At 48.3% G+C, this 110,677-nt stretch carries 123 protein-coding genes (2 of these 123 only partly in view); 58 read left to right on the top strand and 65 right to left on the bottom strand.

Going from position 1 to position 110,677, the window contains the following annotated elements; all coding sequences use genetic code 11:
- A protein-coding gene (locus WBJ53_RS26520) for a LytTR family DNA-binding domain-containing protein (protein ID WP_338871867.1) crosses the window boundary here: on the top strand, positions 1 to 425 show its 3' portion. Its footprint begins 280 nt before the window's first position; 425 of the gene's 705 nt are visible here — the last part of the coding sequence; its start codon lies off the left edge, out of view; its stop codon occupies positions 423 to 425.
- Between the two features lie 261 nt (positions 426 to 686).
- On the opposite strand, the gene WBJ53_RS26515 is transcribed toward WBJ53_RS26520, so the two are convergent.
- Positions 687 to 1,013, bottom strand: a complete 327-nt coding sequence (locus tag WBJ53_RS26515) for a helix-turn-helix domain-containing protein (RefSeq protein WP_338871865.1) — start codon at positions 1,011 to 1,013, stop codon at positions 687 to 689.
- A 113-nt stretch (positions 1,014 to 1,126) separates the two neighbouring features.
- Between WBJ53_RS26515 and WBJ53_RS26510 the strand changes: the two genes are divergently transcribed.
- Positions 1,127 to 1,900, top strand: a complete 774-nt coding sequence (locus WBJ53_RS26510; RefSeq protein ID WP_338871863.1) for an SDR family oxidoreductase — start codon at positions 1,127 to 1,129, stop codon at positions 1,898 to 1,900.
- Between the two features lie 284 nt (positions 1,901 to 2,184).
- On the opposite strand, the gene rlmB is transcribed toward WBJ53_RS26510, so the two are convergent.
- Both rlmB and WBJ53_RS26500 read right to left on the bottom strand, forming a co-directional pair.
- Positions 2,185 to 2,991, bottom strand: a complete 807-nt coding sequence (gene rlmB / locus WBJ53_RS26505; protein WP_338871861.1) for a 23S rRNA (guanosine(2251)-2'-O)-methyltransferase RlmB — start codon at positions 2,989 to 2,991, stop codon at positions 2,185 to 2,187.
- 111 nt (positions 2,992 to 3,102) lie between these two features.
- On the bottom strand, positions 3,103 to 4,518 hold the full coding sequence (locus tag WBJ53_RS26500) for a GWxTD domain-containing protein (protein ID WP_338871859.1): 1,416 nt from the start codon (positions 4,516 to 4,518) through the stop codon (positions 3,103 to 3,105).
- Positions 4,519 to 4,796: 278 nt separating this feature from the next.
- Here WBJ53_RS26500 and WBJ53_RS26495 point away from each other — a divergent pair, with 278 nt between their 5' ends.
- A complete protein-coding gene (locus WBJ53_RS26495) occupies positions 4,797 to 5,579 on the top strand; it encodes a class I SAM-dependent methyltransferase (protein WP_338871857.1) in 783 nt (260 codons plus the stop codon).
- A gap of 18 nt (positions 5,580 to 5,597) precedes the next feature.
- On the opposite strand, the gene WBJ53_RS26490 is transcribed toward WBJ53_RS26495, so the two are convergent.
- From WBJ53_RS26490 to WBJ53_RS26465, 6 genes are all read right to left on the bottom strand, one after another.
- A complete protein-coding gene (locus WBJ53_RS26490; RefSeq protein WP_338871855.1) occupies positions 5,598 to 5,843 on the bottom strand; it encodes a hypothetical protein in 246 nt (81 codons plus the stop codon).
- Between the two features lie 284 nt (positions 5,844 to 6,127).
- Positions 6,128 to 6,328, bottom strand: coding sequence for a hypothetical protein (locus WBJ53_RS26485; protein WP_338871854.1), 201 nt, complete (start codon positions 6,326 to 6,328; stop codon positions 6,128 to 6,130).
- Positions 6,329 to 6,532: 204 nt separating this feature from the next.
- On the bottom strand, positions 6,533 to 7,303 hold the full coding sequence (locus WBJ53_RS26480; protein ID WP_338871852.1) for a LytTR family DNA-binding domain-containing protein: 771 nt from the start codon (positions 7,301 to 7,303) through the stop codon (positions 6,533 to 6,535).
- Positions 7,300 to 8,889, bottom strand: a complete 1,590-nt coding sequence (locus WBJ53_RS26475) for a PAS domain-containing sensor histidine kinase (protein WP_338871850.1) — start codon at positions 8,887 to 8,889, stop codon at positions 7,300 to 7,302. The genes WBJ53_RS26480 and WBJ53_RS26475 overlap by 4 nt, the downstream gene beginning before the upstream one ends.
- 33 nt (positions 8,890 to 8,922) lie before the next feature.
- A complete protein-coding gene (locus WBJ53_RS26470; RefSeq protein WP_338871848.1) occupies positions 8,923 to 9,537 on the bottom strand; it encodes a histidine kinase in 615 nt (204 codons plus the stop codon).
- A 246-nt stretch (positions 9,538 to 9,783) separates the two neighbouring features.
- Positions 9,784 to 12,141, bottom strand: a complete 2,358-nt coding sequence (locus WBJ53_RS26465; protein WP_338871846.1) for a TonB-dependent receptor — start codon at positions 12,139 to 12,141, stop codon at positions 9,784 to 9,786.
- Positions 12,142 to 12,315: 174 nt separating this feature from the next.
- On the opposite strand from WBJ53_RS26465, the gene WBJ53_RS26460 reads away from it, so the two are divergent.
- Positions 12,316 to 12,447 carry a hypothetical protein gene (locus WBJ53_RS26460; RefSeq protein WP_338871844.1) on the top strand — a complete coding sequence of 44 codons (132 nt, stop codon included), beginning with the start codon at positions 12,316 to 12,318 and terminating at the stop codon, positions 12,445 to 12,447.
- 101 nt (positions 12,448 to 12,548) lie between these two features.
- On the opposite strand, the gene WBJ53_RS26455 is transcribed toward WBJ53_RS26460, so the two are convergent.
- On the bottom strand, positions 12,549 to 13,601 hold the full coding sequence (locus tag WBJ53_RS26455; RefSeq protein ID WP_338871842.1) for a phosphatase domain-containing protein: 1,053 nt from the start codon (positions 13,599 to 13,601) through the stop codon (positions 12,549 to 12,551).
- A gap of 68 nt (positions 13,602 to 13,669) precedes the next feature.
- On the opposite strand from WBJ53_RS26455, the gene WBJ53_RS26450 reads away from it, so the two are divergent.
- Positions 13,670 to 14,539 (top strand): diacylglycerol kinase family protein, encoded by an 870-nt coding sequence (locus WBJ53_RS26450; protein WP_338871840.1) that lies wholly within the window; start codon positions 13,670 to 13,672, stop codon positions 14,537 to 14,539.
- Between the two features lie 55 nt (positions 14,540 to 14,594).
- Here WBJ53_RS26450 and WBJ53_RS26445 read toward each other — a convergent pair whose 3' ends face one another.
- Complete coding sequence (locus WBJ53_RS26445; protein ID WP_338871838.1) at positions 14,595 to 15,581, bottom strand: c-type cytochrome; 987 nt, start codon at positions 15,579 to 15,581, stop codon at positions 14,595 to 14,597.
- Positions 15,582 to 15,787: 206 nt separating this feature from the next.
- Positions 15,788 to 16,639 carry a formate dehydrogenase accessory sulfurtransferase FdhD gene (fdhD, locus tag WBJ53_RS26440; protein WP_338871836.1) on the bottom strand — a complete coding sequence of 284 codons (852 nt, stop codon included), beginning with the start codon at positions 16,637 to 16,639 and terminating at the stop codon, positions 15,788 to 15,790.
- Between the two features lie 144 nt (positions 16,640 to 16,783).
- Here fdhD and WBJ53_RS26435 point away from each other — a divergent pair, with 144 nt between their 5' ends.
- A complete protein-coding gene (locus WBJ53_RS26435; RefSeq protein ID WP_338871834.1) occupies positions 16,784 to 17,113 on the top strand; it encodes a nucleotide pyrophosphohydrolase in 330 nt (109 codons plus the stop codon).
- A gap of 36 nt (positions 17,114 to 17,149) precedes the next feature.
- Positions 17,150 to 17,959, top strand: a complete 810-nt coding sequence (locus tag WBJ53_RS26430) for a peptidoglycan-binding protein (RefSeq protein ID WP_338871832.1) — start codon at positions 17,150 to 17,152, stop codon at positions 17,957 to 17,959.
- Here the strand turns inward: WBJ53_RS26430 and WBJ53_RS26425 are convergent.
- Positions 17,924 to 18,445 (bottom strand): hypothetical protein, encoded by a 522-nt coding sequence (locus WBJ53_RS26425; RefSeq protein ID WP_338871830.1) that lies wholly within the window; start codon positions 18,443 to 18,445, stop codon positions 17,924 to 17,926. The two genes, WBJ53_RS26430 and WBJ53_RS26425, sit on opposite strands and share 36 nt — an antisense overlap.
- A gap of 127 nt (positions 18,446 to 18,572) precedes the next feature.
- Between WBJ53_RS26425 and WBJ53_RS26420 the strand changes: the two genes are divergently transcribed.
- The 8 genes from WBJ53_RS26420 (at position 18,573) to WBJ53_RS26385 (ending at position 29,530) form a co-directional block, all read left to right on the top strand.
- Positions 18,573 to 20,939, top strand: coding sequence for a penicillin acylase family protein (locus tag WBJ53_RS26420; RefSeq protein WP_338871828.1), 2,367 nt, complete (start codon positions 18,573 to 18,575; stop codon positions 20,937 to 20,939).
- A 111-nt stretch (positions 20,940 to 21,050) separates the two neighbouring features.
- A complete protein-coding gene (locus tag WBJ53_RS26415) occupies positions 21,051 to 22,724 on the top strand; it encodes a phospholipase D-like domain-containing protein (RefSeq protein ID WP_338871826.1) in 1,674 nt (557 codons plus the stop codon).
- Between the two features lie 12 nt (positions 22,725 to 22,736).
- Complete coding sequence (locus WBJ53_RS26410; RefSeq protein ID WP_338871824.1) at positions 22,737 to 23,738, top strand: DUF2278 family protein; 1,002 nt, start codon at positions 22,737 to 22,739, stop codon at positions 23,736 to 23,738.
- A 465-nt stretch (positions 23,739 to 24,203) separates the two neighbouring features.
- Positions 24,204 to 25,325 carry a hypothetical protein gene (locus tag WBJ53_RS26405; protein ID WP_338871822.1) on the top strand — a complete coding sequence of 374 codons (1,122 nt, stop codon included), beginning with the start codon at positions 24,204 to 24,206 and terminating at the stop codon, positions 25,323 to 25,325.
- 324 nt (positions 25,326 to 25,649) lie between these two features.
- Entirely contained in the window at positions 25,650 to 27,464 is a 1,815-nt protein-coding gene (argS, locus tag WBJ53_RS26400) for an arginine--tRNA ligase (RefSeq protein ID WP_338877241.1), read from the top strand.
- 62 nt (positions 27,465 to 27,526) lie between these two features.
- The gene (locus WBJ53_RS26395) at positions 27,527 to 27,829 is read left to right on the top strand and encodes a hypothetical protein (RefSeq protein ID WP_338871820.1); all 303 of its coding nucleotides are present in this window, start codon (positions 27,527 to 27,529) and stop codon (positions 27,827 to 27,829) included.
- A gap of 149 nt (positions 27,830 to 27,978) precedes the next feature.
- On the top strand, positions 27,979 to 28,533 hold the full coding sequence (locus WBJ53_RS26390; RefSeq protein ID WP_338877240.1) for a glutathione peroxidase: 555 nt from the start codon (positions 27,979 to 27,981) through the stop codon (positions 28,531 to 28,533).
- 91 nt (positions 28,534 to 28,624) lie between these two features.
- A complete protein-coding gene (locus WBJ53_RS26385; RefSeq protein WP_338871818.1) occupies positions 28,625 to 29,530 on the top strand; it encodes a 1,4-dihydroxy-2-naphthoate polyprenyltransferase in 906 nt (301 codons plus the stop codon).
- Between the two features lie 11 nt (positions 29,531 to 29,541).
- Here WBJ53_RS26385 and WBJ53_RS26380 read toward each other — a convergent pair whose 3' ends face one another.
- From WBJ53_RS26380 to WBJ53_RS26355, 6 genes are all read right to left on the bottom strand, one after another.
- The gene (locus WBJ53_RS26380; RefSeq protein WP_338871816.1) at positions 29,542 to 29,943 is read right to left on the bottom strand and encodes a hypothetical protein; all 402 of its coding nucleotides are present in this window, start codon (positions 29,941 to 29,943) and stop codon (positions 29,542 to 29,544) included.
- Between the two features lie 274 nt (positions 29,944 to 30,217).
- Entirely contained in the window at positions 30,218 to 33,715 is a 3,498-nt protein-coding gene (gene ileS / locus WBJ53_RS26375; protein WP_338871814.1) for an isoleucine--tRNA ligase, read from the bottom strand.
- Positions 33,716 to 34,277: 562 nt separating this feature from the next.
- Positions 34,278 to 35,609 (bottom strand): OmpA family protein, encoded by a 1,332-nt coding sequence (locus WBJ53_RS26370; RefSeq protein WP_338871812.1) that lies wholly within the window; start codon positions 35,607 to 35,609, stop codon positions 34,278 to 34,280.
- A gap of 129 nt (positions 35,610 to 35,738) precedes the next feature.
- Positions 35,739 to 36,290 (bottom strand): RNA polymerase sigma factor, encoded by a 552-nt coding sequence (locus WBJ53_RS26365; RefSeq protein ID WP_338871810.1) that lies wholly within the window; start codon positions 36,288 to 36,290, stop codon positions 35,739 to 35,741.
- Positions 36,291 to 36,425: 135 nt separating this feature from the next.
- The gene (locus tag WBJ53_RS26360; RefSeq protein ID WP_338871808.1) at positions 36,426 to 37,805 is read right to left on the bottom strand and encodes a glucoamylase family protein; all 1,380 of its coding nucleotides are present in this window, start codon (positions 37,803 to 37,805) and stop codon (positions 36,426 to 36,428) included.
- Between the two features lie 43 nt (positions 37,806 to 37,848).
- Entirely contained in the window at positions 37,849 to 39,528 is a 1,680-nt protein-coding gene (locus tag WBJ53_RS26355) for a glucoamylase family protein (RefSeq protein ID WP_338871806.1), read from the bottom strand.
- Positions 39,529 to 39,709: 181 nt separating this feature from the next.
- Between WBJ53_RS26355 and WBJ53_RS26350 the strand changes: the two genes are divergently transcribed.
- Entirely contained in the window at positions 39,710 to 42,568 is a 2,859-nt protein-coding gene (locus WBJ53_RS26350; RefSeq protein ID WP_338871804.1) for a hypothetical protein, read from the top strand.
- A 63-nt stretch (positions 42,569 to 42,631) separates the two neighbouring features.
- On the opposite strand, the gene WBJ53_RS26345 is transcribed toward WBJ53_RS26350, so the two are convergent.
- The 4 genes from WBJ53_RS26345 to WBJ53_RS26330 all read right to left on the bottom strand — a co-directional run bounded on the left by WBJ53_RS26345 (position 42,632) and on the right by WBJ53_RS26330 (position 46,518).
- On the bottom strand, positions 42,632 to 43,453 hold the full coding sequence (locus WBJ53_RS26345; RefSeq protein WP_338871802.1) for a TonB family protein: 822 nt from the start codon (positions 43,451 to 43,453) through the stop codon (positions 42,632 to 42,634).
- Between the two features lie 127 nt (positions 43,454 to 43,580).
- Entirely contained in the window at positions 43,581 to 44,381 is an 801-nt protein-coding gene (locus WBJ53_RS26340) for a hypothetical protein (RefSeq protein ID WP_338871800.1), read from the bottom strand.
- Positions 44,382 to 44,468: 87 nt separating this feature from the next.
- The gene (locus WBJ53_RS26335; protein ID WP_338871798.1) at positions 44,469 to 45,191 is read right to left on the bottom strand and encodes a hypothetical protein; all 723 of its coding nucleotides are present in this window, start codon (positions 45,189 to 45,191) and stop codon (positions 44,469 to 44,471) included.
- Between the two features lie 85 nt (positions 45,192 to 45,276).
- Positions 45,277 to 46,518, bottom strand: a complete 1,242-nt coding sequence (locus tag WBJ53_RS26330; RefSeq protein WP_338877239.1) for a saccharopine dehydrogenase family protein — start codon at positions 46,516 to 46,518, stop codon at positions 45,277 to 45,279.
- A gap of 172 nt (positions 46,519 to 46,690) precedes the next feature.
- Between WBJ53_RS26330 and WBJ53_RS26325 the strand changes: the two genes are divergently transcribed.
- From WBJ53_RS26325 to WBJ53_RS26315, 3 genes are all read left to right on the top strand, one after another.
- The gene (locus tag WBJ53_RS26325; protein WP_338871797.1) at positions 46,691 to 47,122 is read left to right on the top strand and encodes a hypothetical protein; all 432 of its coding nucleotides are present in this window, start codon (positions 46,691 to 46,693) and stop codon (positions 47,120 to 47,122) included.
- 142 nt (positions 47,123 to 47,264) lie between these two features.
- Positions 47,265 to 47,720: a hypothetical protein gene (locus tag WBJ53_RS26320; protein ID WP_338871795.1), complete on the top strand. Its 456-nt coding sequence runs from the start codon at positions 47,265 to 47,267 to the stop codon at positions 47,718 to 47,720.
- 163 nt (positions 47,721 to 47,883) lie between these two features.
- A complete protein-coding gene (locus WBJ53_RS26315) occupies positions 47,884 to 48,504 on the top strand; it encodes a helix-turn-helix domain-containing protein (protein WP_338877238.1) in 621 nt (206 codons plus the stop codon).
- Positions 48,505 to 48,582: 78 nt separating this feature from the next.
- On the opposite strand, the gene WBJ53_RS26310 is transcribed toward WBJ53_RS26315, so the two are convergent.
- The 3 genes from WBJ53_RS26310 to WBJ53_RS26300 all read right to left on the bottom strand — a co-directional run bounded on the left by WBJ53_RS26310 (position 48,583) and on the right by WBJ53_RS26300 (position 52,275).
- Positions 48,583 to 49,878, bottom strand: a complete 1,296-nt coding sequence (locus WBJ53_RS26310; protein ID WP_338871793.1) for an aminopeptidase P N-terminal domain-containing protein — start codon at positions 49,876 to 49,878, stop codon at positions 48,583 to 48,585.
- 166 nt (positions 49,879 to 50,044) lie between these two features.
- Entirely contained in the window at positions 50,045 to 51,313 is a 1,269-nt protein-coding gene (locus tag WBJ53_RS26305; protein ID WP_338871791.1) for a site-specific integrase, read from the bottom strand.
- Positions 51,314 to 51,315: 2 nt separating this feature from the next.
- Positions 51,316 to 52,275, bottom strand: coding sequence for a S24 family peptidase (locus WBJ53_RS26300; RefSeq protein ID WP_338871789.1), 960 nt, complete (start codon positions 52,273 to 52,275; stop codon positions 51,316 to 51,318).
- A 120-nt stretch (positions 52,276 to 52,395) separates the two neighbouring features.
- On the opposite strand from WBJ53_RS26300, the gene WBJ53_RS26295 reads away from it, so the two are divergent.
- From WBJ53_RS26295 to WBJ53_RS26215, 17 genes are all read left to right on the top strand, one after another.
- Complete coding sequence (locus tag WBJ53_RS26295) at positions 52,396 to 52,683, top strand: hypothetical protein (RefSeq protein WP_338871787.1); 288 nt, start codon at positions 52,396 to 52,398, stop codon at positions 52,681 to 52,683.
- Positions 52,667 to 53,035: a hypothetical protein gene (locus tag WBJ53_RS26290; RefSeq protein WP_338871785.1), complete on the top strand. Its 369-nt coding sequence runs from the start codon at positions 52,667 to 52,669 to the stop codon at positions 53,033 to 53,035. Before WBJ53_RS26295 ends, WBJ53_RS26290 begins: the two co-directional genes overlap by 17 nt.
- 91 nt (positions 53,036 to 53,126) lie before the next feature.
- Positions 53,127 to 53,489, top strand: a complete 363-nt coding sequence (locus tag WBJ53_RS26285; RefSeq protein ID WP_338871783.1) for a hypothetical protein — start codon at positions 53,127 to 53,129, stop codon at positions 53,487 to 53,489.
- Between the two features lie 49 nt (positions 53,490 to 53,538).
- Positions 53,539 to 53,997 (top strand): hypothetical protein, encoded by a 459-nt coding sequence (locus tag WBJ53_RS26280; protein WP_338871781.1) that lies wholly within the window; start codon positions 53,539 to 53,541, stop codon positions 53,995 to 53,997.
- A 112-nt stretch (positions 53,998 to 54,109) separates the two neighbouring features.
- Positions 54,110 to 54,235 (top strand): hypothetical protein, encoded by a 126-nt coding sequence (locus WBJ53_RS26275; RefSeq protein WP_338871779.1) that lies wholly within the window; start codon positions 54,110 to 54,112, stop codon positions 54,233 to 54,235.
- Positions 54,232 to 54,363: a hypothetical protein gene (locus WBJ53_RS26270; protein WP_338871777.1), complete on the top strand. Its 132-nt coding sequence runs from the start codon at positions 54,232 to 54,234 to the stop codon at positions 54,361 to 54,363. The genes WBJ53_RS26275 and WBJ53_RS26270 overlap by 4 nt, the downstream gene beginning before the upstream one ends.
- Before the next feature lie 13 nt (positions 54,364 to 54,376).
- On the top strand, positions 54,377 to 55,393 hold the full coding sequence (locus WBJ53_RS26265; RefSeq protein ID WP_338871775.1) for a helix-turn-helix domain-containing protein: 1,017 nt from the start codon (positions 54,377 to 54,379) through the stop codon (positions 55,391 to 55,393).
- Positions 55,383 to 56,072 carry a hypothetical protein gene (locus WBJ53_RS26260; protein ID WP_338871773.1) on the top strand — a complete coding sequence of 230 codons (690 nt, stop codon included), beginning with the start codon at positions 55,383 to 55,385 and terminating at the stop codon, positions 56,070 to 56,072. Before WBJ53_RS26265 ends, WBJ53_RS26260 begins: the two co-directional genes overlap by 11 nt.
- Positions 56,056 to 56,469 (top strand): hypothetical protein, encoded by a 414-nt coding sequence (locus WBJ53_RS26255; RefSeq protein WP_338871771.1) that lies wholly within the window; start codon positions 56,056 to 56,058, stop codon positions 56,467 to 56,469. Before WBJ53_RS26260 ends, WBJ53_RS26255 begins: the two co-directional genes overlap by 17 nt.
- Positions 56,447 to 56,686 (top strand): LytTR family transcriptional regulator DNA-binding domain-containing protein, encoded by a 240-nt coding sequence (locus WBJ53_RS26250; RefSeq protein ID WP_338871769.1) that lies wholly within the window; start codon positions 56,447 to 56,449, stop codon positions 56,684 to 56,686. Before WBJ53_RS26255 ends, WBJ53_RS26250 begins: the two co-directional genes overlap by 23 nt.
- A gap of 27 nt (positions 56,687 to 56,713) precedes the next feature.
- Entirely contained in the window at positions 56,714 to 57,220 is a 507-nt protein-coding gene (locus tag WBJ53_RS26245; protein ID WP_338871767.1) for a DUF4494 domain-containing protein, read from the top strand.
- A gap of 4 nt (positions 57,221 to 57,224) precedes the next feature.
- A complete protein-coding gene (locus tag WBJ53_RS26240; protein WP_338871765.1) occupies positions 57,225 to 57,497 on the top strand; it encodes a hypothetical protein in 273 nt (90 codons plus the stop codon).
- A gap of 267 nt (positions 57,498 to 57,764) precedes the next feature.
- Entirely contained in the window at positions 57,765 to 58,037 is a 273-nt protein-coding gene (locus tag WBJ53_RS26235; protein WP_338871763.1) for a hypothetical protein, read from the top strand.
- Positions 58,034 to 58,477: a hypothetical protein gene (locus WBJ53_RS26230; protein ID WP_338871761.1), complete on the top strand. Its 444-nt coding sequence runs from the start codon at positions 58,034 to 58,036 to the stop codon at positions 58,475 to 58,477. Before WBJ53_RS26235 ends, WBJ53_RS26230 begins: the two co-directional genes overlap by 4 nt.
- Positions 58,474 to 58,716 carry a hypothetical protein gene (locus tag WBJ53_RS26225; RefSeq protein ID WP_338871759.1) on the top strand — a complete coding sequence of 81 codons (243 nt, stop codon included), beginning with the start codon at positions 58,474 to 58,476 and terminating at the stop codon, positions 58,714 to 58,716. The genes WBJ53_RS26230 and WBJ53_RS26225 overlap by 4 nt, the downstream gene beginning before the upstream one ends.
- Positions 58,713 to 59,072, top strand: coding sequence for a hypothetical protein (locus WBJ53_RS26220; protein ID WP_338871757.1), 360 nt, complete (start codon positions 58,713 to 58,715; stop codon positions 59,070 to 59,072). The genes WBJ53_RS26225 and WBJ53_RS26220 overlap by 4 nt, the downstream gene beginning before the upstream one ends.
- A gap of 863 nt (positions 59,073 to 59,935) precedes the next feature.
- On the top strand, positions 59,936 to 60,385 hold the full coding sequence (locus WBJ53_RS26215; RefSeq protein ID WP_338871755.1) for a hypothetical protein: 450 nt from the start codon (positions 59,936 to 59,938) through the stop codon (positions 60,383 to 60,385).
- A gap of 66 nt (positions 60,386 to 60,451) precedes the next feature.
- Here WBJ53_RS26215 and WBJ53_RS26210 read toward each other — a convergent pair whose 3' ends face one another.
- The 17 genes from WBJ53_RS26210 to WBJ53_RS26130 are packed head-to-tail and all read right to left on the bottom strand — an operon-like array spanning position 60,452 to position 80,639.
- Entirely contained in the window at positions 60,452 to 61,033 is a 582-nt protein-coding gene (locus WBJ53_RS26210; protein ID WP_338871753.1) for a glycosyl hydrolase 108 family protein, read from the bottom strand.
- On the bottom strand, positions 61,033 to 61,446 hold the full coding sequence (locus tag WBJ53_RS26205; RefSeq protein ID WP_338871751.1) for a hypothetical protein: 414 nt from the start codon (positions 61,444 to 61,446) through the stop codon (positions 61,033 to 61,035). Before WBJ53_RS26205 ends, WBJ53_RS26210 begins: the two co-directional genes overlap by 1 nt.
- The gene (locus tag WBJ53_RS26200) at positions 61,443 to 61,694 is read right to left on the bottom strand and encodes a hypothetical protein (RefSeq protein WP_338871749.1); all 252 of its coding nucleotides are present in this window, start codon (positions 61,692 to 61,694) and stop codon (positions 61,443 to 61,445) included. The genes WBJ53_RS26205 and WBJ53_RS26200 overlap by 4 nt, the downstream gene beginning before the upstream one ends.
- Positions 61,682 to 62,134, bottom strand: coding sequence for a hypothetical protein (locus WBJ53_RS26195; protein ID WP_338871748.1), 453 nt, complete (start codon positions 62,132 to 62,134; stop codon positions 61,682 to 61,684). Before WBJ53_RS26195 ends, WBJ53_RS26200 begins: the two co-directional genes overlap by 13 nt.
- Complete coding sequence (locus WBJ53_RS26190) at positions 62,135 to 62,404, bottom strand: hypothetical protein (RefSeq protein WP_338871746.1); 270 nt, start codon at positions 62,402 to 62,404, stop codon at positions 62,135 to 62,137. It lies immediately after the preceding gene.
- A 13-nt stretch (positions 62,405 to 62,417) separates the two neighbouring features.
- Positions 62,418 to 63,635: an SGNH/GDSL hydrolase family protein gene (locus WBJ53_RS26185; RefSeq protein ID WP_338871744.1), complete on the bottom strand. Its 1,218-nt coding sequence runs from the start codon at positions 63,633 to 63,635 to the stop codon at positions 62,418 to 62,420.
- Positions 63,636 to 63,637: 2 nt separating this feature from the next.
- Positions 63,638 to 63,970 (bottom strand): hypothetical protein, encoded by a 333-nt coding sequence (locus tag WBJ53_RS26180; RefSeq protein WP_338871742.1) that lies wholly within the window; start codon positions 63,968 to 63,970, stop codon positions 63,638 to 63,640.
- Positions 63,967 to 64,359, bottom strand: a complete 393-nt coding sequence (locus WBJ53_RS26175) for a hypothetical protein (protein WP_338871740.1) — start codon at positions 64,357 to 64,359, stop codon at positions 63,967 to 63,969. The genes WBJ53_RS26180 and WBJ53_RS26175 overlap by 4 nt, the downstream gene beginning before the upstream one ends.
- Positions 64,359 to 64,790: a hypothetical protein gene (locus WBJ53_RS26170; RefSeq protein WP_338871738.1), complete on the bottom strand. Its 432-nt coding sequence runs from the start codon at positions 64,788 to 64,790 to the stop codon at positions 64,359 to 64,361. Before WBJ53_RS26170 ends, WBJ53_RS26175 begins: the two co-directional genes overlap by 1 nt.
- A complete protein-coding gene (locus tag WBJ53_RS26165) occupies positions 64,790 to 66,040 on the bottom strand; it encodes a hypothetical protein (RefSeq protein WP_338871736.1) in 1,251 nt (416 codons plus the stop codon). The genes WBJ53_RS26170 and WBJ53_RS26165 overlap by 1 nt, the downstream gene beginning before the upstream one ends.
- Complete coding sequence (locus WBJ53_RS26160; RefSeq protein ID WP_338871734.1) at positions 66,037 to 67,725, bottom strand: hypothetical protein; 1,689 nt, start codon at positions 67,723 to 67,725, stop codon at positions 66,037 to 66,039. The genes WBJ53_RS26165 and WBJ53_RS26160 overlap by 4 nt, the downstream gene beginning before the upstream one ends.
- A 2-nt stretch (positions 67,726 to 67,727) precedes the next feature.
- The gene (locus tag WBJ53_RS26155; RefSeq protein WP_338871732.1) at positions 67,728 to 69,983 is read right to left on the bottom strand and encodes a hypothetical protein; all 2,256 of its coding nucleotides are present in this window, start codon (positions 69,981 to 69,983) and stop codon (positions 67,728 to 67,730) included.
- Between the two features lie 12 nt (positions 69,984 to 69,995).
- Positions 69,996 to 71,861 carry a hypothetical protein gene (locus WBJ53_RS26150; RefSeq protein ID WP_338871730.1) on the bottom strand — a complete coding sequence of 622 codons (1,866 nt, stop codon included), beginning with the start codon at positions 71,859 to 71,861 and terminating at the stop codon, positions 69,996 to 69,998.
- Positions 71,858 to 72,268, bottom strand: coding sequence for a hypothetical protein (locus WBJ53_RS26145; RefSeq protein WP_338871728.1), 411 nt, complete (start codon positions 72,266 to 72,268; stop codon positions 71,858 to 71,860). The genes WBJ53_RS26150 and WBJ53_RS26145 overlap by 4 nt, the downstream gene beginning before the upstream one ends.
- A 5-nt stretch (positions 72,269 to 72,273) precedes the next feature.
- The gene (locus WBJ53_RS26140; RefSeq protein WP_338871726.1) at positions 72,274 to 74,190 is read right to left on the bottom strand and encodes a hypothetical protein; all 1,917 of its coding nucleotides are present in this window, start codon (positions 74,188 to 74,190) and stop codon (positions 72,274 to 72,276) included.
- Between the two features lie 3 nt (positions 74,191 to 74,193).
- Positions 74,194 to 76,896 carry a hypothetical protein gene (locus WBJ53_RS26135; protein WP_338871724.1) on the bottom strand — a complete coding sequence of 901 codons (2,703 nt, stop codon included), beginning with the start codon at positions 76,894 to 76,896 and terminating at the stop codon, positions 74,194 to 74,196.
- A gap of 8 nt (positions 76,897 to 76,904) precedes the next feature.
- A complete protein-coding gene (locus WBJ53_RS26130) occupies positions 76,905 to 80,639 on the bottom strand; it encodes a tape measure protein (RefSeq protein WP_338871722.1) in 3,735 nt (1,244 codons plus the stop codon).
- A 172-nt stretch (positions 80,640 to 80,811) separates the two neighbouring features.
- On the opposite strand from WBJ53_RS26130, the gene WBJ53_RS26125 reads away from it, so the two are divergent.
- Positions 80,812 to 81,405 carry a hypothetical protein gene (locus WBJ53_RS26125; protein WP_338871718.1) on the top strand — a complete coding sequence of 198 codons (594 nt, stop codon included), beginning with the start codon at positions 80,812 to 80,814 and terminating at the stop codon, positions 81,403 to 81,405.
- Here WBJ53_RS26125 and WBJ53_RS26120 read toward each other — a convergent pair.
- The 20 genes from WBJ53_RS26120 to WBJ53_RS26025 form a co-directional block, all read right to left on the bottom strand.
- Positions 81,402 to 82,178 (bottom strand): hypothetical protein, encoded by a 777-nt coding sequence (locus WBJ53_RS26120; RefSeq protein WP_338871716.1) that lies wholly within the window; start codon positions 82,176 to 82,178, stop codon positions 81,402 to 81,404. The two genes, WBJ53_RS26125 and WBJ53_RS26120, sit on opposite strands and share 4 nt — an antisense overlap.
- Positions 82,165 to 82,605 carry a hypothetical protein gene (locus tag WBJ53_RS26115; RefSeq protein WP_338871715.1) on the bottom strand — a complete coding sequence of 147 codons (441 nt, stop codon included), beginning with the start codon at positions 82,603 to 82,605 and terminating at the stop codon, positions 82,165 to 82,167. Before WBJ53_RS26115 ends, WBJ53_RS26120 begins: the two co-directional genes overlap by 14 nt.
- Positions 82,527 to 82,952, bottom strand: a complete 426-nt coding sequence (locus WBJ53_RS26110; protein ID WP_338871713.1) for a hypothetical protein — start codon at positions 82,950 to 82,952, stop codon at positions 82,527 to 82,529. The genes WBJ53_RS26115 and WBJ53_RS26110 overlap by 79 nt, the downstream gene beginning before the upstream one ends.
- Positions 82,933 to 83,250 (bottom strand): LytTR family DNA-binding domain-containing protein, encoded by a 318-nt coding sequence (locus tag WBJ53_RS26105; RefSeq protein ID WP_338871711.1) that lies wholly within the window; start codon positions 83,248 to 83,250, stop codon positions 82,933 to 82,935. Before WBJ53_RS26105 ends, WBJ53_RS26110 begins: the two co-directional genes overlap by 20 nt.
- Positions 83,247 to 83,816 (bottom strand): hypothetical protein, encoded by a 570-nt coding sequence (locus tag WBJ53_RS26100; RefSeq protein WP_338871709.1) that lies wholly within the window; start codon positions 83,814 to 83,816, stop codon positions 83,247 to 83,249. Before WBJ53_RS26100 ends, WBJ53_RS26105 begins: the two co-directional genes overlap by 4 nt.
- Positions 83,813 to 84,139: a hypothetical protein gene (locus tag WBJ53_RS26095; protein WP_338871707.1), complete on the bottom strand. Its 327-nt coding sequence runs from the start codon at positions 84,137 to 84,139 to the stop codon at positions 83,813 to 83,815. Before WBJ53_RS26095 ends, WBJ53_RS26100 begins: the two co-directional genes overlap by 4 nt.
- Positions 84,139 to 84,573 carry a hypothetical protein gene (locus WBJ53_RS26090; RefSeq protein WP_338871705.1) on the bottom strand — a complete coding sequence of 145 codons (435 nt, stop codon included), beginning with the start codon at positions 84,571 to 84,573 and terminating at the stop codon, positions 84,139 to 84,141. The genes WBJ53_RS26095 and WBJ53_RS26090 overlap by 1 nt, the downstream gene beginning before the upstream one ends.
- The gene (locus tag WBJ53_RS26085) at positions 84,573 to 85,640 is read right to left on the bottom strand and encodes a hypothetical protein (protein ID WP_338871703.1); all 1,068 of its coding nucleotides are present in this window, start codon (positions 85,638 to 85,640) and stop codon (positions 84,573 to 84,575) included. The genes WBJ53_RS26090 and WBJ53_RS26085 overlap by 1 nt, the downstream gene beginning before the upstream one ends.
- Positions 85,641 to 85,707: 67 nt before the next feature.
- Positions 85,708 to 86,055, bottom strand: coding sequence for a hypothetical protein (locus WBJ53_RS26080; protein WP_338871701.1), 348 nt, complete (start codon positions 86,053 to 86,055; stop codon positions 85,708 to 85,710).
- 95 nt (positions 86,056 to 86,150) lie between these two features.
- Positions 86,151 to 87,185 carry a hypothetical protein gene (locus WBJ53_RS26075; RefSeq protein WP_338871699.1) on the bottom strand — a complete coding sequence of 345 codons (1,035 nt, stop codon included), beginning with the start codon at positions 87,183 to 87,185 and terminating at the stop codon, positions 86,151 to 86,153.
- Positions 87,186 to 87,258: 73 nt separating this feature from the next.
- On the bottom strand, positions 87,259 to 88,140 hold the full coding sequence (locus WBJ53_RS26070) for a hypothetical protein (protein WP_338871697.1): 882 nt from the start codon (positions 88,138 to 88,140) through the stop codon (positions 87,259 to 87,261).
- A 60-nt stretch (positions 88,141 to 88,200) separates the two neighbouring features.
- Entirely contained in the window at positions 88,201 to 88,764 is a 564-nt protein-coding gene (locus tag WBJ53_RS26065; RefSeq protein ID WP_338871695.1) for a hypothetical protein, read from the bottom strand.
- Positions 88,673 to 90,466, bottom strand: coding sequence for a hypothetical protein (locus WBJ53_RS26060; RefSeq protein WP_338871693.1), 1,794 nt, complete (start codon positions 90,464 to 90,466; stop codon positions 88,673 to 88,675). The genes WBJ53_RS26065 and WBJ53_RS26060 overlap by 92 nt, the downstream gene beginning before the upstream one ends.
- Positions 90,390 to 90,611: a hypothetical protein gene (locus tag WBJ53_RS26055; protein ID WP_338871691.1), complete on the bottom strand. Its 222-nt coding sequence runs from the start codon at positions 90,609 to 90,611 to the stop codon at positions 90,390 to 90,392. The genes WBJ53_RS26060 and WBJ53_RS26055 overlap by 77 nt, the downstream gene beginning before the upstream one ends.
- 2 nt (positions 90,612 to 90,613) lie before the next feature.
- Positions 90,614 to 91,234 carry a hypothetical protein gene (locus tag WBJ53_RS26050; RefSeq protein ID WP_338871689.1) on the bottom strand — a complete coding sequence of 207 codons (621 nt, stop codon included), beginning with the start codon at positions 91,232 to 91,234 and terminating at the stop codon, positions 90,614 to 90,616.
- 181 nt (positions 91,235 to 91,415) lie between these two features.
- Positions 91,416 to 92,681, bottom strand: coding sequence for a PBSX family phage terminase large subunit (locus WBJ53_RS26045; protein WP_338871687.1), 1,266 nt, complete (start codon positions 92,679 to 92,681; stop codon positions 91,416 to 91,418).
- A 24-nt stretch (positions 92,682 to 92,705) separates the two neighbouring features.
- Positions 92,706 to 92,876: a hypothetical protein gene (locus tag WBJ53_RS26040; RefSeq protein WP_338871685.1), complete on the bottom strand. Its 171-nt coding sequence runs from the start codon at positions 92,874 to 92,876 to the stop codon at positions 92,706 to 92,708.
- 14 nt (positions 92,877 to 92,890) lie between these two features.
- The gene (locus WBJ53_RS26035; protein ID WP_338871683.1) at positions 92,891 to 93,457 is read right to left on the bottom strand and encodes a hypothetical protein; all 567 of its coding nucleotides are present in this window, start codon (positions 93,455 to 93,457) and stop codon (positions 92,891 to 92,893) included.
- A 47-nt stretch (positions 93,458 to 93,504) separates the two neighbouring features.
- Positions 93,505 to 94,920, bottom strand: a complete 1,416-nt coding sequence (locus WBJ53_RS26030; RefSeq protein ID WP_338871681.1) for a hypothetical protein — start codon at positions 94,918 to 94,920, stop codon at positions 93,505 to 93,507.
- Complete coding sequence (locus WBJ53_RS26025; RefSeq protein WP_338871679.1) at positions 94,917 to 95,387, bottom strand: hypothetical protein; 471 nt, start codon at positions 95,385 to 95,387, stop codon at positions 94,917 to 94,919. The genes WBJ53_RS26030 and WBJ53_RS26025 overlap by 4 nt, the downstream gene beginning before the upstream one ends.
- 221 nt (positions 95,388 to 95,608) lie before the next feature.
- Here WBJ53_RS26025 and WBJ53_RS26020 point away from each other — a divergent pair, with 221 nt between their 5' ends.
- The 17 genes from WBJ53_RS26020 (at position 95,609) to WBJ53_RS25940 (ending at position 105,602) form a co-directional block, all read left to right on the top strand.
- Positions 95,609 to 95,917 carry an SH3 beta-barrel fold-containing protein gene (locus WBJ53_RS26020; RefSeq protein ID WP_338871677.1) on the top strand — a complete coding sequence of 103 codons (309 nt, stop codon included), beginning with the start codon at positions 95,609 to 95,611 and terminating at the stop codon, positions 95,915 to 95,917.
- Between the two features lie 2 nt (positions 95,918 to 95,919).
- Positions 95,920 to 96,093, top strand: coding sequence for a hypothetical protein (locus tag WBJ53_RS26015; RefSeq protein ID WP_338871675.1), 174 nt, complete (start codon positions 95,920 to 95,922; stop codon positions 96,091 to 96,093).
- Positions 96,094 to 96,153: 60 nt separating this feature from the next.
- Positions 96,154 to 96,327: a hypothetical protein gene (locus tag WBJ53_RS26010; RefSeq protein WP_338871673.1), complete on the top strand. Its 174-nt coding sequence runs from the start codon at positions 96,154 to 96,156 to the stop codon at positions 96,325 to 96,327.
- Between the two features lie 6 nt (positions 96,328 to 96,333).
- A complete protein-coding gene (locus WBJ53_RS26005; protein WP_338871671.1) occupies positions 96,334 to 97,245 on the top strand; it encodes a hypothetical protein in 912 nt (303 codons plus the stop codon).
- Positions 97,246 to 97,295: 50 nt separating this feature from the next.
- Positions 97,296 to 97,736, top strand: a complete 441-nt coding sequence (locus WBJ53_RS26000) for a hypothetical protein (RefSeq protein WP_338871669.1) — start codon at positions 97,296 to 97,298, stop codon at positions 97,734 to 97,736.
- A gap of 17 nt (positions 97,737 to 97,753) precedes the next feature.
- Positions 97,754 to 98,254, top strand: a complete 501-nt coding sequence (locus WBJ53_RS25995; protein WP_338871667.1) for a Rad52/Rad22 family DNA repair protein — start codon at positions 97,754 to 97,756, stop codon at positions 98,252 to 98,254.
- Positions 98,251 to 98,505 (top strand): hypothetical protein, encoded by a 255-nt coding sequence (locus tag WBJ53_RS25990; protein ID WP_338871665.1) that lies wholly within the window; start codon positions 98,251 to 98,253, stop codon positions 98,503 to 98,505. The genes WBJ53_RS25995 and WBJ53_RS25990 overlap by 4 nt, the downstream gene beginning before the upstream one ends.
- Entirely contained in the window at positions 98,502 to 98,804 is a 303-nt protein-coding gene (locus tag WBJ53_RS25985) for a hypothetical protein (protein WP_338871663.1), read from the top strand. The genes WBJ53_RS25990 and WBJ53_RS25985 overlap by 4 nt, the downstream gene beginning before the upstream one ends.
- Entirely contained in the window at positions 98,791 to 99,252 is a 462-nt protein-coding gene (locus tag WBJ53_RS25980) for a hypothetical protein (RefSeq protein WP_338871661.1), read from the top strand. The genes WBJ53_RS25985 and WBJ53_RS25980 overlap by 14 nt, the downstream gene beginning before the upstream one ends.
- A 2-nt stretch (positions 99,253 to 99,254) precedes the next feature.
- Positions 99,255 to 100,034: a PRTRC system protein E gene (locus tag WBJ53_RS25975; RefSeq protein WP_338871659.1), complete on the top strand. Its 780-nt coding sequence runs from the start codon at positions 99,255 to 99,257 to the stop codon at positions 100,032 to 100,034.
- Position 100,035: 1 nt separating this feature from the next.
- Positions 100,036 to 100,257: a PRTRC system protein C gene (locus WBJ53_RS25970; protein ID WP_338871657.1), complete on the top strand. Its 222-nt coding sequence runs from the start codon at positions 100,036 to 100,038 to the stop codon at positions 100,255 to 100,257.
- Between the two features lie 6 nt (positions 100,258 to 100,263).
- On the top strand, positions 100,264 to 100,458 hold the full coding sequence (locus WBJ53_RS25965) for a hypothetical protein (protein WP_338871655.1): 195 nt from the start codon (positions 100,264 to 100,266) through the stop codon (positions 100,456 to 100,458).
- Positions 100,425 to 101,552 carry a hypothetical protein gene (locus tag WBJ53_RS25960; protein WP_338871654.1) on the top strand — a complete coding sequence of 376 codons (1,128 nt, stop codon included), beginning with the start codon at positions 100,425 to 100,427 and terminating at the stop codon, positions 101,550 to 101,552. The genes WBJ53_RS25965 and WBJ53_RS25960 overlap by 34 nt, the downstream gene beginning before the upstream one ends.
- A complete protein-coding gene (locus WBJ53_RS25955; protein WP_338871652.1) occupies positions 101,476 to 102,192 on the top strand; it encodes a PRTRC system protein B in 717 nt (238 codons plus the stop codon). The genes WBJ53_RS25960 and WBJ53_RS25955 overlap by 77 nt, the downstream gene beginning before the upstream one ends.
- Positions 102,189 to 102,980: a PRTRC system ThiF family protein gene (locus tag WBJ53_RS25950; protein ID WP_338871650.1), complete on the top strand. Its 792-nt coding sequence runs from the start codon at positions 102,189 to 102,191 to the stop codon at positions 102,978 to 102,980. The genes WBJ53_RS25955 and WBJ53_RS25950 overlap by 4 nt, the downstream gene beginning before the upstream one ends.
- 317 nt (positions 102,981 to 103,297) lie before the next feature.
- Positions 103,298 to 104,851: a S8 family serine peptidase gene (locus WBJ53_RS25945; RefSeq protein WP_338871648.1), complete on the top strand. Its 1,554-nt coding sequence runs from the start codon at positions 103,298 to 103,300 to the stop codon at positions 104,849 to 104,851.
- 175 nt (positions 104,852 to 105,026) lie between these two features.
- A complete protein-coding gene (locus tag WBJ53_RS25940) occupies positions 105,027 to 105,602 on the top strand; it encodes a DUF4468 domain-containing protein (protein ID WP_338871646.1) in 576 nt (191 codons plus the stop codon).
- A 1-nt stretch (position 105,603) separates the two neighbouring features.
- Here the strand turns inward: WBJ53_RS25940 and WBJ53_RS25935 are convergent, their stop codons facing one another.
- Positions 105,604 to 107,130: a gliding motility-associated C-terminal domain-containing protein gene (locus WBJ53_RS25935; RefSeq protein WP_338871644.1), complete on the bottom strand. Its 1,527-nt coding sequence runs from the start codon at positions 107,128 to 107,130 to the stop codon at positions 105,604 to 105,606.
- A gap of 396 nt (positions 107,131 to 107,526) precedes the next feature.
- On the opposite strand from WBJ53_RS25935, the gene WBJ53_RS25930 reads away from it, so the two are divergent.
- A complete protein-coding gene (locus WBJ53_RS25930) occupies positions 107,527 to 108,078 on the top strand; it encodes an RNA polymerase sigma factor (protein WP_338871642.1) in 552 nt (183 codons plus the stop codon).
- A 31-nt stretch (positions 108,079 to 108,109) separates the two neighbouring features.
- On the opposite strand, the gene WBJ53_RS25925 is transcribed toward WBJ53_RS25930, so the two are convergent.
- The gene (locus tag WBJ53_RS25925; protein ID WP_338871640.1) at positions 108,110 to 108,541 is read right to left on the bottom strand and encodes a response regulator; all 432 of its coding nucleotides are present in this window, start codon (positions 108,539 to 108,541) and stop codon (positions 108,110 to 108,112) included.
- A gap of 350 nt (positions 108,542 to 108,891) precedes the next feature.
- On the opposite strand from WBJ53_RS25925, the gene WBJ53_RS25920 reads away from it, so the two are divergent.
- The 3 genes in view from WBJ53_RS25920 to WBJ53_RS25910 are tightly spaced (at most 57 nt apart) and all read left to right on the top strand, a layout consistent with a single transcriptional unit that may run on beyond the window.
- Positions 108,892 to 109,686, top strand: coding sequence for a hypothetical protein (locus tag WBJ53_RS25920; RefSeq protein WP_338871638.1), 795 nt, complete (start codon positions 108,892 to 108,894; stop codon positions 109,684 to 109,686).
- Positions 109,687 to 109,743: 57 nt separating this feature from the next.
- Entirely contained in the window at positions 109,744 to 110,418 is a 675-nt protein-coding gene (locus WBJ53_RS25915; RefSeq protein ID WP_338871636.1) for a response regulator transcription factor, read from the top strand.
- Positions 110,415 to 110,677 carry the beginning of a HAMP domain-containing sensor histidine kinase gene (locus tag WBJ53_RS25910; RefSeq protein WP_338871634.1) on the top strand. It continues 1,051 nt past the right edge of the window, so 263 of the gene's 1,314 nt are visible here — the first part of the coding sequence; it begins with the start codon at positions 110,415 to 110,417; the stop codon falls past the right edge of the window. Before WBJ53_RS25915 ends, WBJ53_RS25910 begins: the two co-directional genes overlap by 4 nt.

Here is a 110,677-nt window from a genome sequence, read left to right as displayed (position 1 = left end):
GTGATTATCTACTCAAACCCTTTTCGCTGGAGCGTTTTATTGTAGCCGTAGATAAGGCGAAGGAGAGACTTCAGGAAGGCCCAAAACCCATTTCTGAAAACCAGACGCTAGCTCAACAAGCCTATTTTTTTATCAAGGCAGATGGCAAGATTTACCGGATAGCGCATGAGGACTGTCTGTATATTGAAGCGCAGGGTAACTATACGAAAGTAGTTACGGTAACATCCACCTTTTTACCCAAACTAGCTTTCTCGGCCTTGATGGCCTTATTACCCGCTGATCCATTTATCCGGGTTCATCGATCCTTCCTGGTTAATAAATCGATGATCCATCACATTGAGGGAAACCGGGTCTTTATCCAGCAACAGGAAATCCCCATTGCCGACACGTATCGGGAATCGTTTTTAAGCAAGCTGGGATTATAGCGTGGCCCGATGGATACCAACGTGTTTTTTCAAAAGAGCCGTTTATCGTAAGCCAGGAAAACCCTGGCCCGGCATTTTTGTCAGCAGTTGACATAAAATCGTTTTATTGTGTGGGTCACGACCTTGGCGGGCAAGGAATGTCAGCTTAGCCGTCTCGAAAAACGCTCCTGAATGAGACGAAGGTAATTTCATTCATCTGCTTCTGAAATGGGGTGTTTTATGAAACGGTTAATAAATAGGAATAGGACAGTTATAAAATTGTCAGCCAACGTATTCAAGTCCCCACTTATATAATTCATTAATGATTGGCTCTAATTTTTCACCTTTCGTAGTCAAAGTATATTCTACAGTAGGCGGAACGGTGGCAAAAACCTTTCTAGTGACAATCCCATTTGTTTCCATATTCTTCAATTCCTTGACCAACATTCGGGTATTAATGTTGGGCACAAGTCGCTCTAATTCGCTGAAGCGCTTCTTGCCAGTGAACAAAGCATAGATAATCGACATAGACCATTTTCCCCCGATTACACCCAAAATTTCCTGAAGTGCACATCGTTCATCATTTTTTTTATAGTTTTTATCAGCCATAACTAGTTGACTTTGTTTAAGACTTTACTTTCTGTTATTACTGTACAAAAGTGTTACTACTTTCAAAAGTAAAGTATTGAATTTTACTTTGCAACTCATTTTTGATCAACACAATGGATACAACATTAAAAGGTCAGGTTGCTTTAGTAACAGGAGGAACAAAAGGCATTGGCAAGGCCATTGCCGATAAATTAAGTAGTAGAGGTGCTCAAGTAGTGGTCACTGCACGAACTGCACCTGAAGAAAATCCAAACGGACATCACTTCATCGCAGCTGACCTCACTCAACCTAAAAACGCAGAAGCTATTGCTAAGGAAATTCTGGGAAAATATGGAAGAATAGATAGTATCGTTAATAACGCAGGCGCTAACTTGAGTCCGGGTGGTGGTTTCGAAACCCTTTCGGACGAACATTGGTATAATGACTGGCAATTAAATTTTTTGTCGGTAACCCGCATTAATAAATCACTAGTGCCTGCCATGATTAAACAAAAAAGAGGTGTAATCATCAATATTTCTACGGGTGCCTCAAAACAGCCGATTTGGGAGATGACCATGTCTTATTCTTCAGCAAAAGCAGCCTTAAATGCTTATAGCAAAGCATTAGCGAATGAATTAGGCCCAAAAGGCATACGTGTAAATGTAGTTTCACCGGGTGTAGTCAAAACACCGTTAATGCTGGATTTCATTGAAACTATAGCGAAGTCGTCAAATAGTACCGTTGATGAAGCTTTTCAAGCTGTCATGCACAAAGTAGGAGTTCCGGTAGGGAGGATGGCAGAGCCTGAAGAAATTGCTAACCTTGTAGCCTTTTTGGTATCATCGGAGGCAAAGTATATTACCGGTACTAATTATTCAGTAGACGGTGGTGCTTTACCCACAATTTAAAAAATAGCCTAGTTAAGAAATTACTATAAAGGCATCTTAAAACTTAACCGCTTATGGTGGGTAAGTCTTTATATTTCAGTTAATTAACTAAATTTAGCATTGCCGACATTACAGCAATAAGCATGTCTATAATGCATAGAGTCTTTTTTGAGACGGCTGTATGTACTACTTTAGGTAAACGATTGCACCGACGCGGTTCGTGAATTATCTCCGTTTCGGCAAAACGGACCTCAATGACGAATTTGATGGTCCGTCACTGAGGTCCGTTTTTAGATTTGCCCAAGTTAGTCCGGTTGATTGGCGTTCGCAACCAGACTTCGCTGCCGAACGGCTTCATACAATACTACACCAGTTGCTACCGATACGTTGAGCGAGCCGACAACACCTAATAGCGGAATTTTTACGTGATTATCGGCCATGCGGAGCAACTCGGGCGAAATACCGTCTTCTTCCGACCCCATGATTACCGCAATTGGCCCCGTCAGATCGGTGTTACGCTCGTAGAGATCCCGACTCGATTTTTCAGTACAGGCAACCACCGAAATACCCGATTCCTGCAAGTATTTTATGGTTTCAGTAAGATCAGGTTCGCGACAGACAGAAATGTGGTTCAGGGCTCCCGACGATGTTTTCATGGCGTCGGAGTTAATGGCAGCCGCACCACGGCCCGGAATAACAATGCACTGAACACCCGTACATTCGGCGGTGCGGGCAATAGCGCCAAAGTTTCGAACATCGGTGATGCGATCGAGAATCAGAAAGAATGGCGTTTCTCCTCGCTCATATACATCGGCAACTACATTGGAGAGCTTAACGTATTGGACCTGCGCTACCAGACAAACCACACCCTGGTGGTTTTTACGCGTCAGGCGGTCAAGTTTTTCGACCGGAACCCGCTGAATGGTTACGCGGTTTTGAAAAGCCAGATTCTGGATTTCGGGATGACTTAACCCCTTCTCCATGTATAATTTGTCAATCTGCTGGTCGGACCGAAGCGTTTCAATAACAGACTGAATGCCGAACACCATCTCGTCGGGCTGGGGGCGAAACTGCGGACGAGGACGGGACTGGCGGTGAAATTGTTGAGGCATTAATGTGATATAAAATAGTCATTTAGTGGTTATTGGTCATTTGAAAACATGCCAATGACGCCGAAGGCTAAATGACCAATGACGAATATGCTACAATGACGACAATGACAATTATTCGCGAATGGCGCCGGTTCTCCAGGCTTCGACGATGGGATACCAGATTGGTTGATACTCGATGTAACGCACCAGCTCATAATGATCATCGACGAATTGATTCTGTTTCTTGGTAAAGGTAAAATTCACTTCCGATACATTAGCCCGGCGATTATAAACCCATACTTCGCGTTCTCGGTTCCGTTGTACACGATCGGGTGGGCCCAGCACGATGTAAATCATACCTTTGTCGGTTTTCCAGCCTTCTTTATAGGTCGTAAACAGACGATTGGCTTCTTCAACACGATCGAAATACGCTTTCAGCGTTTTGCGGGCTACCTCTTCATTACCCGACATCAGGCTTAACCAATAGCGGTCAAATGCTTTTTTTGTGTCCTGTGCCTGATTCAGTTCAGCAATTTCGCTGCTGGTACTCATATAAAGCACTGGTTTAATCAACTTTTCGGGGCGAGTCATTTTCGGAAATCGCTTATCGGCCACAAACAGACCAATTCCCGATTCGGCCGTGGTGTCTTCCATGAAGTAATACAATCCTTCGTGCGGAATCACAAATGGCTGGTTAGTATTGATGGTTAAGGTGGAGTCGACAGACAGAGTCCGGGCTGTTGGTTTAGACGATGTATTCATTGGCGACGAAGCCGCATCGAAGTCATGGCGATACCGGAAGCCAAAAAGTGGTTTACTGGTGCCGTTTACGTCCCGAATCATTACCGTATCGCCAACATTCACATAATTGCGGAGTTGGGGCTGGTTTCCATCTTTATCAAAGAGGGTAAACCGATCGCTGAGTTTAGTGGGTCTGAATCGCAGCGGAAGGTCGTTACGGGCTTTGGTGCCGGTGTTAGTTTCGGTTATTTCGGTGAGCAGAATGGCGCTGGCTGCATCTTTCGGTCGTTTTATATCAAACCTTAGCGTCAGATAATTGCCATCGCGCCCGACTGTTTCGGTCGTGAGTGGAACGGTTCCGTAGCCCAGTCGTTCGCGATTGTTATAATCGGGATACATAACATAGGCAATTTGAAAATGCTCAATAAAGTCGCTCGGATTAAGAACCGCCTGGCCAGTTGGGGTTCTGGCCGTAAGGTCCATATAGATGCGGACGGCGCTCGTATCGATAGCCAGAAATTTACCTTTGATCGAGGTTACAATCCATTCTCCCACCTGTTTGGGGCCGCCCGTTGGGGTTGAACTGGGGCTATTGGCCGGGCCTTCATTTATTTTGACAGGAGCGGCTGTGGTTGGTATGGCTGTTGCAGGTGAAGACTGTCGTGTGTCCGTCGATGAGGAACTACGCTGAGACGATCTGGCCGCGCGGGCGTCGTAGTCGGCATTTATGCGAGCTTGTCGGGTTTTCTTACTCGATGAACAGGCCGACAGTAACAGAATGAATAATAAGGCAGATAGAATGCGCATAAATTATACTGAATTTCTGAGCCGTAGGGCGTTTTTGTGCCGTAAGGTTTTGCTACTCAAAAGTTGTCCTTCCGAATCGTTTACTTATAACGAAAAAATAGCCTTAGTTGCGTAATGGATCGCTCATTTTTCTTTTACTTATTACAAAAGACTAATTTTGTAGATTGAATTGCAAATAAGGACGTTGGGAATAAACGTTAGGTATTGGATTCCGGGCCCTAGAGCATTGGCCGGCAGTCCAAAATCTGTAATCCAATAGCCAGCGTCATAGGAACTATATGTACAAAACTACTGAAATAACATCCGCCGAAATCGCTTCAGATAATCCCGTTCATCAGCGTCTATTGTTCCCATATGTCGAAGCGGCTAATAGCGTAAGCGGTAACGTGCTCGAAATTGGTTGCGGCTGGGGGCGGGGTCTGGAATTGCTCACGCAGGCGGCCGATCACTATACAGGCATCGATAAAAATGCCGAACTGATTGCTGCACTCAGCGCCGAATATCCGAAATCAACGTTTATTGCTGCCAATATTCCGCCCCTTACCGGGCCAAACGGTAAACCTATTGCCGACAATACGTTCGATTTTATTGTAACGTTTCAGGTAATTGAACATATCGAAAACGACGATCTGTTTATTCGGGAGGCTCATCGGGTCTTGAAGCCTGGCGGTAAGCTGTTGTTGACAACGGTCAATAAAACGTTTTCGCTGACCCGAAACCCGTGGCATGTGCGTGAATACTATGCTGATGGGCTGAAAAACCTGATCGGTCGTTATTTCTCAACGATTGATGCGAAAGGAATTCACGGTAATGGCAAGGTGATGACCTATTATGAGCAAAACAAAGAGTCGGTGAAAAAGCTGACACGCTTCGATATTTTCAATCTTCAGTATAAACTGCCCCGCCGGTTGCTGCAAGTGCCTTATGATCTGATGAATCGGCTGAACCGGAATCGGCTGTTGAAGGCTGATGGAATTGCTTCCGAAATAAATTATACTGACTATCTGGTCAGTAATGATCCGGCAGGCAGCCTCGACTTCTTCTATATAGCAACGAAATAAATTGTCAAGTTAACCATATCAGATACCTACCAGGCGGTTGCTAACGGTAATGACTATGGGTTGCCCCTGGCGCATCTCCCAGTCGTTGCAGGAACTGTTCCAGTCAAATTCAAGCACATATTTCTGTAGCTGTCCATTTTCGCTCAGGAGCGCAATGGGCAGCGATATAAACTGTAGTCGATTCTCTGGATTGGCGGGCAATGTTTTTAAGACAATTTCCAATTCGTCGATACTAATATAATAAAGTGGTTTCTCGACTTCCATAGTGGATTCCGAAGAATACAAACTAGAATACATAGTGAATGGATACGCTAAAAAATCAGTATCGGCCCACCTAATTGATGCCTTCAGTTTAAAGGCTTTCTCTCTGTTACTTCTGTTTTTCAGACGCCGGGAGCATTGCTCAGAAACGGCTTGAAAACCATTGAATAACAGGGCTGGTCGGGAAACGATAAACTTAAGACTAACTAATAATCAAGAAGTAACGCAGGGAAATTTTATAAACCTATTAAAAGGTAGACTTGAAGGCCTGGAAAGGTAAGGTTATTTTAATATGAGCGATGGGTACGGGTCTTTGTTACTGTGCCAGATTTTTCTACAGGTAATTCATGTTCCATATCGTCATCCAGAATCTGACGGTTGGCCAGCCTGGAGTGATAATGCATTTGGATGTTGTTCATTAAGCCCCGCTGGGCTTTGCTTGTAGGGTTCAACTGTTGTGCATGAACCATGATTTCTTCGACAGCCATGCGGTCTAGTAAATTCTTTTCATGATTATTGGAGTTTAAGTCGGCATCAGCCGTGATGGCTGAATGGTGCGTTTTGGGACCGTCCGTCCGGTCAGTTGCAAACTCCCCATTAGCCAGGTGTTTGCCCGGATTTATTGCTCAAGCGGCCAGTTGACCGAGGAACTGACCGAATACGATGCTGAACCGTGAATACCGCTTCGGGAATCAGGTATCCAACCAGTCCTTAAACGAAGAAACTTTCTCTTTGCTGATGAACACCTCTGTTTTGGGATCGGGTGTTAGTTCCAGTTTAAGTTTACTGTTGGAGTAAGTATGGATGTTTTTGATGGCGGGCAGCGACAGCAGAAACTGTCGATTCGCCCGGAAAAAATCGACAGGGTTCAGCATGGGGGCCAGTTTGTCGAGACTGTAGTCGATAGGAAGCCGCTGGTTGTCTTTGGTGACCAGAAACGTAATTTTTTCTTCGCTGTAGAAGTACGCAATGTCGATCGTTTCGATGGTGCGTAGCCGGGTTCCTACGTTGATCAGAAACCGGGTTTTATAGTCCGCCCTGCGAATGCCCATCGCTTCTTTCAGCGTATCCAGATCGGTCTGCGAAAATTGCCGTTTCAACGACTGGTATTTTTGCATGGCAGCTACAAGACTCTCATAATTGACGGGTTTTAACAGGTAATCGATGCTGTTGACCCGAAAGGCTTTGATCATGTACTCATCGAAAGCCGTAGTAAAAATAACCGGAACGGGCAGGTGAACCTGCTCGAAGATGCGGAAACACAGATCATCTTCGAGGTGGATGTCCATAAAAATCAGATCGGGTTGCGGTCGGTTCGTCGATAAATTCTCACGGAGCCATTGCACCGTATCGCGTACTGACGGCAGTTTGGCAAGTATCGTAATACTGGCATCGTATTGGTGAACCAGTTCTTCGAGCCGGTCGGCCGTAAAATCTTCGTCTTCAATGATCAGTACGTTCATACAATTGAGTGATTAGGCGTTGGTAGTTCGATAACAAATGTGGCTCCTTTGCCCGGATGGTGTTCATACCAGATGTCGCCTTGTTGAAGTTTAATCAGCTTGCGGGCAATGGCTAGTCCGAGTCCATTGGAGCTTTCGCCTTCGGTTGGTTTGGTCGATAATTTCGTGAATTTCTGAAAAAGCCGTTCTACTTCGTCCAGCGGTACGCCTGCGCCCGAATCCTGCACGCGAAGCGTTATGGCGCCAGGCGTGGTTGTGATTTGTAAGTAAACCTGTCCTCCGCGTGGCGAGTATTTCAGGGCATTGGAAATCAGGTTGTCGAGCACATGCGTAAGTGCGGCTGCATCGGCCAGCACAACGGCCGGTGTTTGAGGAAGGTTCAACTGGAGCGAAAGCTGTTTGGCTTTCAACGGTTCCTGATAACTCGCCAATACCTGCTTAAGATGTGCTTGTAGGTCGACGGGTTCTATCTGTAGCATCATTCGTCCCGATTCGATTGTGTGAATACTCAGGAAGTTGTTAATGAGCGTCAACATTTTATCGGCACATGCCAGGGCACGCTGTGCGTGTAAGATAGCTTCGGCTGGTGATGTCAGAATGCCCTTTACCTCGTGCTGGAGGTTATAGAGCGGGTTTTTTAGATCGTGTGATACAATCTGTAGCAGTTCGTTCTTTTCGTCGTTCAGTTTCTTTAAATCGCGGTTCCTGAGCCGGATTTCCAGATTGCTGCGTTCAATTTCGAGCGCATCAGCTTCGGCTTTTTCTTTAGCCAGCCGAAGGGCTTCTTCAAATTCTTTGCGTTCGGTAATGTCCCGCACATTGGCCAGAATGCCGCCAATGGCTTCGTTAGCTAGCTGATTCGATGCAAAGGTTTCCACATAACGCGGAGCACCGAGTGGATTGCTAACCCGGTATTGGGTCAGTACTTCGGTTGCCTCGCCCGTAAGGAGCTGCGTAAATTCCAGAATGACCCGTTCACGGTCATCTTCATGAACAAACCACAGTAGCCCATCGCGTTCGTTGATTTGCTCAGGAGAATTACCCAGATAGTCGGGAATTTTGTTGGCGAACAAAAGCTTGCCATTGGCATCGAAAATCTGGATCTGATCCTGAATAGCATCCATAATAGCCCGGAATCGAATGCTATCACGTTCGATGCGGGCTTCGAGCGCTTTTCGTTCCGATATGTCCCGGAAGTTGAGAATGATGCCCTGAATCAGTGGATTATCCAGTTGATTGGACGCCGTTGCTTCAATCCAGCGCCAGCTTCCATCTTTATGCAGAAACCGCCATGTAAACGAAATCGGTGTCTTGCTCTGGCTTTTTACAAACCCGAAAAAAATGTCGCGCACCCGGTCGCGGTCGTCGGGGTGATGCAGCAAGTATTGACTTTGCGAGAGAAGTTCTTCGGGTTGGTAGCCTAATACGTTGGTAATCGACGGGCTGATATACCGCTCAATTCCGTTTTCGTCCGATATGATAATCACATCCGAACTATGCTCGATCAGCGCCCGAAAAATACCAAGCTGGCTCTCTAAGGCTGATTCTACCGGTTTATGGATAGTAGAGGAAGTATGTTCGTTCATGCAAAAAATCGGTTGAGCAAATGGGTTCTTCGATCAGCGGGTGGCTTTAAGTAACGGAATCCGTACCGTAAAAAAATTGTCGTCGGCGTCATCGACCAATACGGGCAACCCCGTGAGCATAGCATAGCGCTGACGAATGCTGGCCAGACTTCTACTGGTTTGTCCACTGGTTAGCGTGTCGGGCTGGGTTCGGAGCTGTCGGTTGTTCGAAACGCGCAGATACTGGTCGTTTTCTACGGCTATTGTAATAACCAGCGGTTCGCTGGCCGACATACGGTTATGTCGAATGGCGTTTTCGATTAATAACTGTAAGGTAAACGGCAACAGTGTATACGCAGCAATGGCCGACAGATCGGGAAATTGTACCCGAAACTTACGGACAAATCGGACCTCCTGCAAAAAGGCAAATGAGCGGGCAAAATCCAGTTCAGTCGCCAGGGTGATGTGTTCGTCGTCGCGGTGTTCGAGCAAATAACGATAGACACGGGCCAGGTGATCGATGAACCGCTCCGACAGATCGGGGTCTTTTCGAACCAGCGATGAAAGCACACTTAAGCTATTGAACAGAAAATGAGGGCTTATCTGTTCTTTTAAGGCCGTAAACTGGGCCCGGAAATGATCATTCGACAGTGGGTTCCCTTCAAACATTGACAGTACTATAAATGACCAGTTCGGCTAAATTAGTCGGTGGTTTTGTAAAAAAACGTTTGCGAAAAACGTGGTCGCAAGCTAATCGTTTATCGATCGCAAATAAATTAGCTGTGGATGAAATGGCCAATTAAGCCGAAGAAACCGAAAAATCTGCTTCTGAACCACTCCAATGGAGTGTGATGGTATGAGGGGCTGAATAACAAATAAGCCGCTCCCTGCATGAAGCGGCTACCTACTAGCTGCCTAAAACTCAATACGCCAGTTGAAATTGGGGTAGAAGCCTAACTGATACTGCGTCCGAACCCGTTGCGACCGGGCGTCATACACCTGCGTGTAAATGTTGCGGGCGTTCGTTACATTCTGGAAATCGACAAACCATTCCTGCGTGATCCGGTGGCCATTGTGCCGGTAGGTCAGCTTGATGTCAGTTCGGAAGTAATCGCTCATTCGCTGCGAAAACGCCTGGGTGTCGTCGTAAACCGCTTCGCCTTTCTGAATAGATGCTGCCAGATTGATTGGGGTGTAATAACGGCCACCGGCCAGACTGATGCGGGTATCGACCGAAAGGGCGTTTTTCTCGCTTAGCCGAAACTCCCGCCCTGCCAGCAGATTGGCTACATAATGTCCGTTGAAAGCGGTATTGCGCCATAGGTTGTCGCTGCCCCGATATTTTGAATCATAGACCGACACCGTGCTCAGGAAATAATAGCCGCCGGAGAATTGGCGTTCGAGGGTTAGCTCCAGACCGTAGTTGCGGCCTACTCCCGAATTGACCAGGCTGTCGAGTTCTGAAGAGCTAGACCCCGCCCCAAAATTAAGTGCCGACTGAGTGGATGGTTGTTGTTGGACCGGCACCTTATAAAGATATTGGTAATAGGTTTCGGCTTTGAATCGAATGGCTTCGCCAAGGATTGTTTCGTAGCCAGCCACCGTTTGCAGACTACGTGTGAACGATAGATTTCGGTTGGTTTCGATGAACTGCGTATCCGACAGGCGCGTCTTCTGAAAATATAGCTGAAGCGGTTGCAACTGACTGTGCATACCCACACTGAAGGCCACGGTCTGGCGAGGGGCTACATCGTAACGCACACCCAGACGAGGCTCAATGGCACACGCGTGGTTAAGCATAAAGAAACTTCCATGCAAGCCGGTATTTAGGGTTAACCGATTAGAAGGGCGAAACTGCCACTGAACATACGTCTGCATTAAACCCGTGCTCCCGGTTTCGGCATGAAGTGGTTTCCAGACGCGTAGCTGATAAAACACACTGTCGGCATAGGTATAGGCCAATCGGTGCAGGTAAACACCCGCTGCCAGCGTATGCCGTGCGCTTAGTTTCTGATTGAACTGCACCAGCCCCGTCAGCCGACCCTGGCTGGAGTGATCGCGGTAGTGGGCAAACGGCTGCGATTCGGTATTTAGTGTATCGTCTTTTACGGCATACGTACTTCCCGACGCGGCTAGCGAAAACTTCAGATAGGTTCGGTCGTTGAGGTAATGCGTGTAGCCGGTTCCGAGCACGCCCATACTGGTTTCGTTATAGTCGTTGGTAGTGCCGTTGTTATAAAAATTGGTGGTGTCTTTCGGATCGGCAAGCAGGTCGATACTGCTTTTGCCGCCAATGCCGAAAAAGGTAAACCGGTTGCCGGGGCGGCCGGTCGGCACATCGAGTTTAAAGGTCATGTCCTGATAATAAGGAATGGCCGAGCCCGTACCGAAGTTTAGACCGAGTTTTTTAACAGCCGCCAGTACCGAATACCGATAGTTGATCAGAAACGTAGCTTTTTTCCCTTTAGCCAGTGGTCCTTCGGCCCCCAGTTCGAAGCCATTAAAGCCAATCTGCCCCGTATATTCGCGTTTCGACGAATTACCCGACCGTAGCTGAAGGTCGAAAACGCCACTGGTTGCATTGCCATACATGGCCGGGAAAGCACCCGTCAGAAAGTCCGATTTGGCCAGTGTGTTGTTGTTCAGAATCGTTACGGGGCCTCCCGTGGCACTTAGTCCACCATAATGGCTGGGGTTTGGGATATCGAGACCTTCGAGTCGCCAGAGTAAGCCCAGTGGCGAATTTCCCCGAATCACAATGTCGTTACGGGCATCGTTGTTACTGACTACACCCGCAAAATTGGCGGCCATGCGGGCCGGATCGTTACGACCACCGGCAAATCGGCGCGTTTGCTCCACATTGAATGTTCGGGCACTGAGAGTAGCGAATTCGTTATTGAGCAGGCCGTTGTCGCGTTTGGCTTTTACGACGACTTCCTGCCCCTGAATCACCTCTTCCTGAAGGCTGACTGTCAGGACAACTTCTTTGCCTGAAGTGACCAGTACATTCGGAACAATCTGTTCACGATAGCCGATATACGTAATCTTTAATGTCTGACGGCCAACCGGAATCTGTGTAAGTGCGAACTCGCCATCTGAATTCGATACGGCTCCTTTTGTAGGTGTTCCATTCAGCAATAGAACGGTAGCTCCGGGCAAACCGCTACCCGACTGAGCATCCTGAATTTTTCCTTTGATGGTTTGGGTGAGTGGCTGACTATACGCTATGTTCAGTGGAAGAACCAGCATAACGACCCATAAAAATGGCTTCATCGAAGTAGTATAAAATAGAGTTGATTATTGATGGATCAAAACTATTTCAGCTTACTAGCTGCCAGAAATGAATCACGACGAAGCGGAAAAAACAGGAGAAGAAACCGACAACTGCGCTACCTAATGAGTCTAGAGCGACCGTATTGTCATTAAGTTAACCCCAGTTTTTTACGAATGCCTGAACAGGACGTTGAAATCAGTGGGCTTTGCTATTTTTCGGATAAAGATCCTGCTTATGAAACGTTCTTTTCGGTATGCTGGCCTGCTATGGGTTGTGGTGGTCATAATACGTCATCGAATGTGTAGTTGCCAGGTGGCGAAAAAACCAGAGCACTACAGCTAAAACTCGGTAAAATAGCGACGCCAGGCCATGAGCATGCGTTGCCGACCTGCTAGTTTTCGCCAGTTCAGGATGCCACGAGCCCAATTCGGAGTGAGTGCTGATGGGCTTCCGCACTATTGGCAAAATAACAGCACGACACGCCCATTGCTTCAATGGCTTCGACCAGGGACTGGGTTTGGTGCTGCTTTTTAGGACGAATGCGCCGGATATACACACAACGAACCTGCTGCCGAAAATGCCTCACAATCGACTCATAGATGGGTGGGTCCTGCTGCGAATCGTCGCCCAGTAGAATAAATTGCTGATCGGAGTAGGTTTCCATGATCCGTACAATCCGTTCAAATTTGGTTAGGTGTTTGGTTTTGCCGGTTTGTAGGACCTGCGACAATTGCTTGAGCTGGCTCAGAAGATAAATGCCATCGGGTAGACCATTTTTTCGGGAAAATTCCAGAATGTAATCATACAGATTCCACTCACTACTCGATACGTAGAAAAATGGATTGGTTGCTCCTGGCCCACTAACAGCTTCGGCCAGTAGCCGATAATGGGCAACTACGCCTTCAAACGGATCGCGGCTATGAGCATTTTGGGTCAACAGAACCCGCAATCGTTTGGTTATTGTGGCCGAATGAGAAACTAAGAAGGTATCATCGATGTCGGAAACGCAGATGAATGGCGTGGTATTCGGAATCAGTACGAGTCCTTCGCCTTCTGCCAGTATTTTTTCGGGCATGAGGGTTTGCGAAATCAGCTCCGCTTTAACAGGGTGCCAGCCGGGTGACAGTGGCTTTGGCAATGGCAGGTCGACCCGAAAATACCCATCGGCATCGGTCTGGGTCTCCATAACCAGTTCGTTAAAGAGAACCCTGATTGTGACCTTTGGGTAAGGAATGGCTAAAAACAACCGAATAACGGCCAAAAGGTTAACCAAAGGCTTGTTCCGGTAGTTCTTACGGGGGAGTGCACTCCGGCGGAAAGCATGGCCGTGGACTGTTATTCGCTGATCGTTGCCAAAGCCACGGTATACCTTCACAAGCGGCTGATTGGTAAGTCGAAGTTGTTTTAATACATAGTTCGTCAGCTTCCCTTTCAGGCTTAAGTGTTGTTCACTGTTCATGGATGGTTGCTCAATTATTATAACGTTCGGCCTTATTCGCTATCTATAACCTATAATTCGTTCAGAAGTTGATCTTTTTATTTGCGATAAATCCGGTTTCGGGCGGAAAGGCCAAAACCGACTGGGAAACCGGAATACAGAACCATTTCGCTAATTCACCACACAGGGCCGAGTTATTCTACCTCGACGGCAAAACCGATAAAATAACATTCCCCCGAAAGCTGAACGAACTAAAACCCGACCGGGTTGTGGCGGTTGGGGGCGATGGTACCATAAAATTTGTGGCAGAGCAGTTGTTAGGAACCGGTTTGCCGCTGGGCGTGCTGCCCGCTGGATCGGCCAATGGCATGGCCCGCGAGTTAGGCATTCCGCCCGACGTAGAAGGTAGTCTGAACGTGCTGACGAATGGGGTACTCAAGTCAACTGATCTTATTTCGGTAAACGATAAAATCTGCCTGCATCTGGCAGATATTGGCCTGAATGCCCAGTTAGTCCGGCATTATCAGCAAAATAATCTGCGTGGTAAACTCGGCTATCTGCGGGGCGTAATTAACGTATTGCAGAAACGGCGATTGCTGCGGGTTGACATAAACAGGGGAGAAGACTGCATACCAAGAGCTGCCTTTATGATTGTGCTGGCCAATGCACGGATGTATGGCACTGGCGCCGTGATCAACCCCGATGGCGACCCATTTGACGGACAGTTTGAAGTCGTAATCTTTCGGCGTCTGTCGTTCTGGGAAATTCTGAAATTGTTCTGGCTCTATAAACCATTTGACCCTAAAAAGATCGAAATTTTGCCCGCTACGTCAGTTACCATCGAAACCCATCGCCGAGCCTTTTTTCAGATCGACGGTGAATATGAAGGGCAGGTAATGAAACTAAAAGCCGATATTCAACCCGGTGCGTTGACACTGATTGTTCCGGGCGAAGCATAGCCACACGACATCCGAAAGCACAAAACCTGGGGCGTCGTGTGGCCTTACGGCAATATCACTTTTCGGCCAGTTCACTATCGGTCTGCTTCTGGGCGATGTTGTTGTTAAGCCGGGGTACCGTTTTTAGGTATTCGTAAATGGCCGCCACTTCAGCATCGGTCATCGATGGCCGGGGCATCATCGGGTAGTGTAGTACGCTGCCATCGGGCCGGACACCGGTTTTGATCGTGCGGATAAATTGCTCTTTCGTGTATTTTTTGCCAATCCCGGTGGTTTCATCGAACGTAATATTGGCCGATAAAATCGGTTTGCCCGACTCGTCGGCAAACTTACTGCCTCCGCCAAAATAGCCTTTTGTTCGTTCGGGATTCTTACCGTCCAGATCCAGATAATCGGCTGAGTGGCAGCCGTAACAGTCGGCAACTGCCGTTGAAAGATAACGACCCATCGCTACGGTATTGGTGCTATCGGGCAATGGGATGGGTTGTTCGGGATAAGTACCGGGTTTCATAATGGTCCAGGATAGCATTTTGGCTACGAAACTATACTCCGATGGAGGAGCTTCCGTTTGAGACGGCTGAACCGGAAAACGATCCGACCGCAGCCAGGCAATCACCGATTTTATGTCCTCATCGGCCATCAAGCCATATTGCGGCATAAAGACAGTTGTGCCATCGGGACGCAGACCCGTACGCAGAAAGTAGATGAGCTGCCCGTCGGTCCAGTTGCCAATGCCCTTTTCTTTATCCTGCGTGATGTTGCGCGAATAGACCTTGCCGAACATGGCAGGTATATCGTCCAGCCGCTTTCCGGTCAAACGGTTATGGTTGTCGGCATGGCAGGTTAGGCATTGCAGATGGGCAATGGCTTCGCCACGTTGGATGCGAGCTTCGGTGATGTCGACATGGATGTCGGGCGTAACGGGTGGATCGTAAGAGCGGGGTGGCGTAAGGGCAACGTATGCGCAGAAACCACCAATCAGCAGGAGGCCTGTGCCTAATCCCAGACCGATGCGTTTCAGGATCTTTTTAGCTTTCTTCACGAGATGTCAGTAGTATTTGTTCGTTATCGAGGCAGTTGTTTACTGACCCGAAATTCAGTACTGACATAGAAGAACGAAAGGGTTTTAGGCATGAAACGACACGAAAGGTCGACAAACCGAAAAAAGAATACCATCAGGCAGTACCTGTGTGTTTTGCCTGAAACACTATCTGACCGTTTCGTAAGATTAGTGTTTCAGGCAAGTCGCTAACGTTCTGCCACCATCGAAAGCTTGACCCGGTCGGGTTGCGTATAGAGGTTGAACCGGCCGTCCCGCACAAAGCCGGCCAGGGTAATGGTGGCTTCCTGCGCCATCTGAACAGCCAGACTCGATGGGGCACCCACGGCAGCCAGTAGTGGAACGCCCGCCATCCAGCTTTTCTGAACGAGCTCGACGCCAATGCGACCACTCAGAAAAATACCGTATTGCGCTAGTGGTAACCACCCTTTCCAGAACGCGGCTCCAATGAGTTTGTCGAGTGCATTATGACGACCGATATCTTCCCGGACGAGTAGTAGTGAACCATTGGTGTCGAATAGGCCAGCAGCATGAATCCCTCCTGTATGAGCAAACGCTTGCTGAACGGCCCGGACCTGTTCGGGAATGGAGTGGATAACGGATGGATCGATTGAAAAAGCCGAAGAAACCGAACCTGGCGTAAGCGCCATCACTGCATCGATCGTGGTTTTGCCACATAACCCACAACTCGACGAGGTAAATGTATTCCGGTTCAGCCGCAACCAGTCAACGTCGACCTCAGGGCTTAGTTCGACCCGAATTACGTTGCCTTCTTTTGTTGAATCCTGTATGCAATGACGGCAGGAAATAATATCGGCAGGCTTATGAATAATGCCTTCAGTGAAGAGAAAGCCCATTGCCAGTTCTTCATCGTGGCCGGGCGTGCGCATAGTTACGGCAATGCTACGCTGTTGGCGGTCATCAATCGGCCCAAATCCGAGCCGGATTTCAAGCGGTTCTTCAACGGCCAGCAAATCGGGTGATTCGGTCAGGCTATCACCAGTAATTTTCTGTATCGAAATGGGGGCAACGAGCGGCATAGACGGATGCTTTGCTGTATAACATCCGCTGACACACTAAAGTTGGCTCATTTGCCCATGAGGCCGCTATATTCGTGGACTATATTGTATCAAATAGCATCTTGCTGTTTGAAAGGGACTGAAACGAGAAACCAACTGATTAGTATGACAATAAAAGAAGCACAGACTACCGTCGACGGCTGGATCAAGACCGTGGGCGTTCGGTATTTCAATGAACTGACCAATATGGCTATACTGACCGAAGAGGTTGGCGAAGTGGCCCGAATTATTGCCCGTCGGTATGGCGAGCAGTCCGAAAAAGAGTCGGATAAAAACAAAGACCTGGGCGACGAAATGGCCGATGTCCTCTGGGTGCTCATCTGTCTGGCCAATCAGACGGGCGTCGATTTGACGGAGGCTTTTACGAAAAATCTGGAGAAGAAAACGATCCGGGATGCTACCCGACACCTGAATAATGAGAAACTGAAAGACTAAACCCTGGCCCGGACACTGTTCGGGCTTTAGTTGGCCATGATTAAAACCTCTTACCAAAAAGAACTACTTTTTTCAAACCCGCTCACGAAAGGAAACCTTGGGGCCGATGTGCGACGTATTCAGGAATGGCTTTGCCTAAATGCCTTACGGTTTCCGAAAGCGGCTCTGACAACGGCCATGGATGGGCAGTTTGGCCCAGCTACCGAACGAGCGGTGCAGAATTTTCAGGCTGTATTGAAACTCTCGAAAACCGGGGTCGTTACGGCTGATGTTTTTTCGCTATTGAGTGCTCCGCTGGCAACCGCTTTTCAGACGAAGCCGAGCGACAAAGATATCCGTAAAGCGGTCGTTAAAATTGCGAAGGCGCACCTGAGCCAACGATCGGCCGAAATTCAGACCGACGACGGGCAAAATCTTGGCCCCTGGGTGCGGGGCTATTGCGATGGCTACGACGGATCGCCATTTAAATGGTGCGTTGGCTTTGTTCAGACCATTCTGGATCAGGCTGCGTCGGCCTACGGTCGGAGTTTTACGGCAATCATGCCCCAAACCCTGAGCTGCGATACCATGGCAATGGCTGCTATTGAAACCGGTCGGTTGGCAAAAAGCGAGATGGTGCGCAGAAACCCGGCCCGCATTCGGCCCGGCGATGTGTTTATACTACGCAACCCAACGAACGACGATTGGTACCATACCGGAATCGTTACGGCCGTTTTGGGCGATGTAGTTGAAACCCTGGAAGGCAATACCGACCTGAAAGGCGGTAGCAACGGAACGGGTGTATTTGCCCGAGTGCGGAATATTCAAACCTCAACGATTGATATTCTCTCCATTGAAGGCCTGTAGGGATTGGGTCGGAAGCTTACCGTCGATAATGTGATCGGTGAGTAGTCGTTTTACCAGGCTGCGGGGAGGAATTTTTGCGCCATAACGCGGATCGACCGAGATAATGGCTTTCCAGAAAGGCTCTCCGGTTGAGGCTGAGGTCATTTCGGCATTATAAGCGTAATCGAATCGGTTATACCGGCTTATATGCCCTGTTTTACTGAGTTCAAGCGTTAAAATTACATCGCTTCGGCAGGCTGCTGCCTGCTTGCGGATAGTTTCATCGGGATTGTCGAATGATAATGGACTCAGGGCCACCGTGCATACCTCATAGTTTGCAGGGAATGACTGAGCCAACTCCTGAACATAGCTGTCAGATGCATTACGCATTTTGGTAACAACAAGAATGCGCCGAAAGGCAGGAACCGCATCTGCTTTTGTATTCGACTGAATTCGTACACAGCCTGTGAGAAGGCTTACAAACAGAAAAAACAAGATCGTTTTCATACTTGTAGACGTATGAGGTGCATTGGGTACTAAAAGTAATAAGATGCGAATAGCGGGGTTGTTAAATGTCGATTAAAGTTGTCAGAAGCAGTTTGTTGGCTATCTTACTTCAAAATTTCCCGGCACTATGCATCGACTGCTATTGTTAACCTTGTTTATCGTTACAGGTTCATTGGGTTACACACAATCCATCCCCGGCGTTCGTCAGCCTGTCGAAATTATTCGGGATCGTTGGGGTGTCAATCACATTTATGCCCAGAATGAACACGACCTGTTTTTTGCGCAGGGGTATTCGGCAGCCAAAGATCGGCTGTTTCAGTTGGAAATGTGGCGACGGCAGGCTACCGGAACCGTGGCCGAATTGCTTGGCCCGCAGGAACTGAAACGCGATGTGGGTGCACGGTTGTTCCGGTTTCGGGGCGACATCAATAAAGAACTGTTGCATTATCATCCACATGGGCCGCAAATTGTCTGGGCATTTGTTGAAGGAATCAATACCTATATTACCGAGATTCTTAAAACGCCCGAAAAGCTCCCGTTTGAGTTTCAGGTGCTGAATACAAAACCGGGCTATTGGACATCAGAAGTCGTTATTAGTCGCCATCAGGGCCTTGCCTATAACGTCCGTAGTGAACTTAATTACGGTCGCCTGGTGAAGTTGATCGGGGCTGATAAACTTCGCGAACTGGAGTGGTTTCATCCCGTTCAGAAAGCCAGCGAACCGGATTTGACCTTACGCGTCGAGGGCGATGAGTTGTTTCAGCCGATTCTGGAACTCTACGAAGCCTTTCGGTTGCCGTTGAAGTTTGCCGGGAAACCCGCTAAAGCCGACGAAGATGAAGCAAAACGCTCCGATGGTTCGGTAGACGATTGGTTCCGTGTTGAACAACACTATGTTGGTTCAAACAACTGGGTTATTGCCGGAAACAAATCGGCCAGCGATTACCCGATGCTGGCTAATGATCCGCACCGGGCGCAGTCGACGCCATCGTTGCGCTATTGGGTGCATCTGAACGCGCCGGGCTGGAACGTTATCGGCGCGGGCGAACCAACCCTGCCTGGCATATCAATTGGGCATAACGACTACGGGGCGTGGGGGCTCACTATTTTCGAGACCGACAACGAAGATTTGTATGTGTACGAAACTAACCCGGCCAACCCGAACCAATATCGTTACAAAGGCAACTGGGTGACCATGAAAACCATAAGCGAAACGATTCCGCTAAAAGGGAAGCCATCCGAAACGGTCAAGCTGAAATATACCCGACATGGACCGGTCGTGTTCGAAGATAAGGTGCATCATAAAGCCTATGCGGTGCGGGCTGGCTGGCTCGACATCGGTTGTGCGCCTTATCTGGCCAGCCTCCGGATGAATCAGTCGCGTAACTGGACCGAATTTCGTCAGGCCTGCGCATTCAGCCGCCTTCCGGGCGAAAACATGATCTGGGCCGATAAAACGGGCACCATTGGCTGGCAGGCAGTTGGGCTGGCTCCAATTCGAAAGAATTTTTCGGGGCTGGTGCCCGTACCGGGCGACGGGCGTTATGAGTGGGCGGGCTATTTGCCGATTCAGCAACTTCCGCACAAACTAAACCCCGCCGGTGGGTTTATTGCAACCGCTAACAACAACCTGACGCCAAGAAATTTCGAACACCGCGACGCAGTGGGCTGGACATGGTCGTCGCCGAGTCGGGCGCATCGCATCGAAGAGGTGCTGAACGATGGAAAACGCAAAACGCTGGTCGATTTTATGGCGCTCCAGGCCGACTATCTGTCTATACCGGCGCGAACACTGGTGCCCTTACTGCAAAACCTGTTTTCGCCCGAAACCCGAATCGAGCAGGCCGTAAGTTATCTGCGAAAATGGGACTATAAACTGGAACCCAACTCGGTAGCGGCTTCGATCTATGTGGCCTGGGAGGATCAACTCAAACAGGCTGTTTCGAAACAGAAAATTCCGGAGAAGGCACGGCCTTACCTAAAAGCGTTATCGTCGAAACGGGTGATTGATGCATTACTTGTTCCGACAACTGCCCGGGATAGTTTATTGCTGACATGCATGGACCGGGCTGTGGCAGAACTGACCAATCGATTGGGCAACGATATGGACGAATGGTCGTATGGGCAGCGCAAAAACAAGCACATTACCATCACTCATCCGCTGAGCGATATGGTCGATAAGGCCATGCAGAAGAAAATAAATTTTGGCCCTGTAGCCCGTGGAGGGTATGGCGAAACCGTGAATGCAACTGCCAACAGCCTCAATCAGACGCATGGCGCATCGTTTCGGATTCTGATCGATACCGAAGATTGGGACAAAACGCTGGGCATCAATAGTCCTGGTCAGTCGGGCAATCCCGATAGTCCGCATTATGGCGATCTATTTCCGATCTGGGCCGAAAACGGTTATTTTCCCGTCTTTTTCTCGAAAGAAAAAATTAAGACGGTGGCTGACGAGACAACGGAGCTACAGCCATCGCGGATGGAGAAATAAACCCTTTCCAGAATGGGTATTTTTCCGCCGGGAAATGGGTGGAAATGCGCTTTCAGAAACGTTGTCGATCGCATACTTTTGGTAGACCTAACACCCTGGCTACCTATACGTATGCGTACTTTCGAAGAAAATCAGTCATTGGCGGTGCTGGCCGTGGCCGGAACCCATGTGATCACACTGGGTATGAATTTGCCCCAACCGATGGCTGCTCAGCTACTCGGTTTTTCGATTCAGCGTACCGAACTCGCCATCAATAAAACAGTTTGGCTCGATGCGCTGAAAGTATTTCAGTCGGTTTTGCCACAAAAACCGGCCGGTCAACTAGTATCGACCGAAATGCACCCAATTCAGGATTTTTTCTGGTCCGATTTCACCGTGCGACCCGGTCGGGCTTATCGGTATCGGATTCTGGCGCGGAGTGGTCCACCTTCCGCTATGAACACGCTGGCGGAGGTGACAGTAGATGTGACGACTGAGCAAAGCAGCGATGGAGAGTCGCACGAAGTTTATTTCAACCGGGGAGTCGCTGGTTCGCAGGCGTTTGTAAATCGGTTTGGCAGCGGATCATTTGCGTCTATTGAAGCCCAACGGCACGACGAAGTCTACAACTGGCTCAGCCGGGGTCTGCGCGAAGCTATGGTGGGGTTTATTCAACAGGCTACCGGGCCTACGTTTGGCCTTCGACTGAGTGTTTATGAGTTTAGCTACGAGCCGGTAATCCAGGAACTGGTAGCGGCCCGTCAGCGGGGTGTCGACGTGCAGATTGTGGTACACGCCCATGCCGATACCGATGCCGAACGGCGGGAAGTTGAAAAAGTCCGCGAATTGGTCGAACGGCTGGGCCTTACGCCCGTGACTGTCTTCCGCGAACATACCGTGACCATTTCACACAACAAATTTTTCGTTCTGCTCGAAAATAACAGTCCCAAAGCCGTCTGGACCGGATCGACCAATCTGACCAATGGTGGCATTCATGGCCATTCGAATGTGGGCCATGTGGTTCGTTTGCCGGAGGTAGCTAAACTGTATCTGCGCTATTGGCAACTGCTCCATGCCGATACGCCTTCTGCCTCTTTACAGGCCAGTACGCTTCAGATGGCTATCGATCCGGTTGTTGGCTCTCAGGCTGCTCCCAACGAAACGGGTGTTTATTTTAGCCCTCGGGCGCAGTTGCGGGTGCTGGACTGGTATGCCGAGCAGATGGATGCGCAAACAAAACTGGCATTCATTACGGTGCCGTTCGGTTTGGATAAACGCTTTGAGACGATTTTGGCGAAGGAAGGCCGTACGAACCCAATTTATGTTGTTTCCGACAAGACCGATCCCGGTCTACGGGCCAATGCAATCGTCAAGAACCCGGCCAATCAGGTGGCGTATGGCAGTATGCTTAACCAGCTCAATAATCTGGAAGGCTGGATTAAAGAGCGGCTGACTCCGCTGAATGCGCGTGTCCGGTATATTCATACCAAATATTTACTACTCGACCCATTGGGCGACGATCCGGTAACCATAAGTGGCTCGGCCAATTTTAGCGAAAGCTCCGTGCAGAAAAACGACGAAAACATGCTGGTTATTCGGGGCGATAAACGCGTGGCCGACATTTACTTCGGTGAGTTTATGCGGTTATTCCGTCATTTCTATTTCCGGGATCTTGTAACCACCGTCGATAGTGGCGAACGTCCGGACCGCCTTTTTCTGGATGAGACCCCGGCCTGGACACTGCCGTTTTACGTACCCGGTAGCCCAAAAGAAATTACCCGGAATTACTTCAGCGGGACGCTTTAACAACACACAACCATGCCTTTAAACAACTATTGCGTTTTGAAAGGTCGCGTAACCGACCGCAAACGCGCTACCCAGCAACAGGCGCACTATCAGATTCTGATTGAAGACGATCAGGGTGTAAAGTACCGCGTGGCCGTCAATGCCAAATCGGCGGTAGCACCATCGGAAGTGATGTATTTTTTCAGCGATAATTTTTCGCACGAACTGCTTGATAAAATTACACAGGCAAACCTGCCAACGGGGCTGACTACGGTGCCCAACAAGCCCAATGGTCTGGCACTCGATTTTGTTCGGCGCAATTTGTTCGACACGTCGCAAATGCAGCCGCTGCCGCTCGATGTTCCGGGCGAGGATAACGACCTGAACGACAAGATCGACCTGTATGTCAAACGGGCGCTTAATAATGCAGATGCTACGCTCTACGCGTTTGGCGAAACCTGGGGCCCCGAAACGCAGGCTGATCAGTATTTTCATTTTCAGCCGGGACGTGGCATTCACGACATACACATGAATCAGGGTAACGTCGGTCAGTATGTCGCACAGGACGGCACCTGGCAGGACGGCGGTATTCTGATTCATTTTGCCAGTACCAACCGCTGGGTAGCGCTGTTTCTGGCGTTTCAGTCGCAGTCGTTCCATACCGACGACAATGGGCATACGATCTCCAGCCAGCCAGGTACACCCGGTACGACCATTTCGACCGATCTGTATCTGATTGCGGCTATGGTGAAACCTGCATCTGGCAAACCCGAACAGGTGTATATTATGAATGCATCGCCAACCGACATCAATCTGGAAGGCTACGAACTGGTCGATAAGGCAGATCGGCATGAGCCCTTGAGCGGTACCTTGGCCGCCGGACAGGTGCTAGTCTACAACCTGACCGGGCAACACGTATTGTTGAGCAACGATGGCGGTTCGATAAGTCTGTTCGATGCAACCAGTCTGAAAGTGGCCGGGGTTTCGTACACACGCCAGCAGGTCGGGAAAGCGGGTCAGTTGGTGGTGTTTTAGCAAAACAGTGGATAGTTTTGGTGAATCGTGCGGTATCGGCTGCCCTGCGTAAAATACGCTACTTAGGTTGTATTTTACGGGCCGTCGTTGCTGTTGAAATGGGGCTTTGGTTGATGATAAGATAGAATAATAAGCATGATTACCCCTTTGGCTTTTCTTATCACCCTCAGCCAAGCCCCATTGCTTGACGTTTGCGACGACACCACTGCACTTGTATAACAGTTATGCAGCTACTAAAAGAGCTACTAAAAGCCATAGGTACGGGGCTATTGATATGCGTGTTAATTGCTCTCTTCTTTTTTGTGCTAATTCTTATAGATTTGTGGTAGATTGGCTATAAATAATTAGGTTATAGACCCTATTTTCGGGTTTAGATTAATATAAACACACTTATAAAACAGATTTTTAACTCAGTACTAATATCCATTCTTGCCTATTTTCATCCTGTCTATCCATTTCTAGAATATGGAACAAGCCTCACCCGATAATCATACAACTTGGTTGTTCAAGGGTTGTGAATCGGCACTGGCGGCTACGGCTCTACTCAATCTTCTTCTGTTTCCCTTGGAGTTTTTGCCATTCTCATTTTTTGAGAAATACGGCCAATATTTTGAGTATGTATTAATTGGCTCGATAGGGCTAGCTCTATTAGGCAGTTTAATCTATAGCTGGCTATGGCATCGACGCGAACAAACCAATACTCTCTACAGTGATCTACAGCATGCCTGGTTGCAAGCGATTATTCGCTATTGGTTAGCCCTGTCAATCTCGAGTTATGGCTTTGCCAAAATCCTAAAAACGCAGTTTCAAACCCCCGACTTCTTTCTGGATATGCCCTTGAGTTCAGTCAATGGGATGGGCCTGACTTGGTACTATTTTGGTTACTCTTATCCGTTGGCGGTCATTATTGGTCTTTTTCAAATAGGAGGTTCTATCCTACTGCTCTATCGCCGGACAACCTTACTCGGAGTGATGATCCTGTTACCAGTAATGGTTAACATCGTCCTGATTAATCTATTCTATAAAATCAGTATTGGGGCTTTTTGTAACTCAGTCATTTATTCATTATCCCTGGTATTTCTGCTTCTATTGCATTGGGAAAGACTCAAAACTATCTTCTGGGATTTGGTCGATCATCTTCCCCATATTCCCTTAGGAAGTAGCTGGGTCAAGCACAGCCTACGCCTACTGCTTATTGCTATGGCCTTTGTCTCTCTCAAAGTGTTAATGCTTATTCATCCCAACGAACAAATACTTAAGGGCACTTGGAAAGTGGAAAAACTAATTCGTAACGGTCGAGTTCAACCTACTACAGCTTGGCTGACCGATAACAAAGCTTGGAGTCGTGTCTATTTCGCGGGCTACGAAGGCTGTGCCTTTAGTCCTAATCCGTACCGGTTTGACTCCGGTGAGAGTTTACTAGGTGGCTATGAGTTCGATAGCCTACAAAACAAACTGCAAGTAAATTTCTATTCGCATGATACCTTGCGGGCTACCCTTAATAATCGCACCACTGAAACGATGCGCTTACAAGGAGTACTCGGCCATGACACGTTAGACATGCATCTCGTTCGACTATACCGATAGATTAATTCCCATGTATCTAAAAAAGTACCATGAATTGTGTTTTTCTAATTTATAGAAGTATGGGATACTAATTAGAGATCTAGCTTTATTTGAATAACATAACCTGAGTCACAAAACCACTCTGGAAAACATACAAATTACAACTTGTCCATTACGTTATATTTTAGATCGGTTGCCTATCCCAAATGACTGATTTTTCGCAGGGCGGCCGGTGCCATACAAAACTACCCAACAGTTTGGTGGAAAACAGATCGCCCCGGCCCATAATTTGTAATTCGGTGGGTTGGGGCGTTACCTTTGCTGTTCGTAATGGAATCCAACCGAATGGACATACAGGAACAGTTAAAAACCGCTATTCAGCAATCGATACAGGCCCTCTTTAATACAACCATTGAAGAGGTCGCCTTACAACCCACCAAAAAGGAATTTGAAGGGCTATACACATTCGTTACATTCCCGCTCACCAAAGCGCTCCGGCAATCACCGGTCCAGATCGGGCAGGCCATTGGCGGCTGGTTGCAGGAAAATAGTACCATTGTCAGCGGCTTCAATGTTGTGCAGGGATTCCTGAATATCGGGATTACCGATGCTGCCTGGCTCGATGTCCTCAACGATATTGCCAGCAATCCATCGTTCGGAACACTGGTTGCTAAGAACCAGCATGGCGAACCACAGTCGGTAATGGTGGAGTTTTCGTCGCCCAATACCAACAAACCGCTTCACCTGGGGCACCTTCGCAACAATTTTCTGGGCGATTCGATTAGCCGAATTCTGGCGGCTAACGGCTACGATGTTGTAAAAACCTGTATCGTCAACGACCGGGGTGTGCATATCTGTAAGTCGATGCTGGCCTATAAACTGTTCGGAACCGATGCATCGGGCCGTGCCGAAACGCCCGAATCGACCGGTATGAAGGGCGACCACCTGATTGGTAAATATTATGTTCTGTTCGACAAAGCCTATAAAGCGCAAATCGAAGAACTGGTTGGTCAGGGAATGCCAAAGGAAGAAGCCGAGAAAAAAGCCCCGCTGATGCAGGAAGTGCAGCAAATGCTGCGGCTGTGGGAGCAGGGCGATACCGAAACCGTTGCACTCTGGAGTCAACTCAACGCCTGGGTATACGAAGGATTCGATGCAACCTACCGCAAAATTGGCGTTAGCTTCGATAAGACCTACTACGAATCCAATACCTACCTGCTTGGCAAGGAAATCGTTGAAGAAGGCATACAGAAAGGCATTTTCTTTCGGAAAGATGATGGCTCGGTCTGGATTGATCTGACCGACGAAGGACTCGATCAGAAACTTGTATTACGTTCGGATGGTACGTCGGTCTACATGACCCAGGATCTGGGCACTACCGATCTGAAATATCAGGATTTTCATAGCAATCGCCAGATATGGGTTGTCGGTAATGAGCAGGATTATCATTTCAAGGTGCTGTTTGCGATTATGCGCCAGTTGGGCCGGACATATGCCGATGGTCTATACCATCTTTCGTATGGCATGGTCGATCTACCAACCGGCAAAATGAAATCGCGCGAAGGAACGGTTGTCGATGCCGATGATCTGATTCAGGAAACGGTCGATGCCGCATCAGCCGCTGCTGATGAAGCGGCTAAAGGAAAGCTCGATGAGTTTGATGAAGCCGAAAAGGCAGCTCTTTTTCAGATGCTTGGTCTGGGTGCTCTGAAATACTATCTGCTGAAAGTTGATCCGCAAAAACGGATGCAGTTCAATCCGGCCGAATCGGTTGACCTGCACGGCAATACCGGACCGTATATTCAATATGCACATGCTCGTACGCAATCTGTTTTGCGGAAGGCCGAGGCTATGGGTATATCATGGGCCAGTGCTGTTGCACCAACTCAACTCGATGAGCTTGAACAGCAACTCATCTTTCTGCTGAGCCAGTATCCGCAACGGGTTGCCGAAGCGGGCGAAGACTATGCACCGTCGTATATTGCGCAGTATGCCTATGAACTGGCAAAGACCTTTAGCCAGTTTTATGACAAGTTGCCGATTCTGAAAGAAACTGATCATACAAAACTTCATGCGCGGTTAGTCCTGACTAAATCAGTTGGTGAAACGATTGGGAAGGCAATGGGGTTGTTGGGCATAAACGTTCCCGATAAAATGTAGACACTTTTTGGGGCGGTGTTTCTTGGGGTGTATATTTATTCTGTATCCTAAACTTTTACAGAATGAAACGAGAAATTATCCGTGTCGACATTGCTTCCGTTGCCCTGATGTATGGCGCGGTTTTAGCTGTTATCGGTTTATTTATTGCTCTGTTGCTTTTCCTCTTCGGATCGTTGTTTGGAGCCATGCTCGGGCGATCGGGTATGGGCGCAATGCTGGGAGGAGGCATTTTTGTGGTAATCCTGTTCCCTGTTTTCTACGGCGTGTTGGGCATGGTTATCGGTGCAATTTTTGGAGTCATTTATAATTTGCTTGCTCCGCGTGTTGGAGGGGTGAAGGTGTATACACGAGAGGCTTATGACTGAAAGTGCTATAAGCCAAACTATTTCATGTATCAACCTGTTCTAGGCAATGACTCGGTACTGTATCGGGTTGTTGCCTGACTTCTTATATGAAAAACAAAACACTCCTTATTCTGACCTTTTTCGGGCTGCTCATCATATCGTCCGGTTTTATGTTTAAAAGTATTGTTAAAGGCATTTTTGCCGACAAAAGAGAAATTGCTGTTGCTCCGGGCAATGCCCCTGCACCCTCAAAAAGTCTATACGACTTCACCGTCAATTCGCTGGATGGAAAACCAGTAGCGCTGAGTGGGTTTAAAGGGAAGAAAGTTGTTATTCTTAATGTGGCTTCGAAATGTGGTTTTACACCCCAGTATGCCGATTGGGAAAAATTCTACAAAGAACATGGCGATAAAATTGTTGTACTGGGTTTTCCGGCCAACAACTTTGGGGCTCAGGAGCCAGGCAGCAGCGAAGAAATTGCATCGTTCTGCCAGAAAAATTATGGTGTAACATTCCCCATGTTCGAGAAAGTAGACGTGGTTGGCGATAATCAGGCACCGCTCTACAAATGGTTAACCACCAAATCGATGAATGGCTGGAATGACAAAGCGCCAACCTGGAATTTCTGTAAATACGTTATTAACGAAAAAGGTGAGCTAACCCACTTCTTTGCTTCGAAAGTAAAACCCGAAGACGAAGAGTTTAAGAAAGCTGTTGGCATTTAATTAGTGAATTAGCGATTGAGTGAAAGAGCGAATAAAAGCATGTAGCAGCTATTCGCTCTTTCACTCTTTCACTCTTTCGCTCTTTCCGAGCATGAAAAGTTGGATTGCTGCGGCTCGGCCGCGTACGTTGCCGCTGGCATTGGCCAGCATTATTCTCGGGAGCTTTCTGGCTGCGGGTTCGTCGGTATCGGTTGGCCATTTTAGCTGGCAAATCGCGTTGCTGGCTGCGTTAACCACCATTTTTTTACAAATCCTTTCCAATTTTGCCAACGATTATGGCGATGCGGTTTCGGGCAAAGACACCGAACTGCGGGTTGGCCCCCGACGGGCAGTAGCCACGGGCGACATATCGAAAGAAGCAATGATGCGGGGCATTGTTCTGATGTCGGTTCTGTCGCTGGTGAGTGGTATTCTGTTGCTGGTGGTTGCTTTTTTCAACGCTGGTCCCAAGCTTTTCTGGTTTTTTCTGGTGCTGGGTTTACTGAGCATCGCGGCTGCTATAGGCTACACCAATGGTAAACGCCCTTACGGATACGCAGGCTTCGGCGATATTGCCGTACTGATTTTCTTCGGATGGGTAGGCGTTCTCGGAACCTATTTTCTGCATACCTTATCGTTCAGTCCAATTCTGCTACTACCGGCTACAAGTGTTGGTTTGTTTGCCACAGGTGTGCTTAATATTAACAATATCCGCGATATTGAAACGGATACCATGACGGGTAAACGGTCGATTCCTGCCCGCCTGGGCTTGCCGCTTGCCATTCGTTACCATTGGGGCCTGCTGATCACGGGTATGTTTTGCGCCGTGGCCTATTCGTTTCTGACCGATGCGCCGGTGCAGGGCTATCTATATGTACTTGCCTTTCCGTTGTTTATACTCAACGGCCGGGCCGTTGCTTCCCACAAACGCCCGGCAGAACTCAACGCCCGACTTGGGCAACTTGCCTTATCGACCCTTTTATTTGTGATTCTGTTCGGTATTGGACAGCTCTTCTAAAGACGCATTTACTACACTTTCTTCAGGCCTAGCGCCTGGTGCATCTTTAGCAGATGCCGTACGGGCCAGTCTGTATGGTTATAAGTCTCAAACTGCGATCGTCGGACCGCCAGCATCCGTTCAATACGCCGTCGTTCGGCATCGGGCATGTTAGCCCAACGGTTGGGCAGGTCGTGAAGAATCTGGTTTACCTGATGGCAGGCTGTGGTCGGAACGGTAAAATAGGTAGCGAGTCGTTCTATTTCAGATAGTTTCCAAAGATTGGGTTTGGCACGACGATTTCGGACGGCACTACTGCTGAGACCGATAATAGAGCTTAGTTGTTCATCGTTGAGTCGACATTCTTTTAGTCGCCACATAACAGCCTGGTAGTTGTTAACAAAAGACCGAAGGGTACTTTGTAAAGATTCCATCAAATAGAAGTGAATTAGTGGGATATTAAAGCTATATACTTCATTATGAGGGCTAATGAAGTAATGTATGTTTATTGTCTGTGCTGCAAGTATTGTGCCGATTGCCTGTTTTTGTGCTTTTTAAGTGAATTTGTCTCCAGGTGTTTATGAGTATAGTTACTGGAAGGCGATATGGAAAAATATGTAGTATATAAAAAGGTGCAGTAGTATTCCATTCAGAATGCTACTGCACCTTTTTATGACGGCTTTAGGCGAAAGTCCTAAGCCTGTAAAGTCAGGCTATGTCAACCTGAACACGAAGTTGAAACTCATCCATTTCGATTTCGGTAGTCGATCCATTCAGATCGCCCACCAGATCGAGCGAAATAGCCTGCACTTCCTGTCGTATATAGTCGCCGTTGGTTTCGATGGCCGTAGCCAGTAACTCATTGTTCCGTTCCAGCGCAATTCGAATTTTGTCGGTAACCAAGAAATCGCGGTCTTTCCGCAGATTCTGAATCCGGTTCACAAAATCGCGGGCAATGCCCTCCCAGCGTAACTCGTCCGTAAGGTGCACATCGAGCGCAACCGTAAGGCCGCCTTCGCTGGCAACCAGCCAGCCCGGAATATCTTCGGTCAGAATCTCAACATCCGAAAGCGAAATGATGAATGATGAATCATGAGTGATGAATGATTTCTCTCCTCTGGCTTCCAGTTCCTTCAGATCTTCCTCGGTCATGGCCGTTATGGCAGCTGCTACATCCTTCATCTGCTTGCCGAATTTTGGACCCAATGCCTTAAAATTCGGTTTCACTTTCTTTTTCAGGATACCACTGGCATCATCGACAAACTCTACGGCTTTTACGTTGACCTCCGACATGATGAGCGGGGCAACGTGTTCAATTTGCCGACGTGTATCGGGATTCAACACCGGAATCAGTATTCGACTCAATGGTTGACGAACCTTCAGTTTGTGACCCTTCCGTAACGAGTGAATGAGCGACGAAATGTCCTGAGCCAACTCCATCGACGTTTCCAGCTCGCTATCGATTAAAGCCTGCTCAGCTACCGGGAAATCGGTCAGGTGAACCGACGTGCTGCCATGCGTCAGGTTCCGATAGAGCCAGTCGGCATAGAAAGGAGCTATGGGCGACATTAGTTGGGCTACCGTAGTCAGGCATTCGTGCAACGTTTCGTAGGCTGCTTGTTTATCGGCTGTCATCGCACCGTCGGGCGAGACCCCAGACCAGAACCGACGGCGTGCTAACCGCACGTACCAGTTCGACAATTGGTCATTCACAAAATCCTGAACGGCCCGCCCGGCTTTGGTCGGATTATAGCCATCGAACTGTTGCTCGACTTCCTGAATCAGCGATTGTAGCTTCGACAGAATCCAGCGGTCGAGTTCGGGGCGTTCGGCTACCGGAATGGTGCGCCTTTCGAATGAGAAGGCATCCAGGTTAGCGTAGAGCGCAAAGAAATTATAGGTATTCGACAGGGTGCCGAACAATTTCCGCTGCACTTCGCCAATGCCTTCAGTATTGAACTTCAGGTTATCCCACGGCTCTGCATTGGTGATCATATACCAGCGCGTTGCGTCGGGGCCATACTGCGCCAGCGTCGCAAACGGATCGACGGCATTGCCGAGCCGTTTCGACATTTTGTTGCCGTTTTTATCAAGCACCAACCCCGTCGAAACCACGTTTTTGAACGCTACCGAATCGAACAGCATACCAGCAATGGCATGGAGCGTAAAGAACCAGCCACGCGTTTGATCGACACCTTCCGAAATAAAGTCAGCGGGAAAAAGCCCCCTGGCCCCCAAAGGGGGAGCAGGGTCATGATTATCGGTATTACTTTTCCCTCCTTTGGGAGCCAGGGAACTGAACGGATAGTGCCACTGCGCATAGGGCATCGCTCCTGAGTCGAACCACACGTCGATCAGGTCTGGTTCGCGCTGCATCAGTTTGCCCGATTCTGAGATGAAGTATATTTCATCAGAATAAGGTCGGTGAAGGTCGTAGGTTGAATTGTTGAATGATTGAATGAATGAATTGTTGGCATCAACGTATTTCTGGTACTCGGTTTTGCCGGACCGAACCCATTCATTCATTTGCTCATTCGCTTTTTTGCTCATCGATACCAGTTCTTCGACCGAGCCAATGCATACTTCTTCGCCCGTCTCGCTCCGCCAGATCGGTAGGGGTGTTCCCCAGAACCGGCTACGGCTCAGGTTCCAGTCGACGAGGTTTTCGAGCCAGTTGCCAAAGCGCCCGGTTCCAGTACTTTCGGGTTGCCAGTTGATGGTTTTGTTCAGTTCAACCAGCCGATCCTTCTTCGCCGTAGTACGGATAAACCAGCTATCGAGCGGGTAATACAGAATCGGTTTATCGGTACGCCAGCAGTGGGGATAAGGGTGTTCGTATTTCTCAACCCGAAACGCTTTATTTTCTTCTTTCAGCTTAATGGCAATCAGCACATCGGTTGGCTTGAAATCGGGATCGGCGCGTTCTTCGTCGGAATAATATTCTTCCTTAACATAACGACCGGCAAAGTCGGTGATTTCGTCCACAAACAGCCCGTGCTTATCCACAATAGGCACATCTTTGCCGTTTTCATCCTTCACCATGATAGGCGGAATGCCCGCTGCCTGCGCAACCCGGAAGTCGTCGGCACCGAATGTTGGCGATGTATGTACTATACCCGTACCATCTTCGGTCGTTACAAAATCGCCGAGAATGACGCGGAAAGCAGACTGTTCGGGTTGTACGTAGGGCATCAATTGTTCATACTCGATGCCTTCGAGAAACTGGCCTTTAAACTCCGATACGATAGTCCAGGGAATAACTTTATCGTTGGGTAGATAGGTCTCAAAAGCAGCACTATCTGGTGCCTCCTGACGACCTTTTTCGTTGAACCACCGACCTACCAGCGCCTTCGCCAGCACCACATGGACCAACTTGAAGGTGTAGGGGTTAAACGTCTTGACCAGCACATAGTCGATGTTTGCTCCAACCGTGAGTGCAGAGTTGGCAGGCAGTGTCCAGGGCGTGGTGGTCCAGGCCAGAATGTACACATCGGCATCCGACGAATCAAAAAACAGGAAACCCGATTTGCCGGTAGGCTTTACCTTAAACTGGGCAACAATGGTTGTATCGCGAACGTCTTTATAGGTGCCCGGCATATTTAGCTCATGTGAGCTTAAGCCCGTACCGGCCTTGGGCGAATAGGGCTGAATGGTATAGCCTTTATAGAGCAAATTCTGGTCGTAAAGCTGTTTCAGCAGCCACCATACCGATTCGATGTACTCGTTTTTGTAGGTAACGTAGGGGTTGTCGAGATCGACCCAATAGCCCATTTTCTGGGTTAAATCATTCCATTGATCGGTAAACCGCATTACTGTTTCGCGGCATTTGCGGTTGTAGTCTTCAACGCTGATACCGCCTTCCGACTCGGGTTTGCCGATATGGTCTTTGGTAATGCCCAGTTCTTTTTCGACCTGTAATTCAATTGGCAGGCCATGCGTATCCCAGCCGCCTTTCCGGTCGACCTGAAAGCCCTGTAATGTTTTATATCGGCAGAAAATATCCTTAATGGTCCGGGCCATAACGTGGTGAATACCCGGTGTTCCGTTGGCCGAGGGTGGGCCTTCATAGAACGTAAAGGTATCTCTGCCTTCCCGGTTAGAGATAGACTGTTCGAAAACCTGATTCTGGTTCCAATACGTTAAAACCTCGGCCGCGATCTTCGCGTAATCGAGGGACTCATATTGCTGATACTTCACGCCTGACATAATCTGATAGCACGAGGGCCTATGTGCCGTTAAAAAATGAGTGCAAAGATACGGAATTTTGACGCATCGGGCAGGCTTTATACAAGCCTACATTTTTTGCTATAGTTGTCTAAGCTGAACAACGTCTAGTGAACAGAACGTTCACAAACTGTGGATGTAAGAAAAAGCATATGGAAGGTAAACGGCTTCTTCTCAAAAAGCTACCGACGGAGCTGATCAGGTATGGATTGAGAAGGAGTGGAGTGACGAAAGCGTAGCAGAACTATTGAATACTCATATGCACCCTGTAGATTACAGGGCTTTTTCATGAAAACTTATAACTACGTAGTGGGGACATCTTAGTAGTACTGATTGGTATTTCCTGTATGTATAGCTACTACGATGACATGCCTACGTCATTTTATGAAAAAGCCCTGTGATAGATAATGAGACTGTTTAACCTTCCTGAAATTGAGCTATCGCAAGTGTATTTTTTGTCATTGCTCCTGCCGCACTGGTCGCAATGACAAAAAATGCCTATCGCACAAAACTTTAAACCGGTTCGACTTTACAGATCATTACCTCAAATTGCCAGGATAACGAACTCGACCCGACGGTTTACTTTACGGTCTTCGTCGGTACCTTTCGTAACGATAGGTCGGGTGTCGCCGTAGCCAATCGTTTGAATTCGGTCAATATCAATACCTTTCTGGACCAGATACCGCTGGCAGGCAATAACCCGGTCGCGGGAGAGTTGCAGGTTTTTGTCGTGGTCGCCAATGATGTCGGTGTGGCCTTCGAGTCGGATTGTCATGTTGGGATTATCCTGCATCATGGCTACTAGTTTGTCTAATTCTGCATAAGACGCAGACAGCAAATCGGACTTCGACATCTCAAAGTAAACGTTATGGAGCGTAACCTTGTCGCCTACGGTCAGGGGTGTCAAGGCAATGTCGCGGCTGATGGTTTGTCCGCCCGATATTTTACTCAGATCCAGCACACCACTGGCCGCCTGATAGCCACGTGCCGATGCGATATAGGTATAGACCTGACCTTTCACAAGGCTCATTTTATAAACGCCCGTCGAGGCAAAACTTTGTACAGAGTCGATAGGTTGTTTGCTGGACGAAAACTGGTAGCTGATGGTAGCGGTTACCGGACGTTTATTTTTCGCGTCGCTCACCACGCCCGATACGGCCACAAGTGTAGGAACGGGAGCAGGAGCCGGTTTGGGTTTGGGCGTTTCCATTTCGCCACCCGATTCGCCCGAGGGTTGAGGCAATGGTTTTGTGGGTTTTGGTGGAACAGGGGTTGGGGTAGCTGGTGGCGGACTATAGACAACTGGGTCGGCCGGGTTGTTGACATACAGGTTGTAGATATTCCAGCAGATATACTGATCGCTGACGCATTCGAACAGATCAAAGTTTTCTAATCCTTTGTCGAGCCGCTGAAAATATAAGGTAAAATTGACTTTATCACCGGGGTAGGTATTTAGACCGACAAGAACTTTTCTACCCGTGTTTGGATCGACCCGTTCCTGTTTTACTGGGATGCCGTCTACTTTTACGAAAGCGAATCGGCGGGCACCGTTAGCCGCTATCAGATACCCATTTGGGTCGAAACCAATAGTGCCCGTAGATAATCGCCTGCCATTTCGGTCGTAACTTGGCTGGTTGTTGTCTGTGTATGTTAAGTTTAGAATTGTATAATCGCGCGTTAGCTGAATGCTGTTTACGGTTACGCCCGGATCGGCGGGGCGCCCGTTGCCAGTCTGATTCCCTGAATTTGGGTATGTATCGTCGGGCGATTGCTGGCCGCCGGTAGGGTATTGCTGTCCACCTCCGGGATAGGTGCCAAACGCGCAGCCTGAAGCGATGGCTGCCATAAGCAGAAAGATGAAGTAACGTTGCTGCATGAGTACAAATACGGTATAGGATACAATTATACAGCAAAGAAACACTTTTTGTTGATATGTGTATTAGTGTATTTTGCGTATGGAATTTATAGGCTATACAGAGCAAAGCAACGTAAAGCAGAAGGAGACTCAGACCAGATATTGGTCACGATATAGGTTATAAATGCGATCGCGGCTACGTTTAAGCCGCATTTTAACGGCACTGGCTTTTATGTTATAGCGGGCTGCAATCTCTGAGATACTTAAACCATCTTCATACTTAAGCCGTAGCAGCATTGTTTCCTGATGCGAAAGGTAGTTTACTGCCCGGAGCATCAACTGCGTAGCTTCTTCGCGAAGGGAGCCTTCTTCGGTGTCGGGTATGTCATGTTCTGAATCGTTGTCGATAGCAACTAAATTCAGGCGTTTCGAAATTTTTAACTGATCGAGGCAGTAGTTGTAAGCAATCGAATAAAGCCAGGTCGAAAAACGGGCTCGTTCCTGAAATGCGTCGAGTTTATCGAATGCTTTGATAAAAATATCATGCGTAAAATCTTCGGCAATGGCAGAATCTTTTGTTAGCGATAAACAACGACGATAAACTTTGTTCACATAACGCTTGTAAAGCGTTTCAAAACATTGGGTTGGCTGCGAAGGCAAATAGGTTCGAATCATCTCCTCGTCCGTCAGCACATCATTCATGAGTATGTAGTGGGTTAGTTGGTTGATGCTTGGCCAATCCGCTACATACGCGCTGTGGAATAGCTTGGATGTCAGTTAATTGATAAATACAAGTAAAACTTCATATGAGACTAATTTTGTGAAATCGAGATGCATTTATTTCAGCCATCCCCCCGAAAATCCGGCTCGTTTTAGTCCTTTCTGAATATACGGATTTCGTTTCATCAGGTTCCAGACAAAGCCTGTTCGGGCATTTTCGGCCATCAGCAAAATAGGCCCCTGATCAATTCCTAAATAATCAATATCGAACCAGCCATCTTTGGTGGAGCCATTGGCAAAGGCCGATGGATAGCGATAAGTTGGATTAAATGCATCTACGAAGCCATATTTGCCATATAAGTGGGCTCCATATTTTGTTTTCATTGCCTGCAATGCGGGCAGGCAAATTTCTGGTGCAAAGGCAATGGAACCACCCGCAGCCGTAGGCGCAATAGTTCCATCATCGACGATTTGGGTCGAAGCGGCTCCGCGTGCCCGGTATGAAAAAAAGTGGCGCCCGGCCACGGTTGTATCTTTCGGTCCATCGCAGGCGGTTAGTCCCCAAATGGTGGCACTATAGTCCTGCCAGTTGGCTGGGTTTTTAATGCAATATGCTCGGTTCGCATAGGTTGCCCGCCGGGAGTTTTCGGCATAATCGATCCCTTTGGCTTTCATGTAACTATCCTGAATACCCCGGAAGTCGATCCAGAGGTGTGAATACTGATGGCCAAAGAGTGGATCGAAGTTTACGTGCGTTTGGCCTTCAAACGTTGCCCAATCGTAGGTTTTGGTCCAGGCGGCCCATACCTCACTTCCAACTGGGTGCGTTGGCGAACCGAGAGCCAATATATAGAGTAGCATGGCTTCGTTATAGCCCTTCCAGTTGGCGGGAATAAACCCTTTTTCGGGATGCCAGCCCATTGATATATAGGGTGCCGAACCGTTATGATTCTGAATCCAGGTCCAGTCGACACGGCCATAAATTTGATCGGCCAGTTTTCGGATTTCCGATTCAGTGGGCGTATTCTTGTCAAAATACGTTTGGGCACTCAGGATGCCACCCAGCAGCAGCGCCGTATCGATTGTCGATAGTTCGACTTTCTTAAATCGTTCGCCGGTTTTCATATCGAGAAAATGATAGAAAAAACCTTTGTAGCCAGCAATGCCCACTGTTTTGTCGGATTGTGGGGCCTTGGCAAAAAAGCGAAGGGTATTGAGTGTGCGATCGGCTGCCTGTTTCCGTGTAATATAACCCCGTTCAACACCTACCAGATAAGATGTTAGTCCGAAGCCTACGGCGGCAATACTACTGAACGATGGCGTTGGAGCCCGATCGGGAATCAGACCATTTTCAGGATTGGCCGTTTCCCAGAAAAACCGGAACGTATCGTATTCAAGGCTGTCGAGAAAGGCGTTGTCGGTTTTGGTAAATGTGTAGGGCCTGGGTTGGGCCAGGCCAATCGTTAAGGTCAGTAAGCAAAGAAGAAACGTTTTCATGGTCAGGGTAATTTGCCCGGTAGGTTAGAAATCCACTTAATTCTTAATTCAGATCAGGACTTTGAAACCCGAGCGTTTTCATGCCTTTTTTTACTTCCGGGCAACTCATAAATAGTTTCCAGAGTAGTTGGGAGCGGTGGTTTTCGATCATAATGATAATAGGCCCCTGGTCAATAGCCAGAAACGAATCGGCAAACCAGGGCGTGGTGAGGTTAAAAGCATCGATAAAACCATAATTTTTCCACACGTTATCGCCCAGTTTATAGTAGAAAAACCGTAGTGCCTGCATCGACTCGGTTGGCGTATAAGGCATTGCCGACAAGGCTGCTGTTGGCGAAATGGTGCCATTGTCATTACCCGGTTCATGCGCTGAGTAGCCGTTCTGTTCGTCGCTGGCTGTTAGTCCCCAGCAATCCTGACTGTAGCCGGTAAATTGCTTCGGATTGGTTTTACAATAGGTATAGTTGATGAGCGAATGCGCCGTATTTTGTTGCCAGTAGTCGGCATAAGCATCTTTCAGATCATGCGGATTGATGCCAAGAAACGAATATTGCGAGAAGAATAACGGGCCTCCATAGGCCGGACCGAGCGGTAGTTTAATGGTATAGTAACTATTCCCGTTCGCCATTTTGCCATTCTGCGCCCAACTGTTGTCGTAAACAGTTTTTGAGATGGGCCTTGTGTTCGATGAAGCTGCCAGAACATAGGTAATAAGTGCTTCGTTCCAGCCGCGGATGGGCAGATTCATGTCCCAGTTGTAGTTGGGCGACCAGTGCCAGTATAGGTTGGTTTCGGTGCCATTTTTGGTAAACCAGTTCCATTCGACACCATCCCATAAGTCATTGATAGATTTGCGGAGCGCTATTTCGTCAGTATTTGTACTGCTGTTGAAATACTGGCGGGCCGTTAGTAGCCCCTGCATCAGGTATGAGGTTTCGACCAGATCGGCACCGTCGTCTTTCTGACTGAAAGGGATTGTTGCGCCCGTAGTTCCACTGAGCCAGTGCGGAAACGCACCATGGTAGCGTTTGGCATTGTTGGTGAGAAAGCTGGAGATTTTTGACAGCCGGGCCAGGCCATCCTGCCGACTGATAAAGTTGCGATTGATGGCGACCAGAATCGCCATAATGCCAAAGCCTGTTCCGCCCGTAGTTACCACATCGCCCGACGAATTTCGTTCGCGGGCCATACCAGAAACCGGATGCCCAAACTCCCAGAAATAGCTGAAAGTTTGTTTCTGAACGAGATCTAACAGAAGCGAATCGCTGATGCGCGAAAATTTGTCGGTATTGTCGAAGGCTGTCGTGAAATCGATGGTGATTGCAGCTAACAGGGGCACGTTCTGAGCAGAGGTTAGGGCAGGTGACACGGTCAGCGTATAGGTAGCCAGACTCTGGAGTGGGGTTTGCGTTGTTATGACCAGAAGCGAATCATTGCTTGCGAACGAATAGGACAATGCCACCTGCTTTGTGGTGGCATTGTTTGTTAAGGTAAGTGCAGCAGCAACGGATTCACGCCTGACAGGAGTCGAGAAGGCTAAGGTTACGGTAGGTATCGTACTGATGTTTGTATAGTGTGTTGCTGAGCCTGATTGCCCATTAATGGAAACAGTTTTATAATAAAAAGACCCGCCTGGAGCAACTACCTGATCCTGCTGTTTTTTACAGGAAAAGCCTATAAAAAACAGCAGGAATAACAGGAGCCAGTTTTGCACTGATTTCATTCAATAAGTTGGATAAAGCGAAAATGAATTTAGTAGATAAAGGGGTGATTTTTTTGTACAAAAATAGGGGAGTCATAACTTGCCACCTAAAAATGGACTACATCATTACTACATCATTTCAGGATATAGAGCCAGTTGGCGCGGGTTTTTAGCTCATCGTAGCTTTCTTGAACAAGTTTTTATGGGAAAATTAACGTCTCGCTGTTTTATATACTTGTTCAGGAGCTTTCTCCTGGCTGAGCTTACTATAGGAATTTGTCTTGCGCAGGAGGGAACACAATCGGTATACGATTTGTGTCGGCCCGAACTCATTCAGTTTACGCGTCAGACCTACGGTGCCTATAACCAGAACTGGAGCATAGCACAGCATCGGCAAACCCGGTTTATGTATTTCGCCAATTCAAAAGGTTTATTGGAGTATGACGGCGTCAGTTGGCGGGTATATGAATTGCCGAGAAAGCAGAAAGTTCGATCGATAGCTGTTGATGAACAGGGGCGAATCTTTACGGGGGGGCTGGGTGAATTTGGCTATTGGTTGCCGGAAACGAATGGCCAACTGACCTATCATTCGCTGGCTTCGCTGGTTGGTCAGCAATCTTTCCGAACTGAAGAAATTTGGAATATTCTGCTAACACCGCAGGGCATTCTGTTTCAGTCTTTTGCCTTTATCTACCGGTATCAGCAAGGAAAAATTCAGTTACTTCAGCCACCTGGCAACATATTGTTTATACGACAGGTACGAAACCGGCTGTTGGTAGGCGTGATTGGCAAAGGATTGTATGAGATTCAGAACAACCGCTTTGTTTTATTGGCGGGTAGTGAATTTCTGGGTAGCGAAACCATAAATACACTGCTGCCTCTAGGAACCAGCGACCTGCTGGTTGGTACCGAACGGAGCATTTATCGGTATGATGGGCAGAACTTTAGACCATTTAATTCAACACTCAACGCTTTGCTTCAACAGATCAGGCTTAACCGTGGGCTGGCAATTGGGCCTGATCAGTATGCATTTGGAACATTGCTGGGAGGTGTCCTGATTACCGATGGCAACGGTAAAATTCGCTATCAGTTTAATCAGAAGAATGGATTACAGAATGGAACCGTACTGTCAATGGGGTTAGATGTGGATGGGAATTTGTGGGTTGGAATGGATAAAGGAATCGATCTGATCGGTCTTAACTCGCCTATTCGTTATTTCCCGGACGATGAAGGCAATCTGGGTACCGTATACGATATTGCCAGCTACGGTAAAAACCTGTATCTAGGTACCAATCAGGGCGTTTACGTTAAGTCTGTTGAGCAACCAGATGTACCTTTTCGACTGGTTCCGGGAACGCAGGGCCAAGTTTGGGATCTAACGGTTATCGATAATCAATTGCTGTGTGGGCATAACAAGGGCACCTTTCGGCTTGAAGGTGACCAGGCGCGTTTGTTGTGTCCGATTACCGGCGGCTGGGTGCTTCATCGGCTAAGTCGTTATCCCGATCTGCTTATTCAGGGAACGTATACGAAATTGTGTGTCTATCGGAAAGATGCCAGCGGTAACTGGGTTTTTTCGCACCCGATAGATGGCTTTTCGGCACCGGTTCGGCAACTCGAGGAAGATGTGGATGGGAATATCTGGGTTAATAAAGCGGCAAACCAGGGTTTACAACGGCTTCGATTGCCGCCCGATCTACGCCGTGTTGATACCAGTTACGAGTTTACAGATGCCACATTTCATGGGCCAACAGTTAATCTGTGTTCGGTGCAGAACAAGATCATGATAACGTCGCCAGGCGGAGTATTCCAATATGAGGCATCTACTGGCCGCTTTGCGCCTATACAGAAGCTTTATCCCTGGTTAGGGCCAGCGGTTCGTAAGCTTTTCCCCATCGATAAGTCGCATTTGTTTTTGCTCCGACAGGATGGTTCGCTGGGTTGGGGTAGCGTTGGCAAACAACCGATAGGCGATATTCCGGTCAAAGCTAATCAGTGGGTTGATGAGCACGAAAATATTGTGGCTCTAGACGCTGGTTATGTGGTTTTTTGCCAGGAGAGTGGATTTGCAATAGCTCCAATGACCAATTTGACACGAATTGCCAGAGGGTTTGCCCGCCAGCCATTGATTCGGACGATTACAGTTGCTGATGCGTCCGAAATGAGCTATGTGTTTCAGGGACCAGCATCGGATCTGTCGTTTTCGCATGAGCAGAACAATCTGTTGATTTCATTCTGTACGCCTTTCTATACGCGTCCAGTTAACTACAGCTACTGGCTCGAAAACAGTACATCGACCTGGTCGGCGTTTGCCAGTATTCATCAGAAAGAATTTACTAACCTTCCGCCCGGTCAATACACGTTTCATCTCAAATCGGACCTGAATCCATCCGAAAGCAACTTAACGTTCGAAATCAGACCACCGTGGTACTGGACAGGCTGGAGTAAGCTCGTATACATCTTGTTGCTGGGAGGGTTAGCCAAACTTGCTTATTCATTTCATCTGCACCGGGTGGCCATTCAGCAAAATCGCGTTCGGAAAACAATGGAAGAAAAGCTTCGGCAGCAGGAAGAGCAAAGCCAGCGCGAAATTATTCTGTTGCAGAAAGAACAACTGGAGCAAGGTCTAGTTCAGAAATCGGAAGAACTGGCTAATTCGACCATGTCGCTCATTCAGAAAAATGAGCTACTGATGAAGATAAAAGATGAGCTAGGCCGGGCAAAAAATCGCCTGGGAAACAAACTGTCGACCGATGATTTTCAGCGAATCAATGCGCTCATCGACGCTAATATTTCCAGTGAGCAGGATTGGAAGCTCTTTCAGGCAAATTTCAATAAGGTGCATGAACAGTTTCTGAAGCATCTGCTGGAGAACTACCCCGACCTGAGTCAGGGTGATCTGAAATTAGCCGCTTATCTGCGCATGAACCTATCGACGAAAGAAATTGCTCAACTTTTGACTATTACTCACCGAAGCGTTGAACTCAAACGGTATCGACTCCGTAAAAAGCTCAACATCGAGGGCGATATAAACCTGACCGAGTTTATGATGAAATATTAAGGAGTAGTCATGGGTCACTGAAAAAATCGCAATAAAGCTAATGGCCAGTGTCTACATGCTCTGTTACTCAAGCGTAAAGGCAATTGGTAAATTAAACTTCACCCGTACGGGGCGTCCCGACTGTTTTCCTGGTTTCCAGTGAGGCATTTTCTTGATGACCCGAAGCGCTTCTTCGTCGCAGCCAAAGCCAATGCCTTTCATAACCTGCACATCGGTCAGACTTCCATCCGTATTGACTACAAAACTAACATAAACACGTCCTGACACGCCGGCTGATGATGCGGCTCGTGGATAAGTCAGATTTCTGGACAGAAACGTACGCATGGCCTCTGCTCCGCCCGGATATTCGGGCTGTTGTTCGGGCGCAATAAAGGGTTCTTCGGGCCGAGAGGTCACTTCAACCGCTTTTTCTATGGCAGTAGGAGCGGCCGCTTCGGGGGGAGCAATGATGTCAACATCGCCGGTGCCTTCTGCCGTTTCAGTTCCTGAAACAGCATCTTCCAATTGGTCGGTGGTGGGGGGCAAGGCTTCTTCAATAACTTCGGCCTCCGGCATTACAACGGGCGGCAGATTTCGGACCGTATTGACGGCTGGGGCCTGTTCAACAGGAGGCAATTCGATTGGTTTTTCGACAGGTGGCTCTACAATAGTTGTTAAGGTAACTTCCTTCATATTGGCCTCGTCGGTCAATATATGTTGTGGTCCGAATCGGTTGTAAAGTGTTGGGGTGGCTAATCCTGCCAGAAAGAGACCAACACCTAAGCCAAGCGCCCGGCTGAGCGCAGGTCGATATTGCCGACGAAGGTCAAAAGCTCCATAGGCCTGATTGCGGGCCTGAAAAATAATTTCGTCGTAGGTGAGGGCAGTTGTATTGGGCTGAACCATAGTTGTATGCGGTTTTGGTGTATACCGCATAGATGTAGCTTCAGCCCAAATTCCATATTCGCTGGTCAGTTGTTGTTAGCAAGCAGACAATAAATTAACCAGTGATAGTTGGCCAGGAACCAATCTCTTAATTACCAGTAAGACTGTTATACTGTTTTATGAGCGCAATTGCTTCGTTTTCTGTTTTAAGAGCCAGGTGATGTTGCTCTACAAAGGTTTTGAGGCTACTCTGGTGATCGAGCGCATCGAGTAATGATTTTTTAGTGAGTTTAACCTTTACCAGCGATTGGTCGGGTTTGAGCAGGTAATATGACGCAGCTTCTTTAAACGAATCGTAGCGAACATCGTTTGAGTAAGGGTCTTTATAGTCGGCAGCTTTAAACGTTTTCGTTATCCGTTTGAACAGTGATGTTTCGCCCTGATACAATACCAGCAGATAACCCTCTTTGAGGCTTTCGTCGTCGGTTTTCAGATTAGGCAGATGTTTGAACAGGTAGGTTTGACCAGTTGGGCTGTTCAATTGAAACGACTTAACCTGATCGGAATTGACGACGATGGAATCCTGCCCGGCTCTGTTACGCAATAGAATCAGATACTGTCTGAAGGCATCGAATTTAATTGGCACGTCTGTATAGTGCTGACCATTGACCATATCGATTTCACCCTGGGTCCATTGGGGCAAAAAATAAGGTGTTCCCTTCAAGCCTTCGTACCGATGGTCGATTTTGTTTATAGTTCCGTACGGACCAGTCTTGTCTCCTACAATCTCATCTGTTGAACGATAGGTTTCATAGCCGTTCCGTCGGCTATTGGGATTGAACGTAACGTTTGCTTTCTTGGTTGAATCGGCTGTTTGAGCCAGGCTACTTGCCCCTATACAGGTTAGTATGATGAGTAGGAATACATACTTCATGGTGTAAATAATCATAATGGGTTGATTCGTTGTCTAAATAACGAAAAAATCCCACAGCACGGTGGGATTTGGAGAAAATATATTCTAAAAGAAAGATGAAGGCTAGAGGTTATCATACTGTTTCACCAGCGTAATGGCATCATCTTCGGTTTTAAATGTGAGTTTCTGTTGATCGGCAAAGGTCTTTAACGCATCTTCCTGATCGCTCATGGCTTCCAGCAACGCTTTTTTCGATAGCTTGACTTTGGTAAGCGTTTGGTCTGGTTTAAGCAAATAGTAAGAAATGGCATCGTTGTAGGAATCGTAGCGGACGTTCGACGAATACCCACCTTTATAATCGGCTGGTTTAAAGGTTTTGGCGACCCGTTTCAGCAACGATGATTTTCCTGCATACAGAATCAGAAAGTAGCCGTCTTTTATGGTTTCATCGCTCGCTTTAGCGGTTGGATAACGGCCAAATAAATACGACTGGCCATCTTTGCCCATTAGCAAAAAGCGAGTGACTGTCTGGCGGTCAATAATAATCGAATCGTTGCCTGATTTGGGGCGAAGCAACACTAATGCCTGCCGGTACGCGTCGAATTTGAGAGGAACGTCTTTATATTGTCGGCCGTCGCGCAGGCTAACCTGGCCGTTCGACCAGTCGGGGAGTAAATAAGGCGAGCCATGCTGGCCTTCATATCGCGTATCGACTCGTAGAATGAGGGAGCCAGTCGAGGGGTTGTTGAGATTATTTAACCGCAAATCGGCCGTAGGATCGACGTTGGTTTGTGCCTGGCTAACGGTACTGGTCAGAATCAGTAACCCAACAAGAATACGTTTCATAAAAAGCAGTAGGTTAAGAATTTAACGTTTACCCAGGCCCGATAAATATCCTGAGTAAACGTTAAATTTATAAAACCCCTGATGGCTAATAGTCGTGAGGTAAAGGAATATCGACTCGCTCATTAACGGGCAATCCCTGCTTATTCATCTGGTCGATGAACGGATCGGGGTCCAGTTCTTCGCAGTTCCACACGCCCGGTTTCATCCATACGCCCGTTACCATCAGCATAGCGCCAATCATAGCCGGTACGCCCGTAGTGTAGCTAACGGCCTGGCCGCGTACTTCGCGATAGGTTTCGGCATGGTCGCAATTATTCCAGATGTAGTACGTACGATCAGTGCCGTCTTTTACCCCTTTAATCTGGCAACCAATGCTGGTTTGGCCCGTATAGTTTTCGCCGAGGGTATCGGGAGCGGGTAAAACGGCTTTCAGAAATTCGAGTGGAACAATATCCATACCATTGAACTTCACCGGATCGATACGGGTCATGCCCACATTCTGCAACACTTCCAGATGAGTCAGGTAAGCCTGCCCGAATGTCATCCAGAACCGCGCCCGTTTTAAGGTTGGAAAGTTTTTTACCAGCGATTCCAGCTCTTCGTGATATAATACATACGACTCTCTGGGGCCGATTTCGGGGTAGTCGATGGGTTTGTGAATACTCATGGCGGGTATTTCAATCCATTCGCCATTTTCCCAATAACGGCCCGGCTGGGTAATTTCACGAATATTGATTTCCGGATTAAAGTTGGTGGCGAAGGCTTTACCATGGTTTCCGGCATTGCAGTCGACAATGTCGAGGTAATCCATCCGGTCGAAATGGTGTTTATTAGCATAGGCCGTAAATACCTGGGTAGCCCCCGGATCGAAACCACAGCCGAGCAGCGCCATCAAACCAGCCTGCTCGAAACGTTCTTTATAAGCCCATTGCCAGCTATACTCAAATTTGGCAACATCTTTAGGTTCATAGTTGGCTGTATCCATGTAGTGAACTCCTGCCTCCAGACAGGCATCCATAATGGGCAGATCCTGGTAGGGGAGAGCGACATTGATAACCAAAACCGGATTGAACGACCGAATCAGGGCCACAACTTCAGCCACAACATCGGCATCGACCTGTGCCGTTTGAATGCTGATGCCATGCATTTCCTGAATTTCAGCCGCAATTCGGTCGCACTTTGCTTTGGTGCGACTTGCGAGCAGTATTTCGGTGAAGACAGTGCTGTTCATCGCACATTTGTGCGCCACTACGCTCCCTACACCACCCGCTCCAATAATGAGCACTTTTGCCATATTCGTTTGATCACTTTTTTCGGCCGCAAAGATAGACAAAGTCAGTTAGAGAGTTGGCTATTAGCTGCGCTTCCACACGGATATCTGATAACTTAATGATTTCTAAACATCTACTTTAATCTGGTTGTTGGTTTGCTTGCAAAACAATTGAATAGTATATTTGTTGAGTAGACAAATCTTGTGTTTATCTCGGCAACATAACGTTATGAAATTTATCTCCTCTGCTGGCTCGTTTGAATTCTCAATTTTAGGCTACGGCGCTAAAACTGCTAACTGGCGCGACCGCAATAATCTGCGATGTCGTATATCGACCATCTGGCGGCAGCAGCACGATTCGCAGGCAACTCCATTGCAGACATGGGAAGTTGGCCGAATGCTTAGCAGCCTGCGTTCGCTTTGGAACAAAGCTGCTCATCATGTGGTATTGACTTTTTCGGAGCCAGGACTGAGCTTCGAAGCTACAGCGCTGCCCGGCGATACATACAGGCTTCAGATTCAACTGGATCATGCGCTAACGCCATCCTGGCACGCTTATCCTGATTTTCCACTGGAAATGGACCTGCTACTGAACCGGAAACAACTGCACGAAGCCATCCAGGATTTGTCGGGGCAGTTAGCCAGTTATCCAGAACGATAATTGCACATACTTTTTTGATAATGACCTTGTTGTACACACAGCGCAATAGCTGCATAGTTCGGGTGCAACCTATATTGCCAGGTTGTCGATTCCGCGTGTACAGAAGATAATTCGACTGTGCGGTTAACACGTTGCTTCAATCTTGTCCGATAGTATGCTTCTGGTTGGCCAACGTAGTTTTTTTCAACTTGATCTTCTGGATTATCAGTACCCAACGGCCAACTCGTCGACAGTTGACCTAAATCGACTATGGGTAGCTGTCCGCTCGGGCTGGTGGCATCATCGCTCAACGGCAAAGGCCGCTGTGCTCTATACGTATGAAATTGAACAACTTCTGACCTGGCTTCGCCACCTTTATCAGGGAGGTTACTCCTCAGAACGTTTGCTCTTTGCCGACCCCTCGTTAAGTATTGAATGCATTTCGGTCGATGCCGATGAGTTTCTGTTGCAGGTGAAGCTCGCCTTTGCGGTAGCTCCCGACTGGCATACTAACCCTTTTTTCCCATTTTGGCTCCCAGTAGTTGTCTCAAAAGCAAAAATAGGAGAGGCAATTACTGACCTTGAAGGCCAATTTGCAAGATTTCCTGTGCGACATTGACTTATCTCTTGATAACATCATTTGTTATGCACATATTTGTAGCCAGACGAAAGTTTCAGTAGATTTCTTTGTTTGTCTTTGCAACGAATGTAGAGACATTACGCCCTCTTTAACACAAAAAACTACTAGCAGTATGAAGATTGTCAAGCGTAGAAACCGCCAGATGACCATGGAGCGCATCTTGCGGGCAATGGGTGATGTGATGGCAGAGCGAGGAACTGAAAAAGCCGGTATTAATGCCGTAGCCGAAAAAGCCGGTGTTAATAAAGTCCTCATCTACCGATACTTTGGTGGCTGGAATGGCTTGTTGGAAGCGTACGTACAACGCGGATTCTTCCTCTCTATGTTTAATGAGAAGTTTCTGGATGCAGTACCCGACAATTTGCCTGCCGAAAACCGAAGCAAAGTGTGGTCTGAGTACACGATCCAGTTCATGCGTGAATTTCGCACTCGGAAACCATCGCAGGAATTGATCCGCTGGGAAATGAGCCATGGCGAAACCGAACTCGCCCGTCGGTTGGCCGAATTCCGTGACAACTCATACAAAAAACTGGTAGATCGGTTGGCTCCCTATTCTGACTACGACCCGATTGCGATTACGAGCCTGATGGTTGCCGCTGTTACCCACATTGTCTTAACCAGCACCCAACGCGACCATATTGGCGATATTGACCTCCGGACCGATGCGGGCTGGGAGCGGTTGGAAACCGCTATTCGTCGGATCTATTCAAGCCTGAACATCGCTCTCGAACGCGAAACGGCAAAAAAGGCCGAGATGAAATAAGCGTTTATGGTTTACGGTTGCTCTGCAGTAGGAGGATGTATGCTTATTAGCAGAATAACCGTAAACCATAAATCAATCTTATGCATTCATCAGTTCTTCAATTTCTTCGGCTTCAAGCGGGATATTAGCCATTAGGTCTACATTGCCCGTTTCGGTAATGATTACATTATTTTCCAATCGAATGCCGAGCTTTTCGGCGGGAATATAAATACCCGGCTCTACCGTAAATACCATTCCAGCCTCCATTTTTCGGTATTTGTTGCCAACATCATGCACATCGAGGCCCAGAAAATGCGACGTGCCATGCATGAAATATTTCTTGTACAAAGGTGCGTCGGGGTCCTGTTTCTCAACGTCCTGGCGGTCCAGTAAGCCCAATTCTATTAATTCTGACTCCATTATTTTGCCAACCTCCCGGTGATACTCGTCCCAGAGATTACCAGGGCGAAGTAGTTGTTTGGCTTCTTTCATCACGCGCAGTACCGCATCGTAAACAGCACGCTGGCGTTCTGTAAATCGCCCGTTAACGGGTACCGAGCGGGTCATGTCGGCATTGTAGTTTGCATATTCGGCTCCAATATCGAGCAGAATCACATCTCCATCCTGACATTGCTGACTGTTATCGATATAATGAAGCACACAGGCATTGGCTCCCGATGCAATAATGGGGGAGTAGGCTGATCCCCGCGACCGGTTACGCAGGTATTCGTGCATCATTTCGGCCTCAATTTCATATTCCCACACCCCAGGTTTAATGAAGCCCAGCAATCGGCGGAACATTTTTTCGGTAATATCGATAGCCGTCTGAATAAGTGGTACTTCCTGTGGCTGCTTGATAGCCCGCAGATAATGCATCAAAGGGGCCAGGCGTTCCAGATGATGAAGTGGGTACTTCTGTTTGAATTCGTTAATAAACCGGGCATCACGGCTCTGAACCTCAACACCAGCGCGGGTGTGTTCATTCGTATTCAGATATGTGTGCTCAGCCTCAAAAACCATCTGAATAAAAATCTGTTCGAACTGATGCGTCCAGTAGATTTGCTTTTGCGGAATTCCTGTTGTTTGTTCTGCTTCGGCTTTCGTTAGCTTATGTCCCTCCCAGATTTCAATCAGTTCGCTGGTTTCACGCAGAAACAATACCTCCCGAAATTTAGGATCGGGGTGGTCAGGAAATAAAACGAGTTGGGTTTCTTCCTGATCAACACCCGTCAGGTAAAATAAATCGTTGTTTTGCCGAAACGTCATAGTCCCGTCGGCGTTGGTGGGCATAATATCATTGGCGTTTACAACAACCAGTGATTTGGGTTTCAGTAAACGCGACAACCGTTGACGGTTGGTAACAAAAAGTTGCTTATCAATGGGCAGGTAACGCATAGGAGGACGTTGAAACTAGCTTTTCTGACTAAATTGCAAAGAAACTCACACTTTGTGGATTACAAGTATCCCTCTTTCAGATAATAACAGGGTTACAGGTGTAAATAGATATATTTTAGTTTGTAATAATCTGACTCTTTCGCCTGAGTGTTGTCCTACTGTTATCCTAATCGAATAAATCAGCGACCTCATCGACTGACAATTGGTCTAAGTCTTCCATGTATCCTTGCGTTGTCGTCAGTTGATCATGCCCCAGCGCATCTTTTATACGCGTAACCGGCAAGCCGGATCGACGGGCAAAGTCCGCAAAGCTATGCCTGAAAACGTGCGGTGATAGCGGTTTGTCTATTTTGGCTTTTTTGGCCAGGCGCTGGAGATCAACCCGCATTTGGACGGCTGCAATGATGACTTTCTGCGAAAACCGATATTCAGTATAACCGGCGTCGATAATGCGACGCAGAAACGGGAAAAGCGTATCCTGTGGTGAGGTGCAGGCCTCCCGGTATGGTTTCAATAGAGCCACGGCAACCGGTGGCAGCAAAACGTTTTTCGGCTTCTTGGTTTTGGTCATGGTGTAAATGAGCCGATGCTGCTCCTCACCATTGGGGCCCGTCACAATCACATAATTTGAAGCCCGTAGCCTGAGCGCATCACCCACCCGCATACCATGCGCATAATACATCAGTAGCGATGTATCGCGGGTTCGTCGTAAGCTGCTATTCCACATTAAATCGAGGTTGGCCAACCTTTCAATTTCGTCGGGATATAATCGTTGTTTGACGGTCCGCTTTTTGGGGATCTTTACGCGCCGGAATGCATCGGCAAAAGCCGTACTGGGCAGATCGGGCAGGTCTTCAACTGCTTCGAAGGCGATTGTTTTCATTCGCAAGTGGTAAAGCCACGGCGTATTCCCTGTATACTTTTGCTGTAACCAGGCTCGCCACTCCTTTAGCAGTAGCATTGTTATTTCATCAAACATCAGCGATGGCTTACCGCAGAACTTTTTAAAGGCACCAACTGCGTTTTTATAGGTATCCGTAGTGCCCGATTCGCCACGCCTTTTGATGAAGCTTTCAGCATAGACAATAAAATCGACGGGTTCGACTAAGGGTTTAGGGGCCTCATCCGAGATTAAGGCTAATATCCGCTCCTTGATCTGTTCGGCGGTCGCCGTGTGATCTACATCGCTGATCACAGCAACCGCCCGCTTCCACAGCACATCAAGCGCCAGGTTGTATTCTTCTTTAAATGGAGTTGACCGAATCCAGTTTCTGTTTTCTGGGCTTGGTCTTGGATTGAGTTGATTCGGTTTTATTTCAACCGTTGTGGCAATAAATCGACTAACTCGCTGGGAAGTAATGCGGAGCCGTACAACGTGATTGCCATGACGGTTGGGTTCTGCCTTCAGACAAAAACGGATAGTTGGACGGCTCATGACTAGTATACTTCGTCTTCAATAAATCTTTTCCTGACAATCCAGATTTGGTGAATATCCTCGGCGGCTACAAAGAATGGATCTGGTGGCGGGTTATCAGAATATAGGAGCAGGCCCTTGTCGCGTTCCAGATTATTCGCCCTTACGCGCTTAATGACAAATTCCTCTCCATATTGAATCGCCCACACACGAGCGGGAGCAAGCCGCCAGTCGCTTTCTTTGGACAACCGATAGGCCAGAACTCGGGAGCCCGAAGGTAATCTGTCACCCATGCTGTCACCATTGACCTCGATGATCCACCAATCACGTGGCGGACCGGGTGGAATATCTTTTTTTGGAATGCGATACGTTTGGGTAGGATTCTGCCAGTATCTGGCCACGTCAGAGCCGCCACGAACTTTAAGGGGCACCATGGGCAGTTCTACATACTCAATCTCATCGATAGGTTCGCCAGGTACTAAGTCACGACGTACACCACGGCCAAATACCTCATCATAGGAAACACCGAGCCCAGCGACAATTTCCGTTTTAATATCTTCGGATAGTATCCGTGTCGGTTCCTGATAACTACTGACCGTTGACGGGCTCCGATTCATCCGCCTGGCCAGTTCATTAATCCCTACAGGTGAGGTCGCCATGAATTTGGCAAATAACTCACTATCCGTCGGGCGAGGTTTTGACCGGGCATCATCATCGAGATACATTGGCGCCTTGCCCGATTCAAGCCAGTCGACCGATACGCCTGTAATATTCTTTATGAGTTCAAATTTTTGTAGGCGTGCACGAAGTTTATACTTATCCGAAAGAAGCCTGGAGACATCGGGAGTCGAAAGCCCGGTTTTCTCAGACATCGTAAGGGCTTTATTGTCAAAATGCATTTTCAGCACTGTTTTCAGCCGCTCTTTTCGATCGGAGTTTGGAATATGATGGGGCACTTCTAACAGGTTGCTCGGGTTTTGCACAATTTATTGTAATTTTATTTGCAAATTGTTCGTACTATTTGGTATAATTGCAATTCCATTGAAGAATGGTTCATACGATGGATATACGGTCAATTTGCAAATAAAATTACAAATACAACAATGAGACGAGGAAGAGTAACGGCCGAATTGTCCCCAACACAGCAGGACTTAGAAACGTTTACCCGGATTCAGGAAACGATTCGAAAGATATCGGTGCAAGCATTAGCCGATTATTGCCAGGCCTCCCATACGACGATTTATGACTACGCTCGGAGGAAGCCAGTGAGCGAAAAATCAGAGGAACAAATTTTGGCGGGTATTAAAGCATACCAAAAAGCGAAGCTGGAACGAGGAGAAAAACGGCTTGAATTAGCGAAACAATTAATACAGGATGCTACAAGTTGTTGATTATAAAGAATTTGAAGAGCTGAAAGAGTTGGTTCTGTCCCAGGTAGATGAGCTTAATTTTCTTCGTTCCTTATTAGTGCAGGTTGCCTGGCTGGATCGTACCCAGACGATGCAGGCGCTGGATGTATCCCATGAAACCCTGCGTCGTATTCATTTAGCAGGCGAGCTGACCTTTCGCTATCAGGGCGATCGACCTTTTTATTGTATCTATTCCATTAGAGCTTATCTAATGGCAAAAAAAATTGAGCCGAAAGCCGCTGAGCGCCGTATTCTGATTGCGTTAACAGACAAAAATTCAAAAAAAAATCCGACCAAAACGAAACGTATTGGCCGGACCAGCGCTACAGTGTAAGTACAAACTGAAATATTTTTTTGCAATTTGACTTGCAAATAAAACGAACAGTTTGCAATTTTACGATGTAGTTTAACAACGCAACAAAATTATGAAAACGAACACGATTCTCCTTGCTCTTTACGGTGATTCCGCCAATGTCGAAAAAGTTTGCGGCCGCTGGGATTATGATTTCGAGACTAAGCAGGTAGCCGTTTACACAATTGAAGACGGTCTGGCGACGATCCATTCGCTTACGCCAACGATGAAAACGACGGTTACCCTGCCTATGCCGTTTACTCTGCCGGTAAATGATTTAGGGTCGGGTATTCTGGAACGCATAGAGATCAACTGCAATACGCTACAGCCGCATATTTCAATATGCCGCACGAAGAAATCGGCTTCACTCAAAGCCCAACAGCCAGCCCTTACAATTCCCCAAACGCTCATAGCGGACTACTGCTCACTGCTCTAACCCATACCTAACCCGGCCCGGCTTACAACCGGGCCTAAACCTTGCTGTCATGAATATATCCAGAGTGGAGTACCTGTTTAATCGCCCTACCGAACCTGGCGATCGCGATAGGCTGAAAATTGTTCTTAAAGCCTGCTGTCAGGCCGCCAAAGATCATCAGAAGGGGCGAGGCCATTTTTTGCCTTTGACTCACGATCTGAATGGCTTCTCTATTGATGAGGTGATGGCTAATATTCCCCAGGGGCGATACCGGATTGTTGAGGTCATGAAAACAATTCGGGAGTTACGTTTCATTGGCTTTCTGGAGGACCTGAATAGTGATCTGGAAGTCATTACCCTCACCAACAAGCTATTCGCTGCCATTGCGGAAGAGTGGGCTTACGAGCGGGGATCTCGGCCACAGCGAATTTCGGATACTAAAATTTTTGCCCCTACCCTAGAACTGGCTGGCACCATCTACCGCCGTCGGCTTGCCCTGCAAAAAGCAAGAGAGGAGGTGGCCGCATGAAAAATAACTGGAAGACCTCCCTGCTGCACTGCGCGATTCTGTTCATAGGCGCAATCGCGCTCCTGATGCTTTTCAACTGGCTGGATTCTCACGGATTTAACAACATATCCCGATGAAGATCCGTCGACGTAACCACGCCAAACTCAAAGAAGAAAAGGCCGAAGCCGAACGTATACGTCGAGAAATACGCGAATGGTACCGACTTGAATTACGGCTTCTTTCTCAGGCATTCCTATGAAACAGTCCTCTACCTTTTCGGCCTTCGCCTGGGCCATGATTATTGGCTGGGCTGGTTTGCTCCTCTATGGCCTCTTTGTGTTTCTGGCTGACTACAATCGGCTGGTTCCCGGAGGCTTAGTCTATTAATTCTGAATTTCTTGTGGATAGCCTGTGGATTGATGAGGAAATAATGGCGCTCAAGCGTACACCAGCGGAACGGTTTCTACTAGCCCGGATCTGTTACCGGGCTGGTATGAATCCGGCTGGCATTTGCGTGGACAGCAACAAAGAATTGTCGCAGGCCATCGACATACACCCGCAAACGGTCTCAGACCTGGTTCGGACGTTGGAAAAAGCCGGACTGATCAGTACGAAAATCTTTCCCGAAAAGAAAAATCTACGTACGATCCAGCCTATAAGGAAAATCCTTATACCATACAAAAACAAGGCAGATCGGTATAAGGAAAAAGCTGATAGTGACTATAAGGAATTTCCTTATAGTCCTTCAGAAAGCGATATGCCACTATCAGGAAATTCCTTAGACCCTATAAGGAAAAACCTTAGACCCTATAAGGAAATTCCTGATAGCTTATATAAGGATAGAGAACTAATAGAGAACTCTGAAGAGAACCCTATAGCTTCCTCTTCCTCCTCTGGTGCGGGCGAAGCGGTTGGAATGAATCAATCAAACCTACCGGCTGAAGAAAAGCCCCCAACCCCCCCTGTTGCGGCCGCCCCCCTTTCCCCCAAAAAGAAGTACGGCGACGGGAAGTTGCAGGAACTCGTGAAGCGATTCATTCGCGATAATCCTGATAAGTACCCAGTCGAGATGTACGTCAATTTTCTGGAAAAGTGGACGGCGAAGGTCGACAACGCAACGAACTCAGCGCACATCGGACAGGAGCTCTGGTACACTCAGGACAAATTCATTTTGAAGTCCCGATTGGAAAACTGGTACCCAGGCTATCTCAAAGACCAACAAAAACAACAAAATGAACCAGCAACTCGCAATACGCAATCAAACCATAGTGCTGGCCAGAAAGGAACCAGCATTTCAGGTAAGCAAAGTAAAAAGCTTGCCCTTATCCCCCCAGGCAGCCTTAGCCGTGTCGGCCAAAATAGAGGGAACGCGGATCGGTCAGGCGACGGACGAACAGTTAGAATCGATGTGGAATGAGGTAACAATTCTACTTGGTATCAAACTCGATGAACGCGACCTCGATATTCACATTGCCGAAGTAGCGGCCTGTACGGCCTGGCTACAGGCGAATTATGGCGAGAAGCTAACCTGCGAGGAAGTTGTTGCCGCTTACAACCTGGCCTGCCAGCGTATCCTAAAAATCGACGAACTGTTTTCTCTGCTTTCCCCCAAACACGTTGGTATTGTTCTAGCTGCTTACAATAACTATCTGCGGGAAGATCTGGAGGTCAACCGGGTATTTGCCCAGCAACTACTCATCGAAAGCGAGAGGAAGCAGACGCCAGAAGAAATAACTGCTTTCATGGAAAATGCCCTGGAGCTGGCAAAAGCGGAGGTAAGGGAGGGCAAGTTCTACTTCGATGCTGGCAACGGGATCTTTGATTGGCTTTACCAAAACGGTAGACTGACAATCAATGACGATCAGGCCGACTATTTCTACCGTAAAGCCAAGTCCGCACTGCCCAAACTACTCGAGCGGGAAAAATCCAATACCTCCATTCAGGAGCCCGGCAAACGTACCCAACTGGAAAGGCTCATAGAACTTGCCCAGATTGGCGAATACGGCTATGACCATCACAAACGGATCGAAGCCTATGCCAAACGCCTGTTTTTGAATGACTACCTAAAACGACAGTTGAATGAAGAAGCAAAATAATAACGAAATGTCGGCTGCTGATTTCCGTAAGCATTATGTCGATCAGGTTGAACACAATCTGCAAACCCTGTGCATTGATTGGTTCAGGATGACCTACCGGCAGTTGATGATTGCGGCTATTCCAAACGCTGGCGATCGCTCACCCGCCGAAGCCCGAAAGATGATTGAGGAAGGGCTATTGCCAGGCTTTCCCGATACCATCATTCCGTTTCCCAATTCTGAATACTACGGTCTGTTCGCTGAGTTAAAAACGGTGAAGGGTGTCGTATCTCCGCAGCAGCACATTGTACACGCTCACCTGCGAGCGCTCGGTTATCAGGTGATCATTCCCCGCACGTTCGAAGAATTTCAACAACAGGTAAACGATTACTTACATGGCGCATCCTCAATTACGTGACAAAGAGCCGCCAGGATACATTATGCTGCCCGCACTTGGGCTGACGGCTATCAACGACATTTTTGGCTTCATCAGCGATACTCCCTATGTACGCGTTCAGCTTAGAGGTCATTTCGAGCCTGTACTAATCACAGAACCGCTCAGGTACTTCGAAAAGCGACTTCCCCATTTCAGACGCATATCGCGCAGCCGCCTGATCAATCCAGACTTACTCTAATTTTTCACCCTTTAAATTTTTATTGAAATGCCTAAATGGTTCCTCGGAAAAATCCGCTACCAACAACCCATCGACGACGCAAACGTCGGAACCCGTAATGATCAGTTCATTCGTCAGCAGTCTGTAACAGAACACTATCTAATTGATGCTGTCAGCTACACAGAAGCCGAAAAACGGCTTTACGAAGTAGTGCCGGCCAATACGCCAGATTTTGAAGTAACAGGCATTTCTCGAATGAAACTCGCTGACGTCTTCAACCATGAAGAGGGTGGCGAAACCTGGTATAAGGTTAAGGCCATGTTTATAACTGAAGACGAACGGACCGGAAAACAGAAGAAATCGCCCAGTGTGATGCTCGTGAATGGCGAGAATCCTAAACAGGCTTACGAACGAGTGGAGTTGAGCCTGAAAACCGCCCTCGATCCCTTCGAGATCACGGACGTGAATACAACGAAAATCCTGGAGATTTTCCCCTATGATGCAGAAGAAGGGCGCAACCTGCGGCCACTGAGCGAAGCCGTCGGATCGGATTAAGCCTATGGCCGCAACAAGGCAGAAAAGAATGGGCAGGAAGTCGGCTCCAGTGCTGGAGCCGAAGCCTGTCGATCCGGAGGTACTGCGAAAAATGCGATTCCTCACCAGCTTTTACAGTCCTGGGCAGCTGCAAATTCATTTACAGGATCTGCTGGCAGGCCTTCCGCATACGATGGCTTACAATGAGCGGCTGCTGCGGCTTCGAGCGCTGAAGCAGCTAGGGTATAAGGATTATAACAAACGCAAAACGGCTAACGATGATGATACTACAGACTGATCTTTTCGGGAATCGTATAGAGGTGCCAGTTACCCCAAAAAAAAGGAAGCGGAAAATTAAGGCTAAGCCTAAATCCAACCCGCTGATCACCTATTTCGGCTCTGGTCCTGCTGGTGTGCGCTGTAAAAGCTGTGCTCATCAGTACTTCAAGCGATTTGCGAATACATACTCCAAATGCAATATCCGTGGCGATTCGGGCGGAGCGTCCACGGATCACAACAGCAACTACTTCGCCTGTGGCAAGTACGAACCAAAAACAAAAAAATAATGCCGCAAACAACTAATCCATTCAACGTTGAGCACCAATACCAGTTATTTCTGGAGCGAATAAAGCTCAGCGAAGCGCAGATGCACCCTATGCAGCGCATCCAACTCAAACAGGCATTTTTCGGTGCCTGGGGCCAACTACTCGTTTGTATGCGAGACGATATAGCAGACTTACCTGACGAGACTGCTTTCTTTGCTATGGATGATATGTTTATCCAGGTCGAGCAGTACTGGAAAGCTGAGGTAGAACGATATAAGGCGACGAATCAATGAAAGCGATAACCCTACAAGACAACTGTCCGAAGAATCCAACGCCCTGGCTTTCGCTAGTCGAGTATAAAGTCAAGACGATTGAGACGCGTAAAAACTGGATTTACCGCTCATATCGTGGCGATACGCTGTTTACCGCTTCGGCCTGTAGCCGCACGCCTAATGCAGGCCTGGCTGTTTGTGTAGCCAATGTTGTTGACATTGTGCCGATGACGAAAGCGCACGAAGAAGAAGCCTGCATTCAGGTTTTCGATAATGGCTGGGCGCTGATTCTGGACGATCTGCGCTGGCTCTCCCGTAAGTTCCCTGTTTTGGGGAAACTGGGTGTTTTCGAGGTTGATCTGCCGCCTGACGTTACATTTTTTACGCCAAGTGCTGAGTCGTTTAAGCCTCAACAAATGCCCGTCTATCTCCGAAACTTCTTTCTCAATAGTGTACCATGAGCTTTCAGCATATTCCCGGAATTGGCCTCGTCCATCTCAACGAGGCCAAAGCTCCCAAGGTTGTACCGGGCAACGAACGTCATAAATGGGCCGGAAAGCCTCGCTGGGGAGAAAGTACGACCTGTATAAAATGCGGCTGCGTGAAGCGTAGGAAGAAGCCAGAGTATACAGAAACATATCAGATGCGTGATGGAGTAGAAACCACTGAACGACCGGCCTGCACTGGCAAATCAGAATGAAAAATATTATTGCTACCATTCCGAAAGGGCGATTTAAAAACTGGCTACTCGCTGAACGTGTGTGCAAAATGTGCGATGGTGAAACGATCCGAGATGGACAAAAGATGTACTGGACAATTCGTCTGCCTCGACCGCCTAAGCAAAGCCTTGTCGGGTCGCTATGTTATATGATTTATGCTGGTCAGGTACGAGGCTATTTCCATATTGTCGATCTGGATATGGCTTCAAATTGGGAATGGCATAACGAGCGCGATCAGACAGGCTATGTGCTGGTAATGGTGAATTGGGTGTCCATATCGGGCCTGCCAGAAATGAACGGCTTTCAGGGTTGGAGATATACAGCACTTCGACCATGAATTGCGAAAAGTGGGATAAAAATTCCAAAAAACGTGTCAAAATCGGCCGGAAACGTGCCAAAAATTGCGAAAATGAATAAACTGATAAACTTGACTGATACGCTGGGACCGATGGTCTACCATGAAACAAATAGCTACATCTGTTTTTTGGTCAATGGCCAGCCGCATACAGCTATTGTAGAGATGAACGAACATTCTAAGGCTGAAACAATCGTAATATCTGGGAGTAAACCAGGTGGGCCGATTTACAGGACTCCTCATGTTGCAGAGGCATTCCAGTATATAAGGCGGATTAGCTGATCGCCCAAATGGCCGATTATTGTTCTTAATACAGCATCTCAAATTAACCTTTACCAAAAAAGCCCGGCCACATAGCGACCGGGCTTTTCATTTCCCTATTCTTTAACAGAAGCGATTACCTTGTACAAAAAAGCCAGACTGTAAATCAAGCCTGGCTTTCCTTATCTTCTATCCACACCACTAAACCTGGCTCTACAGAAACCGAGATTTAGGCTATCCATGTGAGGGATCGCAGCGTAAAGAAAACAGGCATCTTGTAACCAATAAATAATATTGTGCAAAAGGTGTTGCTAGTAACAGCATCTATATAACACAACGTTAGATTTTCCTTTTGTTAGAGCTTGATACGTGTAGCGACCAAAAAAGCTATCCTTCGATGTTTCTACAAAGAGGCCCTAATGAGCAACCTAATAACCTGCTATCCAGTAATTACTACTACGATCAGGTTTCCAATTGTGTCAGCGATTAAATAATTATAATCCTATTTAGTGTAAAAATTATTTAATTATTGTTTAATTGGTAACTAATTACGCTACTCAATCGTAATTCAATAGAACAAGTCCATGAAAAATCTCTTCTTTATCTACATATCCATTATAATCCTTGGGATTGGGTTAGTTATTGTAGGTGCTGTTGCGCTTTTGCGAACGCTAAAAAAAGAAAAAGAGGCAGAAACCTTGCTTCAACTTGTTGTAACCCCTGCTCAGGATGAAGCATTGATTCTGGATAAGACACCGGAATGGGATCTGCAATGGGAATCGCGTCGTAAGTTTAATGAGCGATTGGCTGCCTGGAAAGAGCAAAAAAAAATGGTCGATGCGACCAAACAGGAAGTCGATAGGATTCTTCTTGAGAGGATGCACATCACCGATGATATTGCTTCCTGTAAAACTCCCGAGTCAGTTCAAGCTTTACGAGAGCGTCTTCGGCTGGCTCAGGACAGCTTTGATACAGCCATCGCTGGCTATGATGCAGAGCTAAAAAAATTAAAAGCAATTCTAGTCGATGAGTGATTGGCACAAAAAATCCCGGCTTCAATACGAGCCGGGATTTCCGTTTTCTTAACCTAATTATCCAATTTATGCTGCCATTACCACGCGGCTAAGCCAGCTCCTGAAGAACACTTCCTGCGACTCTTCGTTTTCGGCAATCCCTACGTATCGCGCAAACTGCAAGCCATTGAGCACTTTCAGTACCTCTTTCGGCCGTGGATGCTTATTGACCAGCTCCAGTGTTTTCGGTCCAATGGCTCCGTCGACCACAATATTCGGATATAGCGTTTGTACAATGTTCAACAGGTTCAATGTCCGCTGTAGCATCATAGCCGCCGTTTTCCAGCCGCAATTCACGCCCGTATCGAACACTTCCTCCGCGATAGCCTGATTATCGAATTGATCCAACTTGTTAACGTCCCAGTAATTCAGCTTATAGAACTTTCGCACGTTAAGCTGTAGTTCGGCATCATTGGCAAGAATCCGGTTAATTTTATCGGTATCGCCGGTTTGCCTGCGGGCGTTGTTGACCTGCACCCAGCCGGGCCAATTCGGCCAGTCGCGACTCGTTATGCCTTTGTAGGTGAGGCCTCCTTTATCGGACGGGTGGTTCGCCAAGCCGCCCTCGTTACTCATCGTCAGATCGAATGCTTTGTTAAAGTCCGCCATTATTGTAGTCGTTCCCTCAATTGTTTAGCCCATTTTCGCCTACCAATGCCCAAAAACCTAGTTCTGAGCATTTCATTTTCCAGTTCCGAACGCACCATCTTCAGTGCATCCAAATAGTTTTTGTCCCTACTATTTGCGGAGGTTAGCTTAGCGTTGGCTTCATCCTGAAGCGATTTTATACGCCGGTCCTTTTCGGCAACCAGATCGTCTCCAGCCTTGCGGGTTTCGGCCAGCACTCTCGACGATTCGCTGTACCTCTTGGTCATCTGTTCCAATTGTTGTTTGTAACTAATTGCCTGCGAACAACAATCCTCGATTGGCACCGGCTGGGCCTGCACCATGACAGCGACAAAAAACAACATGGCCAGTACGCCCGTCACTAGGGCGATTATCTTTTCAGTTGAAATTTTCATAGTTTTAGTTTTTTAAGTGAATCCCAACGCACCTGCGCGGATTGTTCTGGCCGGGTCGGCTTCGAATAAACCGAATCGGGTTTCGATACTTCGGGAAGTACGTAGATTGTCCCCTCACTTTTGCTGCTCAGCAATCCCCGAAACACCAGCACCAACGCTACCAGGCTAGCAGCGATCAAAACCAGCTTTACCCAATTCGCTTTGAAGAAGGGTAAAAAAGAAAGTAGACGTACGATTAAGCTGTCCATCTTTTTATCGTTTGATCCATTTGTGCTTTCAGTCCCGCCAGCGACTCCCGTATATCCTGAGCCATGCCCTTTGTTTCGGCTACGTCTTCGGTCAAATCCTTAATCTTTTCAGCTAGTTGTTCGTTAAGCAGCTTCTGCTGCAATTCCAGTCGGGTGGTACGCTCTGACTGGTGTTCTCGCCAGCTCGTCCATTCCCGCAGGTTAACCAGATAAGCTGCCTTATGCTCGGCTAGGCTGTCGGCAATGGCTTTCAGTTCGGCTTTTTCGTACTGCTCCACTTTTTCGGCAGGACGTACGATCAGAGACCTAATGGCGAATCCGGCAACGCCCGATACAATGGCGGCCAAAGCTGTTTGTACTAAAGCACTATTGCCCGAATCGGCAATGGCGACAGCAGCCGGTTTATCGGCCACATGTTGCAGAAGAATCAACAGGATCATTTAAGCGTCTTTAATAGGATTACGAATCTCTGATACAGATACCAGGTAGGTTAGCAGTTCTCGTACCGCCTGAGAAAACGCCCCGACAATGGCAAAAATGATCGGCAATAATAGATCGATCTTCGTGCCAGCCATAACACTGGCCAAGGCAGTTGCTCCGCCACCACTAAATGATATGGTCGAAAGCCGGTCAAGCACGCGGTTAGCAGCGCTCATGGCAGCAATGGTGCGCCGGTCGTAAATGAGAAGTTTTTCTTTTGGGTTTTCCATGAGTTACTGAGCGTTAACGAATCACTGGTTTGGGCAGGTTGGGCAAATTGATATCGAGGAAAGCCTTCAAAACAGCCCATTCTGCGCTGTTCCCTAAATCGCTCCAGTGCACACCGTCCCCTGCATAGTAGTTGGTATTGGTCGCCGAAAAAGCCGATCGAATGCCGGACACCACTTTGATTTTAGCATTGGCCAGCGCGTTTATGGCACTCGTAATCGAGGCACTCGTAACGACGGCAGCCGCTTCACTGGTCGTGTTCTGAAGTGGCCCAGTCGTAAATACTGCCCAAAACGAGCCGGGATTTTGCGCCTGTAGAAACGATGCGATACGGGCGTTTCGTTTTCCGGTACTGTCCGCCACTGTACTAGTCAGCACGTCGTTGGTGCTTAGGTCAATCAGCCCCAGACACGATTTGACCGGAAAATTAAACCCGCCTGAATTAAGCCGGTATTCCTGCTGGTAGGCCGTAACGCCCCCTACCGATAGATTACGAACCCGTACATTATACCCTTTCGACGCGTAATAATTCCGCATCAAAAAGGCCAGCATTGTGTTCATGCTGGTGGGGCCGGTTCCGGCCAGTTTCGAGTCGCCCACTACATCGATAACATACTCAGCCGAATAATTCAGATCGTCGGTTACCTCCAGCCAATTGATACCCGCTTTTACGCCATACTCAACCGTCGCTGTAGAACTAATAACCGGTGCCACCGTTGAGCTCCATGGCTCGGTGATTTCGGTGATCGAGGGGTTAAGAAGCTGAGAGCTGAATCGAACAACGCCACCGGCCGGTACATCGTAACGGCCCCCGGCCACGCAGGCCCAGGCTGAATTATCGTAGGCAAACTGGGGGTAGTTGGTATTGAGCAGGTTGTTATCCAGAAAATAACTGCCCGCAGCCTGCTTGGTGCAGGAAATATTACCGCCCAGAATCAGTACGGCCTTGCCTTTAGGAACGGAAGTAAATGCCAGCGAAACGGCAACCCGGTAGCGTACCCAGCCGGGAACACCGTTAGCGGAGCCAACCCCGGCCAGAATAGTACCGGAGGTCGTTGCGGTAGGTATCGATAGCGTCCAGCCATTGCGTTTGCCTTCAGCCTCGAACATTGAGCGCAGATCAGTATAACCCTTTGTCGACTGCGATTCAACGGTTCTAGGAGCCAGCGTCTGGGCAAAAACAGATTGCGCCAATAACAGAAAGATCAGTAATAAAAACAATCCTTTTTTCATGGTTAGAACAGGGGGTAGCCTAATGGCTGGTTATCGCCGTCGTAGATGTATTTGTTTTTACGATTGCCATCCGATTCATCGACCAGCACAATAATGATTTTGGGCTGGGTGCCACTGGCCTGCGCGTTCGCCTGGGCTTTGTTATCGACGATGACTTTTACGTACATCGTCTGCACCTTGAGCGAATCAGCCTGGCTATAGTTGCGCTCGGAAAGGCCCATCTGGCCAGCACTACGGAAATCCTTATGCACTCGTTTGGTGGGGTCGGTTTCGACCGATTGCGCCAGGCCCATACTGGAGCCCAGCAACAGAAAGAAAAACAGGAGGTGTTTCATGGTAAGGTGCCCGCAGCGAGCTCGACATGGTTTGGTTGAATCCAGTTCAGCAGATCGGCTAGTTTACGCCCCAGAAAGCGAAGCGTGCCCGTGGCTTTGTTTTTGCCCAGCACACTGGAGATCGTTTCGCGGTTGTCTCCGAACAGATGACCCTCGGGCTTAATGAAGATCAGGTTCATCAGATCCTTACAAATCACATTGCCCGTCAGATCCAGACTCAGCGCAATCGACAGCGCCGATTCTCCCACGTACACGACGGGGCGTTGCTGTTTTTGGTTAGCCGTAAGCACGGCTTTCGTAAGGGTTGTTAGAAACCCGATTGGATACAGGGCCGCGCTGATCAGGGCGGCTCCCAGGAAAATAGCCAAGTTACGGAGGGCAATTTTCATTATTCGACAGGGGGTTCAGGGTCGGTAGGCTGTTCAGGATCAACCGGATCAGGTTCGGGCACTGGGGGCACGTAGGGCGGCAGGATCTCCAGCAGTACGCCATCGTTTGCCGCCAGATAAGCGCCACCGACTTCGGGATTATTCTCCAGTACATATTTGGCCACCAATTGCGTGAAATCCTGATCCAGATTGATGGTTACGTAGGGCGTTTTCCAGGCGATAAACTCGCCGAATGCGCGGTAATACATGGCGATGTCCACCCGCCCGGTGTAGATCCGCCAATCGACATTCGCATTGATGGCAGCCTGAGCGGCAACGGTGACCGTTTCTGCATCGAGCAATTCCTGTAGTTTGGCGGGGTCGGCCAGAATAGCGGGCCAGTTGGCGCGTAGTTTTTCGGCGCTGTCGAGTTGAATTTCGAGCGTTGTCATTATTGGGTGAGAGATTGGAGGTAAGAGTTAGATAGCCGACGCGGGTAGTATGTTATCTTTCGGATATAGCCGTTCATCCACTGGTTATTCCCGCCCCGGCTTCCGAGATAAAGCACTGTTCCTGAATATAGGCCCGTATAAGAACCGGAAACAGTTGTTCCAGAAGCAACTAGCGTTCGTGCCAACAAATTATTGTCGTAAGAAAATACTGCCTTACCAAATGTGATATTGTAGTTAGTTGACAGACCACTAGCGATTAGATTTGATGTCCCATTCCATGTCTCCATTTCGGCGGGTAGTCTCATACCCAGAAACGCATTAGCATTAGATGTCGAAATAATACACCCTCTGTAATCCTGACCACTGGAACGCCCCCCCATCCATTCAGCTAAAAACGTTCCCTGATTAGGATTCCACCAATTAGACATTGGAGTAGAGCACACATCAGCACCCCTTGTAACAGCCGCCGACGTTGTGGGAATGTAGGAGGTAGGGAATGCGCCTTGTTCGAGTTGAGGGCAACAAATTTCTATTGATGCGTTCCATGTCTGCCCTGTTGTTAGGTTTGGGCCTATTATCCATGAAAGTCCTGTCGTGGTGCTATTGCTAAGCGTTCTAGTTACGGATAGCTTTTGTTCCGTTTGAATTAAGGGGATTGATATACCAGTTCCAGCATACGCTCCCCCTTGTTCCTCTAAGTACGTAGTAATAGGATAATTTGATGTGACACTTTTGACCGTCAAACTAGCCGTCCACGTTTGACCATTAGAAGCCGACACAAGCGGAAATCTGAAACGGGGGTATGATGTTCCACTCGCTGTACCAGAAAATGCAACAACTATACATTTTCTATTTCTAGGGTCAACATATATGTTCGTAATCTGTGCTGTAATTGTCGCATTTGAAACGCTGAAACTCCAACCAGTAGGGAAATTCCCCCCAATAACACCGCCCGTCATTTCTGCCCCTGAAATGCTATTCGTCCGACTTTCCTCAATTAATATTCCATTGGTAACGTGCGTCACCGGATCATAATCGAATCTCGGTTGATTAACCCCTGCCGTCTGCATGACCCCTGACGCATCGAAATAGGTCGCTACCGATGAACGTGTAAACGTTAAGCCTACCGGCAGGGTACCCTGCGTAAAATTCAGCACCAAACTGGGCGTGAACTGGCTCATGTTGCTGCGTACTGTAGGCTGAGCCAGCAGCGAAAGCGGGAGCAGTAGTAAGAGAAGTAGCTTTTTCATTGTTTCGAATAGAAGCCGGTTAAGTTGAAGCCGTTTTGTAGGGGTCTACCCACCAGGCTGAATGCGTTGTAAAGTCCCGCCGTGCTGTTCCAGTCGATTGCGGCACCACCAGGGAATCGTACCGTCGCGGGAAACGTAGCGGTGAATCCACCCGCCCCGCCCTGAATCAGCTCGATATACAGCGACCGGCCCGGCTGCACGCCCGTGATCGATAGTGTTGTATTGCCCACCAGCGTGCCATAGAAATAGGTGTTAGGAGCCAGCCCCATGTCGATGGTGGCCGTGGTGCTGATATTGCCCAGGTTAACCGTTACGTTCTGTACTGCACTGACGGTAGCCGTATACGCGTTCTGGGCCGATGTGGCGGAGGTTGCTGCTGCACTGGCCGAAGCGGCTGCATTGGTAGCTGAGGTGGAAGCAGAAACCGCACTGGCGCTGGCATACCCTGCCTGCGTGGTGGCAATACCGGCCGAAGCGGCTGCACTGCTGGCCGATCCAGCCGCGTTGGTTTCGGAGGTTCCCGCCGATACCTTCGAGGCATTAGCGGCCGTTGCTGAGCCTGCCGCATTACTCGCACTCGTGGCGGCATTCGTCTCGCTGTTAGCCGCCGAAACCTTCGAGTTGTTAGCGGCCGTCGCGGAGGCTGCTGCGTTAGTTTCAGAAGTGGCCGCTGCTACTTTCGAGTTATTAGCTGATGTAGCCGAACCCGCTGCCGCGCTGGCATAGCCTGCCGCATTGGTTTCCGAGGTGGCGGCTGACAGCTTACTGGCATTGGCCGCTGAAGCACTGCTGGCCGCATTGGTTTCAGAACTGCCTGCCGAAGCCGCCAGACTGGCCGCCAGCCCCGCGCTATTACTGGAGGCCGTCGCTGATCCGGCCGCGTCGGCGGCTGAGGTAGCTGCCTGACTGGCCTTATCGGTGGCAATCCCCGCCTGCGTGGTGGCGGTACTGGCCGAGGTGGCGGCACTAGTAGCCGATCCGGCAGCGGCACTGGCGGCACTGGCCGCAGCCGTTTCCGATGTAGCCGCACTCACTTTCGAGCTATTGGCTGATGCGGCTGAGCTGGCCGCATTGGTTTCGGAGGTGTGCGCGTTCTGGGCAGCCTGGGTAACAAGGGTGACGTTCGTTACAGCCAGCGTCGAGACCGAATCGACCTGCACCTGCACCGAATCAATGTGAGCTCCGATTAACCGAGTCCGATCTGCATAGAATGACGCAATTGCGGCCGATGGCGAATCGTCGAGAGATGCTTCGATAATCTGGTAATTATCATCGATCCGGATGTTAAGCCCAGTCGGATCGGAAATAGCCCGAAGTTCGCCGGTCGGAACGATTTGTAATTTGGCAATGCCAGCGTAGAAGTTGGGTTCACCATTACTTCGACGAACGTTTAAACCAAGCCAGTAAATACCCTGCTGTAAATCTGGAATCGTTCCACGGGACGTACCCGACAACGAATCTGCCAGAATCATTGGGAAAGAGGCAATTACCCACCCTTCGGCACTACCGCGAATTTCAGCCGTAATCGTTACCGAGTTCGACGGGGTAATATATACGCCCGCTTTCGACAAGCGTATGTTGAACTGATTGGCATTGCCCTTTCGATAGGTGACGGTAGCTGGCGTTTGCTTGGTTTGAGCAAACGCCGATAAGCAAACTAGCCAGAGAAATAAGATTTTCTTCATGATTAATTAGGGTTTGTACAGCCGATGCTTAAAATCTCAAAATGAGGCACGGTTTGCATGTTGCTGCCATTTGGCCAGACCTCGACAGTACTGATATAGCTCGATGTATTCCAGTTCATTGGGATCGCATAGGTCTGTATCGAGCCATTCGCCGTCATGGTGAAGTTGACGGGTGTATTGCTACTGGCCAACTGCGGGCTGTAGGGGAATCGCTTGGCGTTTTCGTTTGGATAGTCTGCGTTCAGTGTTTCGCGTTCCTGACCTACATAGGTGTACTTCACCTTCCAGGCCGTTTGGCTAGTATTGCTCAGTTTGGCCTTTACGTACAGTGTCGGACAATCCGAACCCTTGAAGGCCGTCCTTGGGCTGGAGATGTAGGTATTGTCGATATTGGCAGGACCGCCGTCAGCCTTCCCTACCATATCGAAAACCCATCCATTGGCATCGGTGGCCGCATTGGGCAACTGCCCATCATGCACCCCATTGTTGCCATGCCAGAAATTGCGCTGCGTACTGGCATTGAACACCCAGTTGGGAGCGCCAACGCGGGGTTGGGCATAGACATATTCGCGTACTTCCGCTTCGGTTCCGACGATCCAGGTATCCGAAAACAGCCACACTCCTTTTGCGTCGAGGTTGGCCATCACGTGCCCCGCCGTATACATGCCCTCCCGGCAACCATCACAGTCACTCCCCTCCTGGGGGTCCATGTGGTTATAGGAGGGGAAATACAAGTCTGGCGCATAGTGGGCAATCATACGCCCCGTATTATCGACGGTCACCCCAATCCAGGGCTCACTAACCGGAAATGCTCTCCCCGGCTTGATATAAGTACCGTCAGCCTCCCGCCTTTCGATACCATTCGATTTGGTAGTAGCGGCATACGAGTAGGGATTTTGGCCGTTGTAATAAACCGCCTGCTGAATCCCGTTGACCATCATCATCCGCCATTCCTGCATGTAGGGCCCATAGTCGGTTAGGTCATCCGTCCGATCATGGGTGAGCCGCGTTTTAATGAGAACCTTTTTCCCCTGAAGCGACACCCATTGCTCGGTATACATGCGGAGCATCCGGTTGTCGTCATGCGACCAGCTGTTCTGCTGGGTTTTGACATAGATGTACTCAATGCCCTCGATGGTAATCCGGCCGTGAAATAATACCGTCGAGGGATGACCAACCCAGTCGCCGTTCAATAGGGGATTATACCCCGTGAACCAGGGGCCTGGAGCCGGTGCGGGTCCGTTCGAGCTGAAGGGATGATTGCCGTTGCCATCGACGTAGCTGGTATTATCGGTATAATGCTGCTGGGTATAGCTGCTGGGGCCCATCCCCCGACCCAGATCCGGCGAGTTGATCAGCCAGCGACCGGTAACTTTATCTTTGACCTGTACCAGCGCCCCCAGCCCTGCCCGCAGCTCCAGGCGAAGAAATTCGTTCTCCATGAAGTCGACAGCGCCGATCGGGATATGCAGAAATCCGATTTGCTCGGTCGATGTATAGGACCATGGGCTAGAGGTAGTGGGTACCTGATAGGAAAATGAACCTGCTACGGTTTGAGAGCCTGGGTCGGATGTCTGAGACCCGGGATCAGTCGTCGTACCATCAGTAACGGTTACAGAACCATACTTGGAAACGGTAATCTTATCAGACGCGAAATAGCCATTTTGCTTGATGTTGATTGAATTGGTTCCGGCCGTAAAACCGCTCAATACGGCCGATGCCGACCGTGGTCCCCCGTCCGAAGCCTCTAAAGGGAGACTAACCGTCGAGCCCCCGTTCACGGAAATCAGCGCGGTTGGCGGATTGGTCGTAGACTGATACGCCAGTACCAATGTGTAGCTGCCTGGTACCGGCACGCTGGTCACACTATAGGTTAGTTCCCCGTCTTTAATCGATCCAAAATTGTTGCCCGGCCCCGATGCACTCTCGGATTCGACGGACTGACTATAGGCTACCTGTACAACTGTGTAGCTGGGCGTGGTTGTGCAGGTAGGCTTAATTTTAGGGGGTTTTGTGCCTGGGGGAATAATGCACCCATCGGTAGTTGTCAGGCTAAATGCACCGGCCACAACAGCCCGTTCGAAGGCCGCCTTTCCTACGTCATTGAGTGGGTAGGTTTGGTAGTTTCGAGGGGCAGAAACCGAATAAGAAAAGGCGTTTGTCGCTTTAACGCGAATCTCAACCGGAACATTTATGGTTTGTGCCAGCGCGTTAAAACCAGTGATTAGAAGAAGTAAAAGAACCAGTAATTTTCGCATGAGTTACGGAGATTAGTTTGAGGAGATACGCCCGGCATAACCAGCCTGAGTAGTGACGGTATAGCTGGTAGCGTCATAGGTCTGATTGGTATCGGACGAGCTGATAGCGAATTCAAAAACCTGAGCGGCCGGGCCGGTTAGTTTTATCCGCATCATGTTTCCATTGAGTGCGCCAGGGACTCGGATCAGATCCGTACGCGATTCGCTCCAACCCTGATTGGTACCCCCCAGCACAAAGACTTGCCAACCGGTTGTCGTCTGTTTATAGCGAAGGATATATACCGGTTTTTGCGTCACTCGGGAACCGTCCGCCTGAAAGCCAAAAGCCTCGCAGCCGCTATAGGAAAGCCAGTCTCCCGCTTGGTTAAGCTGCACTTCAGGGTCTTGGACAAGTGTCGATCCGGCATAAAAACGTTCCAGAGGCTGCATGTCATTGCGAGCCTGGAAGAGTGCCGTTATAGTGTGCAGGTGGTGGTTGTAGAGCGGATGGCTGGCCGGGAGCTTAGTTACACCAGGAGCGTTCCACAGGTGATATCCGGCGCCTTCAGTGGCTCCTTCCAGAAACCGGTGCACGGCATAGGCACTATACACATAGTAGGGGGGGAGGAACACTTTAGGTGTTACCAGATATCCGTCTACAGAGACGTTCTGTAGCTCAGAAAACGGAACGAATGACTCATGGGGTGTAAAATCGGTCGTATAAAACTTACCCTCAAAATTGGGCTCCTGCATCCGTATACTTCCCCGAAGAGTTTGGCCATAAAGGCTCATCCTGGCTCGATTGGCCTGCCAATGTCCTTTCTCGCTGGCGACAATATGGTAGGGTACCATCTTACTCCAGATATAGGGCATTGTTTGGGTACCTGCCAGCTTATTAGTCCAGATGTCGGCGTAATCAGATAGCGAGAAATCACTCCAACCGAAGTAATAGAAATAATCTAAAAGGCTACTTTCGTAGGCAAATACGTTTTTGTTAATGCCCTGATACACCCGGCCATTCAGGGTTATGTTCCCATTCCCATCGCCCCCACAGTGCGATACATCGGCAGTACCTTCTTTGAAAATATTGTTGGTCGACAGTGAATTGGTGCGTGGCTCGCCCTGAAACATACTGGCACCATAAGCTACCCGCGTATTTCTGGCTTTGGCAATTGTCATCATGATCGCCAGCCGATTATTCCGACGCACCTGAGCTTCCTGATCCCACTGGCCGGAATTCCAGAGCTGCTCCAGGGTGATGGTTTGGCCCGTTCGCTCCGAGACGATCGTTCGATTTTTAGCTATGTCCCAGGAGTCATAACCAAAATGATTCTCACCATAGCGCCACTGAGACCATTCGTTAGACGTCTCTATATTTGCTGTCCAGACAAAGCAGCCTGACGCGATGGCGTTGTACAATTGCTGCTCAATCGTTGCCAGCGAGGCCTCGTAATAGCCAGCCCCCTCATACTGCGCATGCAACTCATTCTCCGTTTGGTAGTAAAATTTTCTACTTTGAGGTAAGCTGTTGTATTCGGACTGCGACGGCAGAACAAAGCGCGAAAACAGGGTAATACCCTGATTTAGTCGCGTTTGGTAATTATCCTGATTGACGTTGAAGTCAGCCGAAAGGAAATAATTTGGAGCGAAATATTTCCCGGAGCCGAACTGGGCGGTGTTGAGTGTGGCTTTAGCTTCCCGTGTATACAGATTAAGCCGTTGAACGCCAACTTTAGCCCTCGTCGCATCAGATGGCAAGTGTTGGACTTGTACTGTGTTGCCACTGAAATCAATTCTGTAAACAAGAGTATCATTACCGACAATCGATTGCCGGTAGGTGTAGGATTGTCCAAAACAGAAGCTGCTCAGCAGCAGCAATAAACCAAGTAGCTTTTTCATTGTGTTACGGTGCCGCCATCGCTACCCGACTGGCTGGTAAAAATTTGAACGTCTGATTCTGATTGTGGATCACTTGCCCCCGGGTCCGTTGGATTCGTACCACCCGATCGGTCGATATTGTCGGCTACGGCAATGACTTCTTCCTCGACGGCTCCGCAGTCACGAATAACCCATTGGTAGCCTGCCTGAGCAGCAGGAGCAGCCGCTAGGGTGATACCAATGATCGCATTCATTTTCTGAGCATAATTCACCCCCGCCGTTGCGTTGATTGCGGCAACGGCGGCATGAAAAGCGGCTTCATCGTCATCACATGTGCCTCCATTAGCCCGTAGGTAATAGCGGAGGTTGTTGGTGGGCCAACCCGTAACAGATTCCCCCAAGTTGTTGATAGATATGTACGTTCTCATGGGCGTTACGGGGTGATGTGGGTTTTCGTGATGATATTGCCACAGGCATCAGTTTCCAGCACGTAGAAGTCGGTTGAGCTTGTCACGTTCCACAGCCAGAAGCCTGCTTCGACCGGCCAGAGATAATTGCTGTTATCGGCGGTATGTTCGGGTCGGTTATCGTTATAGAGGATTGATCCAACTGCCGGTGTCGCATCGCTACAGGAGTTGAGATCGTAGTTTGCCCGATTGGTACCGGCTGCATTGCCGATCGTGCCCACCATGTCGATCGCTTCCTGCTGGGACGCAAAGGCGCGGGCGATTCCCGAGGCTGATCGGTATTCGTAGATGGTGATGGTTGGTAGCGCATCGTGTTCGGCAACGGTCAACTTGGCGTGCGATGTGCAGGTTGGTGAGGTGTAGGTCGAATCCTTAACAGCCACAATCACACCATTATCGACTTGTATGGCCTTCAAAATTGTATTATTACCCGCAGCGTTGAGTACATAGTAAATATTGTTGCCTACTTTCTCGCAACTGCTGCCATCACCTAAAAAGAAAGGAGTGCCAATATTTAGATTAACGGCCTGTGCTAGGAATGGGTCCAGGTTGCCGGGTGCAGTACCGTCGAACGACTGACCAGCAGTTGCGCAGGCATCGTCCAGTGTACTATAGAGTCTGGCGTAGCCTCCTTCGGGAATGAAGTGCCAGGATAGCAGGTAGTTTGTTAAACCACTTGGCCTTTCACATCCGACTGTTATTACTTGAACCGTTTGAGGCTGTGTAAGGCTACATTCAAGTTTGAAACTTGAAACCGTCGTAGCATTTGAGGAAACGATCGAGACCGTTTTATTGGCATTATTGGGCGTTAGGATGATCCCTGCTGGCGTATTGGCAACGCTCCACACAGGAATAGTAGAGCCCGTATATGCCCTTTTTTCGCCCGTATTTAAAACCTCCAGTATCGATACGATTACGGATGATCCATTTTTCGTAATCGAGTTAAGAATGGATTGCTCATAACCGACAACATACGGATCATTGTTTGGAGGGGTACCACATTGGATCTCCTTGGGTTTATTGTAATCTGTAGCTTCTACATCCGAATCACCAACGTAAACCTGCCAGGTATGATTTTCGCCATCCATGAACGTAGATGGCTTTAGCCAATTGAAGCCAAATAGGGCTTTAGTCGTGTTGGCTCCCTCCTCATTCAACGCATCACGTACATCCGGCCGATCTAATGTTGCTGTTTGATAACCAACCGTTAATCCATCACAGGTGATTCGAGCAATAGGAGGATATGACCCACCCGATACCCACCCGGAAATATTGTTACAGGTATTGTCATCTAATGCGGCTTTTAGCGGAATATTTTCAACTACGACAGCCTGTTCTTCGTAGTGATTGACGATGACCAGATTGAGTGTGGGTTCCTGAGGATTCGAGCCGCTGCAACCGCTAAGTTTTTCGCAGAAGGCGGCTATTTCATCAGCATCCAGCGAGTTGATCCAGTCCAGTTTCGGGATAGACTTGATGGTCAATGTACCATCGATGACTGTAGCCTGAACCATTTCCCCATCAACTAAATCTCCGAACTTCGGAATGCCCAGCGTGGTTAGCAGCAGCAGCGTTTTGGCCACGGTCATGGCTTTTGTGTCATCAACCTGCTGGGTAACTTCCTTGTCGGAAACAATAGCGATTCGGCCCGTTTGCGTTTCGGAAGCAAAAGGAAGGTTGGTGATATCGTCACTTTCTCCTCGTTTCAGAAAAATGCTGGAGAGGTCGACCTCAAGCTCATCGCCTGCGGAGGTTTTAAGCTTGAAGCCATTGTCGGTAAGCTCGGTATCGGTGATCAGCGTAGCAATGATCGTATTGACGACCATCCTGACGGATCGCAGAATATCGAGAGTCGGGATTTCTGGGGGTGTTTGTAGGGCCATTCGCTAGAGCGGATCAACGTCCAACCATGTACACAGTTCGATGCGTCGTCGCGTCTGGTCGTCGGCCAATTCGGCCTGCTCCAGCGTCCAACCCATGAACTGTGAACAGTCAAGCCCTGATGTAGTGTCGTTTAAATCTAATGCGAGTTGTTTTAATTCGAAAGTTGCCTCCTCATTGGCGGGTCCCCAGGTGAGGTTCATGAGATAGCCGCCAACCCGCACGCCGGAATCATCGAGACAGGAGATATATCCGTAATTCGGATTGATCATTTTCCCGTCCTGAATCTCACTGGGTAATAAGCCTGAATGCCCTAGCCGAAGCCGCTGGATCTGCGCATGAGAAAGCCGTTTTTTGAACATAATCCGCCGTGGCCTGAAAATGACATGCTGCAAGACCTGGTCGACGGCGATCGGTTCAGATTCTCCAACCAGACCGGGCATACCGCAGGTATCGGTTTCCGGTAGCATGGTAACTACACGCTGCGCCCCCGGCATTTTGGTTTTATTGGACAGGCTATACCCTTCTTTATCGACCAGACAACCACCCCAAATTGGCGCGTTAGCCCATAAAATGCGCCCAGGCGTAAGTCGTAAATTATAGGTGTCTTTGGCGGACGTCAGTCCTGACGTGAATAATAAGTCTGCCCCCGTTTCGGGCTGTAACCCTAGCCCTCCGGCTGCTGAAATTGTAGCCTGCGAAGCGCCAAAGGCAAAATGCTCTTTTACCGAAAATGTCCATGGCCGCTTTGAAACATCCGAAATGCCCGTTACCGTATAGGTACCATTGTTGATGTTGGCTCCTGAAATCGTAATCGACTGCCCGACGGATAGCCAGCTAATCGCTGAATCAACCTGTATGTATCGGATCAGGAGGGCATTGACGAATAACACCAGGCCAGAAAATCCCTGAATGGGCTTACACTGTATAATGAAGCCTTTATCATCATAAGCTGTTCCATCGGTGGGCGTGTCTGCAAACTGTTCGCGTCGGGTCCGCTCGATGGCCAGCGCAGAAGCAATCAGCCTGCTGGTGAGCGTCTTTTTGCCGTTTTCGTGCTTGATAGGGGTTGTTACCTGTTGGGTTACAAACACCTCTTCCAGAGCACTGGCTCCCTCCGTAACCCATTCTTGATAGCCTACCTCGACCGTGCTGAAGATTTCTGTCTCGATGGACTCTTCCCGGTAATCGCCGACCTCATCGAGCCGTAACAGTTCAACCGGCTGATAGAAATGGCTCATGGGCTCAATCCGCAGGACATCGACCGGATTTTGATTATTATCCAGTTCGGTGGTAAATGCCATACCCGTTCCGTCGATCACTTTCAAACTGCTGATGATGTCCTGGGCCGATAGATTAAGCGGCCGTTCTGTCTGCTTGAAATTCCGGATAGCAAACCCGTTCAGAATCACCCGGCGGGCTCCACAGCCATCAGCAGCATACCGAGTCCCCTGTTTACCGTAGAAATCAGAGCGAAAACGGTCTTGCAAGCCAGTTGTTACGGCAATTGCCGTGTTAATGGCATCGTAGACCAGTAAGCCTTTGGCCGATGAGGATTGGTTTTGAGAACGTCCGGTTATCGAAATCTTCTGTGTTCTAAGCTGAACCGCGAACTGTGTCGACTGGAGCTCGTTTTTGTTGTGGGTAAACTCGACCAGTCCGTACAAAAACAGTTTATCCCCGGGTGCGGTGTCGATCTGCTGATTGAATTTGACCGATTCGGCTACCAGGTAGATATCGGAAACGCCATAACTGCGGGGAGGTTTGTTGAGTAAACCGTCCGAAAGTGGCGTCGTCAGCGTGTAATCCTGACGCGATCCATTGGCTTTGACAACCGTCATGATGGTTGTTAGTCTGAATCCTGTCACCTTAACGGCACCAATGCTGATGGTTTTTTTCTTGGGCGTCAACCAAATACCATACGAAAGGTCGATAGACACCTGACGGGTTCCGGACGACCGAAACTTGAAAAGCCACTCATCGTTCGTAAGTGGCCCTTCTGAATCAGAAACGCCCATTGGTCGACCTGAAGCGAATTCTTCGATTTCACTGATCTGCGGCTGTGAGGTGTCGAACTGTACCCAGATATGGCCGTTGGTATCTCCCTGAAACGTCTGCTCTACCCGTTTCCCAGCATCGACGTTACAGGTAAACCGCTCTTCCAGGCTCTGAGACGTGAGCGGAACAGAAACGAAAGCAGGGGGTGCGATAGAGTCGCCATCTAACGACGTGGCCGACGTGAAGTCAACAGCGGTTTCCCATTTCGAAAGGAGCCTGGCCGATAATGTTGAGCGTTCCAGTCCGCAACTGATGTTTCGGCGTACCTTTTTGTAGGTCGATAACGTAAGCCTACCTTCGTACTCGATTACCTCCTGTTGGCCCGAAATGCGCAGGCCCTGAATCAGCATAATGGTCGCATCCTCACCTTCGGCGCGGAAAATGCCGCCTACGAAATCGCGACCGCTGGCCGCATTGAATTCGCAGGCGGCCGAACTGGTACTGTATTCGTAGTTAATACCATGTTCTTCTTCGTCTCTGGAGAGACTTAACTTCAAATTTGCCCAGCCGATCGGCTCTCGGATGTCGATTGATTCGGGAGCCGATCCGTCTGCTGGGATATGGGTAAGCCGGAAGAATTTGGGGAAGTCTTCGTATAAGCCAGGCAGTACAAATGACCGGCCGTACTGATCATAAATAGTCTCGTTCATTACTTAGCCTAGAAGAAGCGTCTACGTTTTTCGCGGAATTCCCGATAATGGTTACCCTTTCGAAGGCCTTCCGACATACCGTCGACATCAATGTTGGTGATATACTCCGGGCGTTCGTCGAGTGCACGACCCATTGCCTGATACAATGTTTCCTCTGAGGGCTGAGAGCCACCAGCATACACGATGCGAAGTTCTTCGCGTCGACCATCCTGGAGTCGGCCGGTTGTCGCTTCCATCAGGTAAGAATCTTGTAACGATTGCCGGGCTGCTTCCTGCTTCTGCCAGTCGTCGACAAGACGTTTTGATTGATCAGCCGTATAGATGATATCCCCCTGATCAAGCCAATCGACAGTTGGTTTTGAGTAGTACTGATAGCTACCGTCTTTTTTCTGGCGAATCTCTGGGCCCCGCTCGGCCAGATTAGCGAAACCTTCCGGAGCACTGGTCGTTCCTACCCAGAAATTAGGCAGGGGCGCTGCCAACACGGCAGCTGCCTGCGCGATACCAGCTGCAGTAACAAAGGCTGATAGGATACCAGCCGTTACGCCAAAATCCAGATAATGGGCACCACCGCCAGTTGACAGAACCGACATTACCGCCTGTGCGGTATTGATGGCAATCGAAAACAACGCAGCTTCTCGTTCCTGAATGGCTGCTTTCCGCTGAACTTCAGCCTTACGTTTGTTGTACTGCTCCTCGATTTTGGCTTTGGCATCAGCATTATCACCAGCCAGCGCCAATTCAGCCTCTTTCTGTTTGTCCAGGTTGTCGAGTTCCTTTTGACTATACACGCTGGAAATTGAAGCGATCGACTGACCGATTGTATCAGCGAGCTGGAGGCCTTGTTGCCATAGCTGCTGCCGCTTTTCAACGGCACGCTGCGCGTTAGCAATTTCATGCTGTGTCTGTTCGTCGCTTTTCTGTTTGGCATTGTCAGCGACCTCTTTATCGAGCCGCTTTTTATCATCAGCCGCTTCCTGATCACGAGCCTTTTTCAGTTTGCGGATCTGCTCCTCGGCGGCTTCGATTTCAGCAGGCGTTCTACCAGCCTCAAGCTTATAGCGCTCTAAGGCGGCTAGTTTAGCGTCGACGACAGCATTACTGAGGGTTCGATCTTTCTGGTAAAACTCCTCCGTTAATTGTAATTCGGCTCGAAGCCGATTCATATACAATTCGTGGAGTTTGGCTTCGCCAACATCCGGCGTTATTCGCTGACTGGCGATATCGACCTGAATACGACGCTCTTTTTCATCGTAATATTTTGTCAGTTCGAGTAACCGTTCCCGGTAATCATCGCCAAGTTGATTGTCTACCGCTTTTAAGGCCGTAGCTGTTTCATCGAGCTCCGTTTTCCAGGCTGTTTTCTGAGCTTTCAGTCGTTCTTTAAAGTAGTCCTTATCCGCTTCGAGCTTCTGATCGTTGAGGTCCTTGGCGAGTTTGCTTTCCTGTTGACCTGCGTCAGTAAGAATGCGCATCTGATCGTCGATGCCCTGTAAAATGACCTTATGTTTTTTCTCGACGTACTGCTGTTCAGTGATAATACCTTCCGCTTTATCACTGCTAAGGCCAGCGAGCTCTGACGATGTGTTGCTCTTGGAGTCCGAGAGTGCCAGTTTGAGTGAATCGCGTTTGTACTGTGTTTCAGCGTCTATCTTCTCTTTAGTCAGCTTTTTGTAATCGTCGGACTCTTTTTTGCCCGCTTTTTCGAGAATAGCCTGCCGTTCCTCGATACCTGCGATTGTGAGTGTCTTACGTTGCTCGATGAACTCTTTTTCTGAAATCAGACCATCCTGTTTGTTTGCCGACAGATCCGTAAGTTTGACATCATTTTCAGCCTTTGCATTGGCCAATTCCTGGTTCAATTTTCGGTCGGCTTCGGCTTCAGCTTTGCGCCGGGCAGCTTCGCGTTTATGCGCTTCCTTCTCTTGCTTTTCCGCTTCTGCCTCCTTTTTAGCCTGAGCCGCTCGTTTGGCATTTATTTCGGCTTGTGCCTTGTCGGCTTCATCCTTTTTAACTAGCTCGATTTCCGCTTTCTTAAGCTCTTCCAGCAACTGTTTATCGGCATTAAGTTGCTGCTGTACCTGGTCTTTTTTTCCACCAAAAACGGTATTGCTAAAGTCATCATTCATCCGTTTTTGGTTTCGGTTGATATTATCCTGGGTGATACCAATGCGGGCCTGACGCTGGGCAGGTGTCATGGTTTTGAACTCATCGATAACAGGCTGGTTTTTGGCATTAATTTCAACCTGCTGCATAGCATCTTTGCCGATCGTTGGCAGAGGAGTGTATTTGGTTGCCGCATAGCCCAACGCTCCCCAAAAGGTTTTCCAGTCATTTGACTGAATAGCCACACGAATACCACGAATCGTGTCGCTGATCATATTCTGAATGTTGTTGGCTGTGGCGCTGATGGCACCGTTGTCGTTCATAGCAGCGAGAAATAGATGAACTTCGTTGGTCATCCGATTCCAGCCACCAGACATTGATTCAAGATTACTCTGAGCGTCTTTGCCGTAGGTTTTATCTAACTGAGCGGCCAGTTTAGGCAACACATCGACGGCGAGCAGTTCTCCCTGCTCCATCATTTTGTTGAGTTTCGATTCCGAAACGCCCATTGCGTCGGCCAGCAGTTTGATAGCACCCGGCAATCGTTCTCCCAACTGCTGACGAAGCTCCTCGGCCTGCACTTTGCCTTTCGACATCATTTGTGTGACGGCCATTAGCGCACCTTCAATCTGATCATTCGACAGTTTCAGAGCGGCTCCAGCATCGACAAGGCCGGTAAAAATTTGCTGAGTAGCTTTTCCTTCAAGGGCCGTTCCGTTGGTAGCCGCTTTTAGCCCCTTGTAGGATCTGGCCAGAACCTCGTACTGCAAACCCAACCGGTTGGCCAGGCCAATCAGATACTCCTGCGTTTGCCTGAAGTCGGTCGTATCTTTGGAAACAGCTTTTAATGAGGCATCGATGCGCTCCATGTCGGAGATGATCGAGAGACTCATTTTTATAGCATCAAGAGCAGAGGACACCCCAATGATGCCACCAACTGCAATAGCTGCCGATCCGGCGAGGCCTTTAAGCGACACACCATACCCCTCCGCAGCCGTTCGACTACGCCCAAGCTGAGTATCGACGTTGCGTAGGACGGTTTCGTTACGAAGAATAACCTGCTGCATCTCAAGCGCAGCTTTATTATTCCGGTTGATTGCTCCTGTTTGTTTGTCAAAAGCGTCAGGCATTCGGGCCAAAACCTGCCGAAGCGATTCGTTCTGCTCTTTCAGGTGCTGGATTGAGCCTTCGACACTGTCTGTGGCTTTCTTTGCTTCTTTCAGGACCGACGTTTGGGCGCTGATTGCGGCAGAAACCTGCTTAATCTTTCCAAGCAGTTCGGTCTGTTTTTGGGCATAGTTAGCCTGAAGGGGATTGAGCTGCTTATACTCCGTTTCCAGCCCCTTCATGAGCCGAGTCAGGTCAGCGATCGACAACTCATTAGCCGATTGTGCTGTTTTTAGCCGTTCGAGCGCAGCCTGATATTGGGCTGCCTGCGTTACAAGCTTATTGACCTGGGTAGCCTGTTCGGCTAATTGCTGGCTTGCTGCTGGGCTGGTTAGACTGGTTGAATTGATTTGATTCGCCAGCACCTGCATTTGCTGGGCGTTCTGCTGCTGTGCAGACTGGATGCGTTTGATAGAACGCACCATGGATTCAGCCCATTGATCGCCTGCCTCTTCCAACTGAGAGAGCATTCGAAAGTAGGACTCAAAATCAAAAACGTCTTGAGGCTGTAATAGTGCCATTTCTGCGCCGAATGAGGTGGACACAGTAGGCTTGCAGGTAAGGTCGATTGAAAGTTACTAAGAAAATAGAGGTATAATTGCCGCTGCTTAATCTTCCTAGAAAATCCATAACACTCCAGTCATGATCAAACAACTAATTGCTGCAGCATTATTTTGCCTTGTATTGGGCTGTAACTCTTCTGGAACACATACGTCTGTAGAGAAGCCATCAGCGCTTAATGATTCGGACTCGGCTTTGCTTGCTGAAGTAAGAGCAGCCCCTGAACCGGAAGCCAAAAAAGTAAAGGTTTTTAATGATGTTAAGGCTGTTCAAAATAAACTTAGCGAAATCGGCCTAGGTGAAATGCGGACTTGGCGTTATGATGGTATTGGTTGGCTCTCCTCGTGCAATTATTTTCAATTTGGCCATTCCAATGGCGAAGGCTTAAAAAACAACTTAGCACTATATCTAGAATCTCCTTCTGAAAGTTTCGTTCAAGTAGCCAAGTTGAAGGTGAATATTCCCAATATGAACGAAAAGCAGCAGGCATTAAAAACTTATACAAAAAATGCCGAAAAGCTTTTTAACGCCCTTGCTCTGCAAATGCCAAATGGGCTTAAGGATGCGCTTTTGTCTGGGAAAAAGTTTGAATATCATGATAATAAGATGATTGTCAGGAATATATACGAGGATGGGAATTGGGACTCATACAAAGTTCAGATCGAGACTTTTTAATTACGATTAATTGTCGCCGTATTTTCATCGCTTAAGGAGAATTCGCCCTGACTCAAAGCATCTCCCTCGTTCATATTCGATTTATAGCCGGTCTGGAATTGGTAGGGCTGGTTATTAATCAAAAGCGTATCATGCTCCAGCATTCCAGCAATGGCACGGTGTCCCCAATAGTTGTACTCAGGCGTCAGGAAACTGACGATTTGCCGGGCTTCTGAATAAAGCGACACCGTTTTGCCGGTAGTTGATTCGCGATAGGTTTCCTTGTTGGTTTCTACCTCTTCGCCACGCATAGCCAGCCGAATACGGAATTGCTGATAAAAATTTTCTGGTAAGTAGCTCCAGCGTACGTTCGTACCCCCGCCTAACCGCTGATCATTCCGAAACTTGACGATGGCCGTCCGGTCAGCGGCATTGGCAGCGGTGGAAACCCAGCAGTACTGGCTTAACGTCGTACCAATTCGGAGTTGGCAAAAACCCTCCGATAGCGCCGGAACAACAAATGAACCGTATCGATGCGAGCCGGTAGGAAAATCAATTTGTGTAACGGTGTCGACAACAACGGTAGCCGCGCCATCTTTTAGAATTTCGATGTTGCCCTCGATGACCGTTTCGTCAACCGTATTGATATAAAAACTCACGGTATCGCCCGGCACCAGCCAGACGACAGGAGAAAGCATTTCGGGTTCCCGCGCAAACGGCCGAGGCAGCGGCAGGATAAACTCATTGTCGCCTGCATCGAACCAGGTTAAAAAGTTGTGACTATTTCTTGCCATTGTCTTTTTGCTTTTGTTTTTGGGCTTCGTACTTCTCCTCCAGTGTTTCCAGCCAGGTGTATAACTGGAAAACGGTTAACCGTTCAGGATCTGGGCAACCGCATTCTGTAAGTGTCACGCATAATTTGGTCCAGCCTTTTTCCATACCGACAATTGTGTTTTTGGGATCGTCGCGCAGGTGAATCGGTTTATGCTGGCCAACAACGAGCGCAAATTGTAGATTTAGGGCTGCGGCCGAATCGGGCCCAGGGTTTAGAACGGCTCTGAGTTGCGCCTGTAGATACTGTTTTAAACGTGAGAGTTCGTTCAGGCTGCGTTGAGGGCCAAAGCGTGAAGGGAAGTAGCGTTTTAGCTCAGTTCGAAGTTTTTTTTTACATCGCGGAGTGTTGATTCCACTAGCTGCTGAGTAAGCCCCAAGGCTGACCATTCGTCGATTAATCTAATCAGATTACTTTCTGAATAGTCGGTAATAGGTTTATCATTCACGCTATGGACATGACACGCCCAGTCGAGCTGGCCAGCCTGAAACCGATCAAGAGCCAGTACACGGGCCGTTCTATAATTCTGAAGCTGCTCCCGTGCCTCCTCGGGTTTGCCCGCGACAATGTAATTATCAACCTTAGCTAGCATTGCATCGAGTTCGGTTTCGTTTTGACCAAGCTCGGCCGCCATAATTTCATACTGAGCTGCCAACTGATACAGTGAGGCTGGCATGGCTTTCGTCGTTTCGTAGAGTAAGGCAATGTTGCTGCCGTTAAGCCGTACGGTAATCATTCATCAGGTTTTTTACAATGGAACGTCGCCGTTTTGACATTGGGATTTCAGTCCCATCTTTTAAAATCAAATCCGGTTCATAGATTTTGACATGAAGTGGATTGACGGCCGCTGTTTTATGCGTCCGGATAAATTCAGGTAGCGTGGCCATAAGACGCTTCAATGTCAGGCAAACCAAATACGTTTTATCGCCTTTACAATAAATATGGGTGTAGTTGCCATCGCCTTTCAGTCTTAAGATGTCCTTGGCTTTCAGGTTGATTTTATACCCAGGCAGGTAAATAGCTGAATCATTCATCGTTTTTCGATTGTGTACACTGTGAGTTGTAAGGAAAAACAGGCGTATGGCCACAGATCGTAGCGTCGGTCGAGGTCTGAAACCTGAAACGGCTTGAAAGCCTCTTTCATTGACTCGTCCTGATAGTCGCCAATACTGGCCACACAGCCAGTCGTTGTTTTAAGTGCCTGTTTCAGATCAAGCTTGATCAATTCAGGAAATCCACTGCCATCGTCGAACTGCTCGAATTTTTCCAGATTGATCCAGCCGTAAAGCGTGACGGCACGCCGTGGCCGTATAATGTGGCTCTGCGCATGGCCAAACCCTTTTTCCTGCGACCAGTCGTTTTTCTCAGGAGCCGTAGCCGTAAAGAAAATGACACAATCGTATTTATCGCTCGGCCGGGCGTCGATATAATCCCTTGAGGCTGGATCGTAAACCATTGGTTTGATTTGCCCTTTATCCTGGCCGGGTAATTTCTCCTCATAAACAGCCGCCCGGCCGAATACCTGATCAGTCCAGTCGAGCCCACTAAGTTTGTCCTGAAGTCGGGCTATTGCTTCGGTAAGTGTGCGTGGTTCGTTCATTCCACTTTTTTCCAGATGAATGGAAATTGAGAATAGCTAATCATTGCCTGAATGGTATGATAGAGAAACACAGCGTTTTCATTTTCCCTGTTTAATTTTCCCGTTACCGGATCGAAAGCATTAGGGAGACTGCAAAGTTTACTGCTCAGGTACATGATAGATGTAGAATACGATTCGCTAACATTCAAGATGCGCTCACCTGGCCCAAGCTGGGTAGCCGTTTCATTCAGTTTATCTAATCCTTTTTTGAAACTTTCTTCGTCGACAAGATCATTGAATTTGATTTTGCCATTTTCGTACTTTTTAAGATCGTCAAATGTCATTATAACGCTCGTTTAAAATTGTCCTGCAGTGTCGGTTTCATGCGTGCGGTGAGCTGCTCCCGGCTAGGGACCGACAAACCGAAAATATTTAGGCTGTATTTGCGCTCCAAATAGGGTGCCTTCTCGTCAGCCGAACCGATCTCTGTATTGCCCCCAGGTGTCGGCCTGGCATAGGTGCCCTGATAGAACTTTCCGGACTTGCCTTTTAGCGTTACTTTGTCCGTTGGCTGACCTAGCTTCTGCTTCAGCTTGATGGTGACTGGCTTGTAAAACGGCTTGATGGCCTCGCCTGTCGCCAATTTGCCGTCGGCTAACTGCTGCAAGTTCAGGTCTACGATATCAGCATCGTGTGCATTGATTGAATCAATAACAACCTGCCGGATATCGATCCGCTTCAATGGCGTTACCAGCAATGCTTTCAGTTCAGCAACCATCAGATGCTATCCCAGGTAACGTCGTCAAAATCATTTACGTCGATACCCGACGAGGCCTCTGCCTGCAATGCCTTTACGATAGCCGAAACCGCACGATCCAGAAGAACCGGCACCCGATTTGCGTTGTCTTTGTCAGTTAAGGCAAACAAGGCACCTTGACGGGCATCCTCGGTTTCTGGGTTTTTACGAGTCGAGTAAGCGATCTTTTCCAGAAACGTTACGGCTGTTTGCTGTTTCAGCGCTGACAGTAGCCGTTTGGGGTTATCGATAAATCGGCCCGTTACATCACCGTCCGCCGTCATGGCAACATTTAATCCGTAATTCGTAACGGTGCTTTCTTCTCCGTTGCCATTGGCATAAAACGCGATGGCTTTTGATTCCAGGTAATGGGCGAGGCATTTCTGTTTACAGCTTGTACAGTTTTTCTTGATGGCTGGCCAGCCTGCGAGTGAGTTTTGGGCTAAAGCCGTCCCTAAATCATCTTCGGCATACGTCAGGTAGTATACGCTTCCTTTCCTAAGTGGAGGTAGTTCAACATCCTGCCACTCATTGGAGCGTTCGAGCGTGATAGTAGCTACAGGCTCCGGATATCCTTCCATCTCAAGCAGGAACGTTATTGGAGCCGGCAGTATGCCCAACGTAAAGAGCTTCAGCCGTAGGATATTCAGAACAACATCTGTTTGCGTTGGAGTAAAAACTAACCCCAATCGACGGCCGGGCGTTTTCAGAATTACGATACCCGATGCCATGGGTAATGGGTGGGTTACCGGGCCCAGAAGTTTGGCGGTAAGCCCCCACTCAGTTAACCGGGTATCGAGCGTATTAAGTAGCGAGCGAATTGCATCGTCGCGTGTTCGAGCCAGGTACACCCAGAATTTTTCACCTAATGACTGGCTCAACGTAGATTTTAACGTAGCGATCGTCAGCAACTCATGACACTGGTCAAGTGTTAACCCTGTTAAACTTTTTTGAAGATCATCGGGCATTCCCTGCGGGCCATCTGAATCCTGATCTGGCCGAAAACCGATCATTTTCCGAAGAATTGGTAATAAAGCGTCTGTTAGCATGGGATTAGAGAGAAAAAGCCCGCCAGCGTTGGCCGGTCGGGCTTTTGGGTTGATGGTAGGAAATTGCTTAGAACGGGGAGGATTTAAGCGACAAGATCTTTAGCGAATCAGTTGCCGCCACCCCTACTATTCGTATCTGGCTGACCGGCCCTCGCCAGATTGCTCGCTGAGAGCTACCGTCGATCAGCGCGGCCGTTCCACCTGTGAAGCCCTTTGTAAGCACAAAAAAGGCCCCTTTCTTATACACATAGGCCACTTTGTTGGTTGAATCCTGAATTTCGACAGCATTCGTCGAATAGATTATTTTGTTAGCCGAAGGGAGCAACGTTCCCGTTTGAGCCTGGGCGTCTGTGCTTACAAAAACAGTGGCCACTAATAAGCCAATGGAAAAAACGAGTGCTTTTAACGCGTTCATGGTTTATAACTACCTAATTGTGAAAAACTTTGTGGATAACCCTTTGCAGAGGTCCTCTGCAATCCCTTTACAGGTTATGCAAAGGACCTAACAGACTAAACGGCGTCAGCCAGAATTTTAACGACGGGCGATTTGCCCGCTTCAGACGAGTACGATTTCACATAAGCCGAATCCAGAAACAACGACCAGCCTTCGGTATACGCACGCTCCAGCCCTGGCAGGATGGCTGACTTATCCGCAGGCTGAGCGATATAGAGGAAGCCAAACGTTAGGCTGATGGTCTCACCGCCCAGCGCGGTAAATTCCAGCGTGATGGTGTCGTAGTAAACGCCACCATCATAAGAGCCGCGACCTTCCGGTTTACGGCAGTCGTATTCTACCCAATCCACCCGGGCTAACGAGCCAATAGGAACGGCATAGTAAGCCTCACGCGAAGCGCCGGGGTTGATGTTTCCCGAATAGCCGAATTCGTAGTTGTTGATCAGCTTTTGTAGGTTCTGCTGGTTAGCAGCGCCATAGGTGCTCACGTTGGTCAGGTTGGCAATGGCCTCCACATTAGAAAGCATGTGGTAGGGGCCATTGAGCATCAGCTTCCGCATAACAGCCGGAAGATTGATCCACAATTCTTTCTGCGTGGTCTGGTAAGCACCACCCGAAATACTCATGAGCGACGACGCAGGCAGAGCCGACCACTTGCCTGTTTCTAGGAAGGTCGTACCATCGGCATCCATTGCCAATAACACATCACGTACGCCCTGCTCCAACTGATTAGCCAGGTCAGCAGCTGCGGTAATTTGGTTATCAGCGTTGATTGCTTCCGTTACACCAACATCAAAACCGTAGGTTTTCCAGTTGAGGCCCACTTTGGCCGACGTTGACCCTACGGGTGTAATCGTAGTCGAACGTGTATCCCGAACGGGCGTTGACTGACGATTCAACACAGCGATGTACTGTGGCCGACGAGCTGAAGCCCGGTTTTTCTTGATCGTGGCTTCATCGATAAGGGCTTTGCCGTACTTATCGAAGGCCCCCACGACGCCCATATCTGGACGGCGCATTTCAAATTCTAAAAATTTATCCTTGAACATCATGACGGCTGTTTCAAGGACGGTTCCTGCAATAGATGCCATTTTTTGAAAGGGAAAACGTGAGAACTGGCCTTGCTGAGCGGTCTCCTATTCTCCTTTCGCGCCAGTAGGCGGACTACTTTTTAACGAACTGGCCGTTTTCTTTGACGTAACCAGCGGCAATGTGGGCTTTAGAGTATAACTCAGACCATTTGTTGGTGCCGACAGCATGGCCCATTTCAGCGATTTTCTTACGAATTTCCTCTGTGGTTGCGCCAAGGTAATCGGCTCCGCCCTGTTGTTGTTGGTCGTCATCCTCACCGCTACCCGCACCGGCGGCCGTCCGTCCTTTCGGCACCAGATCATTAGCGAAGTCACGGGCAGCAATAGCCTCGGCTGTCATTGGCTGGCCATTTTCTGTTTGTGCCTCCCCTTTTTTGTTTGTAAAGACGATACGGCCCTGATCATCAATTGAGGTGGTATACCGTACATTGAAAATGTCTGCTGCGTCTTCGGCCTTCTGTCGTTGGAAGGCCGTTTTTTCAGTGTCTTTTTTCAAATGCGATGGCGTAGCAAACGTTAAGCCTTTGAGGGCCGTGTTTACTTCTCCATTGATCCGGGCCTGCAAAGCCTCTTTGTCTTTTTTGGAAAGAGATGTCTTTACCTCCTCCAATTCCTTTTGCAACCCTTTAATGATGGCTGCATTTGTATCGCCCCCGTCTTCGTTGAGAAACTTAATCCGACTGGAAAGCTCGTCGAACCAAACCAGGCCCTTTTTACCATCGGGCTTTTTCTGGCCAGTCACTTTCTCGAATTTTTCCTCCCATTCCGAGTGGGCTTTTTTGGTGCCCTGACCAATAGCCTCTTCGCGGTCTTTCGCGTACGCATCTTTGGTCGTGACGATCATCTGCTTTTTTTCAGTCAGATGCTTTGTGTAATCGCCCTCATGCTTATCAAAAATTTCATTGATTAGCTCGGGCGTTTCGGCCAAACCGGCCTGAAATTCTTCGTAGGTCATTGCTGCAGTAGCCTTGTTGATCGTTAAAAATTTACTGTCGATTTTACGAAACAATCCTTACTATTCCTGAATCGTGTCTTCGTCGCCTGGTCGGTGCCATACCTCAATCTGGATGCCTTCACGCGCAAACCCAGGCAGTTTTTTGTCGCCATGATTCAACCGGTCGAAATCCTCCTTAGAGTATATTGCGATTTCGTTGAGGTTCCGGGCTGGCACCGTCACGTCATCGCCTTCTTCGGTCGTGCGTTTGTAGGTTTGCCGTACGACAACACCGTTCAGCGCATCCCGTTCCAGTGGGAATTGCTTTTTCGTGTCTTTCTTGAGGAAGACTTTATCCTTGTAGGTTGAATCGACCTTTTTCAGAACACTATCGGTCTGCTTGTCCACGACAGCAACGGCGGGCTGATTAATACGCAGGACTTTGGCGACGATATCCGCGATTTCATCACTGCTTAACGCCGGGTTTGCCTGTTTAACCGCAGCCGCAGCGGCCGCAATTTTTTCGGCGTCGGTTTGTTCGGTAGCAGGAGTGTTACTGGCCTGCTGGTTTGCCGCCTGATCCTGTTGGATTTGATCCTGGGGCGGGTTCTGGGAGTTGTCGGAATTTTGCGCTTTCGCTGACATACTTGTATAAAATTGATTTAATTGTGGTTATCCGAATGGCCATGTCCAAGTCACGGCCGAAGATTTCCAGCCCGAGGTTTTCGTTCTCGAACTGAGTGAGGTACTGATCGAAATTAGCCTTTAGCTCGTACGCATCCGAACCAACGGGTACCATAGCCAGTGGCAGATCAGGGTAAGGTTCTAACATGGCGCACATTTCTAAGCGCGTCATCTGTGTCTCTGAAGCCCCAGCCAGCAACTTGTCGATACGCTTACGACGTAGTGCTAACTGATACATCGGCAGGTTGGCCACCCGGGCTTTCTGGTAATCGTCGATTGCCTGTGCAGGCGATATCAGATGGAATTCGGTGCCATAATCGACGGCCAGTGATAGAAACGATGACCCAAATGTAATTTTCAGAATTACATACAAGGCCTCAGCGTGTGTTTGCTGAATGTGAGCCGCCCAGTACGACAATTTGGCCTTCCTAGCCTCAAATCGCGCTGCGACCTGATCTGCGTTGACCGCATCCTTTGTTTGGTCGACATTGTTTGAATCCCCTGTCAGCGCTTCGCGTAGGTCAGCTTTTAGGGCCTCCAGCTTTTCGACATTGTAGTCGAGTAATTCCCGATCCGCATTGATGAAGCCAGCCGGTTCGGACAGATTGGCCGATAAATTATCCATCGGCGGAGGTACCTGTAGTTGTGAGCCAGGTCCGAGCGGCTTACTCGCCGAGCAAACCGGGCAGGGCTTTTCTACCCGAACCTCAAGGCCGTCATGATCTGTTGTGGCTACCCAAATCTTACCTTCCTTACACTGAGAAAGTCCGTCTGGTGTTTCGTAATTACACTTTTTCTTGAAATTCCAGAGGATCGGAAACGAAGCATATAAGTCTACATGCTGGCGGAAAATATCCCCGATAACCAGGTTGTCGAGATCTGTAAAAACCGCATGCAATGGCGATTGAATACGAAAAGGGTCTTTTCCATTCAGTTTGTCATGCCAGATCCAGCCAGCAGGACAACGTTCCAAATCGTGGACATTTGTAAATAGTACGCTTGGTTCTTTTTCACCATTACGCTGGATGCATACCCGGTACGAAACATCATCCAGCACTGCCCACCGTTTAGCGATCTCCTTATTGCTGGCATCTTTAATAGGCGACATAGGGTAAATGGCTGCCATCACATTACCACGCGTATCCGTAAACAGGTCAGTTAACTGGTTTACTTCGCGCAGCATAATGACTGGTTGAGGAAAACCAGTCTGATTTACTGTAGCAGGGAGATCGACAATCCAAATAGCGGCTGAAGCACGCAAACACTGATTAAACAGGTCTTTTGTCAGCCAATCGTCGAATTTGATTTCGTCCAGAAACTCCGATGCCTGGGCTTTTAACTCATCACTACTGAACTCAAAATCAACATACTTGTCTTCTGCGCCGAAACACTTTAAATATTCGTCGGCCGCATTGTCGATCAATCGGGAAGAGGGTAGGGGGTAATTGAGCAGCGAGCAAAATCGACGGTATTTATCTTCGTTCTGAAGAATGTTTTTGACCCGATCCTTTAGGCGTTTAGCATAGGGCCCGGCGTCCTTTTCATCGGTCGCCGGGCCTACATGATACCGTTGACGGTCATTATCCTCACCCGCCCGTTTTAGAGCTGCCCCGTTTACCGGGTTCAGAATTGACTGAATCGCTTGGTTGTCCGTTATCGGCATTGGCGGTGGGTACGGAATCGTCCGGTAATTTGTACGAAGATTGGCCCATTTCTTTCTGAATTCTCAGCAGATGTTCGGCCTGTTCTTTGGGAAAGCTTTCCGGCTGGTTATCCGCCAGCCGGACAAGCGTAATTTGTTCAGACATTATTAATTGGTTAGAGTTGCGCCTTCAAAGGCCAGCTCATACATCTTTTCATTGGTCGACCAGTTACCTTGCAGATGGAATTCGAAATCGTAGTCATTCGAAGCACCTAAGCCGCCTTTTTTGGGGTCACTGATAAAGATGTTATACGCTGGAATCGGTTTGGCATTGGCCAGACACGTAATACTGGTACCCTCATGGATGAAAATTACACCAATACGAGTGCCTTGCTGGAAATTGCCGGATTTGCTGCCCAGTTTCCGCAGCGCCTTGATTTGCGTTGCATCGGCCCCCGAAAACTTACCTTTTGCTACCGCAAACGACGTTGAACGCTGACGAGGAACCCCGTTCCAGGTCGTGTTATCGTTACCAGCCTCGGTAATAGGCGTGGTAGGAGGTAAATCGAATGCATCGATAAACGGCGTTACGGCATGGGTTTTGGTCTGATCGGCGAGGAACGTTTGCCAGGCTGATAGCGTCAGCAGTGTGATTTCCGTCATGGCGAAATCCGCCAGCGCGACAAAGACGCATTTGATTACGTTACCGGGTACGATATCGACACCAGTATTCGGAGCTCCAACGACGATGGCTGTCTGATCGGCAGCCGTGTATAAGCGATCGGGCATTGCTATAAAAAGGGGATAAGTGACAGCGGTAAACAGTCAGAACCCGTAATAGCTGGTAGGTGCAGTGCAGTGGCTGCGATGGGAATCGGCCGGAAGAGTTTATGACGTCATTATCACTCCCTCTTCCATCCGTTGACCTACACCAGCAAGGCGACTGCGTTTTGAAGATAGAAAAGGGGCTTTAATTGTGCTCAATGTCCCCACCGCCCCAGGGGTCGGTTATCTCGCCGTAACGGAGCGCATCCATCATGTGGTTGTTCTTGTCTTCGGGCTCAGAGGTCATGTTCTTGTTTTCATCGAGAACCCATTTGTACTCCTGATATTCAAAGATTAGGTCGCTGGAATCGTCCGTGTAATACCATTCCAGGTTTTGCATGGTCCTAATACCCGTACGGACGGAATCCGGTGTTTTTCGGGCTGCGATGACATTAAAGCCCTCCTGGCGCAGTTTGGCTATGCTTTTGGGTTCGGCTGAATCGGCAACGATAGGACGGCCGCCGACTTTAAGTGCCCTCAATCGACGTACTAATTCATCATCACCAATCTCGGTTCCGTATATTAATTGCTTGGCATAACGGCGTTTATTGTGCCGTTTGACCATTCCGAAGGCCAGCGGATCACCACCGTAGCCAAAGTCGAGCACGTAATAGGGCGTGTAGGGCAACGCATTGAAGTCGGTATTAGTAATAGCTTTCCATTTCTTGTAAATACGCCCTTTGGCTCCTTCGCTGATCAGACCACGGACGACGGTATAATAGTGTTCTTCATCCCGATCTTTGTAGGCTTCAAAGTTGTCAATCGTTTGCTGATTAAGATTCGCCCGGTTGTTATGATACGTCGAAAAGATAGAGAGGAAATTGTCCTGTTTTTTGGCGCGACCGATATAATAACCGGGGACGCGGCTCTCTTCGAGGATATACCAGCGCTTGAGAATCCAGTGGTTTTTCTTCGGTGGGTTGAAGATCAGAAACACCCGAAGTTCACCTTTTACGGTCCGCAGGGAGTCATCGAGCTGGTTGAAATCAGCCTCTTCAATCTCCTCGGCTTCTTCGACGAAAACGTGCGTTGCGCCAGCAATCGACTTCATTTTTGCCGTCTGCCCTTTCGATGATTTCTTGAAACCACGAGAGCGGATTGTATTACCTGTAGGTAGGTAAACAACCGACATATCGTTGGTATTGATCTTGAAATCTTTCCTGTCGAGCAGTCCCTGTTCTTCTTTCTCGTCGATGCGGTCCATCAAGTCCCGCCAAAGCGACTCCCGGATATCCTTGTGAACCGCACGCATTAAATAGCCACGGAAATACACCTCATCCATGAGACAGGACAGAGCGTATTCCGTGGCGAAGAATGAGCCGCCACGACCACGACCACCCCAAAGGTGGATGTATCGGACGGCATCAGACGCGTGAAAGACAGGTTCAAAAACGGGATTGCAGGCAAACATCCCTAGAATTTACTGTGGCCTGAATCAGCGAACGAAGCGACGGCCTCGTTTGGATGGATTTGGGCGCTGGCGGTTAAGCTCCGTCGGATCAACGATAGCCTGAGCAGCTGCCAGTATTTGGCTATGGCTCATACCATAAACTGCCTTCATTCGTGCGACCTGCGCTTTGTCGAGATGCTGGTTTTTTACGATCATGCTCAGAAGTTACATTAATAAATGTCGTCAGGAGCGGGAACCGGTTTCCCGCCAGTATGATCAATTAGTCGCCAGGTCCGAGCCGCCACCGCTTTCCCTTCGGGGTCCGTCTGGGCTACTTTGATAGGTGCGGCTAATCCTAACAGTTCAATACGTTGCTGAGCACAGCGTTCAATACCCTGCATGTAGCGCGGATCGCCCAGCCGTTCCTCTGTCGTTTCAGTCGTTTCAAGGTTTTTGACCTGCTGATTCTTCTTCTTGTCTTGATACCTTTGCCCGGTATCAACTTCGCCCTTCATCTTGGTAGATTTCTTTTTGAGCGGCTGCATCGAGCGTTCCCAGGCCTGCCAGAGTATTTGTTCTCGATAATCAATCTTCGCCAGCTCCTCCGCCTTTTTTTCGTTGAAGTCCATAAGCATCGAATTCCGCCACTCGATTCGGATGGCTTCCAGATCCTGGCTGATTTGGCCCTGAGAAACGCCAACCTCATCGGCAATTTCCATCTGCGTCCAACCTTTCCGATACAGGTTTGAAACAGTGGCTCGTCGGCTGGCGATCTCGTCTTCTGAATGTTGCGGCATAGGGCGCGATTATTAGAATACTATGGTATTAGAATAGCGGCCTGATTTTAGTCTGTTTCCTCTGGCCAGCTTACCTCAATATCGCCCAATTCCTGCTTGATCTGTTTGGGATCACCCTTATAGAAAACCAGCACGTTTTGATGAGTCTTAACCAGCTTACGTCCTTTCAGAAATTGGTTGGCTCGTATGGCGGCCGAAGCTACCTGCGTGACCAGTACGGCCTCATTGTAGTAGCGGGCACCAGCGGCCTCGAATGCGTCGACAGTCAGACCAATCAGATTTCTGTAATATCCTTTCTGATCGCGCACGTCACCAATAACCAGGCACGCAAAGCGATTCGGTTTCAGGAGCGCCACAGATTGCCGGATGATCTCAATGTATTGTCGGCTGAATTCGTCAAATTCCATATTGGATAGGTCGGACGGGTCATCACTATAGACTTCGAGATCAAAGTAGGGCGGACAGGTAAAGACAAAATCGACGGTTTGCCCAGCCATGATCCTGGCTGTGTCCAGGCTATTGCCGCAGATCCAGACGGGAGCATCAGGCAGACTACTCAGTAAAGAGAGGGCCTGTTGGCGGTTTTCCTCAACCTGTTCGGAACGGAGATCTACACCCGTGTATTGATAGCCGAGTTTAGCGGCAACGAGGCCACGAACAGAGCCACCAGCGAAGGGATCATAAATATGTCCACCAGCCGGAATAAACCAGCGATAAGCCAGCTCACAGAGTACCGGATCGAAAATGGATGTTGTCGACTGTGTAGCAATACCGTGCTTATCGCAATACGCGTGCACTTCGTCCCAGGTTGGCTCACGGTTCAGGTCGTTGCGCAACTGGTTTTTAACTTTGTAGATGCCGGGCGCTTGCGCTGAATCGGCATATGTCAGGTTCTCTGAGCGGCCGGCTTCTGATTGAAAGCCTAATTCGAGCCAGGCTTTCTTTCTGTCCTGCCAATAGCCCTGACGCGTGTCTAAGACAGTAAAGGGAGGAACGATAAAGCGTTCATTCAGTACGCCTGACTTGCCAGAGTCTGAGCTGCCTCCTCCTTCTTCCTCGGGGAGTTCAAAGCCCCATTCTTCCAGATTAATGTCGAATTCCGCAGCGAGATCGGCCACTACCTGTTCATCGAATCGCAGGTTCGCTTCTGAGACTTTGTTGTCGGCTAATGCCAACTCTCGGCCGCGCTTTGAGTTGATATCGAGGTCCGTTCGCTGAACGACGACTAACGTATCGCCATCGGTTTCGACAACGACAACTTTTTCGATCCCCGCTTCTTTAGCGGCCTCATAGGTTTTGTTTCCTGCGATCAGTTTGCCCGAACGGTCAGAAACGATTGATCGGCCGAGGCCTAGCTGCTGAACTGATTTAGAAAGAAGCTTGCGGCCTTCGTCTGTGCCCGTGTTGGCATTGCGATCATCGAGCGTGAAATCGTCGATATGGGCGTCTTTGATTTCACTCATTGCCGATTCAGTTTTTTGTCCAGACAAATTCGATAAAGCGGGTAGGGGTATTTGGCCGGATCGGCATTGATTTCATTAGCCATAACTGTGTGAGGAGCCACGTCGACCGAATAATCATCGCCTGGGCCCAGGCCCATTCGACGCATCAGATCCCGAACGAATGTTTTGTGGCAGATCATAGCCGAGGTGAACAGGTCATTTTTCTTACAGATGTTCACCCAAAACGCGTGTCGATCATCAGTGCGTGTGATGTAAAGCTCGCCTTTGTACTCGACAAATAGCACAAAGCGTACCTGCTCGGAGCCGAGCAGTTGATACAAGCCCTTACGGATGCCAATCTCGCCATTATTAAACCGGAAAATGGCGCTGGGCTGGTGCTGGGACTTGATTGAATTTGGGTAATAAACGGTAGGTGTAACGATGGGTTCGGCAACTACTGCCTGATCAATTAGAGTGGTTTCGCTCATGGCGTTTAGTCGAGAAAAGAGATAGAATTTGTACGGTAAAAGATCGGTTGCTTATTGTGCGCATTTTCTGCAACTATAAAAATATCTTTCTTCGATCATTCCCGCAAAATCACTATTCCTAAATAGGTAAAATAAGTTAGTTGCTAAATATTTTTGCAATTTGACTTGCATATTAAACGAACGATTTGCAATTTTACCACGTAGTTTAACAACACGATAAGATGAAAAAATCAGTAATGATCCTTGCCGCTCAGCTTCCGAAGCTGAGCCAAAGTTTATCCGCAGCGCTTAAGCGTGCGTGGGTTGCTATCAAATTGAAGGCGCAGATGGCTGAAAAAGCTACCGGCTTCTTCTACCGGAAAGAGGACGGCACCGAACGGTATGCAATTGGTTTCAATAAGCTCATGCCAGCGCCGAAGCCTGACGCCAGGCCAAAGCCCTACAATCCGCTCGTGATTACCTATTTCGACGTGACAGTCGATGCTGTACGTAGCTGCCGGGTTGATCGTCTCATCATGGATAATGAATAGGCATGGAACAGACGACGCAACCAAACCCCCTGCTCGAACTCAATAAGCAGCAGCTCAAACAATGGGAGGACCTGAAAGCCAATCTATCATTGGCAGATCCTAACGACTCACGCATCGGCTATTGCGACCGTCGCATTGTAAACATTCAGGCAGAGGTTAACCGGCTGGCTGATTAAGTATTCGTTCTACTCATTCACGGCCGGGATATACGTCCCGGCCATTTTCTGACAACCCTTATGCGACGTTTGGAAAACATTACCTCTGTACTCGATTTGACAGAGCGGCAACTGCAGGAATGGAAACAGTGGCTGTCTATGCTACGAGAGTCCAATCCACACGATGTAAACATCGACTACTGCGAAGCGAAAATCGAAGAATTGGAAGAAGATATTGAGCGCCTTAAATCATAATACATTATGTATAACCTTAATGAATTCAGCCAACGGGCCGTAGCTGCATTTTATAATACAAGTTTCAATCCTGATCGGGTAGGAAGCCGAACTCTTTCTGATGCGGAAACAGGGCTGAACAGCGATGTAAGTCGACTTCGGGCATTAGGTGCTGATACTTCAACGATTGATCGGTACGTAACGAAGTATAAGCAATACTTCTCCAGTTATCTGAGCAGTGAAACGCGGTGCGCTAGTAGCTTCATCGTCGGGCCATCTAATTTCCCGGTAGCGAGAGCGCAGAAAGCCAGCAAGATGGCAAGAAGTCGTTATGATGAATTCCAGACATTTCGGAGCCGGGTCATAGCGGCTATAGAACGACGCACCCGGCGTGAGCAAAAAGCGGAGTTAGGTATTACACCCCTTATCGAGGCAAAGCGTAATCTGAATGCGCGAATGCAGCACCAAGCTTGGATGAAGAAAACAAATTCCATTATCCGGCAAACCAAAAAGAAAGGCTCCGACGAACAACTAATGGCTTTAATGGAAATGGGACACACTCCCGAAGCGGCAGCCAAACTGTTGAAAGGCGATTGGATCGGTCGAATCGGGTTTCCAAACTATGAGCTAACGAATAATAATGCCCAGATACGTCGGTTGCGTGAGCGAGTGGAAATGCTGCAACAAAAAGAATATAAAGCTGAAAAGCAGGAAGAGGGCAGCTTACAGACCGAATTCCGGTTTGAGGGTGGATACATAAAGCTGGACTATCAGGCTGACCGACTACGTATTCATCACGATCAGAAACCTAGCGCCGATAAGATACAGGAGCTCAAACGGTGCGGTTTCAAATGGTCTCCTTCTAATTCGGCATGGCAACGGCAGCTAACACCTAACGCTCGTTGGGTAACTGAACGACTTACCGGCGTAAAATGCTAATAACCCGATGGCTGGGCGGGTTTGTCCCGGCCTAAATCAAAACTACTATAATGACACCCGCAGTTAAGAAAATCATAAAGGCTTATTTCGGTAAAACTGAAATTGACATCAATGGCTTAATCGAAATCATCGAAAAAACAGGCAATGCCGATGTCGCACTGGAGATGTTGCTTGGCACGTATGAACAGCCTGAAATCCCGAACGAGTCATTCATTTCGGTACACAAATGCACATTCGGGTCCTTTGACAAATGGACCAATAACGTTTCTTACACCTATGTTGGCCCAGAATACGACCACATATATATTAATAAAGATGTTGACCCGAAAAGCCTGACTCCAGAGAACTATAAAGAATATCAAGTTCGCTATGATGACCCAACTAGGAAACTTGTATGGATAATGATCAAGGCTGATGCTGAGCAAAAACAATCATGCTCCCTTACTGAGTGGATGGCGGGTGTGGATACATTAAATGGTAAGGCATTTTAATTATTTACCTAAATCAAATGGACCTAACAGTATTAACAGCGCCACTCACTCCCCAGGAAATTGAGTGGCGCGTACAATCGCAGACCAAAGACGGTCAGAAGATTGTTGCAGTACCCTACATCACGAACAGGTGCGTCATGCAGCGTTTTGACGATCAGTTCGGCTGGGCTGGCTGGCAGAATGAGATAAAGGAAATCGAAGGCGGTTTTCTGTGTACGATTACGGCCATACTCCCTGGTGGCGAAATTGTGCAGAAGACCGACGGAGCCAGCCGCACCAGCGTCGAACCCGTGAAGGGCGGTATCAGCGACGCCATGAAACGTGCGGCCGTACAATTCGGCCTTGGCCGTTCGCTGTATGAATTCCCAAGGGTACTTATACAGACAACAGATAAGTATATACCGGATTGGGCCATGCCACTACTCGATAAGATGGTCGATAAAATCAACTCTGGCGGAACCGTCCGCGATGTAGTCGTTTTAAAACCCGAACACGCCAAACCTGCCAACAAGCCATGAGTCGAGTCGTCATTTTTTTGTTGTCCTTTTTTTATGCCCGTTGTATCCTGATTAAAATGGCTTCTCTCAATACTGAAATTAAGAAGGGTGACCGGGTATCGGTTTCAGTCTATAAAGGCATCTATTTCCGATACAAGTACGCAGGGACTGCCGTCAACTGGACCGATGCCGGTCGGATTCGCGTGAAAGCTGATAAGGATGGAAAGGTTAAGGCCGTCAACCCTGAGCACGTCAAAAAACTGCCTTTATGACTACCGAGGAACTCGACGCCTTAGCCCCGAAAACAGTACTTTTTGTGGCTACCGAATGGGAGGTTCAGAAATGGATTTTTGAAGGTAGGATACCGGGTCGTGATTACTATACACTGACTCATCCTCCCGATAAAGACGGCGTGCTGCATACACGAAAGCCGATCTACCTCCACTACATGGATCTGCTGAATGCCCGGCTCGATGAAAAGCAGGCCTGGGAAATAGTCCGAACCGGGCTTATTGAACGCATGGAATGGGTAACAAAGAAGTTAGCAAGTCTATCTGATGAACACGTTTGAAATACATGGCAACACCTTTAGCGATGGCGATCTGTTCACTATTATCGCTCCTGAACTGGGCTATGTCGAAGCGGCCGCTACTCGTCAGGAATACGGAGGGGGAACCGTAGTCGGTTTAACCTTCGGCTGGATACAGACTCATCTACCGTGCTTTTATTCGAAAGCAGGAAACGCCCGGCTGTCGTTTTATACCAATGGGCAACTGTATAATACCCTTCAATTGGCGTACTTCTGTTCCTGCCCCTACGATGCCCATAATCATTACCTAACCTGGTATGATGTAAAAATTGATGGCAATCAGATTGAAGCGCCCAGTTTGGGAGTGCACTTCAATCAGCCGCACAACCATCGTTTGCATTCGGCTTTCGATCAACAAAGGTCCAAGCCTTTACCCGTTGTCCAGCCAGATCCTGAGGTGAATAGCAAAGGTCAGTTTCTCCTTTTCTGATCATGAAACGCGATGAGTTTTCCCGGCCCTATTTACAGCGAACCTGTCCTGAGGGAGTCGTGCCGGAAGTCTGGCAGGCATTTGCGGAGTGTGCGGACTGTCGAGATTCGGCAGAACGCCAGCAAAAATGGATGAACTACCTGGCCATCCACGCGAAATATTACGATAAACAGGGCAATCGATTAGCCCCGCAGTCACAACCAATCAATTCTCAAATCATGAATTTCTTTCAACAACTCGACGCCCTCGATTTGCAGGGTGATTTAAAAATCGTTGTTACTAAAAACAGCGATAGACTGATTGTCAGCGTTATGCTAAACAATCCTAAATGTGGCGATAAAGCCGCTAATGCAATTGTGCCTTTAATATTAAAAGGTACTGCAGAGGAATTAGACAAGGGATTTTTCGACAACATAGCGGCTCCCATGCGGGAAACATCGAGTCTGATGGTGAATATGGAAGCCCATTTGAAAAGTGTAGCAACTGCCAAAGAACAGGCCGCTATGAATAAGGAGAAAAAGCCAACTGAAACCAAAGAGGTTGCCCCTCCACCGCCAGTCGATATGAAACAGCTTCAGTTCGACCAGGCCATGAGTAAAGCTGACGAATTGGCAAAGGCGAAGAAATACCGCGATGCCCTCAACAAGCTGCCTGCCGCTACTGATTATCCAGACAAAGCCGAGCAGATTGAAGCAAAGCGAAAAGAAATCAATGGTCTTGCTTTACAGGGCACCATGTTCGATACATCAACCGTAGAAAAATCAACTGTAGAAATTGCTTAATATGTTAGTCGTAACCGAACTCGAACGCAAGTTTACCTACTCCGTCAAAGGCCAAAATGTAACGTTGCCAGACCCAGATCCTAGCCTGAGTCCTGAAGCTGTCATGAATTTCTACAGCAACACGTATCCTGAATTGATCTCGGCAAAAATTACCGGCCCCGAGATCAAGAACGATGCTATGGTGTATTCATTCGGCACGGCCGTAATGGGAACAAAAGGTTAAACAGTTATGCCAAAAAAGAAGCCAGTACGTACACTCGAATCGGGTGTACGTACCCTGCCCAAGCCCGATTACTCCGTATGCCAGCTACACAGCAACGTCGGCGAGCTACTGACCGACATCAACCAACTCCCCGACGCGGCAACCGTTCTGAATCAGCGCCTGCGCAGTTGCCCCCTCGAATTACTGCCGATGCTTTTTTAAGGGTTCGTTTTAGTCCGATCGTCCTGGAGGAGCGTACACGTAAGTCTGACGATGAAAAGCGAACGCCAGAAGCCATACAGGCCGAATTCTTTCAGTCGCTTAATCACCTGGCCACTACGTACGGATTTACCCCTACCAGCGAAACAAATACTCTGCCATATCCGCTCAACATCGGCCACGTTTTAATGATAACCCGCCAGCAGCTCCAGCGGCTCCAACCTGACGCCCGGCTGATTATTATTAAAGATGAAACTCATCTGGCAACGTTGGTCACGGTGAAGGATAAAGAAGCGGAATGGGGCCTGTATTATATACCCGTTCGCCCACTGCACTACTTGATGAAGTATCGCAGTAATCCCCGCACTGAGCTGATCTGTTCCATATACGCCTACCTCTATCAGGTTACAAAGATTCCCTATTGTAACGACGATGGATGCAGTTATGTCAGTTCAGAATATGACTATATCCGGGAAAGGGAGCAGGAATGGAGCGAAGAAGAACTGATTGAAAACGAAATGGAGAAGGACGAAGGAGCTAAATACATTAAGGAGGTTAATGGGCATCTATTGAAATGCCTGAAACGGTTCAACCAAAAAAAGCACCTTAGACAATTCGCCCATCTTTGTGAGGCATTTACCCCCATCTGTGAGGAGGATCACACGCTGTTACAGGTTGCCCGGCGATTTCTGGAACTCTACGAGACGTTCCCCAACCATAACTTCGAATTGGCTCAGGTTTACAATTATGATCAAGATTTGGGTGACGATGAGGAGTATCAAATTACTATTGATCGCCGGGTTTCGTTCATCTGGGCTGATAACGACCTGATCTACCAACACATTATAGAAAACTTCGATGCCGAGTTTTCGGCGGGATCAATAGAGGGGCCTTATGCCTGTACAGTTATCTACGACAAGTCGTACCCTACCAAAGACGAATTACTTAACAGCGAGATGTTTATGAGTCACCTGTTAAGCAGCATAGCGGAATTTATCACCTACATCAGTAAGCTCGACGATGCAGAATATAACCAGCGACTTTCAACAATATTATCAACCGAAGACAGCACTGCTGATTTATCAGCACACGACTAAATCTGGCAGTATTTACGTCGAATCCTTCGAGATCGATCAGGCAACTGGCCAGCCAATTAACGCCCACCCACTGAGCATTGAAGAGGCCCAAAAGCTCGGACGTCGCCTGAATGCGGCACAAGAAAAGCACATGGGGTTTCTGGTACCCGATGGCCTCATGCCTGAAAACGTATTATACGTAAATCCACGTGGCGAAGGGATGGTGATCTGGTATACCCCGCCCATGAAGCAAAAGCTATTCTTTTCATCACACTTGGGCATCAAAGACGGACCGGCCTATGTACCAGCACTACTCTGGAAAGCGACGAAAAATCAGCTATACATTTTCGCGCTTGACAAAAAGAAACGCCCAACGCTCAGTACTAAGCTCTATCATGCTCCCCTGTTCAATACGGCTTCGAATGGGCTGGTTTGCATTGGTGACGTGAAAATACCCTCACTGGATACTGCTTCATTGGGCCGGTTTATGCAGGCCTGGCAGGATTTCTTTTTCAACTCGAAATTCTCGCACCTTAACGGCCTACTTCCCGTATCGGTCGATCCAAAGCAGCTATGGAATGAACAGGTTGAAACGGGTAAGCCCTTTCCGAATAAATTTTTGCTCGCCAGCAAAATCACCCTCAAATCAATTCTGCCATGACACGCATGCATTTTACCGCTTCCTATTTTAATGAGCCACAAAACCCGATAACGGTAAACCTGATCGGCGCTGGTGGCACCGGCTCCCAAGTGCTCACGGCGCTAGGTAGAATGAATCATGCCATGGTCGCGCTGAATCATCCAGGCCTGCAGGTAACGCTCTGGGATAACGATACGGTGAGCACGGCTAATTTAGGCCGACAGCTATTTGCTCAGGCTGAAGTAGGTTTGGCTAAGTCGGTTGCATTGATTAACCGAATCAACCGCTTTTTCGGTACTAACTGGAAAGCACAACATCGGATGTATAGTAAAGCGGATCATTACTGCGCTGGCGTAAACGGAATGGCCAATATTATCATTAGCTGCGTCGATACAGTATCAGCCCGGTTTGAGATTGCCGACATCCTGAATGGCCTTCACATGAGCGATCAACAGCGGGACCGGCCGTACTACTGGCTTGATTTCGGGAATAGCCAGAAAACGGGGCAGGTTATCCTCTCTACGATCGGTAAGGTCAAGCAGCCGGATTCTCGGAAATATGATCCAGTTGATCAACTGCCGCTGGTTACGGAGGAATGGGGGGACGCATTACGGCAAAGTGAAGACAGCGACGATACGCCCAGCTGCTCCCTCGCCGAGGCACTAGCGAAGCAGGATCTTTTTATTAATTCTACGCTGGCCAATATGGGAAGTGCTTTGCTCTGGAGTCTGTTTCGTAATGGCATGACCGAAAACAGAGGCTTCTTTCTCAACCTGAAGGACTTTAGAACGGTGCCTGTAAAAGTATAATGACATTAGACCGTCTAAACTGGTCTAATATGGTGTGGATAGAAGCGGAACGTCCGGCCCAGGTTGAGGTCGGGCGTTTTTGTTTTCCTTAGTTTAGTCAGTGGAAAACCGCTAAATTTACTTCTGTAAAAAAATATTTATCTGAAAGTTGTACTACTGTTGTCCTAACTTACAATTGTCAACACAAATAGATTGATAATCAGGTATATTTTTATTTGCAAAGAAAACCAAAGCTACTAAGAGTTTTTTCGAGTTTCTGTGTTTAAGCTTTACAAGTTGTTTAACAAAATGCAGGAGCAACCGTCTTGTTTCGATTCATGATACTTCGCCTGACTTCCCTTTTTTGCCTGCTTACGGTGCTTGTGCGAGCACAGCCAGATGTAGAGCGCCCCAAATACTGGGTTCTTTTCAAGGATAAAGATCAGACGGCTGCTCCAGCCTTATCGTCGGTAGCCATTGCCCGTCGGCAAGTTCAGAGCCTGCCGCTCGATGATACGGATCAGCCCGTTTCGAAAGCCTACATCCAGCAATTGCAACACGAAGGAGTTCGGCCACTTAATCGGTCGCGGTGGCTCAATGCGGTGTCGGCTCGGTTGTCGGCTGAAGAGCGTGAAAAAATACTGGCGCTCCCTTTTGTAGCTGGTATTGAGGCAATCGATCCGGCTATTGTTATTACCGCAATTAAGTCGGACAACGAAACGCCTATGGTGAAGCCACAAATGGCACCGGTAATGAGGCAAATTCAGGCTTCCGATTTTGCACAGGCCGGGCTGACAGGACGATTTGTGTCGATTGGTGTGATTGATGCTGGTTTTTTTGGTGCCGACTCGGCTAACGCGCTAAAGCATGTGTTTGCCCGCGAGGGTGTAAAACGAGTGCGTGACTATGTAAACGACGATAAGACGCATGGCGATTTATTTCGTACGCTCGAAACAATGTCTGATTTTCATGGAACGGAAGTGCTGGCGGCCATTGCAGGCAACGACCCTGTTGAACGCATACAGTATGGATTAGCAACCGATGCAACTTTTTATCTGGCCCGAACCGATCAGGGAAACCGCGAATACCGGGGTGAAGAAGATAACTGGGTAGCTGCCATGGAATGGATGGATAGTTTGGGCGTTCGGCTCATCAATACTTCATTGGGCTATGCCAAAGGCATGAGTAATCCGAAAGAAAACTATGAACCAAGCCAGATGGATGGCCATACGAGCCTGATTAGCCGGGCCGCCCAGATTGCGGCCGATAAGAAAGGTATTTTGATTGTAGTTTCGGCCGGAAACGAAGGCGACGACCGCTCCTGGCGGATTATAAGCACGCCCGCCGATGCACAGGGCGTTTTGGCTATTGGTGCAACTAATTCCCGCCTTTGGAATCGTATTGGCTATAGCAGTATCGGCCCCGAAAGCCTGCCTTATCTGAAACCCAACGTGTCTTGCTTTTCTCTCTATGGCACATCGTTGTCGGCCCCCGTTATCACAGGTTTTGCGGCTTGTGTGATGCAGGCTAACCCGAAACTGACAAATAAGGAAGTAATGGCAATCATCGAACAATCGTCGCACCTGTATCCCTACGGAAATAACTATATCGGCTACGGCGTTCCGCAGGCTTCGCGGGCAATCGCTCTGCTTCGAAATCAACCGTTAAACACAACCAGCCGACAGATTAAAGCCGTCGGTAAAATGGTTTCAGTGCCTATAACAACAACTGAATCTGTTGTTTCGGTCTTTCATAAAAAAGATGCTACCCATGTTTTGCAACAGGAGGCTGCTAAAGTAAACAACGGTAAACTTGTTATTCGACGGTCGAGTGGCGAAAAACAGACAACTGTCGACCTGAAAACGGAAGTAATTGAGGTTGTTTGGGAATGAGCACGCGCTCGATTTTCTGGTGGTATCGGATACTGGTTTAGTGTATTATAAGCCTGTTTTGGTTTCTATTGATTAATAATAATAGGTATTTTTGCCGATCAAAAAGAGTTTTTTGTCCTGAAAGTTATTCGTATTTTCTTTAGTGTTGCAATACAGCCCATAAAGAAAATATAAAATGAACCAGTTCCTTTGTTTGGTATTCTGTCTGCAGGTCTTTGAAGGCTATGCCCAGGTACGAACGTACACGTTGGCAGATATGCCGTTTATAATTGATTCGGCAACGGGAGGAGTTGTTTATGAAGGTACTGTTGAGGTGCCTGGTGCTACTGCCGACCAGTTGTATCTGCGTGCAAAGTCGTTTTTCTGGCTGACCTTTCCGAATGAAAACCAGGTTATCAAGGCTGATAATCCAATCGACGGATTCGTTTCGGGAAATGGGAAAGTATATCTTCGTCTTAATAACTCTCCCCAGGGCACGGCTCAACGGCAAATTTACTACGAGGTGCCGGTTGAAATTAAGGTGAAAGATGGGCATTATAGCTATAGAATTGCCAACATTCAGATTGTCAATAATGGCGTAACGACAAGCCTTGATGCCGAAATGAAAAAGGCATTACCCCAAATTCGGCAGCAGACGCTCTCCGAAACGGAATACCAGCGGTCGATGACTAGTGTTCGTCCATTTACCCAATTGATTCGTAACCTGAATCAGAGGATGAAGAGTCGTTCTAAAGCATTCGCGAATTTGTAGTTCATCGAATTAAGCTAAGTGCCCCCTGCTTTTGATCGAGTAGTATTTTATTGCGCTGATTTAGTTGATACTGAATTCGCCAGGCATAAACACCCGGTGTGCATTGCCTGCCCCGAAAGGTGCCATCCCACTGGAAAGGTGGTGTATCGGTTCGAAACATGAGTTCGCCCCATCGATCAAAAACGGCAAGCGATGTGATGGTTATATCGCCACAACCGAATGCGGTAAAAACATCGTTCTGACCGTCGCCATTGGGAGTAAATGAATTGGGGGCATATAAGGCGCAATCGCAGGCACCATACGAAATCACAACCGAATCGGTAAGGGTAGCACACTCGTTCCGAACACTGGCCCGGAATATGCCAGCATGATTGATTGTGCGGTCCTGCGTCGGAAACTGATCCAACCAGGAAAACTGTCCGTCGGCAACAATGGGCTTGATCGTGAACGATTCGGCACCACATAAGTCCTGATTAGGGCCTAGTTCCAGGTGGGGCGGATCGGTATAGCGAATCTGGATGCTATCGGTTATCTGACAACTTGCCTGCGTTACCAGCACGCTGTATTGCCCGGCTTGTTTTACTGGGTAAACATTCTGCGAAAAACCGTCCTGCCACTGATAAACAGTGTTGGGGTGGTTGGGAACCGTGAGCTTAAGCGTTTGTCCATTACAAAGGGTAGTGTCGGCACCCAGATCGAAGTCGAGGCTATAATCAACGGTAATGGTGTCGGTCAGGGTTTTGCAGGGCGTAATTACCCTGACCGAATAGGTACCTGGTTTTGTTACGTTCAGAGTAGAAGCGGTGCTGCCATCGTTCCAGCGATAATTGAGGGCTCCAGGCGTTTCGGCATTCAGAGTATATGTGCTTCGACGACCACACAGGGTTGTATCGCGCCCTAAATCGAGTTTAACCGGCAGGAGCGAAATGTCGTCGATAAAAAGATAATAGAATCCTAATAGAGGAGGATATTTATAGTAACTACCGATAGTAACATATTTTTCTCCTCCTATTGCGGTAATAAATCCCGAAACCCGTTCCCATTTTAGAGCCGGGTCTCTGGAAGTTAATTGGGTATCCAGAATTTGTGGTTTTACATTGAGTAGCTCGGTCGTTGTAGTTGAAATGGGCTCTGTTGAAAAATAAGCCCCTAGTGTCTGATCGAGAAACTTGCCGGGCGTTTCTAGTGCAACATACATTTCGAAGTAGTAGCATTGGTCAGCCTCCAATGGGTTGCGCAAAGGTACGGCCAGATATTCGGACCAGCCCCGGTCCAGAAACAGATGGGCTAGCCCCTGACCCGAATGCGGAGGGAGTGCCATTTGGCCCGTCTGAAAACACTGATGATAAAAATCAGGTGTTGCATGTGTTGGATTAAACCAGGGTATAGCCTCATTTAACAGGTTATCCTGATGTGGACAGTTCTGATAGGTTTCGAAGCCTCCATTGGGAATGAGGTTTTGGCCAGTAATCGTTCTGGGGAGAAGTATGGCTAACCAACCTATAAGTCCAATGATAGCTGTTTTCATACCTTTATTGCACGATTATTGGACCATTTTATGGTATAATCAGGTAAAATGCTTGTTATAAGTATATAGGTTGCGGTAATTGGCTTACTAAAAGCTATAATGATCAGGAATACCGCTATTTAGCTGGAAGCAATACCTACCAAATAATAAATTTAGCAAATATTACCGGAAAGAAAGTCTTTGTTAAATTTATTACTTATTCATCTTTAAATAGGATCATTTTGGTGTGATGAGAAAAAAAAATACCTAATCATCTAAAAAATTCTATTTTAAGAGTATGTACATTTATTGTGAGTACATTTTTTAATGTGTAACCATTAGTTTACTTAATGAAACAGTCTTATCTTTGATTAGATTAACAGACTTCATATTCGATAAGTTATTTACGTAAACGTCATGAAAAAGGCTAAACTGGCCGACGAGCAACTAGTTCGAATCTATCAGGATACTAGTACTCAGGACTCATTTGAGACACTTTATAAGCGCTATGTCGATAAAGTTTATCAAAAATGCTTATCGATAACTAAAGATTCCGACGCTGCTCAGGATTATACACAGGATATATTTATTAAAGTATTCAATAAGCTCGATAGCTTTCAGAACCGCTCTTCGTTTTCAACCTGGTTGTATTCTATTTCGCATCATTATTGCCTCGATCAGCTCCGTTTAGGGAAACGGCTGAGCACCGAAACTATTTCCGACGAAACCGAAAGTTCAGTTTCGGAGCCAGATACAATCAATTCTGTGGAGAATCGGCTTCAGGCTCTGGAAGTTATAATGAATAGCCTACCCGCCGAAGAAGTGAAATTACTACGGCTCAAACACGAAGAAGGATTATCGATCAGAGAGATTAGTCAGCAATATCAGTTATCAGAAAGTGCGGTAAAGATGCGATTAAAACGCACGCGCGACAAACTACAGGAACTATATATACGATATTATTATTAGGCGCTCTGCCCTAATCCAGATGGTATTGTCACTAACAGCAACTTTTGGGAGAAATACATTTACCCAGCAACCACTTGTGCTTTATGTGGAGCACAATCTGATTTAGCTCTTCCAGTGTGGCAGGTTTAGTTAAAAAGCCGTTGGCTCCCAGTTTTAAAGCCTGTTGCTGATCCTGGATGTTATCTGAAGTAGTGAAAATAACAACCTGAACAGAATCATACGTGCGGTTTTCCCGAATAATCTTTAGTACTTCGAAGCCACTCATAAAAGGCATATTCAGATCGAGCAAAATCAGTGTAGGAAGGTTGTCTGTTTGTGCCAGGATTTCTACTAATTTCTCTCCATTAGGTATAGGCTTTAAGAGGCAGGTAGGGCTCTGCTGAAGAAAGACCTGCTGAAGAAGAAAGCGGTCATCTTCATCGTCATCTACTGTAAAGATGCACTCGCTAAAGGTTGGGGTCATTGCAGGATTACTTATGTCTGAAAAACCAATCAGTATATACAAAAGTTCGTTTCTGAGGCTTAGCAATTAGGTTACTATTGCTGACTAGTAAGGCATTATTGCTGTAAAAAATTAAGTGCATTTACTATTGGTTCGGGGGTAAAGCCAAAACAAAAGCGAATGGAGCCGGTCGATTGCTACGGTTATAAGCGATAAGTCTGTGGCAAAAGTTGTTGCAAATACGTTCGTTAAGCAGTTTCAACATAGTGCTCCAGCCTAGGTCATGAAGAAAAATTAATTTCAGCTTCAGGCTGGCTTCAGGTGGCTAGTGTAGGTTTGTTTTCGTAATCAACAGAAAACAGCAATTCGCAATGAAAACGAAGCTCAAAACACTCGCTCCGGCTCTTTTGGCCGCCGTTTTTAGTATTCCCTATGTGCATGCTCAGGCTCCTGCCGAACCCACTGCTCCTACACCACCCGCCATTGTGCTGAATGCACCAGGACCCGACAGGCCTGGCCGGTTCGATCGGCAGCAGCCGGGTGGCCACGTCCGGCATACAGGAAGGAAACATTTACCTAATGGCTCTGGCCGGTTTGGCCGGGGAGGTGCGCTAACAGCATTAACCTCCGTTACTGGAACAGTAGGTCAATGGACGAGCAATGATGATGGGATTCTGGATGGATTTACATTGTCTGATTCGCCCACTACAATTAAATTTCCGCCCCATCTGGGAGAGCAGGTTCAGAAAGCACTTAAACCGGGTAGTGCCGTTAGTGTAACGGGCTATACAGAAGCTAGCCCAGAAGGTTCGCGTTTCCATATGACAAGCCTTATGGCTGGCAAAACAACGGTTGTGAGTGGGCCTCCGGTTGTTTCGGCCACCCCGCCAGCCCCCCCCGCCCTAGTTACCGAAACAGGTAAAATAACCGATTATCGCTTTGGGCGCGATGGGCGGGTAAACGGATTTGTGCTCGATAATAAGACCATTGTACGTGTGCCGCCCCATGTTGCTTATCAGCTTACCAATCTGGTTACCAAAGGGAGTACCATAACGGTTCAGGGCTATTCGAAAAATCTGCGCGACGGACAGGTTCAACTCAGTAAGATAAATAGTTTGAATGCTTCTGTGTTGACCATTAATGGCCAACAGTATCTGGTGCGATAAGCTCCACAGCCAACGCTTCGATTTGTAACGTATGGTCGGAGCGTTTTTTCGTATTTTATGAAAATACTGGTTATTGAAGACGAGCGTAAACTAGCCCGGTTTATTAAGCAGGGACTGGAGCAGCAGGGGCATGTGGCCGACCTGGCCTTTTCTGGGTCGGAGGGTCTCAATTATCTGGCTGGAGGCCTCTACGATCTTGTGCTGCTCGACCTGATGTTGCCAGGACAGACGGGGTTTGAGGTGCTGAAAAATCTGCAGGCCTTTGGGCTGACCGTACCTGTTATGATTCTATCGGCACTGAGCGACCCCGAAAAAGTGGTGCAGGGACTCGATCTGGGTGCCATCGATTATTTGCGTAAACCGTTCGATTTTGGTGAATTGCTGGCCCGGATTCGGGTTCTGCAACGGAAAACCCAGACTACCGCCGATAGCATAATTCTGCGTGTTGCTGATCTGGAAATAAGACTTGTCTCGCACGAAGTACTGAAGGCTGGCAAAAAACTCGATCTGACAAATCGGGAGTTTGCGTTGCTCGAATTACTAATACGACGTGCCGGAATGCTGGTAACGAAAAACGAAATTGCCGAGAAAGTCTGGTCGGTTGATTACGACATGGGCAGCAATGTTATTGAGGTACACATCTACCAACTACGAAAAAAAATAGATGCTGTCGGCATATCTGGTTTAATTGAAACACTTGTGGGTCGCGGCTATCGACTCAAATCGTTATGAATCTGCGCAGTCGGATTGTGTTGGCTATCACCGTCGTTTTCGGGGCAATAAGCCTGCTGGCTGGCTGGTTTATGCTACTGCGAGCCGAGAAAAGCCTACAGATTGCCTTTGATCGGGCCATTCAGACCCGAGCTGGATGGTTGCTTTCACAGGTTAGTCCCGATCCAATTGTGTTGCCACTACCCGCCGAAACGGAAAAAATGAAAGTCTGCTATCAGGCCTATGGCGAAACACATACACTTTTTCAGAGCCCCGACTT

Source organism: Spirosoma sp. SC4-14 (genome assembly GCF_037201965.1).
In the GTDB taxonomy this organism is placed as follows: Bacteria; Bacteroidota; Bacteroidia; order Cytophagales; family Spirosomataceae; genus Spirosoma.
Note: the sequence above shows the minus strand (reverse complement) of the source record. Positions and strands in the feature narration are given on the sequence as shown.

What these genes read in the sequence shown, in the direction of transcription:
- ileS (WP_338871814.1), bottom strand. Translation starts at nt 33,715, where the DNA reads ATGTCAGGCGTGAAGTATCAGCAATATGAGTCCCTCGATTACGCGAAG.
- WBJ53_RS26120 (WP_338871716.1), bottom strand. Translation starts at nt 82,178, where the DNA reads ATGGCAAGAAATAGTCACAACTTTTTAACCTGGTTCGATGCAGGCGAC.
- WBJ53_RS26285 (WP_338871783.1), top strand. Translation starts at nt 53,127, where the DNA reads ATGAAAACGAACACGATTCTCCTTGCTCTTTACGGTGATTCCGCCAAT.
- WBJ53_RS26225 (WP_338871759.1), top strand. Translation starts at nt 58,474, where the DNA reads ATGAGCTTTCAGCATATTCCCGGAATTGGCCTCGTCCATCTCAACGAG.
- WBJ53_RS26155 (WP_338871732.1), bottom strand. Translation starts at nt 69,983, where the DNA reads ATGCGAAAATTACTGGTTCTTTTACTTCTTCTAATCACTGGTTTTAAC.
- WBJ53_RS26460 (WP_338871844.1), top strand. Translation starts at nt 12,316, where the DNA reads ATGCCTGAACAGGACGTTGAAATCAGTGGGCTTTGCTATTTTTCGGAT.
- WBJ53_RS26435 (WP_338871834.1), top strand. Translation starts at nt 16,784, where the DNA reads ATGACAATAAAAGAAGCACAGACTACCGTCGACGGCTGGATCAAGACC.
- WBJ53_RS25980 (WP_338871661.1), top strand. Translation starts at nt 98,791, where the DNA reads ATGAACACGTTTGAAATACATGGCAACACCTTTAGCGATGGCGATCTG.
- WBJ53_RS26185 (WP_338871744.1), bottom strand. Translation starts at nt 63,635, where the DNA reads ATGAAAAAAGGATTGTTTTTATTACTGATCTTTCTGTTATTGGCGCAA.
- WBJ53_RS26345 (WP_338871802.1), bottom strand. Translation starts at nt 43,453, where the DNA reads ATGGTTCAGCCCAATACAACTGCCCTCACCTACGACGAAATTATTTTT.
- WBJ53_RS26130 (WP_338871722.1), bottom strand. Translation starts at nt 80,639, where the DNA reads ATGCTCTCTCAGTTGGAAGAGGCAGGCGATCAATGGGCTGAATCCATG.
- WBJ53_RS26165 (WP_338871736.1), bottom strand. Translation starts at nt 66,040, where the DNA reads ATGAAAAAGCTACTTCTCTTACTACTGCTCCCGCTTTCGCTGCTGGCT.
- fdhD (WP_338871836.1), bottom strand. Translation starts at nt 16,639, where the DNA reads ATGCCGCTCGTTGCCCCCATTTCGATACAGAAAATTACTGGTGATAGC.
- WBJ53_RS26075 (WP_338871699.1), bottom strand. Translation starts at nt 87,185, where the DNA reads ATGGCATCTATTGCAGGAACCGTCCTTGAAACAGCCGTCATGATGTTC.
- WBJ53_RS25940 (WP_338871646.1), top strand. Translation starts at nt 105,027, where the DNA reads ATGAACCAGTTCCTTTGTTTGGTATTCTGTCTGCAGGTCTTTGAAGGC.
- WBJ53_RS26135 (WP_338871724.1), bottom strand. Translation starts at nt 76,896, where the DNA reads ATGAACGAGACTATTTATGATCAGTACGGCCGGTCATTTGTACTGCCT.
- WBJ53_RS26325 (WP_338871797.1), top strand. Translation starts at nt 46,691, where the DNA reads ATGAAATTTATCTCCTCTGCTGGCTCGTTTGAATTCTCAATTTTAGGC.
- WBJ53_RS26145 (WP_338871728.1), bottom strand. Translation starts at nt 72,268, where the DNA reads ATGAGAACGTACATATCTATCAACAACTTGGGGGAATCTGTTACGGGT.
- WBJ53_RS26470 (WP_338871848.1), bottom strand. Translation starts at nt 9,537, where the DNA reads ATGTTTGAAGGGAACCCACTGTCGAATGATCATTTCCGGGCCCAGTTT.
- WBJ53_RS26420 (WP_338871828.1), top strand. Translation starts at nt 18,573, where the DNA reads ATGCATCGACTGCTATTGTTAACCTTGTTTATCGTTACAGGTTCATTG.
- WBJ53_RS25985 (WP_338871663.1), top strand. Translation starts at nt 98,502, where the DNA reads ATGACTACCGAGGAACTCGACGCCTTAGCCCCGAAAACAGTACTTTTT.
- WBJ53_RS26180 (WP_338871742.1), bottom strand. Translation starts at nt 63,970, where the DNA reads ATGAAACACCTCCTGTTTTTCTTTCTGTTGCTGGGCTCCAGTATGGGC.
- WBJ53_RS26370 (WP_338871812.1), bottom strand. Translation starts at nt 35,609, where the DNA reads ATGCAGCAACGTTACTTCATCTTTCTGCTTATGGCAGCCATCGCTTCA.
- WBJ53_RS26080 (WP_338871701.1), bottom strand. Translation starts at nt 86,055, where the DNA reads ATGAACGCGTTAAAAGCACTCGTTTTTTCCATTGGCTTATTAGTGGCC.
- WBJ53_RS26295 (WP_338871787.1), top strand. Translation starts at nt 52,396, where the DNA reads ATGAGACGAGGAAGAGTAACGGCCGAATTGTCCCCAACACAGCAGGAC.
- WBJ53_RS26210 (WP_338871753.1), bottom strand. Translation starts at nt 61,033, where the DNA reads ATGGCGGACTTTAACAAAGCATTCGATCTGACGATGAGTAACGAGGGC.
- WBJ53_RS26315 (WP_338877238.1), top strand. Translation starts at nt 47,884, where the DNA reads ATGACCATGGAGCGCATCTTGCGGGCAATGGGTGATGTGATGGCAGAG.
- WBJ53_RS26020 (WP_338871677.1), top strand. Translation starts at nt 95,609, where the DNA reads ATGAAAAAATCAGTAATGATCCTTGCCGCTCAGCTTCCGAAGCTGAGC.
- WBJ53_RS26235 (WP_338871763.1), top strand. Translation starts at nt 57,765, where the DNA reads ATGCCGCAAACAACTAATCCATTCAACGTTGAGCACCAATACCAGTTA.
- WBJ53_RS26360 (WP_338871808.1), bottom strand. Translation starts at nt 37,805, where the DNA reads ATGAAAACGTTTCTTCTTTGCTTACTGACCTTAACGATTGGCCTGGCC.
- WBJ53_RS26380 (WP_338871816.1), bottom strand. Translation starts at nt 29,943, where the DNA reads ATGGAATCTTTACAAAGTACCCTTCGGTCTTTTGTTAACAACTACCAG.
- WBJ53_RS26350 (WP_338871804.1), top strand. Translation starts at nt 39,710, where the DNA reads ATGGGAAAATTAACGTCTCGCTGTTTTATATACTTGTTCAGGAGCTTT.
- rlmB (WP_338871861.1), bottom strand. Translation starts at nt 2,991, where the DNA reads ATGCCTCAACAATTTCACCGCCAGTCCCGTCCTCGTCCGCAGTTTCGC.
- WBJ53_RS26175 (WP_338871740.1), bottom strand. Translation starts at nt 64,359, where the DNA reads ATGAAAATTGCCCTCCGTAACTTGGCTATTTTCCTGGGAGCCGCCCTG.
- WBJ53_RS26510 (WP_338871863.1), top strand. Translation starts at nt 1,127, where the DNA reads ATGGATACAACATTAAAAGGTCAGGTTGCTTTAGTAACAGGAGGAACA.
- WBJ53_RS26070 (WP_338871697.1), bottom strand. Translation starts at nt 88,140, where the DNA reads ATGACCTACGAAGAATTTCAGGCCGGTTTGGCCGAAACGCCCGAGCTA.
- WBJ53_RS25965 (WP_338871655.1), top strand. Translation starts at nt 100,264, where the DNA reads ATGCCAAAAAAGAAGCCAGTACGTACACTCGAATCGGGTGTACGTACC.
- WBJ53_RS26255 (WP_338871771.1), top strand. Translation starts at nt 56,056, where the DNA reads ATGAAGAAGCAAAATAATAACGAAATGTCGGCTGCTGATTTCCGTAAG.
- WBJ53_RS26385 (WP_338871818.1), top strand. Translation starts at nt 28,625, where the DNA reads ATGAAAAGTTGGATTGCTGCGGCTCGGCCGCGTACGTTGCCGCTGGCA.
- WBJ53_RS26515 (WP_338871865.1), bottom strand. Translation starts at nt 1,013, where the DNA reads ATGGCTGATAAAAACTATAAAAAAAATGATGAACGATGTGCACTTCAG.
- WBJ53_RS26050 (WP_338871689.1), bottom strand. Translation starts at nt 91,234, where the DNA reads ATGCCCGATCGCTTATACACGGCTGCCGATCAGACAGCCATCGTCGTT.
- WBJ53_RS26160 (WP_338871734.1), bottom strand. Translation starts at nt 67,725, where the DNA reads ATGAAGAAAATCTTATTTCTCTGGCTAGTTTGCTTATCGGCGTTTGCT.
- WBJ53_RS26430 (WP_338871832.1), top strand. Translation starts at nt 17,150, where the DNA reads ATGATTAAAACCTCTTACCAAAAAGAACTACTTTTTTCAAACCCGCTC.
- WBJ53_RS26250 (WP_338871769.1), top strand. Translation starts at nt 56,447, where the DNA reads ATGGCGCATCCTCAATTACGTGACAAAGAGCCGCCAGGATACATTATG.
- WBJ53_RS26040 (WP_338871685.1), bottom strand. Translation starts at nt 92,876, where the DNA reads ATGATCGTAAAAAACCAGCATCTCGACAAAGCGCAGGTCGCACGAATG.
- WBJ53_RS26025 (WP_338871679.1), bottom strand. Translation starts at nt 95,387, where the DNA reads ATGAGCGAAACCACTCTAATTGATCAGGCAGTAGTTGCCGAACCCATC.
- WBJ53_RS26060 (WP_338871693.1), bottom strand. Translation starts at nt 90,466, where the DNA reads ATGCCGATAACGGACAACCAAGCGATTCAGTCAATTCTGAACCCGGTA.
- WBJ53_RS26500 (WP_338871859.1), bottom strand. Translation starts at nt 4,518, where the DNA reads ATGCGCATTCTATCTGCCTTATTATTCATTCTGTTACTGTCGGCCTGT.
- WBJ53_RS25975 (WP_338871659.1), top strand. Translation starts at nt 99,255, where the DNA reads ATGAAACGCGATGAGTTTTCCCGGCCCTATTTACAGCGAACCTGTCCT.
- WBJ53_RS26045 (WP_338871687.1), bottom strand. Translation starts at nt 92,681, where the DNA reads ATGTTTGCCTGCAATCCCGTTTTTGAACCTGTCTTTCACGCGTCTGAT.
- WBJ53_RS26110 (WP_338871713.1), bottom strand. Translation starts at nt 82,952, where the DNA reads ATGATTACCGTACGGCTTAACGGCAGCAACATTGCCTTACTCTACGAA.
- WBJ53_RS26395 (WP_338871820.1), top strand. Translation starts at nt 27,527, where the DNA reads ATGAAACGAGAAATTATCCGTGTCGACATTGCTTCCGTTGCCCTGATG.
- WBJ53_RS26190 (WP_338871746.1), bottom strand. Translation starts at nt 62,404, where the DNA reads ATGGAAAACCCAAAAGAAAAACTTCTCATTTACGACCGGCGCACCATT.
- WBJ53_RS26365 (WP_338871810.1), bottom strand. Translation starts at nt 36,290, where the DNA reads ATGAATGATGTGCTGACGGACGAGGAGATGATTCGAACCTATTTGCCT.
- WBJ53_RS26270 (WP_338871777.1), top strand. Translation starts at nt 54,232, where the DNA reads ATGAAACAGTCCTCTACCTTTTCGGCCTTCGCCTGGGCCATGATTATT.
- WBJ53_RS26065 (WP_338871695.1), bottom strand. Translation starts at nt 88,764, where the DNA reads ATGTCAGCGAAAGCGCAAAATTCCGACAACTCCCAGAACCCGCCCCAG.
- WBJ53_RS26230 (WP_338871761.1), top strand. Translation starts at nt 58,034, where the DNA reads ATGAAAGCGATAACCCTACAAGACAACTGTCCGAAGAATCCAACGCCC.
- WBJ53_RS26055 (WP_338871691.1), bottom strand. Translation starts at nt 90,611, where the DNA reads ATGTCTGAACAAATTACGCTTGTCCGGCTGGCGGATAACCAGCCGGAA.
- WBJ53_RS25950 (WP_338871650.1), top strand. Translation starts at nt 102,189, where the DNA reads ATGACACGCATGCATTTTACCGCTTCCTATTTTAATGAGCCACAAAAC.
- WBJ53_RS25920 (WP_338871638.1), top strand. Translation starts at nt 108,892, where the DNA reads ATGAAAACGAAGCTCAAAACACTCGCTCCGGCTCTTTTGGCCGCCGTT.
- WBJ53_RS26125 (WP_338871718.1), top strand. Translation starts at nt 80,812, where the DNA reads ATGATCAAACAACTAATTGCTGCAGCATTATTTTGCCTTGTATTGGGC.
- WBJ53_RS26480 (WP_338871852.1), bottom strand. Translation starts at nt 7,303, where the DNA reads ATGAACGTACTGATCATTGAAGACGAAGATTTTACGGCCGACCGGCTC.
- WBJ53_RS26310 (WP_338871793.1), bottom strand. Translation starts at nt 49,878, where the DNA reads ATGCGTTACCTGCCCATTGATAAGCAACTTTTTGTTACCAACCGTCAA.
- WBJ53_RS26140 (WP_338871726.1), bottom strand. Translation starts at nt 74,190, where the DNA reads ATGGCCCTACAAACACCCCCAGAAATCCCGACTCTCGATATTCTGCGA.
- WBJ53_RS26005 (WP_338871671.1), top strand. Translation starts at nt 96,334, where the DNA reads ATGTATAACCTTAATGAATTCAGCCAACGGGCCGTAGCTGCATTTTAT.
- WBJ53_RS26290 (WP_338871785.1), top strand. Translation starts at nt 52,667, where the DNA reads ATGCTACAAGTTGTTGATTATAAAGAATTTGAAGAGCTGAAAGAGTTG.
- WBJ53_RS26000 (WP_338871669.1), top strand. Translation starts at nt 97,296, where the DNA reads ATGACACCCGCAGTTAAGAAAATCATAAAGGCTTATTTCGGTAAAACT.
- WBJ53_RS25955 (WP_338871652.1), top strand. Translation starts at nt 101,476, where the DNA reads ATGCAGAATATAACCAGCGACTTTCAACAATATTATCAACCGAAGACA.
- WBJ53_RS26105 (WP_338871711.1), bottom strand. Translation starts at nt 83,250, where the DNA reads ATGAATGATTCAGCTATTTACCTGCCTGGGTATAAAATCAACCTGAAA.
- WBJ53_RS26455 (WP_338871842.1), bottom strand. Translation starts at nt 13,601, where the DNA reads ATGAACAGTGAACAACACTTAAGCCTGAAAGGGAAGCTGACGAACTAT.
- WBJ53_RS26170 (WP_338871738.1), bottom strand. Translation starts at nt 64,790, where the DNA reads ATGACAACGCTCGAAATTCAACTCGACAGCGCCGAAAAACTACGCGCC.
- WBJ53_RS26495 (WP_338871857.1), top strand. Translation starts at nt 4,797, where the DNA reads ATGTACAAAACTACTGAAATAACATCCGCCGAAATCGCTTCAGATAAT.
- WBJ53_RS26205 (WP_338871751.1), bottom strand. Translation starts at nt 61,446, where the DNA reads ATGAAAATTTCAACTGAAAAGATAATCGCCCTAGTGACGGGCGTACTG.
- WBJ53_RS26355 (WP_338871806.1), bottom strand. Translation starts at nt 39,528, where the DNA reads ATGAAATCAGTGCAAAACTGGCTCCTGTTATTCCTGCTGTTTTTTATA.
- WBJ53_RS25970 (WP_338871657.1), top strand. Translation starts at nt 100,036, where the DNA reads ATGTTAGTCGTAACCGAACTCGAACGCAAGTTTACCTACTCCGTCAAA.
- WBJ53_RS26260 (WP_338871773.1), top strand. Translation starts at nt 55,383, where the DNA reads ATGTGGAATGAGGTAACAATTCTACTTGGTATCAAACTCGATGAACGC.
- WBJ53_RS26485 (WP_338871854.1), bottom strand. Translation starts at nt 6,328, where the DNA reads ATGGCTGTCGAAGAAATCATGGTTCATGCACAACAGTTGAACCCTACA.
- WBJ53_RS26425 (WP_338871830.1), bottom strand. Translation starts at nt 18,445, where the DNA reads ATGAAAACGATCTTGTTTTTTCTGTTTGTAAGCCTTCTCACAGGCTGT.
- WBJ53_RS26215 (WP_338871755.1), top strand. Translation starts at nt 59,936, where the DNA reads ATGAAAAATCTCTTCTTTATCTACATATCCATTATAATCCTTGGGATT.
- WBJ53_RS25935 (WP_338871644.1), bottom strand. Translation starts at nt 107,130, where the DNA reads ATGAAAACAGCTATCATTGGACTTATAGGTTGGTTAGCCATACTTCTC.
- WBJ53_RS25925 (WP_338871640.1), bottom strand. Translation starts at nt 108,541, where the DNA reads ATGACCCCAACCTTTAGCGAGTGCATCTTTACAGTAGATGACGATGAA.
- WBJ53_RS26195 (WP_338871748.1), bottom strand. Translation starts at nt 62,134, where the DNA reads ATGATCCTGTTGATTCTTCTGCAACATGTGGCCGATAAACCGGCTGCT.
- WBJ53_RS25915 (WP_338871636.1), top strand. Translation starts at nt 109,744, where the DNA reads ATGAAAATACTGGTTATTGAAGACGAGCGTAAACTAGCCCGGTTTATT.
- WBJ53_RS26390 (WP_338877240.1), top strand. Translation starts at nt 27,979, where the DNA reads ATGTTTAAAAGTATTGTTAAAGGCATTTTTGCCGACAAAAGAGAAATT.
- WBJ53_RS26090 (WP_338871705.1), bottom strand. Translation starts at nt 84,573, where the DNA reads ATGGTTGCTGAACTGAAAGCATTGCTGGTAACGCCATTGAAGCGGATC.
- WBJ53_RS26410 (WP_338871824.1), top strand. Translation starts at nt 22,737, where the DNA reads ATGCCTTTAAACAACTATTGCGTTTTGAAAGGTCGCGTAACCGACCGC.
- WBJ53_RS26085 (WP_338871703.1), bottom strand. Translation starts at nt 85,640, where the DNA reads ATGCTAACAGACGCTTTATTACCAATTCTTCGGAAAATGATCGGTTTT.
- WBJ53_RS26200 (WP_338871749.1), bottom strand. Translation starts at nt 61,694, where the DNA reads ATGGACAGCTTAATCGTACGTCTACTTTCTTTTTTACCCTTCTTCAAA.
- WBJ53_RS25995 (WP_338871667.1), top strand. Translation starts at nt 97,754, where the DNA reads ATGGACCTAACAGTATTAACAGCGCCACTCACTCCCCAGGAAATTGAG.
- WBJ53_RS26415 (WP_338871826.1), top strand. Translation starts at nt 21,051, where the DNA reads ATGCGTACTTTCGAAGAAAATCAGTCATTGGCGGTGCTGGCCGTGGCC.
- WBJ53_RS26340 (WP_338871800.1), bottom strand. Translation starts at nt 44,381, where the DNA reads ATGATTATTTACACCATGAAGTATGTATTCCTACTCATCATACTAACC.
- WBJ53_RS26335 (WP_338871798.1), bottom strand. Translation starts at nt 45,191, where the DNA reads ATGAAACGTATTCTTGTTGGGTTACTGATTCTGACCAGTACCGTTAGC.
- WBJ53_RS26475 (WP_338871850.1), bottom strand. Translation starts at nt 8,889, where the DNA reads ATGAACGAACATACTTCCTCTACTATCCATAAACCGGTAGAATCAGCC.
- WBJ53_RS26100 (WP_338871709.1), bottom strand. Translation starts at nt 83,816, where the DNA reads ATGAACGAACCACGCACACTTACCGAAGCAATAGCCCGACTTCAGGAC.
- WBJ53_RS26115 (WP_338871715.1), bottom strand. Translation starts at nt 82,605, where the DNA reads ATGGTCAGCCTTGGGGCTTACTCAGCAGCTAGTGGAATCAACACTCCG.
- WBJ53_RS26015 (WP_338871675.1), top strand. Translation starts at nt 95,920, where the DNA reads ATGGAACAGACGACGCAACCAAACCCCCTGCTCGAACTCAATAAGCAG.
- WBJ53_RS26275 (WP_338871779.1), top strand. Translation starts at nt 54,110, where the DNA reads ATGAAGATCCGTCGACGTAACCACGCCAAACTCAAAGAAGAAAAGGCC.
- WBJ53_RS26465 (WP_338871846.1), bottom strand. Translation starts at nt 12,141, where the DNA reads ATGAAGCCATTTTTATGGGTCGTTATGCTGGTTCTTCCACTGAACATA.
- WBJ53_RS25990 (WP_338871665.1), top strand. Translation starts at nt 98,251, where the DNA reads ATGAGTCGAGTCGTCATTTTTTTGTTGTCCTTTTTTTATGCCCGTTGT.
- WBJ53_RS25945 (WP_338871648.1), top strand. Translation starts at nt 103,298, where the DNA reads ATGATACTTCGCCTGACTTCCCTTTTTTGCCTGCTTACGGTGCTTGTG.
- WBJ53_RS25930 (WP_338871642.1), top strand. Translation starts at nt 107,527, where the DNA reads ATGAAAAAGGCTAAACTGGCCGACGAGCAACTAGTTCGAATCTATCAG.
- WBJ53_RS26240 (WP_338871765.1), top strand. Translation starts at nt 57,225, where the DNA reads ATGGCCGCAACAAGGCAGAAAAGAATGGGCAGGAAGTCGGCTCCAGTG.
- WBJ53_RS26035 (WP_338871683.1), bottom strand. Translation starts at nt 93,457, where the DNA reads ATGCCGCAACATTCAGAAGACGAGATCGCCAGCCGACGAGCCACTGTT.
- WBJ53_RS26490 (WP_338871855.1), bottom strand. Translation starts at nt 5,843, where the DNA reads ATGGAAGTCGAGAAACCACTTTATTATATTAGTATCGACGAATTGGAA.
- WBJ53_RS26095 (WP_338871707.1), bottom strand. Translation starts at nt 84,139, where the DNA reads ATGACATTTGACGATCTTAAAAAGTACGAAAATGGCAAAATCAAATTC.
- WBJ53_RS26220 (WP_338871757.1), top strand. Translation starts at nt 58,713, where the DNA reads ATGAAAAATATTATTGCTACCATTCCGAAAGGGCGATTTAAAAACTGG.
- argS (WP_338877241.1), top strand. Translation starts at nt 25,650, where the DNA reads ATGGACATACAGGAACAGTTAAAAACCGCTATTCAGCAATCGATACAG.
- WBJ53_RS26405 (WP_338871822.1), top strand. Translation starts at nt 24,204, where the DNA reads ATGGAACAAGCCTCACCCGATAATCATACAACTTGGTTGTTCAAGGGT.
- WBJ53_RS26150 (WP_338871730.1), bottom strand. Translation starts at nt 71,861, where the DNA reads ATGAAAAAGCTACTTGGTTTATTGCTGCTGCTGAGCAGCTTCTGTTTT.
- WBJ53_RS26305 (WP_338871791.1), bottom strand. Translation starts at nt 51,313, where the DNA reads ATGAGCCGTCCAACTATCCGTTTTTGTCTGAAGGCAGAACCCAACCGT.
- WBJ53_RS26010 (WP_338871673.1), top strand. Translation starts at nt 96,154, where the DNA reads ATGCGACGTTTGGAAAACATTACCTCTGTACTCGATTTGACAGAGCGG.
- WBJ53_RS26245 (WP_338871767.1), top strand. Translation starts at nt 56,714, where the DNA reads ATGCCTAAATGGTTCCTCGGAAAAATCCGCTACCAACAACCCATCGAC.
- WBJ53_RS26030 (WP_338871681.1), bottom strand. Translation starts at nt 94,920, where the DNA reads ATGAGTGAAATCAAAGACGCCCATATCGACGATTTCACGCTCGATGAT.
- WBJ53_RS26280 (WP_338871781.1), top strand. Translation starts at nt 53,539, where the DNA reads ATGAATATATCCAGAGTGGAGTACCTGTTTAATCGCCCTACCGAACCT.